The sequence below is a fragment of the Pelagibius litoralis genome (assembly GCF_011683915.1).
Taxonomy (GTDB): domain Bacteria; phylum Pseudomonadota; class Alphaproteobacteria; order Kiloniellales; family Kiloniellaceae; genus Pelagibius; species Pelagibius litoralis.
Map to the genome: position 1 here is coordinate 223,018 of NZ_JAAQPH010000004.1, position 110,525 is coordinate 333,542.

General features: G+C 64.2%; 117 protein-coding genes (2 of these 117 only partly in view). 62 read left to right on the forward strand and 55 right to left on the reverse strand.

The window, feature by feature from the left end; genetic code table 11:
- On the reverse strand, positions 1–152 hold the beginning of the coding sequence (locus tag HBA54_RS07045) for a sensor histidine kinase (RefSeq protein ID WP_167222820.1). The gene continues 1,420 nt to the left of window position 1, outside the view; the window shows 152 of its 1,572 coding nt (coding positions 1–152); it begins with the start codon at positions 150–152; the stop codon falls past the left edge of the window.
- A gap of 286 nt (positions 153–438) precedes the next feature.
- Here HBA54_RS07045 and HBA54_RS07050 point away from each other — a divergent pair, with 286 nt between their 5' ends.
- Both HBA54_RS07050 and HBA54_RS07055 read left to right on the forward strand, forming a co-directional pair.
- A complete protein-coding gene (locus HBA54_RS07050) occupies positions 439–696 on the forward strand; it encodes a hypothetical protein (protein WP_205944462.1) in 258 nt (85 codons plus the stop codon).
- 265 nt (positions 697–961) lie between these two features.
- Complete coding sequence (locus HBA54_RS07055; RefSeq protein WP_205944463.1) at positions 962–1,780, forward strand: cytochrome P460 family protein; 819 nt, start codon at positions 962–964, stop codon at positions 1,778–1,780.
- On the opposite strand, the gene HBA54_RS07060 is transcribed toward HBA54_RS07055, so the two are convergent.
- Positions 1,777–2,376: a TetR/AcrR family transcriptional regulator gene (locus HBA54_RS07060; protein WP_167222827.1), complete on the reverse strand. Its 600-nt coding sequence runs from the start codon at positions 2,374–2,376 to the stop codon at positions 1,777–1,779. The two genes, HBA54_RS07055 and HBA54_RS07060, sit on opposite strands and share 4 nt — an antisense overlap.
- 572 nt (positions 2,377–2,948) lie before the next feature.
- Here HBA54_RS07060 and HBA54_RS07065 point away from each other — a divergent pair.
- From HBA54_RS07065 to HBA54_RS07105, 9 genes are all read left to right on the forward strand, one after another.
- The gene (locus tag HBA54_RS07065; protein ID WP_167222829.1) at positions 2,949–3,749 is read left to right on the forward strand and encodes a nucleotidyltransferase domain-containing protein; all 801 of its coding nucleotides are present in this window, start codon (positions 2,949–2,951) and stop codon (positions 3,747–3,749) included.
- A 96-nt stretch (positions 3,750–3,845) separates the two neighbouring features.
- A complete protein-coding gene (locus HBA54_RS07070) occupies positions 3,846–4,745 on the forward strand; it encodes a phosphotransferase (RefSeq protein ID WP_205944464.1) in 900 nt (299 codons plus the stop codon).
- Between the two features lie 8 nt (positions 4,746–4,753).
- Positions 4,754–7,207 (forward strand): GcvT family protein, encoded by a 2,454-nt coding sequence (locus HBA54_RS07075; protein ID WP_167222831.1) that lies wholly within the window; start codon positions 4,754–4,756, stop codon positions 7,205–7,207.
- 113 nt (positions 7,208–7,320) lie between these two features.
- A complete protein-coding gene (locus HBA54_RS07080) occupies positions 7,321–7,998 on the forward strand; it encodes a methyltransferase family protein (protein ID WP_167222833.1) in 678 nt (225 codons plus the stop codon).
- 442 nt (positions 7,999–8,440) lie between these two features.
- Positions 8,441–9,052: a DUF2589 domain-containing protein gene (locus tag HBA54_RS07085; protein WP_167222835.1), complete on the forward strand. Its 612-nt coding sequence runs from the start codon at positions 8,441–8,443 to the stop codon at positions 9,050–9,052.
- Positions 9,053–9,263: 211 nt separating this feature from the next.
- The gene (locus HBA54_RS07090; RefSeq protein ID WP_167222837.1) at positions 9,264–10,082 is read left to right on the forward strand and encodes a hypothetical protein; all 819 of its coding nucleotides are present in this window, start codon (positions 9,264–9,266) and stop codon (positions 10,080–10,082) included.
- Between the two features lie 21 nt (positions 10,083–10,103).
- Entirely contained in the window at positions 10,104–10,799 is a 696-nt protein-coding gene (locus HBA54_RS07095) for a DUF2589 domain-containing protein (protein WP_167222840.1), read from the forward strand.
- Positions 10,800–10,802: 3 nt separating this feature from the next.
- Entirely contained in the window at positions 10,803–11,081 is a 279-nt protein-coding gene (locus HBA54_RS07100) for a hypothetical protein (protein WP_167222842.1), read from the forward strand.
- 8 nt (positions 11,082–11,089) lie between these two features.
- Entirely contained in the window at positions 11,090–12,136 is a 1,047-nt protein-coding gene (locus HBA54_RS07105; protein ID WP_167222844.1) for a hypothetical protein, read from the forward strand.
- Here the strand turns inward: HBA54_RS07105 and HBA54_RS07110 are convergent.
- Both HBA54_RS07110 and HBA54_RS07115 read right to left on the reverse strand, forming a co-directional pair.
- Positions 12,105–12,329 carry a hypothetical protein gene (locus HBA54_RS07110; RefSeq protein ID WP_167222846.1) on the reverse strand — a complete coding sequence of 75 codons (225 nt, stop codon included), beginning with the start codon at positions 12,327–12,329 and terminating at the stop codon, positions 12,105–12,107. The two genes, HBA54_RS07105 and HBA54_RS07110, sit on opposite strands and share 32 nt — an antisense overlap.
- A gap of 10 nt (positions 12,330–12,339) precedes the next feature.
- Positions 12,340–13,443, reverse strand: a complete 1,104-nt coding sequence (locus HBA54_RS07115; RefSeq protein WP_167222848.1) for a hypothetical protein — start codon at positions 13,441–13,443, stop codon at positions 12,340–12,342.
- A 198-nt stretch (positions 13,444–13,641) separates the two neighbouring features.
- On the opposite strand from HBA54_RS07115, the gene HBA54_RS07120 reads away from it, so the two are divergent.
- From HBA54_RS07120 to HBA54_RS07145, 6 genes are all read left to right on the forward strand, one after another.
- On the forward strand, positions 13,642–14,919 hold the full coding sequence (locus HBA54_RS07120; RefSeq protein WP_167222850.1) for an acetylornithine deacetylase/succinyl-diaminopimelate desuccinylase family protein: 1,278 nt from the start codon (positions 13,642–13,644) through the stop codon (positions 14,917–14,919).
- A gap of 92 nt (positions 14,920–15,011) precedes the next feature.
- Positions 15,012–16,520 carry an ABC transporter substrate-binding protein gene (locus tag HBA54_RS07125; protein ID WP_167222852.1) on the forward strand — a complete coding sequence of 503 codons (1,509 nt, stop codon included), beginning with the start codon at positions 15,012–15,014 and terminating at the stop codon, positions 16,518–16,520.
- A gap of 171 nt (positions 16,521–16,691) precedes the next feature.
- Positions 16,692–17,648, forward strand: a complete 957-nt coding sequence (locus tag HBA54_RS07130) for an ABC transporter permease (protein ID WP_167222854.1) — start codon at positions 16,692–16,694, stop codon at positions 17,646–17,648.
- Complete coding sequence (locus HBA54_RS07135) at positions 17,638–18,501, forward strand: ABC transporter permease (RefSeq protein WP_167222856.1); 864 nt, start codon at positions 17,638–17,640, stop codon at positions 18,499–18,501. Before HBA54_RS07130 ends, HBA54_RS07135 begins: the two co-directional genes overlap by 11 nt.
- Positions 18,502–18,511: 10 nt before the next feature.
- The gene (locus HBA54_RS07140) at positions 18,512–19,498 is read left to right on the forward strand and encodes an ABC transporter ATP-binding protein (RefSeq protein ID WP_167222858.1); all 987 of its coding nucleotides are present in this window, start codon (positions 18,512–18,514) and stop codon (positions 19,496–19,498) included.
- Positions 19,495–20,346, forward strand: coding sequence for an ATP-binding cassette domain-containing protein (locus tag HBA54_RS07145; protein WP_167222860.1), 852 nt, complete (start codon positions 19,495–19,497; stop codon positions 20,344–20,346). Before HBA54_RS07140 ends, HBA54_RS07145 begins: the two co-directional genes overlap by 4 nt.
- Here HBA54_RS07145 and HBA54_RS07150 read toward each other — a convergent pair.
- Positions 20,330–20,614: a hypothetical protein gene (locus HBA54_RS07150; RefSeq protein ID WP_167222862.1), complete on the reverse strand. Its 285-nt coding sequence runs from the start codon at positions 20,612–20,614 to the stop codon at positions 20,330–20,332. The genes HBA54_RS07145 and HBA54_RS07150 overlap by 17 nt on opposite strands.
- A 23-nt stretch (positions 20,615–20,637) precedes the next feature.
- Positions 20,638–20,922 carry an HlyU family transcriptional regulator gene (locus HBA54_RS07155; RefSeq protein WP_167222864.1) on the reverse strand — a complete coding sequence of 95 codons (285 nt, stop codon included), beginning with the start codon at positions 20,920–20,922 and terminating at the stop codon, positions 20,638–20,640.
- 135 nt (positions 20,923–21,057) lie between these two features.
- Here HBA54_RS07155 and HBA54_RS07160 point away from each other — a divergent pair, with 135 nt between their 5' ends.
- A complete protein-coding gene (locus HBA54_RS07160; RefSeq protein WP_167222866.1) occupies positions 21,058–22,401 on the forward strand; it encodes an NAD(P)/FAD-dependent oxidoreductase in 1,344 nt (447 codons plus the stop codon).
- A 49-nt stretch (positions 22,402–22,450) separates the two neighbouring features.
- On the opposite strand, the gene HBA54_RS07165 is transcribed toward HBA54_RS07160, so the two are convergent.
- The 5 genes from HBA54_RS07165 to HBA54_RS07185 form a co-directional block, all read right to left on the reverse strand.
- The gene (locus HBA54_RS07165; protein ID WP_167222868.1) at positions 22,451–22,903 is read right to left on the reverse strand and encodes a universal stress protein; all 453 of its coding nucleotides are present in this window, start codon (positions 22,901–22,903) and stop codon (positions 22,451–22,453) included.
- A gap of 17 nt (positions 22,904–22,920) precedes the next feature.
- The gene (locus tag HBA54_RS07170; RefSeq protein WP_167222870.1) at positions 22,921–24,861 is read right to left on the reverse strand and encodes a glycine betaine ABC transporter substrate-binding protein; all 1,941 of its coding nucleotides are present in this window, start codon (positions 24,859–24,861) and stop codon (positions 22,921–22,923) included.
- A 15-nt stretch (positions 24,862–24,876) separates the two neighbouring features.
- Positions 24,877–26,472: a BCCT family transporter gene (locus HBA54_RS07175; protein WP_167222872.1), complete on the reverse strand. Its 1,596-nt coding sequence runs from the start codon at positions 26,470–26,472 to the stop codon at positions 24,877–24,879.
- Between the two features lie 208 nt (positions 26,473–26,680).
- Positions 26,681–27,493 (reverse strand): GNAT family N-acetyltransferase, encoded by an 813-nt coding sequence (locus HBA54_RS07180; protein ID WP_167222874.1) that lies wholly within the window; start codon positions 27,491–27,493, stop codon positions 26,681–26,683.
- Positions 27,494–27,597: 104 nt separating this feature from the next.
- Positions 27,598–28,470 carry a phytanoyl-CoA dioxygenase family protein gene (locus tag HBA54_RS07185; protein WP_167222876.1) on the reverse strand — a complete coding sequence of 291 codons (873 nt, stop codon included), beginning with the start codon at positions 28,468–28,470 and terminating at the stop codon, positions 27,598–27,600.
- 225 nt (positions 28,471–28,695) lie between these two features.
- Here HBA54_RS07185 and HBA54_RS07190 point away from each other — a divergent pair, with 225 nt between their 5' ends.
- From HBA54_RS07190 to HBA54_RS07210, 5 genes are all read left to right on the forward strand, one after another.
- Positions 28,696–29,016, forward strand: a complete 321-nt coding sequence (locus tag HBA54_RS07190) for a ribbon-helix-helix domain-containing protein (protein ID WP_167222879.1) — start codon at positions 28,696–28,698, stop codon at positions 29,014–29,016.
- 257 nt (positions 29,017–29,273) lie between these two features.
- Positions 29,274–29,669 (forward strand): VOC family protein, encoded by a 396-nt coding sequence (locus HBA54_RS07195; protein ID WP_167222881.1) that lies wholly within the window; start codon positions 29,274–29,276, stop codon positions 29,667–29,669.
- A gap of 66 nt (positions 29,670–29,735) precedes the next feature.
- Positions 29,736–30,287, forward strand: coding sequence for a gluconate 2-dehydrogenase subunit 3 family protein (locus HBA54_RS07200; protein WP_167222883.1), 552 nt, complete (start codon positions 29,736–29,738; stop codon positions 30,285–30,287).
- A 17-nt stretch (positions 30,288–30,304) separates the two neighbouring features.
- Complete coding sequence (locus tag HBA54_RS07205; protein WP_167222885.1) at positions 30,305–31,876, forward strand: GMC family oxidoreductase; 1,572 nt, start codon at positions 30,305–30,307, stop codon at positions 31,874–31,876.
- A 146-nt stretch (positions 31,877–32,022) separates the two neighbouring features.
- Positions 32,023–32,679 carry a hypothetical protein gene (locus HBA54_RS07210; protein ID WP_167222887.1) on the forward strand — a complete coding sequence of 219 codons (657 nt, stop codon included), beginning with the start codon at positions 32,023–32,025 and terminating at the stop codon, positions 32,677–32,679.
- A 19-nt stretch (positions 32,680–32,698) separates the two neighbouring features.
- On the opposite strand, the gene HBA54_RS07215 is transcribed toward HBA54_RS07210, so the two are convergent.
- Complete coding sequence (locus tag HBA54_RS07215) at positions 32,699–33,583, reverse strand: LysR family transcriptional regulator (protein ID WP_167222888.1); 885 nt, start codon at positions 33,581–33,583, stop codon at positions 32,699–32,701.
- Positions 33,584–33,696: 113 nt separating this feature from the next.
- On the opposite strand from HBA54_RS07215, the gene HBA54_RS07220 reads away from it, so the two are divergent.
- Complete coding sequence (locus HBA54_RS07220) at positions 33,697–34,320, forward strand: class I SAM-dependent methyltransferase (RefSeq protein WP_167222889.1); 624 nt, start codon at positions 33,697–33,699, stop codon at positions 34,318–34,320.
- A 20-nt stretch (positions 34,321–34,340) separates the two neighbouring features.
- Here HBA54_RS07220 and HBA54_RS07225 read toward each other — a convergent pair whose 3' ends face one another.
- Positions 34,341–34,619, reverse strand: a complete 279-nt coding sequence (locus HBA54_RS07225; protein WP_205944465.1) for a hypothetical protein — start codon at positions 34,617–34,619, stop codon at positions 34,341–34,343.
- A 227-nt stretch (positions 34,620–34,846) separates the two neighbouring features.
- On the opposite strand from HBA54_RS07225, the gene HBA54_RS07230 reads away from it, so the two are divergent.
- The 3 genes from HBA54_RS07230 (at position 34,847) to HBA54_RS07240 (ending at position 37,392) form a co-directional block, all read left to right on the forward strand.
- Positions 34,847–35,728 carry a LysR family transcriptional regulator gene (locus HBA54_RS07230; protein WP_167222892.1) on the forward strand — a complete coding sequence of 294 codons (882 nt, stop codon included), beginning with the start codon at positions 34,847–34,849 and terminating at the stop codon, positions 35,726–35,728.
- Between the two features lie 100 nt (positions 35,729–35,828).
- Positions 35,829–36,395, forward strand: a complete 567-nt coding sequence (locus tag HBA54_RS07235) for a nuclear transport factor 2 family protein (RefSeq protein WP_167222894.1) — start codon at positions 35,829–35,831, stop codon at positions 36,393–36,395.
- Positions 36,396–36,492: 97 nt separating this feature from the next.
- On the forward strand, positions 36,493–37,392 hold the full coding sequence (locus HBA54_RS07240) for an SDR family NAD(P)-dependent oxidoreductase (protein WP_167222896.1): 900 nt from the start codon (positions 36,493–36,495) through the stop codon (positions 37,390–37,392).
- A gap of 19 nt (positions 37,393–37,411) precedes the next feature.
- Here the strand turns inward: HBA54_RS07240 and HBA54_RS29605 are convergent, their stop codons facing one another.
- The gene (locus HBA54_RS29605; protein ID WP_167222898.1) at positions 37,412–38,386 is read right to left on the reverse strand and encodes a lipid II:glycine glycyltransferase FemX; all 975 of its coding nucleotides are present in this window, start codon (positions 38,384–38,386) and stop codon (positions 37,412–37,414) included.
- Positions 38,387–38,414: 28 nt separating this feature from the next.
- Between HBA54_RS29605 and HBA54_RS07250 the strand changes: the two genes are divergently transcribed.
- A complete protein-coding gene (locus HBA54_RS07250) occupies positions 38,415–38,639 on the forward strand; it encodes a hypothetical protein (protein ID WP_167222900.1) in 225 nt (74 codons plus the stop codon).
- 39 nt (positions 38,640–38,678) lie between these two features.
- On the opposite strand, the gene HBA54_RS07255 is transcribed toward HBA54_RS07250, so the two are convergent.
- Together HBA54_RS07255 and HBA54_RS07260 are read right to left on the reverse strand one after the other, a co-directional pair.
- On the reverse strand, positions 38,679–38,900 hold the full coding sequence (locus HBA54_RS07255; protein ID WP_167222902.1) for a hypothetical protein: 222 nt from the start codon (positions 38,898–38,900) through the stop codon (positions 38,679–38,681).
- Positions 38,901–39,172: 272 nt separating this feature from the next.
- Entirely contained in the window at positions 39,173–39,544 is a 372-nt protein-coding gene (locus HBA54_RS07260; RefSeq protein WP_167222905.1) for a helix-turn-helix domain-containing protein, read from the reverse strand.
- A gap of 444 nt (positions 39,545–39,988) precedes the next feature.
- Between HBA54_RS07260 and HBA54_RS07265 the strand changes: the two genes are divergently transcribed.
- Positions 39,989–41,194: a GlxA family transcriptional regulator gene (locus HBA54_RS07265; RefSeq protein WP_240932544.1), complete on the forward strand. Its 1,206-nt coding sequence runs from the start codon at positions 39,989–39,991 to the stop codon at positions 41,192–41,194.
- A 12-nt stretch (positions 41,195–41,206) separates the two neighbouring features.
- Here HBA54_RS07265 and HBA54_RS07270 read toward each other — a convergent pair whose 3' ends face one another.
- Positions 41,207–41,674 (reverse strand): hypothetical protein, encoded by a 468-nt coding sequence (locus tag HBA54_RS07270; RefSeq protein ID WP_167222907.1) that lies wholly within the window; start codon positions 41,672–41,674, stop codon positions 41,207–41,209.
- 350 nt (positions 41,675–42,024) lie between these two features.
- On the opposite strand from HBA54_RS07270, the gene HBA54_RS07275 reads away from it, so the two are divergent.
- Positions 42,025–43,752 (forward strand): putative bifunctional diguanylate cyclase/phosphodiesterase, encoded by a 1,728-nt coding sequence (locus HBA54_RS07275; protein ID WP_167222909.1) that lies wholly within the window; start codon positions 42,025–42,027, stop codon positions 43,750–43,752.
- Positions 43,753–43,783: 31 nt separating this feature from the next.
- Here the strand turns inward: HBA54_RS07275 and phaR are convergent, their stop codons facing one another.
- On the reverse strand, positions 43,784–44,425 hold the full coding sequence (gene phaR / locus HBA54_RS07280) for a polyhydroxyalkanoate synthesis repressor PhaR (protein ID WP_167222911.1): 642 nt from the start codon (positions 44,423–44,425) through the stop codon (positions 43,784–43,786).
- 544 nt (positions 44,426–44,969) lie between these two features.
- Between phaR and HBA54_RS07285 the strand changes: the two genes are divergently transcribed.
- The 7 genes from HBA54_RS07285 (at position 44,970) to yddG (ending at position 50,996) form a co-directional block, all read left to right on the forward strand.
- Positions 44,970–46,262 carry an alpha/beta fold hydrolase gene (locus HBA54_RS07285; RefSeq protein WP_167222913.1) on the forward strand — a complete coding sequence of 431 codons (1,293 nt, stop codon included), beginning with the start codon at positions 44,970–44,972 and terminating at the stop codon, positions 46,260–46,262.
- Between the two features lie 160 nt (positions 46,263–46,422).
- A complete protein-coding gene (locus HBA54_RS07290) occupies positions 46,423–47,598 on the forward strand; it encodes an acetyl-CoA C-acetyltransferase (RefSeq protein ID WP_167222915.1) in 1,176 nt (391 codons plus the stop codon).
- Positions 47,599–47,874: 276 nt separating this feature from the next.
- Entirely contained in the window at positions 47,875–48,600 is a 726-nt protein-coding gene (gene phbB / locus HBA54_RS07295) for an acetoacetyl-CoA reductase (RefSeq protein ID WP_167223085.1), read from the forward strand.
- A 10-nt stretch (positions 48,601–48,610) separates the two neighbouring features.
- Positions 48,611–49,051, forward strand: a complete 441-nt coding sequence (locus HBA54_RS07300) for a thiol-disulfide oxidoreductase DCC family protein (protein ID WP_205944466.1) — start codon at positions 48,611–48,613, stop codon at positions 49,049–49,051.
- Positions 49,052–49,071: 20 nt separating this feature from the next.
- On the forward strand, positions 49,072–49,632 hold the full coding sequence (locus HBA54_RS07305) for a DUF4166 domain-containing protein (protein WP_167222917.1): 561 nt from the start codon (positions 49,072–49,074) through the stop codon (positions 49,630–49,632).
- On the forward strand, positions 49,629–50,060 hold the full coding sequence (locus HBA54_RS07310; protein ID WP_167222919.1) for an NUDIX hydrolase: 432 nt from the start codon (positions 49,629–49,631) through the stop codon (positions 50,058–50,060). Before HBA54_RS07305 ends, HBA54_RS07310 begins: the two co-directional genes overlap by 4 nt.
- 36 nt (positions 50,061–50,096) lie before the next feature.
- Positions 50,097–50,996, forward strand: a complete 900-nt coding sequence (yddG, locus tag HBA54_RS07315; protein WP_167222922.1) for an aromatic amino acid exporter YddG — start codon at positions 50,097–50,099, stop codon at positions 50,994–50,996.
- A gap of 7 nt (positions 50,997–51,003) precedes the next feature.
- Here the strand turns inward: yddG and HBA54_RS07320 are convergent, their stop codons facing one another.
- Positions 51,004–51,438: a cupin domain-containing protein gene (locus tag HBA54_RS07320; RefSeq protein ID WP_167222924.1), complete on the reverse strand. Its 435-nt coding sequence runs from the start codon at positions 51,436–51,438 to the stop codon at positions 51,004–51,006.
- A gap of 113 nt (positions 51,439–51,551) precedes the next feature.
- Here HBA54_RS07320 and HBA54_RS07325 point away from each other — a divergent pair, with 113 nt between their 5' ends.
- A complete protein-coding gene (locus tag HBA54_RS07325; protein WP_167222926.1) occupies positions 51,552–52,310 on the forward strand; it encodes a class I SAM-dependent methyltransferase in 759 nt (252 codons plus the stop codon).
- 102 nt (positions 52,311–52,412) lie between these two features.
- Here HBA54_RS07325 and HBA54_RS07330 read toward each other — a convergent pair whose 3' ends face one another.
- A complete protein-coding gene (locus HBA54_RS07330; RefSeq protein WP_167222928.1) occupies positions 52,413–53,768 on the reverse strand; it encodes a ferredoxin reductase family protein in 1,356 nt (451 codons plus the stop codon).
- 566 nt (positions 53,769–54,334) lie between these two features.
- Here HBA54_RS07330 and HBA54_RS07335 point away from each other — a divergent pair.
- From HBA54_RS07335 to HBA54_RS07345, 3 genes are read left to right on the forward strand one after another with little or no spacing between them, the layout of a single operon-like run.
- The gene (locus HBA54_RS07335; RefSeq protein WP_167222930.1) at positions 54,335–55,729 is read left to right on the forward strand and encodes a cytochrome ubiquinol oxidase subunit I; all 1,395 of its coding nucleotides are present in this window, start codon (positions 54,335–54,337) and stop codon (positions 55,727–55,729) included.
- A gap of 16 nt (positions 55,730–55,745) precedes the next feature.
- Complete coding sequence (cydB, locus tag HBA54_RS07340; RefSeq protein ID WP_167222932.1) at positions 55,746–56,747, forward strand: cytochrome d ubiquinol oxidase subunit II; 1,002 nt, start codon at positions 55,746–55,748, stop codon at positions 56,745–56,747.
- Entirely contained in the window at positions 56,744–56,881 is a 138-nt protein-coding gene (locus tag HBA54_RS07345) for a DUF2474 family protein (protein ID WP_205944467.1), read from the forward strand. Before cydB ends, HBA54_RS07345 begins: the two co-directional genes overlap by 4 nt.
- Positions 56,882–57,000: 119 nt before the next feature.
- Here the strand turns inward: HBA54_RS07345 and HBA54_RS07350 are convergent, their stop codons facing one another.
- The 3 genes from HBA54_RS07350 to metX are packed head-to-tail and all read right to left on the reverse strand — an operon-like array spanning position 57,001 to position 59,653.
- Positions 57,001–57,771, reverse strand: a complete 771-nt coding sequence (locus HBA54_RS07350) for a class I SAM-dependent methyltransferase (protein WP_167222934.1) — start codon at positions 57,769–57,771, stop codon at positions 57,001–57,003.
- Positions 57,772–57,810: 39 nt separating this feature from the next.
- Positions 57,811–58,449 carry a methionine biosynthesis protein MetW gene (gene metW, locus HBA54_RS07355; RefSeq protein ID WP_167222936.1) on the reverse strand — a complete coding sequence of 213 codons (639 nt, stop codon included), beginning with the start codon at positions 58,447–58,449 and terminating at the stop codon, positions 57,811–57,813.
- A gap of 25 nt (positions 58,450–58,474) precedes the next feature.
- Complete coding sequence (gene metX, locus HBA54_RS07360; protein WP_205944468.1) at positions 58,475–59,653, reverse strand: homoserine O-acetyltransferase MetX; 1,179 nt, start codon at positions 59,651–59,653, stop codon at positions 58,475–58,477.
- A 245-nt stretch (positions 59,654–59,898) separates the two neighbouring features.
- On the opposite strand from metX, the gene pheA reads away from it, so the two are divergent.
- The 3 genes from pheA to HBA54_RS07375 are packed head-to-tail and all read left to right on the forward strand — an operon-like array spanning position 59,899 to position 62,890.
- Positions 59,899–60,831, forward strand: coding sequence for a chorismate mutase (gene pheA, locus HBA54_RS07365; RefSeq protein WP_167222938.1), 933 nt, complete (start codon positions 59,899–59,901; stop codon positions 60,829–60,831).
- Positions 60,828–61,910, forward strand: a complete 1,083-nt coding sequence (hisC, locus tag HBA54_RS07370; RefSeq protein ID WP_167222940.1) for a histidinol-phosphate transaminase — start codon at positions 60,828–60,830, stop codon at positions 61,908–61,910. The genes pheA and hisC overlap by 4 nt, the downstream gene beginning before the upstream one ends.
- Entirely contained in the window at positions 61,907–62,890 is a 984-nt protein-coding gene (locus tag HBA54_RS07375; RefSeq protein ID WP_322095989.1) for a prephenate/arogenate dehydrogenase family protein, read from the forward strand. Before hisC ends, HBA54_RS07375 begins: the two co-directional genes overlap by 4 nt.
- Here HBA54_RS07375 and HBA54_RS07380 read toward each other — a convergent pair.
- Positions 62,823–63,848: a DUF2125 domain-containing protein gene (locus tag HBA54_RS07380; protein ID WP_205944469.1), complete on the reverse strand. Its 1,026-nt coding sequence runs from the start codon at positions 63,846–63,848 to the stop codon at positions 62,823–62,825. The genes HBA54_RS07375 and HBA54_RS07380 overlap by 68 nt on opposite strands.
- A 173-nt stretch (positions 63,849–64,021) precedes the next feature.
- Here HBA54_RS07380 and HBA54_RS07385 point away from each other — a divergent pair, with 173 nt between their 5' ends.
- The 6 genes from HBA54_RS07385 (at position 64,022) to HBA54_RS07410 (ending at position 68,177) form a co-directional block, all read left to right on the forward strand.
- Entirely contained in the window at positions 64,022–64,633 is a 612-nt protein-coding gene (locus HBA54_RS07385) for a gamma-glutamylcyclotransferase (RefSeq protein WP_322095990.1), read from the forward strand.
- Between the two features lie 208 nt (positions 64,634–64,841).
- A complete protein-coding gene (locus HBA54_RS07390; RefSeq protein ID WP_205944470.1) occupies positions 64,842–65,384 on the forward strand; it encodes a YHS domain-containing (seleno)protein in 543 nt (180 codons plus the stop codon).
- Positions 65,385–65,465: 81 nt separating this feature from the next.
- Complete coding sequence (locus tag HBA54_RS07395) at positions 65,466–65,798, forward strand: BufA1 family periplasmic bufferin-type metallophore (protein WP_167222944.1); 333 nt, start codon at positions 65,466–65,468, stop codon at positions 65,796–65,798.
- A gap of 124 nt (positions 65,799–65,922) precedes the next feature.
- The gene (gene bufB, locus HBA54_RS07400) at positions 65,923–66,810 is read left to right on the forward strand and encodes an MNIO family bufferin maturase (RefSeq protein ID WP_240932545.1); all 888 of its coding nucleotides are present in this window, start codon (positions 65,923–65,925) and stop codon (positions 66,808–66,810) included.
- On the forward strand, positions 66,794–67,582 hold the full coding sequence (locus HBA54_RS07405; protein ID WP_167222948.1) for an HvfC/BufC N-terminal domain-containing protein: 789 nt from the start codon (positions 66,794–66,796) through the stop codon (positions 67,580–67,582). Before bufB ends, HBA54_RS07405 begins: the two co-directional genes overlap by 17 nt.
- Before the next feature lie 10 nt (positions 67,583–67,592).
- Positions 67,593–68,177, forward strand: a complete 585-nt coding sequence (locus HBA54_RS07410; protein WP_167222950.1) for a DoxX family protein — start codon at positions 67,593–67,595, stop codon at positions 68,175–68,177.
- A gap of 21 nt (positions 68,178–68,198) precedes the next feature.
- Here the strand turns inward: HBA54_RS07410 and HBA54_RS07415 are convergent, their stop codons facing one another.
- The 6 genes from HBA54_RS07415 to ftsE form a co-directional block, all read right to left on the reverse strand.
- On the reverse strand, positions 68,199–68,963 hold the full coding sequence (locus HBA54_RS07415) for an SDR family oxidoreductase (RefSeq protein ID WP_167222953.1): 765 nt from the start codon (positions 68,961–68,963) through the stop codon (positions 68,199–68,201).
- A gap of 140 nt (positions 68,964–69,103) precedes the next feature.
- Complete coding sequence (locus tag HBA54_RS07420; RefSeq protein WP_167222955.1) at positions 69,104–71,440, reverse strand: adenosylcobalamin-dependent ribonucleoside-diphosphate reductase; 2,337 nt, start codon at positions 71,438–71,440, stop codon at positions 69,104–69,106.
- A gap of 210 nt (positions 71,441–71,650) precedes the next feature.
- The gene (locus HBA54_RS07425) at positions 71,651–72,412 is read right to left on the reverse strand and encodes a lysophospholipid acyltransferase family protein (RefSeq protein ID WP_167222957.1); all 762 of its coding nucleotides are present in this window, start codon (positions 72,410–72,412) and stop codon (positions 71,651–71,653) included.
- Positions 72,409–73,059 (reverse strand): YdcF family protein, encoded by a 651-nt coding sequence (locus tag HBA54_RS07430; RefSeq protein WP_167222959.1) that lies wholly within the window; start codon positions 73,057–73,059, stop codon positions 72,409–72,411. The genes HBA54_RS07425 and HBA54_RS07430 overlap by 4 nt, the downstream gene beginning before the upstream one ends.
- Positions 73,059–73,958 (reverse strand): cell division protein FtsX, encoded by a 900-nt coding sequence (locus tag HBA54_RS07435; protein ID WP_167222961.1) that lies wholly within the window; start codon positions 73,956–73,958, stop codon positions 73,059–73,061. The genes HBA54_RS07430 and HBA54_RS07435 overlap by 1 nt, the downstream gene beginning before the upstream one ends.
- Complete coding sequence (gene ftsE / locus HBA54_RS07440) at positions 73,955–74,647, reverse strand: cell division ATP-binding protein FtsE (protein WP_167222962.1); 693 nt, start codon at positions 74,645–74,647, stop codon at positions 73,955–73,957. Before ftsE ends, HBA54_RS07435 begins: the two co-directional genes overlap by 4 nt.
- A gap of 145 nt (positions 74,648–74,792) precedes the next feature.
- On the opposite strand from ftsE, the gene HBA54_RS07445 reads away from it, so the two are divergent.
- Both HBA54_RS07445 and HBA54_RS07450 read left to right on the forward strand, forming a co-directional pair.
- Positions 74,793–75,461: a DUF3426 domain-containing protein gene (locus HBA54_RS07445; RefSeq protein ID WP_167223099.1), complete on the forward strand. Its 669-nt coding sequence runs from the start codon at positions 74,793–74,795 to the stop codon at positions 75,459–75,461.
- Positions 75,462–75,641: 180 nt separating this feature from the next.
- The gene (locus HBA54_RS07450) at positions 75,642–76,019 is read left to right on the forward strand and encodes a response regulator (RefSeq protein WP_167222964.1); all 378 of its coding nucleotides are present in this window, start codon (positions 75,642–75,644) and stop codon (positions 76,017–76,019) included.
- Positions 76,020–76,056: 37 nt separating this feature from the next.
- Here HBA54_RS07450 and HBA54_RS07455 read toward each other — a convergent pair whose 3' ends face one another.
- From HBA54_RS07455 to argH, 4 genes are all read right to left on the reverse strand, one after another.
- Positions 76,057–78,570, reverse strand: a complete 2,514-nt coding sequence (locus HBA54_RS07455; protein ID WP_167222966.1) for a TIGR02302 family protein — start codon at positions 78,568–78,570, stop codon at positions 76,057–76,059.
- 77 nt (positions 78,571–78,647) lie between these two features.
- Entirely contained in the window at positions 78,648–80,003 is a 1,356-nt protein-coding gene (gene lysA / locus HBA54_RS07460) for a diaminopimelate decarboxylase (protein ID WP_167222968.1), read from the reverse strand.
- Positions 80,004–80,065: 62 nt separating this feature from the next.
- Positions 80,066–80,317 (reverse strand): hypothetical protein, encoded by a 252-nt coding sequence (locus tag HBA54_RS07465; RefSeq protein ID WP_167222424.1) that lies wholly within the window; start codon positions 80,315–80,317, stop codon positions 80,066–80,068.
- Entirely contained in the window at positions 80,314–81,756 is a 1,443-nt protein-coding gene (gene argH / locus HBA54_RS07470; RefSeq protein WP_167222970.1) for an argininosuccinate lyase, read from the reverse strand. Before argH ends, HBA54_RS07465 begins: the two co-directional genes overlap by 4 nt.
- A 25-nt stretch (positions 81,757–81,781) precedes the next feature.
- Here argH and HBA54_RS07475 point away from each other — a divergent pair, with 25 nt between their 5' ends.
- Positions 81,782–82,486, forward strand: coding sequence for a TlpA disulfide reductase family protein (locus HBA54_RS07475; protein WP_167222972.1), 705 nt, complete (start codon positions 81,782–81,784; stop codon positions 82,484–82,486).
- A 108-nt stretch (positions 82,487–82,594) separates the two neighbouring features.
- Positions 82,595–83,344, forward strand: coding sequence for a DUF6134 family protein (locus tag HBA54_RS07480; RefSeq protein WP_167222974.1), 750 nt, complete (start codon positions 82,595–82,597; stop codon positions 83,342–83,344).
- Positions 83,345–83,383: 39 nt separating this feature from the next.
- Here the strand turns inward: HBA54_RS07480 and HBA54_RS07485 are convergent, their stop codons facing one another.
- The 9 genes from HBA54_RS07485 to HBA54_RS07525 form a co-directional block, all read right to left on the reverse strand.
- Positions 83,384–84,292: a 3-hydroxybutyryl-CoA dehydrogenase gene (locus tag HBA54_RS07485; protein WP_167222976.1), complete on the reverse strand. Its 909-nt coding sequence runs from the start codon at positions 84,290–84,292 to the stop codon at positions 83,384–83,386.
- Between the two features lie 72 nt (positions 84,293–84,364).
- On the reverse strand, positions 84,365–85,300 hold the full coding sequence (locus HBA54_RS07490) for an FAD-binding protein (protein ID WP_167222978.1): 936 nt from the start codon (positions 85,298–85,300) through the stop codon (positions 84,365–84,367).
- Positions 85,300–86,049 (reverse strand): electron transfer flavoprotein subunit beta/FixA family protein, encoded by a 750-nt coding sequence (locus HBA54_RS07495; protein WP_167222980.1) that lies wholly within the window; start codon positions 86,047–86,049, stop codon positions 85,300–85,302. Before HBA54_RS07495 ends, HBA54_RS07490 begins: the two co-directional genes overlap by 1 nt.
- A gap of 184 nt (positions 86,050–86,233) precedes the next feature.
- Complete coding sequence (locus HBA54_RS07500; RefSeq protein ID WP_167222992.1) at positions 86,234–86,809, reverse strand: cob(I)yrinic acid a,c-diamide adenosyltransferase; 576 nt, start codon at positions 86,807–86,809, stop codon at positions 86,234–86,236.
- A gap of 137 nt (positions 86,810–86,946) precedes the next feature.
- Positions 86,947–87,249, reverse strand: a complete 303-nt coding sequence (locus tag HBA54_RS07505; protein WP_240932546.1) for a twin transmembrane helix small protein — start codon at positions 87,247–87,249, stop codon at positions 86,947–86,949.
- Positions 87,250–87,499: 250 nt separating this feature from the next.
- Entirely contained in the window at positions 87,500–88,129 is a 630-nt protein-coding gene (locus HBA54_RS07510) for a LysE family translocator (protein ID WP_167222994.1), read from the reverse strand.
- A gap of 230 nt (positions 88,130–88,359) precedes the next feature.
- Entirely contained in the window at positions 88,360–88,959 is a 600-nt protein-coding gene (locus HBA54_RS07515) for a carboxymuconolactone decarboxylase family protein (protein WP_167222995.1), read from the reverse strand.
- 81 nt (positions 88,960–89,040) lie between these two features.
- Positions 89,041–89,268, reverse strand: coding sequence for a hypothetical protein (locus tag HBA54_RS07520; RefSeq protein ID WP_167222997.1), 228 nt, complete (start codon positions 89,266–89,268; stop codon positions 89,041–89,043).
- 154 nt (positions 89,269–89,422) lie between these two features.
- Entirely contained in the window at positions 89,423–90,304 is an 882-nt protein-coding gene (locus HBA54_RS07525; protein ID WP_167222999.1) for a DMT family transporter, read from the reverse strand.
- 128 nt (positions 90,305–90,432) lie between these two features.
- Here HBA54_RS07525 and HBA54_RS07530 point away from each other — a divergent pair, with 128 nt between their 5' ends.
- Both HBA54_RS07530 and HBA54_RS07535 read left to right on the forward strand, forming a co-directional pair.
- Entirely contained in the window at positions 90,433–91,065 is a 633-nt protein-coding gene (locus HBA54_RS07530) for a hypothetical protein (RefSeq protein WP_167223002.1), read from the forward strand.
- Between the two features lie 373 nt (positions 91,066–91,438).
- A complete protein-coding gene (locus HBA54_RS07535; protein WP_167223004.1) occupies positions 91,439–92,032 on the forward strand; it encodes a hypothetical protein in 594 nt (197 codons plus the stop codon).
- A gap of 268 nt (positions 92,033–92,300) precedes the next feature.
- Here the strand turns inward: HBA54_RS07535 and HBA54_RS07540 are convergent, their stop codons facing one another.
- Positions 92,301–93,035, reverse strand: coding sequence for a hypothetical protein (locus HBA54_RS07540; RefSeq protein WP_167223006.1), 735 nt, complete (start codon positions 93,033–93,035; stop codon positions 92,301–92,303).
- A gap of 358 nt (positions 93,036–93,393) precedes the next feature.
- On the opposite strand from HBA54_RS07540, the gene HBA54_RS07545 reads away from it, so the two are divergent.
- A complete protein-coding gene (locus HBA54_RS07545) occupies positions 93,394–93,999 on the forward strand; it encodes a hypothetical protein (protein WP_167223008.1) in 606 nt (201 codons plus the stop codon).
- 18 nt (positions 94,000–94,017) lie between these two features.
- On the opposite strand, the gene HBA54_RS07550 is transcribed toward HBA54_RS07545, so the two are convergent.
- The 3 genes from HBA54_RS07550 to HBA54_RS07560 all read right to left on the reverse strand — a co-directional run bounded on the left by HBA54_RS07550 (position 94,018) and on the right by HBA54_RS07560 (position 96,278).
- Positions 94,018–94,794, reverse strand: a complete 777-nt coding sequence (locus tag HBA54_RS07550; RefSeq protein ID WP_167223010.1) for a hypothetical protein — start codon at positions 94,792–94,794, stop codon at positions 94,018–94,020.
- Positions 94,795–95,069: 275 nt separating this feature from the next.
- Complete coding sequence (locus tag HBA54_RS07555; RefSeq protein ID WP_167223012.1) at positions 95,070–95,906, reverse strand: hypothetical protein; 837 nt, start codon at positions 95,904–95,906, stop codon at positions 95,070–95,072.
- 135 nt (positions 95,907–96,041) lie between these two features.
- A complete protein-coding gene (locus tag HBA54_RS07560; protein WP_167223014.1) occupies positions 96,042–96,278 on the reverse strand; it encodes a helix-turn-helix domain-containing protein in 237 nt (78 codons plus the stop codon).
- Between the two features lie 163 nt (positions 96,279–96,441).
- On the opposite strand from HBA54_RS07560, the gene HBA54_RS07565 reads away from it, so the two are divergent.
- On the forward strand, positions 96,442–97,239 hold the full coding sequence (locus HBA54_RS07565; RefSeq protein ID WP_167223016.1) for a hypothetical protein: 798 nt from the start codon (positions 96,442–96,444) through the stop codon (positions 97,237–97,239).
- A gap of 168 nt (positions 97,240–97,407) precedes the next feature.
- On the opposite strand, the gene HBA54_RS07570 is transcribed toward HBA54_RS07565, so the two are convergent.
- Entirely contained in the window at positions 97,408–97,974 is a 567-nt protein-coding gene (locus HBA54_RS07570) for a hypothetical protein (RefSeq protein WP_167223018.1), read from the reverse strand.
- A gap of 162 nt (positions 97,975–98,136) precedes the next feature.
- Positions 98,137–98,688 carry a hypothetical protein gene (locus tag HBA54_RS07575; protein WP_167223020.1) on the reverse strand — a complete coding sequence of 184 codons (552 nt, stop codon included), beginning with the start codon at positions 98,686–98,688 and terminating at the stop codon, positions 98,137–98,139.
- 138 nt (positions 98,689–98,826) lie between these two features.
- On the opposite strand from HBA54_RS07575, the gene HBA54_RS07580 reads away from it, so the two are divergent.
- Entirely contained in the window at positions 98,827–99,696 is an 870-nt protein-coding gene (locus HBA54_RS07580) for a PhzF family phenazine biosynthesis protein (protein WP_167223022.1), read from the forward strand.
- Positions 99,697–99,880: 184 nt separating this feature from the next.
- Here HBA54_RS07580 and chrA read toward each other — a convergent pair whose 3' ends face one another.
- Entirely contained in the window at positions 99,881–101,122 is a 1,242-nt protein-coding gene (gene chrA / locus HBA54_RS07585) for a chromate efflux transporter (protein ID WP_167223024.1), read from the reverse strand.
- A 100-nt stretch (positions 101,123–101,222) separates the two neighbouring features.
- Positions 101,223–101,984: an SDR family oxidoreductase gene (locus HBA54_RS07590; protein WP_167223026.1), complete on the reverse strand. Its 762-nt coding sequence runs from the start codon at positions 101,982–101,984 to the stop codon at positions 101,223–101,225.
- A 188-nt stretch (positions 101,985–102,172) separates the two neighbouring features.
- Between HBA54_RS07590 and HBA54_RS07595 the strand changes: the two genes are divergently transcribed.
- Together HBA54_RS07595 and HBA54_RS07600 are read left to right on the forward strand one after the other, a co-directional pair.
- Positions 102,173–102,526 (forward strand): ArsR/SmtB family transcription factor, encoded by a 354-nt coding sequence (locus tag HBA54_RS07595; RefSeq protein WP_167223028.1) that lies wholly within the window; start codon positions 102,173–102,175, stop codon positions 102,524–102,526.
- Complete coding sequence (locus tag HBA54_RS07600; protein WP_167223030.1) at positions 102,519–103,022, forward strand: SRPBCC domain-containing protein; 504 nt, start codon at positions 102,519–102,521, stop codon at positions 103,020–103,022. Before HBA54_RS07595 ends, HBA54_RS07600 begins: the two co-directional genes overlap by 8 nt.
- 230 nt (positions 103,023–103,252) lie before the next feature.
- Here HBA54_RS07600 and HBA54_RS07605 read toward each other — a convergent pair whose 3' ends face one another.
- The 4 genes from HBA54_RS07605 to ccrA form a co-directional block, all read right to left on the reverse strand.
- The gene (locus HBA54_RS07605; RefSeq protein WP_167223032.1) at positions 103,253–104,995 is read right to left on the reverse strand and encodes an adenylate/guanylate cyclase domain-containing protein; all 1,743 of its coding nucleotides are present in this window, start codon (positions 104,993–104,995) and stop codon (positions 103,253–103,255) included.
- 85 nt (positions 104,996–105,080) lie between these two features.
- Positions 105,081–106,766 carry an acyl-CoA dehydrogenase family protein gene (locus HBA54_RS07610; RefSeq protein WP_167223034.1) on the reverse strand — a complete coding sequence of 562 codons (1,686 nt, stop codon included), beginning with the start codon at positions 106,764–106,766 and terminating at the stop codon, positions 105,081–105,083.
- Positions 106,767–106,790: 24 nt separating this feature from the next.
- Entirely contained in the window at positions 106,791–107,180 is a 390-nt protein-coding gene (locus HBA54_RS07615; RefSeq protein ID WP_167223037.1) for a RidA family protein, read from the reverse strand.
- 139 nt (positions 107,181–107,319) lie between these two features.
- Positions 107,320–108,615 carry a crotonyl-CoA carboxylase/reductase gene (ccrA, locus tag HBA54_RS07620; RefSeq protein ID WP_167223039.1) on the reverse strand — a complete coding sequence of 432 codons (1,296 nt, stop codon included), beginning with the start codon at positions 108,613–108,615 and terminating at the stop codon, positions 107,320–107,322.
- 386 nt (positions 108,616–109,001) lie between these two features.
- Here ccrA and HBA54_RS07625 point away from each other — a divergent pair, with 386 nt between their 5' ends.
- Positions 109,002–110,525: the 5' portion of a protein meaA gene (locus HBA54_RS07625; protein ID WP_167223041.1), read on the forward strand. Its footprint extends 504 nt past the window's final position; 1,524 of the gene's 2,028 nt are visible here — the first part of the coding sequence; its start codon is at positions 109,002–109,004; the stop codon falls past the right edge of the window.

Here is a 110,525-nt window from a genome sequence, read left to right on the forward strand (position 1 = left end):
AGGGATTCGGCCCGCCAGAACGCCACGGCGCGCCGGTTCGCCCACCAGATCCGGTGGCGGCTGACGTCAAAGACCCATATTGGTGTATGCAGAAGATCGTAGGGTGCCAGCGTGTCGCACGTCTTGATGGTCTGCTTTGCTTGGTGACCCATTGAGGTTGTTATCTATCCGTTGCTTTCGATCTTCCCGCGTCTGCTATCGAAGCCGATTGAGGGTGTTGAAACAACAACGTATCAGTCATTGGTTTAGAGAATCTGCATATAGAATAGGATTGTTCAATTTCGCCGCGAATAACTATTCGGTATTATTAATCAAGGCGCTGACTGCCGGCCTTTGATGGATGCCGGCGTCGCTTTGGCGGCGTCAGGCGTCAGGGAAATGCCACGAAAGCGCAGCTCATTCGTCACGAAAGCGGCGTAAATCTTGACCGGTATCAAGATGAACTTGCTGGCCCCCACATCCGACTTCACTTACGCCTCGCCGCAAGATACGCGCTGGCGGCGGGCCGTCATTCACGCGATCGAGCAGATCACCGGCAAGCCGCGGCTCCGGCGGCTCTATGCGGACTATTGCCGGGCGGAGCTGCATCCCTACCTCCTGCCCATCGACTACGCCGAACTGTCCGGCTTCGAAGATCGCCGTCAACTCAGCGATTACCTGCGTGCGCTCACTTACGCCCCGCAACGCCAGCCGTAGCCCGGCAACCGGATCTCCGACCTGTGGTTGTTTGGTCGAAACCTGACGTTTCCCGACAACGCCGGTCCTTCTAACGCCGGAACACATTCGCGCGATCCGCCGCTTTTCGGGCTGGGTGCGGCGATCAAAGCGCTAGAGTGGTTGTCGTCACCCATCGCCTTCATCTGGATCAGGTACAGGATAGGGCGCCCGAAGGGAGCCCGGCCGAAAGAATGCCGGGCCCAGGCCTAATTCGATGGGTGTTCAACAATCGAGGGAGAAGATCGTGAGACCGACCCGCTGTTTTGTCGCCGCTGTCTTAACCGCCGTTTTGGCGGGCTTTTCCGCTGCGCCGGCCCTGGCCGCGGACGCCGAGGCCGGGGCCGACCTCGCCACCCAGTGCTCGGCCTGCCATGGGGCGGCGGGGATCAGCACCGGCAAGAACTTTCCCAATCTCGCGGCCCAGAAGGCCGGTTACATCGAAACCCAGTTGAAGGCCTTTCGTGCCGGCGATCGCTCGAACGAGTTGATGAACGCGATCGCGGCCTCGCTGCCCGACAGCGATATCGAAAATCTTGCCGCTCACTTCGCCAGTCTGCCCGGTGCCGATCCGGGCGCGACGGCGGCCAACCTTTCCGGGCTCGACGGTATGGCACCCAGCTTCCCGGCCGATTTCGAAGAGGCCTTCAAGCGCTATCAGCGGATCGATTTTGAGGGCCGCAAGCAGGTCCGCTTCTACAGTGCCAACGCCACCGCCCTGGCGGCGGCCAAGGCCGGCGGTGCTTTTCCCGCCGGCGCGTATCTGCTGGTCGAGATCTTCGAGGCCCAGGTCGATGCCGACGGCAAGCTGCTTCTGGGCGCCGACGGCCAGTTGGTCGTCGGCGAGCGGGCGGCCTTCACCGCCATGGAAAAACAGGCCGGCTGGGGGCAGGCAGTGCCGGATATCCTGCGAAACGATGATTGGCGCTATGCCGTGTTCTCGGTCGAGGGCGAGCATCGCGCCGGTCTGAATGAAGGGCCCTGTCTCGCCTGCCACAAGCCGCTGACCGACAGCGACTACACCTTCACTTATGAAACCCTGCGCGAATTCGCTGAGGCGAACTAGGCTTCCAGCCCACGGATGAAGTTGCGGATCAGCAGTTCGGCCATATCGGCGGCGGTCATGCCGTCGGGCTGGCCCAGGCGGCCGGTGACGTTCAGCAGCGAGATGCCGTGCACGCCGGACCACAGCACCCGACCGGAGGCGGCGCGCAAGGCCTCCTGTTCGGCGGTAAAGAAGGGGGTGAGGCAGTCGTTGACCACGGTGAAAAGCAGAGTGACGGCCTCTTCGAAGCAGGCCGGGCTGTCCCCCTCCGCGGCCGGGCGGAAGTCGAAGACGGAGAGCCAGAGCCGCGGCTGCGCCTCGGCGAAATCGACATAGGCGCGGCCCAGGGCGATGGCGCGATCCAGCGGCCGGGTCTGGTTTTCCACTGCCGCCATGGCCGCCATCGCCAGATCCCGCAGGGTGGCGGCGTTCACCTGGTAGACGATGGCATCGATGTTTTCGAAGAGGTTGTAGAGCGTGCCCGGCGAATAGCCGATGCGCTTGGCGATGGCGCGGGCCGAGACCTGGGCGACACCCTGTTCGACCATGATCGCCCGCGCCGCTTCGGTGGCCAGGCTTGCCAGTTCTTCGCGTGAATGGTCGGACCGGCGTCCCACGTTCGCTCTCGCTCTTCCGTTGTTCCAGGTTCTCGTTACCACGTTCCATGAACGCTGTTCAAATTTGCTTTGGCGATTTCGATCTGCCGTACTGACCACAACGATGAGTGTGAGTTTAAAGGGGAGCCGGCGGGCATTTCTTGACTTCCGTAGCCCGAACGATCATAAACGGCGCAGGAATTCGCAGCGCGAAGTGCGTCGCTGCAGGAATACTTCGAGCAACAGCGAAACAGAAAATGATGAAACCGGTCCAAACTACCCATCAGATTTCTGCGCAGAGCGCCTCGGCCTGGATGGCCTATGGCGATCGCGTAGTCATTCTGCTGTGCCTGAGGGAGGGCCGCCCGGAGATGCTGTAAACCCAGCAACACCGGTCTAGAGAACAAGGACCCTCCCGCGGCACCAGCCACGGGAGGGTTTTTCTTTGCGCTGACGGCAGTGCGGAGAGGTTGGACCGCCGGGAAGATAACGAGGAGCAGAACAATGGCGGCATATGAAGTCTGCGCAACCGGGCGGGGCCCAGGCGGAAGTGTATTGGGGACAGGAAGGTATGGAAGAGGGGGAATGAGATCATGACGGCCCTTGCTTGTGTTGCCCGCGAACCGCGGGCGTTGATCGCCGAACGGCTGGACGAGATCGAACACGCTTACGACGTGCGTCTGCTGTTCGCCGTGGAGTCCGGCAGCCGTGCCTGGGGGTTTCCCTCGCCGGACAGCGACTACGACGTGCGCTTCGTCTATGCCCACCCGGCGGACTGGTACCTCTCGGTGGATGCGCAGCGCGATGTGATCGAGCTGCCCATCGAGGGCGAGATGGACATCAACGGCTGGGAGCTGCGCAAGGCCCTCAACCTGCTGATCAAGCCCAACCCGGTGCTGCTGGAATGGCTGCGCTCGCCCATCGTCTACCGGGCCGACGGCGAGGCGATGGTGAAGCTGCTGGACCTGGCGGAGAAGACGGCGCATCAGCGCCCCTGCGGCCACCACTACCTGCAGCTCTGCCGCAATCAGTACCGGCGCTTCATCGAGGGTCAGGAAAGGGTGAAGCTGAAGAAGTACTTCTACGCCCTGCGCCCGGCCGTGGCGCTGATGTGGCTGCGGACCAATCCGGGCCGGCCGCTGCCCATGAACCTGGGCGAGCTGCGGGCCGGGCTGGACCTGCCCGCCGGCCTCTCGACCTTTCTGGACGAGATGCTGGCGCGTAAGGCCTTGACCCGTGAGATGGGTGAGGGACCGCGCCTGGTGATGCTCGACGCCCTGATCGAAGAGGAGATCGCGCGGGCCGAGCGGGTGTTGCCGGATGCCGAGGCGCCTTCGGCGGACCTCCACCGGGAAGCCAACTGTCTGTTCCGCGACCTGGTCCTGGGGCGTTAAGCCCCGGGACCTTTGGTGGATGCTTCCAGGCGGTTGCGGTGGTTTGGCCGGCGGGGCAGACTTGTCCGGCTGATCAATCGCGGGGAGCAGGGGCGGGTGGTGTTGACCGGGCCGGAGCTGGAGACCTTGAAGGCGCGGGTGCGCGGGCTGCCGCTGTGGTCCGGGCCGGTCGCGCTTCAGCGGCTTGAGGGCGGCATCACCAACGTGAATTTTCATGTCGTCGATGACTCCGGCGACGGCTATGTGGTGCGCCTGGGCGATGACATTCCGGTGCATCACGTCATGCGCTTCAACGAAGCGGCGGCGAGCCGTGCGGCCGCGGTGGCCGGGGTATCGCCGGATGTGGTTTATACCGAGCCCGGTGTTCTGGTGGTGCGCTTTGTGGAGGGCCGCACCCTGGGCGAAGCCGATCTGCGCTCCGTCGCCATGCTCGACCGCTTCATCCCGCTGCTGATAAAGGTGCACCGCGATGTCGGCGCGGCGTTCCGCGGGGCGGCGCTGACTTTCTGGCCGTTCCATGTGCTGCGCGACTATGGGCGCAGTCTGCGCGAGGGCGATAGCCGTCACCTTGCCGACCTGCCCGCATTGCTCGGTATTGCCGAGAAGCTGGAGGCGGCGGTCGGCGACATCACGATGGTTTTCGGCCACAACGACCTGCTGCCCGGCAACATCCTGGATGACGGCCGGCGGCTCTGGCTGATCGACTGGGACTACGCCGGCTTCGGCTCGCCGCTTTTCGATCTGGCCAACCTGGCGACCAACTGCGGGCTGGATGAAAAGTTGGAGCGGCATCTTCTCGAAAGCTACTTCGAGGCCCCGGCAACGGACGCTCTCTATCGCCGCTTCGCGGCGATGAAGTGCGCTTCGCTTCTGCGCGAGACCCTGTGGTCCATGGTGTCGGAGATTCACTCCTCCCTGGACTTCGACTATGCCGGCTATACGGTTGAGAACCGGGCGCGTTTCGCGCGTGCCCATGATGCTTTCATGAACCTTTAGGGGCTCCGATGGGCAAACTTCCCGCCGCCGCCAAAGTCGTCATCGTCGGCGGCGGCATCATCGGCTGCTCCACCGCCTATCACCTGGGCCGGCTGGGGATCACCGACTGCCTGCTGCTGGAGCGCAAGAAGCTTACGTCGGGCACCACCTTTCATGCCGCCGGCCTGGTGGGGCAGCTGCGCAGCTCCGCCAACATCACCCAGTTGCTCGGCTACTCGGTCGACCTCTACGACCGCCTGGAAGAAGAGACCGGGCAGGCGACGGGCTGGAAGCGCAACGGCGGCCTGCGCCTTGCCTGCAATGCCGAGCGCTGGGTCGAAGTGAAGCGCCAGGCGACCACGGCCCACTCCTTCGGCCTGGAGATGAACCTCCTCACGCCGAAGGAGGCGCAGGACCTCTGGCCTCTGATGAATGTCGACGATGTGATCGGTGCCGCCTTCCTGCCCAGCGACGGCCAGGCCAATCCCTCCGACATCACCCTGGCCCTGGCCAAGGGCGCAAGGCAGGCGGGCGTCACCCTGCTGGAGGATACGCCGGTCACCCGCGTTGTGCTGGACGCAGCAGGGAAACTGACTGGCGTGGAAACGCCGGAGGGTATCGTCGCCTGCGAAAAAGTCGTCTGCTGCGCCGGCCAGTGGTCGCGCGACCTGGCGGCCGGCGTCGGGGTGACGGTGCCGCTGGTGTCGCTGCAGCATCAGTACATGGTCACCGAAGCCATCGACGGCGTGGCGCGCGCCCTGCCGACCCTGCGCGATCCCGACCGTCTGACCTATTACAAGGAGGAGGTCGGCGGTCTGGTGATGGGCGGCTACGAACCCAACCCGCTGTCCTGGGCGCTCGACGGCATCCCCGCCGATTTCCACTACAGCCTGCTCGATTCGAACTTCGATCACTTCGAACAGTTGATGGAGCTGGCGCTGGGCCGCGTGCCGGCGCTGGAAACCGCGGGCGTGAAGCAGTTGATCAACGGGCCGGAATCCTTCACGCCCGACGGCAACTTCATTCTTGGCGAGGCGCCGGAGCTGGCGAACTTCTTCCTCGGGGCCGGGTTCAATGCCTTCGGCATTGCCTCCGGCGGCGGCGCCGGCATGGCGCTGGCCGAGTGGATCGCCAAGGGAGAACAGCCCTTCGATCTCTGGCCCGTCGATATCAGGCGCTTCGGGCGGCCCCATGCCGACCCTGACTGGGTCCGCACCCGCACCCTTGAGGCCTATGGCAAGCACTACACCCTTGCCTGGCCGCATGAGGAGCACAGTTCGGCCAGGCCCTGCCGCCGCTCGCCGCTCTACCAGCGCCTGAAAGACCAGGGGGCCTGCTTCGGCGAGAAGCTGGGCTGGGAGCGGCCGAACTGGTTCGCGGATCTCTCTGCGGGCGCGGTGCCGGAAGACGTTTACAGCTTCGCCCGGCAGAACTGGTTCGACGCCGTGGCGCGCGAACACCGGGCGACGCGCGAGGCGGTGACGGTCTTCGACCAAAGCTCCTTCGCCAAGTTTCTGCTGCAGGGCCCGGACGCGGAGGCAGCGCTGAGCTGGATCTGCGCCAACGACGTGGCGCGGCCCGTCGGCACGGTGATCTATACCCAGATGCTGAACGAGCGCGGCGGCATCGAATGCGATCTGACGGTGACGCGCCTTTCAGCCGAGAGCTTCTACATCGTGACCGGCACCGGCTTTGCGACCCATGACTTCGATTGGATCAGGCGCAACATCCCGGCGGGCCTGCGCGCCGAGCTGGTCGATGTGACCTCGGCCTACGGCGTGCTGGCGCTCATGGGGCCGCTGGCGCGAGAGGTCTTGCAGTCTGTCACCGGCGCCGACGTTTCCAATGCGGCCTTTCCCTTTGCAACGGCAAGATCGCTTCCTATTGCCGGGGCGACGGTCCGGGCACTGCGGTTGACCTATGTGGGTGAGCTTGGCTGGGAGTTGCATGTGCCCACCGAATCCCTGGTCGGCGTCTATGAGGCGCTGATGGCCGCAGGTGCCGGGCAGGGCATTGGCAATGCCGGCTATCGCGCCATCGAGTCCCTCAGGCTGGAGAAAGGCTACCGCGCCTGGGGCAGCGATATCGGTCCGGACCACACGCCGCTGGAAGCCGGGCTCGGCTGGGCGGTAAAGCGCGGCAAGGGCGTTGACTTCAAGGGCCGGGCCGCGCTGGAAGCGCAGAGGCGGGGCGGCTTGAAAAAGCGTTTCGCCGGCTTCACACCGGAGGATCCGGACGTCGTGCTGCTGGGCCGTGAAACCCTCTACCGTGACGGGCAAAGGGTCGGCTGGCTGTCGAGCGGCGGTTTCGGCCATAGCCTCGGCACGGCCATCGGCTACGGCTATGTCCGTGCTGACAAGCCGATCGACAAGACCTTCCTGGAGAGCGGGACCTACGCTTTGGAAATCGCCGGCGAGCGGATGGCCTGTCGCCTGCACCTCGCGCCGCTGATCGATCCGCGGATGACGAAGGTCAGATGTTGATCTGCGCGATCTTGTTTCGTCATTAAAACCCTGGATTGCTAATTAATTTTTCTCTAATATATGTGCCATAGTTTGTTCGCTTATCAGCTGAAGACCAGTCGGATGTGACAACGATGGCGGAGCCGCAAGCTCTTGAAGCGGCGCGGTGGTTCCTGGCGCTGTTTTTCCCCGGGGTCGCGCTTTTCTATATCGTCAGGCTGACGGCGCGGCGGCGCCGGCTCGGACACTCTGCCGTCTGGCATGGCGTCAGGGGCAGCCGCCACTGGTGGCTTGCCAAAACCTTCGTCGTGTTCCGCAGTGTCATTACCCTGGCCATGCTTGCCCGCGCGTTCTGGCCCGGATTGGACAGCTATCTGCTGGCCTGCGGGTTTCTGATGACATCGACGATCGTCTTTGCCGGCCTGATCGTCATGATCACCGGTTTTTCGTCGGCGATCGCGCTGCACTTTTCCATGGGCCGGGCCTGGCGCTCCGGCCTGCCGGCCAAGGGCGGGGTGCCTGGGCTGATCACCGGCGGCCCCTTTGCCTGGAGCCGCAACCCCATGTTTCTGGCCATACAGCTGGCCCAGTTCGGGTTCTTCCTGTCCTTTCCAAGCGGCTTCACCCTGATCTGCCTGCTTGTCGGGATGCTGGTCCTGCACCTGCAGGTCCGCCTGGAGGAGGCCCATCTTCTGGCCGCCCATGGCCAGGTCTATCGGGACTACTGCAAAAGCACGGCCCGCTGGTTTGCGCTTGGCCGCCTGCCCTTCGCCGCCAGAGCAGACACGACCTCCAGCATCGTCACTCACTAGGGTCGGATCATGTTTCGACGGAACCACTTTGTGGTTGCGCCAAAACATGTGAATCCGATCGACATCGAACAGTTAGGGCAGATTCACCCGGTCCCCAGATATCTCAGGGGATCGCCTCCGGCGATTCCATCCGACCGGGATCTGCTCTAGGCTTTCGTTGGGCAGCTGTTCCTAATTGGATCGCCGGGCAGTCGTGGCCGGGTAGATCGTGATTAACGATCAAATGAAGACGCGTCCGCTGACCCTTTTTTGTCACGGAATCGCCCGCTAACAGCGTTATATTTGGGCGAATTATTGGTGGCGCTAATAAATTGCCTCAATAAAGCCTATTCGATAGATTTGGTGTGGATATAGCGATTGCGGCAATTCAGTTGACGGTTTTGTTCAGTTTCTAGGACAAAAGCGCAGCCTGGGAGGCCGTGAAGCTTAAAAGGGGGAGAGCATGGCAGTAGCAGGTGAACTACAAGCATTGCCGTTCGGATCGTTGATCGGCGGTCCCTTGGATGCAGCCATCGAGGCACAGGCCAAGGCTGCCGTGTCCTCGGTGAAATTCATCAAGGCAATCGGCTTCAACGATGACGGCTCGGTTCAGAACGTCACTTTCACGGCCAAGAAGGGTGAACAGGAAACGGAGATCACCGTACCCCTGCTGACCATTGTGCCGATTCCCTTCATCCGCATCGATGAGATGACCATCGACTTCAAGGCCAACATCTCGTCCAGCAACGAAAGCGAAGACAAGACGGCCCAGTCCACGGCGAAGAACGCCAAGGTCAGCGCCAGTGCCCGCTACCTCTTCTTCAAGGCCAACCTGGAAGCCTCGGTCTCCTCCAAAAAAGATTCCGAATCGACCAAGAAATCCAAGTACTCGGTCGAAACCACCATCGATGTGCACGTCCATGCGGTGCAGGACGAACTGCCGGCGGGCCTGGCAAAAATGCTGAACATACTGGCCGACACCATTCAGGCACCGCCCGCGGTTACCGGCCAGCCGGGCAGTGGCGGTGCGGGCGGTGGCGCTGGTGGTGGCGGCGGCGGCAAAGCGGGAAACTGATCGCGCTGGGGCCGCCGCAGACGGTTGTTCTGCCCGGCCGTTCCGGCGCTCTCGCCCGTTTTCGACATGTCCAGACCCGCGTCTGGCGCGGTCTTATGGACTGGCTGACCGGAAGGCGCCAGCCGGCGTGAGCGGGTTGATCAAAGGTGCAGTGAATCAAGGCCGCCCGGTGAAGGGCGTGATCGCCGAGGGGGAGGCAAAGTAAACAGGGATGGCCGATCTTCAACAGATCGTCGGGGCGATCCTTCGGGATCTGGCAAAGGCGCGCTTCAGCGCCGACCTCTACTCGCGCTCGATCGCGCGCTACTACGAAAACGACTATCTGCTGCGCAAGTTTCCGGTGCCGCGCGCGGACGTGGAAGAGGTCGAGATCGACCTGAAGTTCTCCATCGCCGGGGTGCCGGAAAGCGAGGTGAACAACGAAAGCCAGGAGGCCAACGCGGCGGTGCTCTTCGAGCGTTCCGTCGAACGGCTGGTCGCCACCTTCCTGGATCTTGCCCGGGCGCGCAACGAGGCCGATGAGACTTTTCGCGAGACCTGGTGGAAATACCTGACCAAGGGCTTCAACTCCTCGGCCCTGCGCATCGACATGCGTCAGAAGGTGCTGCGCTATTTCATCGAGTCCTACACCCACATGATCGATGATGACGGCAACTTCGATGCCGGGCTGGCGCTGGCCGAGCTTGAGCGGCCGTTCCGCTGGGCCATGGAGCAATACGCCAAGGACATCTACAGCCAGAGCGAAGAGGCAGAGGTGGAGATGAAGCAGGCGCTGCGTGCCCTGATTCAGCCGATCGTCGGCGACAAGGGCATAGCGGACGCGGTCCAGGCGATGGCCAAGCCGATCAAGACCATCTGGCACGGCAACAGCGATGCCCGTATCGAAATCATGGTGGAGGGTGGCCAGCTATCGCAGTTGAGCGAGGCGGCGATCTCCAGCGTGAAGATCAAGGCGGTGGTCCGCAACATGGTCTGGACCGAGGTGAAAGTGGGCGAGCGCACGACGCGCCATGTCCTCACCTCTGAGTAGGCCGGGAAAGGAAGGCTGGCGATGTCGGACGACTCATCTGAAAAAGCAGTTGCCACGGATATCGGCGGCGGTGGGCAGCCGCCCACGGATGGCGGGGACGGCGGCGGCACCACGGCGCCGACGCCGCGCGAGCTGCCCGAACCGCAGTCTTCGGTCCTCTCCCTCGCGCAGCTGATCGGGGCGCCGATCCACGCCCTTGTCGATGCCGAAGCGCAGTCGGCCATGGCCACCGCGCGCTTCATCCGTTCCGTCGGCTTCACCGGTAACGGCGACGGCATGGGCGACCTGGGTGAGCTGCAGATGGCGCGCTTCAAGCGGCGGCATCGCGGTGCCGATGGCAGTGACGAAGAGGTCGAGGTGCAGATCCCGCTGCTTTCCATGCTTCCCATCCCGGCCCTGCAGATCAAGGATGCGGAACTCGACTACACTGTGAAGATCGTTCAGACCGAGGCCCTGCCGCAGCGCCAGGCCGAGGTTGATCAACTGATGGCCGCCAAGCGCCAGGGCCCCACGGGCGAGCCGCCGGCGACACTGCGCGCCACCTTCGCGCGCGAGCAAGGCTCCAACGGCCGGCGCTCGGTCGACATGCTGGTCAAGATGAAGCTTCGGATCGAACAGGCGGATATGCCCGGCGGGTTGGCGCAGCTTCTGGCCCTGGCGTCGGAATCCAGCAGCCAGGATGTCTTGGCGAAGCGCGATGAAGAAGGCGACGGCTAAGTCATGACCGCAACCCAGCCCGGGAGAATTCCCTGCCCTGCCTGCAGCCAGCCGCTGGCCTTGCCGATTGAGGCGGTGCTGACCGGCCAGGCGATCGCCTGTGCCGGCTGCGGTCTTGAATTGACGGCACAGCGCGAAACCTCCCATGAGGCCCTGAATGCCCTGGGCCGCTGGTATGAGGAAACGGCTGAGGCGCGGACCACAGCGGCCTCCGGGCAGGCCTCTGCCGCCGCGGGACAAACTGCAAAGGCGAGCCGCCGGGTGACGCGGCCGCGCCGCTGACAACACAAATGCCGACGTACCAAAGCTGGTTCCGGCCCTGGCTCGACGATCCCGGGCCCTGGGCCGTCTGGCAACTGACGCCGGACGAAGAGACGGCAGCGGCGGTGATGCTCCGGGCGGCGGCGGGGTCGGCCTGTGCCCGATTACGGGCTGACTACGGCAGGCAGGCCAATGTCTTCGGGGGCAACGATCTGGTGACGCAGCTCGCCACCACCGCCTGCGCCGGGGACAGGCTCTTTCGGATCGCCCAGGCCGTCGCAGCGGTCGATTACTACCGCGCGCGCGTCACCGCGCGGCGACCGGAACCCGGCGGCGACACCAATCCGGTGAACCGGGTCTGCTGGTCCAGGCTGCATCCCTTCCTGATGGCGCGGTTGACGCAGTGCCTTCAGACCAATGCCGTGCAGTCGCTGGTCTGCTGTGCGATTTCCAGCCGGGTGGCGGACAAGTGGATGCCGGCGGCGGAAATGAGCCGGCAGTTGGAGCATGAACTGGTCGACAGCGGCTTGTTCTCCAGCGTCGAAGTTTCCCTCGACCTGCGGCTGCCGGTGCCGGGCGGCCGAATCTGGTTGGCTGCCGAGACGGAAAAGACCGTTGCGGCGATCAGGAAGAGCCTGGCGCGACGCCAACCCGTCCTGGTGGAGATCCTGCGCGACCCGGCGACCTCTCCGGCGGCGGCGCAGATCGTTGTCGTTTACCGCCTGGAAGAGCCGGCGGACAACAAGGCCATGCTGACCTACTACGATCCGGCCCTGGCCGCTGCACCCGGCAGCCTGCGGATCGCCAAGACGGATCACGGTTTCGTCTTTCATGATATGCCGGGCCAGGTTGCACCCGATAGCGAAGCCCCTGAAAGCGAAGACCAGGCCGCAGCGCAGGGGCTTCATCTGCTGGCGGTGCCGCCGGCCCCGCCGCCGCTGTTCGGTGCCAGGCGATGGCTGCGCTGGTGCCTGCCCTGGGGCCTCTGCTGGTATCTGAAGCGCCGCTGGCTGGTCTGGTGTCATCGCAAGCGGGAACAGGCGGTCAGCGGCTTGCCGTCGGGCGGGCCTCCCTGATCACCAGAACGCGGATCGGCCCGCTTTCCTTTTGGATCTCCGTCAGCACCGCCTGCAGCTCGGGGTTTTCCTCCATATCGGCATAGACGCAGATCGCGTTCTCGGCGCGGCGGATGCCCAGGCCGTGGACCCCCCCGCGCCCGAGGAAGCGGCCTTTCAGCCGCTCCTTCAACGCTTCCAGACTGTCGTTCATTCGGTGTTACCTAGATCGGTTCGATGTCGAGGGCTTCCATGACATCATTCATCTGGTTGGCGATCCCGTAAACCCCGCTTTCCGGGCCGGCGAAGAACAGGCCGACGGCGCGGGCCGCCGCGCGGTTCACGATCAGCGAACCGCTGTCGCCGCCCAGGCCGATGGCCTGGAAGGGCGGCGTCACCTCGATGCGCAGCTGGTCGTCGAACAGGGCCACGGCGTTGGGGTCGGCCGGGTCCATGCCGACCAGGGCGTCGTAAGCCTCGTCCGTAATCACGCCCTCGGTATAACCGGTGGTGCGCCCGTGTTTGCGCACCTCCATGCCCTCCACGCCGCGCTCCATGCCTTCCAGGGCGCCGATGGAGCAGATCGTCGGGCTGCTCTCGATCTCGGGCAGCATCAGGCCGACGGCCGCATCGACCCGGTTCGGCGTCTGCCCGTCGATGACGATCTCCTGATAGCGCAGCAGCGTTGCGATGCGATCGGCGGCCGTACCGCCGTCGGCGGGCCCGGGCTGGTAGAGGTCGTCGCCGATCTCCGCCCGGTTGGTGTCGGCGAAGACGTGGTTGTTGCTGAGAGCGAGGATCTGATCCGGATCGTCGCCGGCCAGGGTCGAGCGGCAGAAGCAGGCAAGAGTGCCCGCCGTCACGTCTTCATGGGCGACGCTGATGCCGGCGACGACGGGGCGTTGTGCCGCCTGGCGGTTGTCGCTGCAGGCTTCCTGTGCCACGTCGATGCTCCTGCGTGTTGTCGCCCGGGCCGCTTTGGGCGGCGCCTTCTTCACCGCGCTCTGTCCCAGGGCGAAAGCCGGGGCCGACTCGATCACGTCGGTCACGACGCCGTCGATGCGCTGCGGCAGGTGGTCGCGCGGGGACAGCATCGAGGCGGGCAGCTTCTGCACGACATAGATTCGCACGCAGGTCTCTTTTGTCACGACGCCACCGGTGATCTTCTTGCCCACGCCGACCGCATGCACGTTACCGCCGGCGGAGGCCATGGCGGAAGAGATGCGTATGCAGCGCCGGGCGACCACCGCGCCGCCGCGCCGGCCGGCGCGCAGCAATCTTGTGCTGACTGTCTGCTTGGCTTGAAGAAGGTCGGTCGAAATTGGCATGGCGCGGCTCCAGGGGTTGGTTGATCCATGGGTTCGGCGCTCTCTCCACTTCTTTACGTGGGGGTTCCGCCGTGCAGCCGAAGGGCCTGACTGTGATAATTCTGTTCCTTCGCGGAGACTTGACGCGAAGATAGGCCGTCAATCCTTGAAAGCTGTTGCTTGCTTTGCGGCGGGGCTCTGTGGCTAGCTGTCGGGATCATGCAAGACAGCCTTTTTCGACGTATCGAAGATAAGCAAAACGATCTGGTCGCCTTGACCTGCGACCTCATTCGCTTTCCCACGGTGAACCCGCCGGGCGAAGCCTATACGCCCTGCGCCGAGTTCCTGGGGGAGCGGCTGCGCAAGCGCGGTTTCGAAGTTTCCTATCATCGCGCCGAGGGTGTGGTGGGCGACTCCGACAAATACCCGCGCACCAACGTGGTGGCGCGCATCGAAGGCGGCCGGCCGGGCCCTTGCGTTCATTTCAACGGCCACATCGATGTGGTGGCTGCCGGCGGCGGCTGGAGCGTCGATCCCTTTAACCCGTTGGTGCGTGACGGCAAGGTCTACGGGCGTGGCGCCTGCGACATGAAGGGCGGCATCGCCGCTTCGGTCATTGCCGTGGAGGCTTTGCTGGAGGAGGCGGACGGCTTTGCCGGTGCCCTGGAGATCTCCGGCACGGTCGATGAAGAGTCCGGCGGCTACGGCGGGGTCGGCTATCTGGCGCAGCAGGGCTTCTTCTCGCGGCCCCGGGTCGACCACGTGATCATCCCCGAACCCCTGAACGTCGACCGGGTCTGCATCGGCCACCGCGGCGTCTGGTGGGCGGAGATCGAAACCCAGGGGCGGATCGCCCATGGCTCCATGCCCTTCCTCGGCGACTGCGCGGTGCGTCACATGGGCGCTTTCCTGCAGCGGCTTGAAAGCGAGCTCTATCCGGCGCTGGCCGCCAAGCGCACCGCCATGCCGGTGGTGCCGGAGGGGGCGAAACAGTCGACCCTCAACATCAATTCGCTTCATGGCGGCCTGAGCGAGGACTTCGAGGGCCTGCCGGCACCGATGGTGCCGGATTCCTGCCGCATGATCATCGACCGGCGTTATCTCATCGAGGAAGATCCGGCGCAGGTGAAAAACGAAGTGGTCGCGATCCTGGAGAGCCTGAAGCACGACCGCGAGGGGTTCGAATACGCCCTGCGGGAGGTGCTGGCCTTCCAGCCGACCATGACCGATCCCGATGCCCCGGTGGTGCGCGCCGTCTCCGCGGCCATTCAGGAAGTGCTCGGAAGGCCGGCGCAGCAGGTGGTTTCCCCCGGGACCTATGACCAGAAGCACATCGTGCGGGTCGGCCATCTGGAGGACTGCATTGCCTATGGTCCGGGCATCCTGGATCTGGCGCACCAGCCCGACGAATACGTCGGCATTGACGATATGATTGCTTCGGCGAAGGTCATGGCCTCGGCCACTTTGGCGCTTTTGGACCGGGCCCGGGCTGGCTAAACTCCCTCTTCCGGCTCTTCGCGGCCGATGAAAAGAACTTCAGCGGAACGAGTCCTTACGTAACCGCCGACCTTAGGAGGCAGAGCAGAACCATGAAGAAGCTTGTCGCGTCCCCCCTGGCCAGCGCCGCTTTGGCCGCCGGTCTGGCCCTGGGCCTTGTTGCGCCGGCCCTGGTGACCCCCGCCCTGGCCGCCAAAGACAGCCTCACGCTCGCCATGCCCCTGGAGCCGCCGCATCTCGACCCCACCGCCGGCGCCGCGGCGGCCATCGACGAGGTGGTCTACGCCAACATCTTTGAAGGCCTCACCCGCATCGACAGCTCCGGTGCTGTGAAACCGGCGCTGGCGGAAAGCTGGACGGTTTCCGGCGACGGCCTCACCTATACCTTCAAGCTGCAGTCCGGCGTGACCTTTCATGACGGCAGCGGTTTCGATTCCGCCGATGTGAAGTTCTCCTTCGACCGGGCCATGGCCGAGGACAGCGTCAACGCGCAGAAGGGGCTGTTCGATTCCATTGCGGCGGTAGAGGTGCCGGATGCCGGCACCGTGGTGGTTACCCTGAAACAGCCGGCGGGGAATCTTCTCTTCAATCTCGGTTGGGGGGATGCGGTGATCGTGGCGCCGGAAACGGCGGCGGAGAACAAGAACAACCCGGTCGGCACCGGGCCCTTCGTCTTCGGGCGCTGGGTGAAGGGCGACCGGGTCGAGATGGTTCGCAACGAAAACTACTGGGGCGAACCGGCCAAGCTCGCCAAGGCGACCATCAAGATCATCCCCGACCCGGCGGCGGCAACGGCGGCCATGCTGGCCGGGGACATCGATGCCTACGCCAATTTTCCGGCGCCCGAGGCCATGGCCCAGTTCGAAGCCGACCCGCGCTTCAAGGTGGTGATCGGCAGCACCGAGGGCGAGACGATCCTGGCCATCAACAACACCCGCGGCCCTTTAAGCGATATCCGCGTGCGCCGGGCGCTGGCCCATGCCGTCGACCGCCAGGCGGTGATCGACGGCGCCATGTTCGGCTACGGCACGCCGATCGGCACCCACTTCGCCCCGCACCATCCGGCCTATGTCGATCTGACCGGCAGCTATCCTTACGACCCTGAAAAGGCAAAGGCGCTGCTCGCCGAAGCCGGTCACGGGGACGGCCTGACGCTCAGCCTGAAGCTGCCGCCGCCCAGCTATGCCCGGCGGGGCGGAGAGATCATCGCCGCCCAGCTCGCTCAGGTCGGCGTCGAGGCCAAGATCAGCCAGGTCGAATGGCCCGGCTGGCTGGAACAGGTCTTCAAGGGCACAGACTACGATCTCACCATTGTCTCGCATACCGAACCGATGGACATCGGCATCTACGGGCGCGACACCTACTACTTCAATTATCAGGATGCCGACTTCAAGGCGCTGATGACCAAGCTGAATACCACGGTCGACGAGACCGCGCGCTATGGCCTGCTGGGCGATGCCCAGAAGAAGCTCTCGGCGGATTCGGTGAATGTCTTCCTTTTCCAACTCGCCAAGCATGGTGTCTGGAACAAGGATGTCGTCGGTCTCTGGGAAAACAGCCCGGTGCAGGCCAACGACCTGACCGCGGTCTATTGGAACTGATCGTCGCAGTCTGCTTGTTTAAAAGTCCTCCCCCCTTGCGGGGGAGGATGTAGGAGGGGGGTCGGCGTGAACCGGCAAGAGATTATCAAGCCGAACTGCCGAATACCCCCTACCCCGGCCCTCCCCCGCAAGGGGGGAGGGAGAACAATTTTAACGGCCCGCTAGCGCCTCATGGCCGTCTTCTTCCTTCAGCGTCTCACCACGCTTTTCATCACCCTCCTGGTGGCCAGCCTGCTGGTCTTTCTGGTGATGGAGGTGCTGCCCGGCGATCCCGCCGCCGTCATTCTCGGCGTGAACGCGCGCGAAGACACCCTGGCGGCGTTGCGGGCGGAGATGGGCCTCGACCGTTCGGCCTGGGAACGCTACTTCCTCTGGCTCGGCGGTCTGCTGACCGGTGACCTGGGCCGCAGCTACACCTACGGCGTGACGGTCTGGGAACTGGTGGCCGAGCGCATCGGCCTCAGCCTGCCGTTGGCGCTGATGGCCATTGTGCTCTCCACGGTAATGGCCATTCCCCTGGGCGTGCTGGCCGCGGCGCGGCGTAACAAGGCGTCGGATGTCGGCGTCATGGGTTTCACCCAGTTGGGCATCGCCATCCCCAACTTCTGGTTCGCCATTCTGCTGATCCTGCTGTTCGCCGTGCACTGGCAGATCCTGCCCGCCGGCGGTTTCGCCGGTTGGGATGCCGGCTTCTGGCCGGCCTTGAAAACGCTGCTGTTGCCGGCGGTGGCGCTGGCCCTGCCGCAGGCGGCGATCCTGGCCCGGGTCACCCGTTCCTCGGTGCTGGAAACCCTGGGCGAGGACTATGTGCGCACCGCCCGGGCCAAAGGCCTGACCCGGCGCGCGGCGCTGTGGCGCCATGCAGTGCGCAACGCCCTCATCCCCGTCGTCACCATCATGGGGTTGCAGTTCTCCTTCCTGCTGGCCGGCACCATCATCATCGAGAACGTCTTTTACCTGCCGGGGCTGGGGCGTCTGATCTTTCAGGCCATCGCCCAGCGAGACCTCATCGTGGTGAAGGATCTGGTGATCCTGCTGGCCGCCAGCGTCGTCGTGGTGAACTTCCTGGTCGACCTGCTCTACGCGGTGCTCGACCCGCGCCTGCGCGGAGGCGGCCATGCTCTCTGAGGCGCGCGCAGTTTCCCTCAGGGAGTTCTGGCTGCGCGGCCGCGGCCAGGCCAACCTGATGATCGGCCTGGCGGTGACCCTGCTGTTGATCGCCGTTGCCGTTCTCTCCCTGGTGTGGACGCCCTATCCGATCAATGCCATCGACATCCCGGCGAAGCTGCAGCCGCCCTCGGCGGCGCACTGGCTGGGTACCGATCAGTTCGGCCGCGACGTGCTGTCGCGCATCATGGCGGGCGCGCGCAACTCCATCGCCGTGTCTTTGGTCGCCGTCGGCATCGGCGCCGGCCTCGGCGTGCCGCTGGGAGCGCTGGCCGCCGCCCGGCGCGGCTGGGTGGAGGAGGTGGTGATGCGCTTCAACGACTTCACCTTCGCCTTTCCCGCCCTGCTCTCGGCGGTGATGATCACTTCCCTCTTCGGACCGGGCGCCATCAACGCCATCATCGCCATCGGCATCTTCAACATCCCGGTCTTTGCCCGTCTGACGCGGGGCGCGGCCCTCAGTCTCTGGCAGCGCGACTTCGTGCTGGCGGCGCGGGTGGCGGGCCGGGGGCGCACCCGCATCACCCTGGATCATATCCTGCCCAATATCGCCAGCCTGCTGATCGTGCAGATGACCATCCAGTTCGCCCTGGCGATCCTGGCCGAGGCGGGACTGAGCTACCTCGGGCTCGGCACCCAGCCGCCGGACCCGAGCTGGGGCAAGATGCTGAACGAGGCCCAGACTCTCATGTTCCTGGCGCCGCAGCTGGCGATCTTCCCCGGTCTTGCCATCATGGCGACGGTGCTCGGCCTCAATCTCCTGGGCGACGGCCTGCGCGATCTGCTCGACCCGCGCCTGCGGCGGCTGCGGTGAGGTTGCGCCTATGACATTGCTCAGCCTGCAGGACTTGTCCGTGGTTCTCGACACGCCGGAGGGCCCGGCGACGGTGCTGGACCGGGTGAGTTTCGATCTCGCGGCGGGCGAAAGCCTGGGAATCGTCGGCGAGTCCGGCTGCGGCAAATCGATGACCGCCCTGGCGGTGATGGGCCTGCTGCCGGATGCCGCCCGCTGTACGGGGCGTATCGACTTCGAGGGGCGCGATCTGCTGGCGCTGGACGAACAGGCGCTCTGTGCCTTGCGCGGGCGGTGCATCGCCATGGTCTTTCAGGAACCCATGACGGCGCTGAACCCGGTGAAGTCCATCGGTTATCAGGTGGCAGAGGGGCTGCGCTGGCATCTCGGCCTGGGGCGTGGCGAAGCCGCGGCGCGGGCGGTGAAACTGCTGGATCGGGTCGGCCTGCCGCAGCCGCGTTTCTCGCCCGATCTCTATCCGCATCAGCTTTCCGGCGGGCAGCGCCAGCGGGTGGTGATCGCCATGGCGCTTGCCTGCGACCCGGCCCTGTTGATCGCCGACGAACCGACCACGGCGCTTGACGTGACCAGCCAGGCCGAGATCCTGGCCCTGATCGCCGAGGTCACCGCGGCTTCGGGCATGGCCCTGATGCTGATCACCCACGACCTGGCGGTGGTCTGGCAGAACACGGCGGCGATGCTGGTGATGTATGCCGGCGCGGTGGCGGAGCGGGGGACCACGGCGGAGGTCTTCGCCCGCATGGCCCATCCCTATACCCGTGGCCTGCTGGCCGCTTCCCCCGGCGCTTTGGGGGATATCCTGCCGGCCGGTCGGCGTCTCGCGACCATTCCCGGGCAGGTGCCGGACCCGCAGGACCGCCCCACGGGTTGCGTCTTTGCCGCGCGCTGCGCGCGTGCCGCCGCCGATTGCCTGCCGCGACCGCCGGCAGAGCGGGTCCTGGCGCCGGGCCATGCGGTGGCCTGTCTCCATCCCCATGAAGAAGAGACCGTGTTATGAGCGCCCAGGCGCCGGGGGGCGAAATGGTCTTGCGGGTCGAGAATCTGGTCCTCGAATATCCCCTGCCGCGCCAAAGCCTCTTCGCCCCCGCGCCGCGCCACCGCGCGCTGGACGGTGTCAGCCTGCAGGTCGCCCGCGGTGAGAGCCTTGCCGTGGTCGGCGAATCCGGCAGTGGCAAGTCGAGCCTGGCCCGCGCGGTTCTTGCCCTGGAACAGCCCGGTGCCGGGCGGGTGGAGCTGATGGGTCAGGATGTTTTCGCGCTTTCGCCGGGGGCGCTGCGCGGCCTGCGCCGCCATGCCCAGATGGTGTTCCAGGATCCCTATGGCTCGCTCGATCCGCGCCGCAAGGTCGGCTGGATCGTGGCCGAGCCGCTGGACGCGCTGGAGAGCGGTGTCGGCGCCGCCGCGCGTCAGGCGCGCATCGCCGAGGTTCTGGTCTCCGTCGGTCTGAAGGCGCGCGATGCGGAGAAGTTTCCCCACGAGTTTTCCGGTGGCCAGCGCCAGCGCATCGCGATCGCCCGGGCGCTGATCACCCATCCCGCTCTGATCATCGCCGACGAGCCGGTCTCGGCGCTCGACGTTTCCGTGCAGGCCCAGGTTCTGAACCTCTTCATGGATCTGCGCGAGCGCCTGGGGCTCAGCTATCTTTTCATCTCCCACGACCTGGCGGTGGTGCGCCACGTCGCCGACCGGGTCGCTGTCATGCGTCACGGCCAGATCGTCGAGGAAGGGGCTGTCGAACAGGTTTTCCGGGAACCGCAGCACCCCTATACCCGCAAACTGCTGGCGGCGGTGCCGCGTGTCGGCCATCCGCGACAAGCGGTGGCCGGTGCTACAACAGCGCCGTGACGATTTCTTCCCATTCCTGGTCGAGGCTGGTTTTTGCGTGGGGCTTGCCGGCGCGGCGGTACCAGTAGCCGGCGTTGCTCTCGTCGCCCTCGACCCGGTGCAGATAGGCATGGACCCAGGCGCCTTCGGCGCTGCTGTCGGACTGGGCGAGGCCATGAGCGGCGTCCCAGTCGTCTTTTGCCGCTTGCCAGAGGGCGGCCAGCGCGGGGGCCAGTTCCACAGGCGGTTCGGAATCTTTCAGGCTGTCGCGAAACGCTGCCAGGTCCATCGTTTTCTCTCTCCGATTGTGCGTCAGTCGCGGAACAGCCGCTCGCCCTGTTCGTCGATGATCTGCCGGCCTTTCACCAGGGCGAAATCGGCGGCGGCATCCTGGGACGGATGGGTATCGGCGCGCAGAAAGCTGTGCTCCTTCATTTCGCCGTCGATCTCTTTGCGGATCACGCCGGCGGTCAGCCACTGGCTGCCCTTTTGCTGCGGCGCCGGTTGAATCTGGAAGCCGTTGTACTCGACGGATTCTGCCGACGGTGCGGTGCTGTCACCGCCGCCGCCGCCGAAAAGCTTGCTGAAGAAGCCCATGGTAACAATCCCTGTTCCTGTCTGCCCGCTGTGCTGGGGTCGTTGTGTCGGTCATATTACCCGCTCAAAGGTGCTCTTCCTAGCCGGCGAGATGAACTATGCTGCGGCGACATCGAAAACAGACCGGAGGGCGGCGTGACCCGCCTCTATCACGACTCGCTCTACGACCGAAACACCGCCATCGGCAGCTATTGGGAGGCCTCGGCCCCGCCCTTGGATCGTGCGACGCCGCCTTTGGCGGCGGATGCTTCCTGCGAGGTCGCGGTGATCGGCGCCGGCTACACCGGGCTGACCGCCGCCCTCTCCCTGGTTGAGGAGGAGGGTGCCGACGTCGCCGTCGTGGAGGCCGGCACGCCGGGCTGGGGCGCCTCCGGACGGAACGGCGGCTTCTGCTGCCTGGGCGGGGCCAAGCTGGATTACGGCGCCATGGTGAAGCGCTACGGGCTGGCCGAAACCCGCCGTTTCTTTCAGATCCAGATCGAATCCGTCGATCTGGTGACGGGCTTCTGCGCCGATAAGGGTATCGATGCCGACCTGACCGGCAGCGGCGAGATCATCCTGGCCCATAAGCCGGGCCGTCTGGCCGGGCTGCGGGCAGAGCAGGCGCAGTTCCGCGATCTCTTCGGCCTGGACTGTCCGCTGCTGGATCGCCAGGCGCTGGCGGCGCGCGGCCTGGCGGCGGCGGATTTCCACGGCGGCCTGCTGATCCCGCCGGGTGTCGGCCTGCATCCCCTGAAGTATCTGCGCGGGTTGGCGCGGGCGGCGATCGATGCCGGGGTAAAGGTCTATGGGCAATCGCCGGTGACCGCGGTCGAACGCAGGGCGGGCGGCTTCGTCCTGGTGACACCGCAAGGCCTGTTGAAGGCGCGCAAGGTCATCATCGCGACCAACGGCTACAGCGAGGAAGCGTCGCTGCCGGCTCTGTCAGGGCGCTTGCTTCCCGTCCTCTCCAACATTCTGGTGACCCGGCCTCTCAGCCCGGCCGAGCAGGCGGAACAGGGCTGGACCGATACGACCATGTGCGCCGACAGCCGCCGTCTCCTGCATTACTTCCGCCTGCTGCCCGACGGCCGTTTTCTTTTCGGCGGGCGCGGCGCGGTATCGGGATCGGCGGCGGCGGCGCAGCGTGGCCTGCGCCGTCTGCGGCGCGACTTCGAGCATCACTTTCCGGCCTGGACGGGGGTTGAGACAGAATACAGCTGGCGCGGTCTGGTCTGCCTGACCCAGCCCCTGGTGCCTTTTGTCGGTGCGCTTGAAGAAGAAGGGCTCTATGCCGCGCTGGCCTACCACGGCAACGGCGTTTCCTTCACGGCTTACGCGGGGCGTGCCCTTGCCGGCATGGTGGCCGGGCGTCAGGGCGCCGCGGACCTGCCCGCTGTCCTGCGGGCGCCGCTGCCGCGCTTTCCCCTGGCGTTCCTGCGCAAGGCTTACCTGGCCGGCGCCTATGGGGTCTATGGCCTGAAGGACGCGCTGGGCTGAGAGGCCGGCAGGGCCGGGCGCTCAGTCTCCCAGGCGCAATCTCCCAGGTTCAATCTCTCACAATGTGAACCGAACAGGGGGCATGGCGGGCGACCCGTGCCGTGTTGGGGCCAAGCAGATAGTCCTTCAATGAGGGCCGGTGGGCCGCCATGACGATAAGCTCGGCGCCGATCTCCTCGGCGGCTTCGACGATCTTCTCGTAGATCGTGCCGTGGGCGGCGATGATGCCGCCGAAAAGCTCCTTGGGGATGTGCTCTTTGGCCAGTTCCTTCATGCGCCCTTCGGCCTGCTTCACGAAGTCCTTCACGTCGTAATCGATGGAGCCGTGCTCCTCGCCGCGGATGGCATAGCGCCAGTCGATGCCGGAGGGGATGTGCGGCACCACGGTCATCAGCCAGACTTCGCCCTGCATGATGCGCGCCTGATCGACGCCGTTGGGCAGAGATTTCAGCCAGGAAGACTGATGCTCCAGGTCGATGGGAACCAGAACCTTTTTGGACATTGTCGCCTCCTCCCCGATTACTGTTCGGCGCTATCGGCCGATTTGGCCGGGATGATGTGAAGATCGCTCGGCTGATCGGGTCTGCGCGGTGGTTTGGCGACCAGCAGATAGACCATCCAGACAAGGAATACGATGGCCAGAATATTGACGAGCGATGTCAGGGGATCGGCGATCAGCGGTTGGGGTCCTTCGTCGAGTGCCGGCCGCAGTGCCGCCGCCACCGGCGCTGCCGGGTCGACGGCCTCGGCAGTGCCGAGCGCCTTCGACAACTCCAGGATGGTGGCGTCGGGGATCGGCTGGGTGGTGGCCGTGCCCGTCGTTCCCGGCCCTTGTGCGCCAAAGGCCTCGCGGCCGCCGGAGGGCCCGGCCAGGACCATCTGGACGCCCAGCGTTTCAACGGCGCTTTCCTGTCCGGCATAGCTCCCCAAAGGGACCTGCGCCTGACGCAGGAAGGAGAAGCGCAGGGGCGCGTTGCCGTCGTTCCAGCCTTCGATCGGCAGCAGCTTGAAGGAACCGCCTTCGATCAGCTCCAGAACCGTGGTATCGCCGAGCGGTGCCATCACGAAGACCGCATCGACCAGGCCCTTGGCCATCGCTTCGAACTGAATGCCCAGCTCGCCGGCCTCGCCGGAGACGACTGAAACTTCGGCAAGGCCGAGCCCGGCCAGGGCCATGCGGGCGACCCGGTCGGAAGACGATCCGGCCTGACCGACGCCGAGCTTTGTCACCGCCGGAAGATCGGCGGGTCCGCCGCTGCGGGTGACGACATGGGCGACCTGGAAGCCGACCACGCCGAGGGCTTCGGCCTGGCTGGTCAGAACGGCGTTGTCGCCTTCCACTTCGTAGAAGGAATCGATGCCGGCCACCGCCAGGCGCGCAGCGCCGGAGGTTACGAGGTCGAGCGGATTGGCCGCCCGCTCAACCGCGACGGAGCGCTTGGGGAAAACGCTGCGCGCCGCCCGGACCGCCTTGCCGGCGGGCCCGGCGAGGGAATCCAGATCCCCCAACGCGACGATCAGCGGCTCTGCGCCTGCCGTGCCGCCGGCCTCCGACGTGGCTTCGAGCAGGTTCACAGCCACCAGGTAGTCCAGCACCACCGCAGCGACGCTGCGGCCCTCCAGCTCGACCTCGGTGATCATGTCCCGCATCGCATCGGCGGTTATCTTGTTCTCCAGCTTGGCCAGGGCGGGCGCCAGGGCCGGAAAACGGGTGAGGGCGTCGCGGCGCACCAGGGGGGAGGGCTGGTAGACCGGAAAGAAGGAGAGGTCGTCTTCCAGCACCACCAGATCGAAACTGGCGATCTGCTGGTCGGTGCGGAACAACTCACCCACGACAGCCGTGCCGTCGAGCACCGCCTGGGCGATTTTGTCCTTGCCGCCGTCGTCGAGATCGAAGGCCAGAACCTTGCCGGGCTTCAGGCCGTAGCGGCGTACCATCGGGTTGAGGCCGTCCAGGGGCCGCTCGACGAAGGTGTCGTCGGCCGCGAAATCGATTTGGTCGAGACGGGCCAGATCGCTGATCTTGGTGATGTTCTGTCCCTGTGCCACCTCCGGGCGCACCACGAGAACATAGTCGCTGGAAAAGCCGAGCCGTTCGCGCCAATCCAGTTCCAGCGCGCCGTACAGCTCCCGCACTCTTGCCAGCGCCGCGTCCCCGTCGGTCATCGGCGGTTGACCCAGATAGACCAGGCCGGTGCCGTTGTACTCCGGATAGAGGTCGATCTTATCCTGCTTCAAGGCCTCGAAGGTTTCCGCCGAGGAGCCATAGGGGATGGCGCGCTGGACGGTCAGGCCGTCTTCTTCGGCCATGCGCGCCATCATCTCCGCCATCAGCATGTTTTCGGTGAAGTTCTTGGAGGCGACGCGTACGACCTTTGCCTCCTCTTCCCCACAGGCCGCGAGGATCAGAGAGCCGCAGAGCAGCAGGGCGAGGGTGGTGGCTTTTCTGGATATCATCATGTCTCTTCTCCCCCTCTATTCTGCCGGTGTCCGGCTGCTGCCGGCCTGGCTTGCTGACTGATCGGCAGCCTGTGCCCGCGCCATTCTGCGCGCCATGCGCAGATCGCGAATCTCCGCAGACTCGTCTTCTCTCAAGGCTCGAAAGAATCCGACAAGCTGGAAGAACACGATGAAGGTGAAGGGAACCGCCCCGGTGATGGCCATGGCCTTGGCCACTGTCACGCTACCGGAAACCAACACACCGAAAGTGATGGCAGCCATGATGATGCCCCACAGCAGCTTGGTCTTGGTATCCGGATTCAGGTTGCCGTTGGTTGTCATCATGGAGACGACGAAAGTACCGGAGTCGGCACTGGTCACCAGGAAGATGAAGATCAGAATGATCGCCAGGATGTTCAGCAGCCCAGTACCGGGAAGATAGCTGAAGAAAGTGAACAGCGCCTTGGTGACGTCTTCGAAGACGACCTCGGCCAGGCCGCCGCCGCCGTTCATTTCGATGTACATGGAGGCGCCGCCGAAGACAGCGAACCACAGCATGGAGAAGACCGTGGGGATCACCACGACGCCGATGCAGAACTCGCGAATGGTACGGCCGCGGCTGATGCGGGCGATGAAGATGCCGACGAAGGGCCCCCAGGCAATCCACCAGATGAGGTAGGTCAGGGTCCAGCCGTGGGTCCAGCCGCGCAGGGAATCGTCATAGGAGAAAATCCGGAAAGAGAGAAGAACGAACTGGCTCAGGTAGTCGCCGATGGAATTGACGAAGGCATCGAGGATAAAGGTCGTCGGTCCGGCGAACAGCACCACCAGCATGATGACGATGGCGATCACCATGTTGATGTTGGAGAGAATCTTGATGCCCTTGTCGACGCCGGTGCAGGCCGAGAGCAGGAAGCAGACGGTCATGACCACCAGAATGCCGATGGCGATCGGCAGTGAACTCGGATCGGTGCCGAAGACTTCCGCCAGGCCGGAGCGCACCAGCAGCACACCCATGCCGAGCGAACCGGCGAGCCCGAAGACCACGGCCATTACCGCCAGAACGTCGGACACCACCGCGACGCCGTGGGTCAGCTTGTCGCCAAGCAAGGGGCGCAGGGCATACTCGATGGGCGTCGACACCATCGAGGGGGCGTTTTTGCGGAATACGAAGTAGGCGATCACCAGGGCGCAGACGCCGTAGATGGCCCAGGCGTGAAAACCCCAGTGCAGGTTGGTGATGACGAAGGCCATGCGGGCCGCTTCGGCGGTCTGGCCTTCCATGCCCGGCGGTGAATAGAAGTGATACATCGGCTCGGCCACACCCCAGAACAGAAGGCCCGAACCCATGCCGCCGGCAAAAAGCATGGCAATCCAGGAGGCGGTGGAGAATTCCGGTTCCTCGTCGTCCCTGCCCAGTTTGATTTCGCCGTAGCGGCTGACCGCCAGAAAAACCACGATGAAAACGAACATCGTGCAGGTCAGCATGAACAGCCAGTCAAGGTATTCCAGCGCCCCTGAGGTCAGGGCCACCGCAGCGCCGGTCACGTCGTCCGGCGCGACCACGCTCCAGACGCCGATGATGGCACTGAGGCCGACTGAAATGATGAGTACAAGGTTCTTGATTGGCATCCCCACGCCTCCCGTTCTCGGCGCTTTTCATCGCCGTGAAATTTTATGTCATTTTTGTTTTTCCGCTTGTTCGAAAGTTACCATGCGACGCGTGAACTGTCATCCGGTTGAATCCTGGGGATAGATTCACTTTCGCACGAGACAGCGTCCCGTGACGGTGTCTCGGCAGCTCTTCAGGGGGATTTGCGCGACGCTCAGGGCGCGACGCTCAGGACTGGGGCGGCGGGGCGAAGTTGCGGCGCAGATAGGCCGGTTGGAAGCCCGCCTTCACGATGTTTTTGAAGGAGTGTTGCGGATCGCCTTCAACCTCCTCGCCGGTGGCGGTTACCATGGTTCGGCAGTTGGCTTTCAGCGCATCTTCGATGCGGCGGCTGAGCAGGGCGGCCTGGCTGCCGCGCTGGCGATAGGCCGGGGCCGTCGCGCCCCAGTCGAACCAGGCCATGCCCTGGTCGATGAAAAGCGCGCCGGTGCCGGCCGGCGTATCGCCGTCGAAGGTCATGTAGAGCCGCCACTTGGGTCGATGAACCAATCCCGCGAGCCAAGCGCAGCCTTCTTCGCTCAGGCCGAATCCGGTACCGGCGATCTGCCCGAAATCCTCGGCATGCTCGGGTCCGATCTGTTTCACCGTGAAGCCGGTGATGACCTTCGGTGCGGGATCGGTGCCACGGCGGAATTTGATCCAGCCGCGGGCCTGGACCAGTCCGCTCCGACCCATCACGTCGTCCAGGCCTTCCGGCCGGGCTTCGGGGTGCAGATGAAAGAAGAACCGCCGGACCCCGGCGCTCTCGTAGACATCGCGCACCTGCGCGATCGTGGCGGCGCCGTCGGTCGCCTCAATGCCCAGCCCGATCGCGCGGTTGACGACGATACTCGGGTCTTTGGCGGAGACTGAGGCCAGGGCCGTGCCGATGGTTTTCAGCTCCAGGCCGAGGCGATGACGCAGGTCTTCCGGCGCGGCGGCGTGAAGGTCGGACAAGGCGGCACGCTCCAGGCGCTCGGCCTGCAGGGAAAAGTCTTCCACGGTTTCTGCTCCAGATCGGAAAGCGGCTGGTGAATTTGCGGGTCTTTGTTCCCGCTATCCTGAACAGATACGTGGGTAGGGCGTTTCGGTTTCAACGGCGTAAATCACGAGGCTTGTGCGTTTTCCCACAATGTCGGGAAGAAATCGCTGATCAGGGCATCGCCCTCGCGGTGACCGGCCGCTTCCATGATGGCCCGTTCCTGCTTCGCCCAGTCGCCGCGGTAGCGGATATGACCGTCCTCCTTGGTCATGCGCAGGGTATAGCGGCGCACCGTGCTCTTTGGGGTGCTGGCGCCAAGGGCACCGTGCAGACAGCGCATGTCGAAAAAAACGCAGTCACCCGGCGCACAGTCGAAAGAGACGAGGTCATAGTCACCCGGGGCGGCATCGATGTCCGGCGGTGCCTCGTAGCGCTGGCCGTTGATGACGCCGGGCTCCGCGGCGGCGCTGTGGTCGGCAAAGAGGGTCCGCATGAACAGCCGGTTCCAAAGATGCGAACCGCGCACGAAGGCGATACTGTCCTCCTTTGACGTCGGGTCCAGCGGCAGCCAGAGAACGCACATGCTGCCCTCGAAATCGAAGTAGGAGATATCGTGGTGCCACGGCGGCCGGGCGGTCGATCCGGCTTCACGCAGGAACCAGTTGTCCATAACCAGATTGATGCGCCGGGCATCGAGCAACTGGGCCGCCAGGCCAGCCGCCGGTGATTGGCGTACAAAGCGCTCGAAGGGCGGAAAGTCGGACCAGACCCAGAAATCCTCGATATAGCGGGGCCCGCTGTTATCCGCTGCGGCGCGGCGTATCTCCTGTTTGGGGCTGGGGCGCTCCAGGTTCTCCGCAATACCGCAGCGCAGCAGGTCCAGCCATTGCGGGCCGAAAACCTGACGCAGGCAAACCACGCCATCGCGCCTGAAAGTGTCAATGGCCTCGTCCGAGACCTTTGGGCCGAGGCTTGGATCGGGTCTGCTGTTCGGCATTTTCTCGTATTTCCAGCTGCGCGCGTGCCCTTGCCGGCCTCTCAGCGCAAGCATGCCATCAGGTTCCCCCTGGCTGTCAACGCCGCGCTGGACAGGCGGGGCTGTCCTTCCCCATACTTCTCGCAACAAAGAAATACAAAAGTTCGCCCAGTGGAGTGCGCAGCCGAAAAAGGGGCAAAGCCCCGGGGCCCGCGGACTTCACGCTGTCCTGGGGAGGTCAGACCCATGTGCCATGTTTTTGCCGGGCAGGATCCCGACACCTATCGTTTCGTGACACGCTCCATTCGCATCAACGGCCACAGCACGTCGGTGCGTCTTGAGGCCCGGTTTTGGGATATTCTCGAAACCATGGCCGCGTCGCAGAAACTGACCGTGCCGCAGTTCGTCTCGGAACTCTACGAAGAGGTTCTGGAACTGCAGGGCGAGATCAGCAACTTTGCCTCTTTGCTGCGTTGCGCCTGCCTGCTTTTCCTGACCGACGAGCGCTTTCCGGCCACGGCCCGCCTGCCGGTGACGCTGGCGGTCGAGGAGAGCGTTGCGGTTTAGGGGGCACCAGGGCCGCCGTAATAGGGGCCGCTGTAGTAGTGGCATAACACCACTCGCCCGGCGCTCGGCGTTACACTTCTCTCCGTAGCGACCGAAGCAACGAAAGAACAAAAAACATCGGTCTGGATGGATCGCTGCCGGGCGCGCCTGCCTGCCTGCGTTTTGCGTGGCAGTGGCGTTGGACCGCAGTGCCGTCAGGCCGCAGCGCCGGCAACATCGATCCCGGCAATATCGACCATTGAACGGAGAGGACCGCCGTGGCCAAAGCCATTCACACCATGATCCGCGTGATGGAGGAGGAGCGCTCCGTCGCGTTTTATCGTGCGGCCTTCGCTCTGGACGTGGCCGACCGTTTTGACTTCGACGACTTCACGCTGATCTACCTGCGCAACCCGGAGAACGACTTCGAGGTCGAGCTGACGGTGAACAAAAGCCAGAGCGAGCCCTATACCCACGGCAGCGGTTACGGTCATCTGGCGGTCGCGGTGGCGGACCTGCCGGCGGAACATGAGCGCTTCGAGCAGCTGGGGCTGAACCCCAACCCGATGAAGGAGTTTCACCACGACGGCGAGCTGATGGCCGCGTTTTTCTTCGTGCAGGACCCGGACGGCTACAAGATCGAAGTCCTGCAGCAGCACGGGCGCTATCGCTGACGAGAAACCGCATAAGCGGCAACGACAAAGACAAAAAATCAAAACCAAGGATCGAGGAGGAAAGCCATGAGGAGCTTGGACAAGCGGGCGAAGGTCACGCGGCGGCGGTTCCTGAAAACCGCCGGGGCCGGAACGGCCGGCATCATTGCCGTGGTGAACGGCGGCGTCGTCATGGGTGCGGGCGGTGCCTGGGCGATGGAGGTGAAGACCCTGCGGCCGGGCAGTATGGCGACCTTGGTCCAGATGGCCCGTGACATCTATCCGCACGATCACCTGGCCGACAAGTACTACGCCCAGGCGATGATCGGCTACGACGCCTCGGCGGGCGACGATGCGGAGCTGAAAACCATGCTGGAGGCCGGCGTCGACTTTGTCGATGCCACGGCACAGGCGCGCCACGGCGGCGGCTATCTGTCGATCGGTTGGGAAGAGGACCGCGTGGCGATCCTCACGTCGATGGAAGACAGCCCGTTCTTCCAGAAGATTCGCGGCGGCCTGGTGACCGGCCTCTACAACCAGCCGGAGGTCTGGGCGAAGTTCGGTTACGAGGGTGCCTCGGCCGAGCAGGGCGGCTACATCAGCCGCGGCTTCGATGACATCGACTGGCTGGAAGCCTGAGGGAGGGAGACGAGATCATGGCACAGACATTCGACATGAACGACGACAGCGTCGTTGTCGTCATCGGCTCCGGTGCCGGCGGCGGAACCCTCGGCACCCAGTTGGCGCTGAAGGGAATCAGAACGGTTATCCTGGAAGCGGGCGGCCGTCACGAGATCGACGATTTCGAAAACGACGAGTGGGGGATGTTCGGCAAGATCTCCTGGCTCGACGCGCGCACCACCTCGGGCGACTGGCGGGTCGCCAAGGACTTCCCCGGCCTGCCGGCCTGGATCGTCAAGGCCGTCGGCGGCTCGACGGTGCACTGGGCCGGCGCCTCGCTACGGATTCAGGAACATGAGTTCAAGGCGCAGAGCACCTACGGCAACGTTGCCGGTGCCAACCTGCTGGACTGGCCGATCACCCTGCAGGAGATGGAACCCTACTACGCCCAGGCCGAGGATCGCATGGGCGTTACCCGGACCAACGGCATCGACGGCCTGCCGGGCAGCAACAACTTCAAGGTCATGAAGGCCGGCGCCGACAAGCTGGGCTACAAAAACTGTCATACCGGGCGCATGGCGATCAATTCCGCAGATCGCGACGGCCGCGGTGCCTGCCAGCAGATCGGTTTCTGTTTCCAGGGCTGCAAGACCGGCGCCAAGTGGTCGACCCTCTACGCCGAGATTCCCAAGGGCGAGGCGACCGGCAAGCTGGAAGTGCGGCCAAATGCCCAGGTGCTGCAGATCGAACACGACGCCTCCGGCAAAGTGACCGGCGTGCTCTACGCAGATGCCGAGGGCAAGCAGCACCGCCAGAAGGCGCGTGCCGTGGCCGTCGCCGGCAACTCCATCGAATCGCCCCGGTTGTTGTTGAATTCCGCGTCGTCGATGTTCCCGGACGGGCTCGCAAATTCTTCGGGCCAGGTCGGGCGCAACTACATGCGCCACATGACCGGCAGCGTCTACGGCATCTTCGACCGTCCGGTGCACATGTACCGCGGCACCACCATGGCGGGGATCATCACCGACGAGTCGCGGAACGACCCCGCGCGCGGCTTTGTCGGCGGTTATGAGATGGAGACCCTGTCGCTGGGCCTGCCCTTCATGGCGGCTTTCCTGAATCCGGGCGCCTGGGGGCGGAGCTTCGCCTCGGCCATGGACATGTACGACCACATGGCCGGCATGTGGCTGGTCGGTGAGGACATGCCGCAGGAATCCAACCGCATCACGCTGCATGCCTCGATGAAGGACCAGCACGGCCTGCCGATTCCGGACGTGCATTTCGACGACCACCCCAACGACATCGCCATGCGCAATCATGCCTTCGGGCAGGGCGCCGCTGTTTACGATGCGGTGGGGGCGGTCCGGACTTTCCCGACACCGCCCTATCCCTCGACCCATAACCTGGGTACCAACCGGATGAGCGAGAGGGCCCGCGACGGCGTGGTGAACAAATGGGGGCAGACCCACGACATCGCCAACCTCTTCGTTTCCGACGGCAGCCAGTTCACCACCGGCGCGTCGGAAAATCCGACCCTGACCATCGTCGCCCTGGCTCTGCGCCAGGCCGACTATATCGCCGAACAGATGGGCAAGAATGCGATCTGACCGCGCGTTTCCCGTCTGATCACCGGGGCCGCCCCTCTATCGTCTTCTGCCGGGCGGCGCCCGACTTGCCGACTGCGGCGGCTCCCTAGCGGGGCCGCCGCCTTTTCTTGGCTGCAAGGGCTGCTGCCGACCCCATATCAGACGGGATGACGAACCCGATCATACGGCGGCAGACCCTGGCGGGGCGCTTGGCGGCGCTTCTGCTTGCGCTCGCGGTTCTGACACCGGGCGGGGCCACGGCTGCACCGGCAGACCTGGCCGGCTGGGGTGCCGCGCGCTGGGGCATGACCGGGCCGGAGCTTGAAGAGGCGCTCGGCGATGCGGTAGCCGCCTTGCCCGGGCGCTGGCTCTACGGCGGCGCCTATGCCGAACTGGGCTTACCGGATGTCGAGATCGGCGGTCTCGCCTTTACCGGCTATCTGCAGATGGACGCGAAGACCGACCGCCTGCGTCAGGTGCTGCTGGAGCGCCGACGGGTCGGTGCCACGCCCGCGGCCTTCGAGCGCCTGGTGGAAGCCCTGGAGGTGACCTACGGCAAGCCGAGCCTGGTCTGCAGCCAGGCCAAGCGCGGCGGCGCGCCCTTGGACTATGAAATGATCTGGCGCTTTGCGACCACCACGCTCCACGCCAAGTTTCTCGACTTCTCCACCACCGCGGCTTTCGGCCGCGACCCCCAGGCCGGCATCGACCCGCTGACGCCGGAACGCGAAGTCAGGCGCAACCTCCGGCGCTTCATGCCCCGGCGCATCCTGCTGCGCTTCCACGACAGCCGCGAAAGCGATCTGGATCGTGGGTGTCCTTAAAATCCAGCGTGCGTTTGTTTCATGCCAGGGCTTCAGCCAGGAAATCGAAAACCAGGCGGATGCGGCGGCTGGTGTGAAGTTCGCGATGGGTGACGAGCCAGACCGGTACGGGAATGGGATCGAGTTCCGGCACAACGCATTCGATGCCGGGTGTCAGCGCCGCGACCTCCCTGGTCATCACGCCGATGCCGAGCCCTTGCTTCACCATCTCCCAGACTACGATGCCGCTGGCCGAGTTGATTTTGAAATTGCGCCTGGTCAACGAGAGGCCGAGCGCATTCAGGACGGGAAGCATTCGCTCCGGATCTTCGAAGCCGATGAACGGCGCCTCCGACAGTTCACGCGCCGAGGTAGGGCGACCGTACTTTTCAATGTAGGCGGCCGACGCATAGAAGTGTGCCGAGGTTTCCTGGACGAGCTTCGCGATCAGGTCCGGTTGTTCCGGGCGCACATGGCGGATGGCGATGTCCGCTTCGCGCCTGCGCAGATCGCGCACGGCGTTTGAGGCAACCACCTCGACTTCGATTCCGGGCGCGACAGCGCGCAGGCCTTCGAGGATGGGCGGCAGCCGCAAAGCCGAGGCCAAATCGCTGGCCGTGATGCAGACCTGCCCCTCGATCGTCTGGGATTGGCCGGAGGCCGCGAGCGAAAGGCGCCCGGCCGCATCGCCCATGGCCCGGACGTGGTCGAGCAGTTCCAGGCCGGCTTCGGTCAGAGACAGGGACCGGCCGACCCGCTCGAAGAGCGTGACGCCCAGATCTTCTTCCAGGGCGGCGACCTGGCGGCCCAGGGTCGGTTGGGTCAAGCTGAGCGCCCGGGCGGCGGCGGAGAGCGAGCCTTCCTCGGCGGTGGCGAGGAAGGCGCGCGCCTGGTTCCAGTCGAAGGAGACGGATTGCCAATTCATGCAAATTTGTATATCAGAACGACAAATTTCCGCAATTTATCTTTGTTATATGCATGGTTAGACAACTCGGAAGGGGGCCGAACCATGACCGTCTCCAGTAATTAGGGAAAGATATGAAAAGCAGCGAAAAGTTCTGGGACAAGACCGCTGAAGACTACGCGAAGTCGCCGATCAAGAACGTCCCGGCTTACCAAGAGAGCCTGGCGCGGACCAAGGCCTACCTGTCTGAGGACGACAACGTCTTGGAGGTCGGCTGCGGCACCGGCTCGACCGCCTTGTTGCTTGCCGGCTCTGTGAAACACATCACGGCGACGGACATTTCATCGAACATGATTGCCATCGGCTGGCGCAAGGCGCAGGAGCAGAAGGTGGCGAACATCACCTTCGCGAGGGCAACCCCCTTTGATGACATCGAAGCGGAAAAGCCCTTCGATGCGGTCTTGGCGTTCAACGTTCTGCATCTCCTGGAAGACACGCCGAAGGCGCTTCGCCGCCTGCATGACCTCTTGAAGCCTGGCGGACTGCTGATCTCCAAGACCGTCTGTCTGGCCGAGGAAAACCGCCTCTGGCGGGTGCTGATCTTCCTTATGCAAAGGGTCGGCTTTGCCCCTTTTGTGAAATACCTGAAGGTCAGTGAGCTTGAAGACTGCATCGCGGACCAGGGCTTCGAGATCATCGAAACCGGAAGCTATCCTTCATACTCGCGGGGCAGGTTCATTGTCGCGCGGAAGTTGTAAGACTGCTCTCCGGCTTCGTCTCACGCGACATCCACCCCGACATCTACGATGGACGCTTCGCCGTTTCCTTTATCGCGGATATAGCGCATCTGATGGCCGCGTCGCTCTATGATCTCACAATCCAGACCGAGATCTTCGCCATCGAGTTCTGCCGTTCTGCAGAAGTATTGATCCTGCCAATACCACGCGCCGGTCAAAAGGCTCTCGCCGATGCGGCCTGAAATCCGCCCGTCGGCATGAAGGGTGAATGTCATATCTTCGGATGTCAGCACTTTGTCGGCGAAAGCTTGCCGAAACATCTCTTCGGTTTCCACGCGCTGCCAGGCGAGTCCCGGTGGCCGCATTTTTTGGGTCCTCGTGTTAGGTTGGATCTCTGTGTTTTGATCGGCGTGATCTGACCATGGGTGACTGCTTCGGCCCCGTCCATCAAGATACGTCACCATCGGCGTGAAGGCTTTGCCGCTGAGGCCTATATCCTACAGTTCTGAAACGTTTTTCCAGTGATGCTTTTCGGATATCGTTGGGAATGGAACTCAGACACCTTCGCTATTTCATTGCCATTGCCGACCACGGCGGCGTGCGCCACGCAGCGGACCGCCTGAACATCGCCCAACCCGCCGTTTCGCGCCAGATCAAGGATCTTGAGGCCGAACTCGGATTTGATCTGCTGCGCCGGGCGGGGCGCGGGGTTGTTTTGACAGATGCCGGCAAGGTTTTTGCCGAAGAGGCGCGTGCTATCCTGGCCCAGACTGCCGCCGCCATCGAAAAGGCCCAGCGTGTTGCGGACGGTCGTGGTGGCAGGCTTAAGGTCGGCTTGTTGGAAAATGCATCCTGGTCGGGACCTTTGCCGCTTGCGCTGAACCGCTTCGCACGGGTTCATCCGGAGATCCAGCTTGATGTGGTGCCTCTTGCATCGATTGCGCAGATTGAGGCCGTGCGCGATGGCGCGCTCGATGCCGGCTTCGTTTACCGCCAGGACAATCTTGTCGAAAGCAAGTTGACGGTTCATCCGCTGGCCACCGACGACGTGGTCCTGGCCGCCCCTGCCGACATGGCTTTCGGTCATGACGGCCCACTTGACCCGGCGCAGGTCGACGGCCTGGCGATGGTGCGCTTCCGACGCGAGGCCGCCCCTGCTTATTTCGACCGGCAGGTAGTGGCGATGACTGCCCTTGGCATCGAGCCGCAGACTGTGCAGCAGGCTGACAACGAGACCACGATCCTCAGTCTTGTCTCGGCGGGTGTCGGCTGCGCGCTTGTCAACTCCGCCAATATGCAGCGCCCGCCGCGCGGTGTTCAGTTCCGTAAGGTGAAGGGGCTGTCGGTACCGCTGGAGTTCGTCTTTATCCACCGGGCCAATCCGGGCAGCCTGACAAAGCTCTTCACTGATACGGTTCTGAATAAATGATGCCCATAAAGTATCGCTTCTAGACGATAACGGTATTTGTTGTTATGGGTTGTGACGCCCATCTCCAGCCTATCGAAACACCGTGCGATGGAGATGGCCGATGAAAACCCTTGCCCTAGCAGCAGCCCTTGCCGTGATGCTGCCCCTCAGTGGCCATGCCCAGACGGCGGCCCCGATTTTCCAGGGTAGCCCCGTCACCGCCGAGACGCTGGTCGACCGGGCCGAGATGGTTCGCCTTGCCGACACGCTGGACGCCGCCGTCGACGCCAAGGACTGGGCGCTTGCCCGCAGTCTTTTCACCGATCAGATCGATGTCGATTTCACGTCCCTTGTTGGTGGCGAACCGGCGACCATTCCCGCTGACGGCTTGATTGCCGGCTGGTCCGGCAACCTGACGGCGGAGAAGGAAAGCTTTCACCTGCGCGGTAATCACCGCATCACCTTCACCGGCGCCGATAGCGCCGTGATGCTCAGCCACGGCTATGCCTGGAACCGCATGGAACGCGGCGCCCGGCCGGAGAACGGCGGCAATCCGCTGTGGGAGGTCTGGGGCACCTATGAACATGGTTTTGAACGGGTTGATGGTGACTGGAAAATCAACGCCATGACCTTCACGGCCACCGCCGAACGGGGCAGTGAATTCGTTCGCAACACACCGGGCAGTTAAGTCCAAATCCGCAACCCATAATCAGACTCACGAAACCGAAGACTTGGTTGGTGGCGCGGCGTCTCCACGCCCCTGCCTATTCAAAAGGACTCTTGTAATGCCATCCGAAACTGCAGCCACCCGACGTTCCTTCCTAACCCGCGGGGCGCTTGGCCTGGCCGTCACCGCCGCCACGGCGGCGGCTGCCTCCACGGCAAACGCAAACGCGCTGAACCCGCTTGCGGCGCCTGAACGGGCCGATCCGAGTGGCGATTTTGCCGGCAAGGTGGTGGCGATCACCGGTGGCAATTCCGGTATCGGCGCCGCGACGGCCCAGGCTTTTGCCATGGCGGGCGCGAAGGTCGTTATCACCGCCCGCCGCGATGCCCTGGGCAAGGAAGTCGAAGCCGAGATCCGCGCCAAGGGGGGCGAGGTCACCTGGATGGTGACCGATGTGCGCGACCCCGCGCAGGTCGAGGCCTTCGTCGCCGCGACCGTCTCAACCTACGGACGGCTCGACGTGCTGTTCAACAACGCCGGTATCTTCATGACGCCGGCCCTGATCGAAGATATCCCGGTCGAGAACTTCGAGGATATGATGCGCACCAATACCAACGGTGTTTTCTATGGGATGAAGTACGCCATTCCGGTGATGAAGGCCCAGGGCAACGGCGTGATCGTCAACATGGCCTCCGTCGCGGCCCACCGCAGCTATCCCAACACCGCGCACTACAATGCGTCAAAGCACGCCGTGGCCGGCCTGACCAAAGCCGGTGCACAGCTGGCCAAGGACAACATCCGCGTGGTGTCGATCTCTCCTTTTGCGGTGGATACGCCGATGCTGCGCGAAAGCTTCGACCACCAGGGCTTTACCTATGAAGCGGCCGCGCCGGGTTTCGTGACACCCCGGATCATGGACCCACATGAAATGGCTGAGGGGGTCATGTTCCTCGCCTCCGATGCCGCCACCGCCTTCAACGGCATGGACCTTGACGCAACCGGCGGACAACTCGCCTGACCCCCGACACTGTTGCGACTTACAGGTACGTCCCAGCCAATGTAAAGACTTCGCCGCCGAGGCCGAGTTTGAAGCGGGCGATGCCGGGCTGGCTTTCGGTGTTCACCCCGCCGAGGTCGAGCCAGTCGATTCCACTTGCTTTCAGGGTATCGATGCCGCGCCAGAGCAGCAGGTTGTGGGCCTGGCCGACGCGCCCGGCATCGCTGGTCCAGGAGGCGAGGTAGGTGGCGGCTCTGCCGTGGCGGATCAGGATCACCCCGGCGACCAGGTCGTCGTTCAGCCGCGCGGTGAGCGCGACCACGGCGTCGCGGTCGTGGCGCGCCAGGGCGGCGATGAAGTCGCCGTTGGGGCCGACGAAACGCTTCCTGCGGCGGAAGCGGTCATACAGCAGCAGGGATTGGTTGAGGCGGCGCGGGTGGGTCGTCTCTTCAATGTCGAAGCCCGCTTTCTCCGCCTGCTGCAGGGCATTGCGCCACTTGCCGTGCAGGCCGGCGCGCAAGGCCTCGGTTGGCGGGCGCAGGTCGAGCCAGATCGAAGAGTAGCCGGTCACCACCGGGTGCAGGCCCTGGGCCTGCAGCATGGCGGCGCTCTTCGGGTCCGCCGGCAGTTCCGGCAGCCAGAACAGGAAGTCGCCGAAGCGGCGGCGGAACTGCCGGGCGAGGGTCCGGCAGACCAGTGGCGCCCGCGAATCGCTCAACGGATCGATCAGCCAGATGGGGCCGCGCAGCACCCGGGCAATGCGGGTGAAGAGGCGGTCCCGGCAGAAGGCCTGGACCATGGCCAGCGGTTCGCCGCCCTGGCTGATCAGGCCGCGCTCGGCCCGCAGGCCATGCTCGCTTTCGATTGCCGCGCCATAGGCCCAGGCCTGCTCCAGGCTGCTCTGTCCGGCCTGGCGGGTGAGGGCTTCCCAGGTCTCGCGGGGGCAGGGCTGCCAGGCGATCTCGCTGTCGGGTTCCGGGGCTGCGACCATGGCCGCCATAGTCCCGGTTTTCACCGGGCCCGGCAATCTTTAGTCTGGGGTTATGACCCAGCAAAGCGACAGCCCCTCGCCGCAGGTAGATACCGTGGCGGAGATCCGGGGGCACCGGATTCCCAAGCGCCGTTTCACGCGCTGGGCGCTCTACTACTTCATTCTCTATATCGTGCTGCCGGTGCTGGCTGTCAGCCTGCTGGCCGATGCCATCCTGTATTTTCTTTTCACCCGCTTCACCGATCACTGCTATGCGCTGTTCTGCCTGCTTAACTGAAGCGTCATTTGACCGGGCTGCGGGCGAACTGGACTGCCGTCAGTCGGTGGAGGCTGACTCCACCGTGCGCCGCCCGTGGTTCGTCAGCAGCACCGCATGGACGCCGGGGCTCACCCGCGTCACGGTCAACCAGCCCTTGGCCCGGCATTCCTCAATCGTGCGCCAGAGGATGGTCGGCGCGGACTGCTCGGTCACGGCGATTTCGCCGGACATGCGAAGCAGTTCCAGAACCAGTTGCTGTTGCGGAAGCAGGGAAGCCAAGTCTGTCGGACTCTCTATGTCTTCGGGATGAGAGAGCATCGAACGCTGAGGATGCTGCGTCCGATGGTGAAGCGATACCGGATTGTCTGCGGCAGGAAGCTAGCAGAAGACTGCGGCCCGAAGCAGCACAAAGCGATCTGCCGCGAGACTGCTCGGCTCCGTCTGGCGCTGCCAGGAGGAAGTTGACAGGGGACTCCGGGCTGCCGGACCCCTGAGGTCCGGCAGCCCGGAGCGGTTTGCCGTCTCGAAGCCTCTGACTTGCGGCCCGGGCTCTAGTGCGTCCGGCCGTCGGCCAGAACGCGGCACAGCTGGCTCACAGCTTCCTGGTGGCGATCGTTTGAAATCCGCGTGAAGTTCCTGGCCAGATCAAGGCACATTCTCTGGCGCTCGTTCAAGCGGCCGTCGTCGCTGTTCAGGCCTTCATAGAAGAACCCGATATCGACACCGAGAACCTTGGAGATTTCAAACAGTCGACCTGCAGAGACACGGTTGATGCCGCGCTCGTACTTGTGGGCCTGCTGATAAGTTACGCCGATCATCTCTGCGAGCTGTTGCTGGGTAAGTCCCAACATGGTGCGCCGCTCGCGGATACGCTGACCAACGAACTTTTCAACGGTTTGTATGTTAGCAGTTACTGTTTCCACTCGATTTCACCATCTCTGTTACGATTCTTCCTCAACCACAAGTAAGAATCTAATCAATATGACCAGGAAACATAATCACTTCATCGAGTAAATATAACAAGAAGTTTTTCGCGAAAGGGGAACAAAGATTGAGGTTTTATTTTTCCCGATAGCTACCCCTTCTGGTCGTAGGGCAGGTTTACCCGGGCAGGCGAACTGTTTTCATATCAACAGCTTACCATTTTTCCCACGGCACCTTCGGCGTGGTGTCCGTTTGATCGCCTCGGCTCTGGAAAATCAATCCAAAGTCTGATCGATCCCTGCCTAATCAACTTATGGCAGCGATCTGGCGCCACAACCCCCTTTCACCGAATTTTGTTCGGGCCTTGGGGCCCGGCCGCTGAGCCGGGACGTGGCGGCTGCTTTCCTTTGAGGCGCGTCAACCTCTCGTTCAGGATGAATCTATTGCCGTCTTATCCTCTTTCGCGCCAGGGACAAATTAGGGGCGGTACCAATCCCGCCCTGCTGGCGGCGCGGCGTTCCGGCTTTCCCGACATCATGTTTGCGCGGTCTTTTGGTGCGCCGCCGCCGGGATTAGACTGTCGGCAGCAACCCTTGAAAGACGGAATACAGGTGTCGGGTACTCAGGATCACGAAGCGCAGCAGACCTTTGCTTTTCTTCTGCTGCCGGACTTTGCCATGCTGTGTTTCAGCGCGGCGATAGAGCCCCTGCGCGTCGCCAATCGCTTTGCCGGCCGGCGCCTCTACGACTGGCAAATCGTCACGCTCGACGGCCAGCCCGCGTCTTCTTCCGGTGGCACGGGTGTCCTGGCCGACTGTGCCCTGCCTGACTGTGAACGCCCGGACTATTTCCTGGTTGTCGCCGGAATGAACGCGCAGCGCTTTACGGACCCTCAGACCATCGGTGCCCTGCGGCGGCTGGATCGCAGCGGCTGCCGGGTCGGCGCGCTCTCCACCGGCAGCTATCTGCTGGCCCGGGCGGGCCTGCTGAACGGCCATCGCTGTACCGTGCACTGGGAGAACCTGGACGGGTTTCGCGAGGACTTTCCGGACCTTGAGGTGACGGGCGAGTTGTTTGAGGCGGATGGACCGCGTCTGACCTCCTCGGGCGGAACCGCGTCACTGGATATGATGCTCAGCCTTATCGCCAAGGATCACGGCCGCGACCTGGCGACGCAGGTCGCAGAGCAATTCATTCACGAAAGAATACGCGAGACCCATGATCATCAGCGCATGAGCCTCCAGGGCCGGCTCGGCGTCAGCCATCCGAAACTGCTGCAGGTCATCGCGATGATGGAGGCCAACCTGGAGGAACCGCTGCCCAGGGCGGAACTGGCCCGCCAGGCGGGGCTTTCCAACCGCCAGCTGGAGCGTCTCTTTCGGAAGTATCTGGGCCGCTCGCCGACCCGCTATTACCTGGAACTGCGCCTTCACAGGGCGCGTGCCCTGTTGTTGCAGACCGCCATGTCGATTCTGAACGTCGCCCTGGCTTGCGGCTTCGTCTCCGCCTCGCATTTTTCCAAGTGCTATCGGGAGTTTTTCAACAAGATGCCCCGTCAGGAACGCCAGGGTGAGGAACACCAGACGCCGCGTGCCGACACGGCCGCGGCACAGGACTCTCAGGGAAGCTCTATCGGTCAGCGCCGCTAGAGCAGATCCGATCTAGACGGCGATGCGGATGAAGGTCGCGCTTTCCGGCATAATCTCCGGCTCGCCGCCGGCTTTGCGGTAGATGTCGCTGCCCATCAGGGCACCGTCGCGATGCTGTGACAGGGCGCTCTGCGGGGTGGCGCGGGACCCTTGGGAGGTCTGGGCCTGCTCCTGGCCGAGAACCTGAACCATGAAGGGCATCGAGGTCAGCCCGGAGAAGCTGATCAGACGGCCCTTTGCCGGTTCCTGAACCTGGACGGCGCGGCTACGCCCTTGTGATCCCTGCTGTTCCTGCCAGCGGCGCTCTTCCACCGAACCGCGCTGCTGGGCGGTCTGCCCGTCCCGGCGATCGGCTGCAGGGCTTCTGACCACCGCTTCGATGGCCTGCTGGGTGCCGGTGTTCTGGGCCGCAACCGCAGACGGCGCCGACGGCTTGGCGTCGGGCGCTGGCAGCAGCAGAAGTTTGGAAACACCGGTCATCGGTCTGAGTTCAATTCCTCTATCCTATCCCCACCTATAATATGTGCATCTTATGAAAAATTTATCAAGCATTGAATCTAATATGCTTTACATATTAACCAATAAAATTACCTAAAATACAAATCATTCTTACTATAGTTGTGTATATGAAGCGGAAATACATCATAGTTAATGAAAAGTATAAAGTCATCGCTGGCGATGTTTCATTTTTCTTTAAGGGGTGACTGTCACATTCATTGTTAGTCGGGTGCCGAAGGGCACCTAAAAATCGGCCGAAGACCTTTTTACATCAGTTCTGTGTATAGCCGTTCTGGATGTGGGGGTTCAGCTTCAGGTAGGAGTGCGCCGGCGTGATCGATGCCATAGCAAAAGACGATAGCCATTTGGAACTGGAGCGCCTGAAGGGCGCGCTCTGGGCTTCCGGCGATGTTGTCTACGATTGGGACCTGGCCACCGATCACATTGCCTTTTCAGGCGACGTGGCGGCTCTGTTCGAATCCGATAATCTGACGGTGCCGGCAAGCGGGGAAGACCTGCAGCTGCGGATCAGCCCGGAGGACATTCCGCGCCGCCGCCGGATCCTGTCGGATCACTTTGCCGGCTCGGCGGCCTATGACTGCGAATATCGAATTCGCAGCGGGCAGGGCGAGTTCCAGTGGCTGCATGACCGGGGCTCGGTCCAGTACTCGGCGGCCGGAACGCCGGCGCGCATGACCGGCGTTATCCGTCTGGTCACCCTGCGCAAGAAACACGAAGAGCGGCTGCAGTACCTCGCCAACTTCGACGACCTGACCGGACACTATAATAAGCTTCGCATGCGTGAAGCCCTGGAACACGCGCTGACACAGTCGCAACGCTTCGGGCAGCCCGGGGTTTATATGGTGATCGGTGTCGACCATCTGGACCGCATCAACACCGGCTACGGCTATGAGGTTGGAGACGCGGTACTGGTGGAAATCGGCCGGCGCCTCGACAATTGGCTGCGCGCCGCCGACGTGATCGGCCGGCCGAGCGGCGATTGCTTTGGCGCGCTCCTGTCTGTCTGCAGCGAGGAGAAAGCGCAGATCGCCGCGGAACGTATTCTGCAGTCGATGCGCGATCAGCCGATCGTTGTCGGGCAGGAGAAAATCCATGTGACCGTGTCGATCGGCTCCGTGGCCTTTTCCGCTCAGAGCAAGACGGCGGTCGATGCGATGACCAAGGCCGAAAGTGCCCTGCAGCAGGCCAAGACTGCCGGACGCGACTGCTTGCGTTTCTTCGAGTTGACCGAGGCTCAGCGCCAGGACTACCGCGCCTCCATGGACATCGGTGAGGAAGTTCAGCAGGCCTTGAAGGACAACCGGATCGTCCTCGCCTATCAGCCGGTCGTCGACGCCCAATCCCACGTCGTGCGATACTTTGAGTGCCTGGTGCGCATGTATGACCGTGAGGGCGCGCTTGTGCCTGCGGCGCAGTTTGTGCCCGCCATCGAACAGCTCGGGCTGATGCGCTCGATCGACAATCGGGTGCGCGATCTGGCGATCGCTGCGCTTGAGCGTTTTCCCAACGTGAATCTCGCGATCAATATCTCCGGACTGACGGCGACCGAGCACTCCTGGCAGCGTGGCCTGGTGGCCCGCCTGAAGGATCGCCGCGACCTGGCGTCGCGCCTGATCGTCGAAATCACCGAAACGACCGCCTTGATGGACATCGACGAAACCTCGCGCTTTGTCTTTTCCCTGCGCGGCCTTGGGTGCGAGGTGGCGCTGGATGATTTCGGTGCCGGCTTTACGACCTTTCACCATCTGCGGGCCCTGACCGTCGATGTGGTGAAGATCGACGGCTCCTTCATCCATCACATCACGTCGGACAAGCAAAATCAGATCTTCATCCGCAACCTGCTTGCGCTGGCTGGCACGCTGGGTGTTTCGACCGTCGCCGAATGCGTCGAAACAAAGGAGGAGGCGGACTACCTCTCCGCTGAAGGGGTGGATCTGCTGCAGGGTTACTATTTTGGCCGGCCGGACATCGACGACCGGCTGTTGACCTTCCAGCAGGGCAATCAGGCCCGGATCAAATCTTCAGCCGTCGGCGACTGAACGCAGCCGCCGAGGCAGCTTCAGGCAGTCCCTATTCCTTGTCCTTGGTCATGGTGTTGATCTGCCGCTGCAGCTGATCAAGCTGCGCTTTCAACACCTCAAGCGACTCGGTCGAAGCTTCCTTCTTGCCGTCGCCTTCCTTACCGACGCCTTCGCCCTCGGCCGGCTTGTTCGCCTTGCCGTCCTGATCCTGCGGGAAGGGGGAGAACATCCGCATGGCGGTTTCGAACAGGGCCATGTTCTGCTTGCCGACTTCCTCAAGGTTGCCGAAGGGGAACATGTTGCCGAAGGTCTCTTGCATGGATTGGCGCATCTGGTCCTGATTTTGGGAAAAGCCCTCCATCATGTGCTCCAGGTAGCGCGGGACCATCCACTGCATTGAATCGCCGTAGAAGCCGATCAACTGCCTGAGGAAATTGATCGGCAGCAGATTCTGGCCCTTGGACTCTTCCTCGACGATGATCTGGGTGAGGACCGCCCGGGTGATGTCTTCGCCGCTTTTGGCGTCGTAGACAACGAAGTCGACGTCTTCCTGCACCATGGTGCAGAGGTGATCCAGGGTTACATAACTGCTCGTGGCCGTGTTGTAGAGACGGCGGTTCGCATACTTCTTGATTGTAATGGGGCCGTCGGACCCACCCTGTTTCTTGCCGTCTTTGCTGGTGCCAGCCAAGTTCCCGTGCCTTTCCCGCCGTCATGCCCCGCGTTCGTAAGGCTCTGGGGCAAGCGTTCCTTTTGGTTGCCGGATTGCCGAATCGCAGCCTGTCGGCCCCTGGGGCCCGGGTCTCTGCCTGCAGATCCGCAACGCCTAATGGATATTGCTGCGCCGCATCACGGCCTGTCAACGCTCCTCTCTTGCAGGCCGCTGCCTGTTGCCGGGCCGGAAATCAGGACAGGGCTCATCTGGCCAGGGCCCCTCGACGGGGGCTATACTGGCCCGGAGATGAGCCAGTCGGACGAACTTGACGAGTTGGCGCGGCGCTATGTGGACCTGTGGCAGGACCAATTGACCGCGTTGGCTGCGGACCCGGACTTTGCCGAAGCCATGCAGCGGGTCATGGCCTCGCTCGGGGTTACGGCCGCCGGTTTGCCGGCGGCCTGGGCCGCCTGGCCGGCTGCGATGGCCAGCATGATGGCTGCGGCGCAACCGGGATCTTCGCCTGGGATCTCGCCGGGGAACTCCAAGAACCACAGCGCGGCCGGGGGGCGGGATAAGCATGACGGGCCAGAAGCCCCAGAAATCAAGGATACCGGAACCGGCTCGTCTCGGGCCGCGTCCGCTGCCGCTGCACCTGATGGCGGCGAGCCTGACCTGGGCCTCCTCACGCAGCGCCTTGCCGCTTTGGAACAGCGGATCGCTACCCTGGAAGGGGGAACTGGCCGAACGCGCCGAAAACCTAAGGCAAAGGCTGAAGGCTAGCGGCGACCCCGAAGCCTCCGCCGGCAGGCTCGAAGCATTTTCCGGGGCCGTCGAAAAAGAGGTCGCGCGACGCATGGCGACCCTCTTTGAGGGCATTGAGGCCTATCGTCACCACCCTTATAGGCGCAGACTGACCGACCCCCCGGTGCTGTGGTCGGAGGGCTCTACCCGTCTGCTCGACTACGGGGCCCTTGCCGGCGCCGCCAAAGATGCGCGGCCGCTGCTTGTCATCCCCTCACTGATCAACCGGGCCTATGTGCTGGACCTGACGGCCGAGCGCTCATTTCTGCGCTGGTTGGCCGGCCAGGGCCTGCGCCCGCTGCTGGTCGATTGGGGCCATCCGGCGGCGATGGAGCGGGTTTTCACCCTGACCGACTACATCGCCGGGCGTCTGGAGCGGGCCCTCGACTTCGTGCTGCAGGAAAGCGGCCGGCGGCCCCTGGCCCTGGGTTACTGCATGGGCGGTCTGCTGGCTCTCGGGCTTGCGGCGCGTCGGCAGGCCGATCTTCCGGGCCTCGTGCTGATGGCCACGCCTTGGGACTTTCATGCCGAGAACGCGCCGCACAGCCGCCTCGCCGCCGCGACCCTGCCGCTGGCCGCGCCTTTGCTGGAGATCATGGGCGAGATGCCGGTGGATCTGCTGCAGGCGCTTTTTTCCAGCCTGGACCCTCATCTGGTGGTGCGGAAGTTCCTGGCCTTCGCAAAACTGGATCAGACCAGCGCCAAGGCGGACAATTTCGTGGCGCTGGAGGACTGGCTGAACGACGGGATACCCCTGGCGGCTGCGGTGGCGCGGGAATGTCTTGGGCGTTGGTATGGCGACAACGCGACGGCGCAGGGCCGCTGGTTGCTCGCCGGAACGCCGGTCGATCCGGCCAAAGTCACCCTGCCGTCGCTCTGCGTTATCCCGGCGCAGGACCGGATCGTTCCGCCCGCCTCCGCCCTCGCCCTGGCCGCGGCCTTGCCCGCCGCGGAAACCGCCAGTCCGGCGGTCGGCCATATCGGCATGGTGGTCAGCGGTCAGGCCAGGACCACGGTCTGGGAGCCGATGCTGCAGTGGATCACGGAACAGCCCGCAGACAGTCGCTAAGGAATCCAGCGCGCCGCTTGCACCGAGCGCCCGTCTGTCCTTATATCAAGGGAGAGGTTAACCAAGGCAGGGCACCCCGAAGGCAGCGGGGGTCCCGGTTCGCGGATCGCAGCTTTGCTCACCGAAAGCGCGCGCCGCTCAAAAAGGGAGAACTCCGAACATGACCGAAGTCGTAATCGCTGGCGCCGCCCGCACCCCCGTCGGTGCTTTCAGTGGCGGCCTGTCTTCTGTGCCGGCCTCCACCCTGGGGGCGGTCGCCGTCAAGGAAGCCATGAAACGGGCCAAGGTTGAGGCCGAAGAGGTGGACGAGGCAGTTCTGGGCCAGATCCTGACAGCCGGCGCCGGTCAGAACCCCGCCCGCCAGGCCGCGATCGAAGCCGGCATTCCGGTCGAGAAGACGGCCTACCAGATCAATCAGCTCTGCGGCTCGGGCCTGCGGGCCGTGGCCATCGGCTCCCAGGCGGTACAGGTCGGCGATTCCCGCATCGTCGTTGCCGGCGGTCAGGAAAGCATGAGCCTGGCGCCCCATGTGGCGCATCTGCGCAATGGCCAGAAGATGGGCGATCTGAAGTTCATCGACTCGATGATCAAGGACGGCCTCTGGGATGCCTTCAACGGCTATCACATGGGCAATACGGCGGAGAACGTGGCCAAGCAGTGGCAGATCACCCGCGAAGAACAGGACGCCTTCGCCGCCGCCTCGCAGAACAAGGCCGAAGCGGCGCAGAAGGCCGGCCGTTTCAATGACGAAATCGTTCCGGTCACCATCAAGACCCGTAAGGGCGAGACCATCGTCGATGCCGACGAGTACCCGCGTCACGGCGTGACCGCCGAATCGCTTTCCGGTCTGCGTCCGGCCTTCGATAAAGAGGGCTCGGTCACGGCCGGCAACGCCAGTGGTATCAACGACGGTGCCGCTGCGGTGGTGCTGATGTCGGCCGAGGACGCCGCCGCGCGCGGCGTTGCGCCCCTGGCGCGGATCGTTTCCTGGGCGACCTGCGGCGTCGATCCTTCGATCATGGGCACCGGGCCCATTCCCTCCAGCCGCAAGGCGCTTGAAAAGGCCGGCTGGTCGGTCGGCGATCTCGATCTTGTCGAGGCCAACGAGGCTTTTGCGGCCCAGGCCCTGGCGGTCAACAAGGACATGGGCTGGGATACCGACAAGGTGAACGTGAACGGCGGCGCCATCGCCCTCGGCCACCCGATCGGGGCTTCCGGTGCCCGCGTTCTGGTCACGCTGCTGCACGAAATGGCCAAGCGCGATGCCAAGAAGGGCCTCGCCACGCTCTGCATCGGCGGCGGCATGGGCATCGCCATGTGCCTCGAACGGGACTGATAGCACAGGCGGGCACAGACTCCCGATCCCTTACTGAAGCGTCAGCCGGCCCGCATCTTTGCGGGCCGGTTTTCGCTTACCGGGCTGTGCCCCCGGGAGACAGCGGCGCAGCCACGCAAATTCCACGCAAGCTGCGCGCGCAGCGGTTGGCGGCTCTCGCGATCCGTGTTTTGATGTTTAAGACCGCTGACTATGGGGTTCATGACGAAACGCCAGGCGGCGGTGGGTATGGCGGCCCGACTGGCGGCCTGGAACTTTAAACGGGGAGGTTCGGCGATGGCGCGTGTGGCTTTGGTAACGGGGGGGACCCGTGGAATTGGTGCGGCGATTTCGATTGCCTTGAAGGACGCTGGCTACACCGTGGCGGCCAGCTACGGCGGCAATGACGAGGCCGCCAGCAAGTTCAAGGACGAAAACGGTATTGCCGTCTACAAGTGGGATGTCGGCGACTTCGAGGCCTGCAAGGCCGGTATCGCCCAGGTCGAGGGCGAACTCGGCCCGGTGGATGTGTTGGTGAACAATGCCGGTATCACCCGCGACGGCACCCTGCACCGTATGTCCGTCGAGAACTGGCGGGCCGTCATGTCCACCAATCTGGACTCGCTTTTCAACATGACCCGCAATGTCATCGAAGGCATGCGCGGCCGTAACTATGGGCGCATCATCTCGATCTCCTCCATCAACGGCCAGAAGGGCCAACTCGGCCAGGCCAACTACTCCGCGGCCAAGGCCGGCGTCTTCGGCTTCACCAAGGCGGTGGCCCAGGAAAATGCCTTCAAGGGCATCACCGTCAACGCCGTCGCCCCGGGCTATATCGGCACCGAGATGGTGCGCGCGGTGCCGGAAGAGATACTGAATACCAAAATTCTGCCGCTGATCCCGGTGGGCCGCCTGGGCGAGCCGGAAGAGATCGCGCGCTGCGTCGTCTTCCTGGCGGCGGAGGACTCCGGTTTCATCACCGGTGCGACGCTCAGCGCCAACGGCGGCCAGTACATGGCCTGATGGGCCGGTCTTGGAATCCGAATTTTCTGAGAACCCTCCGCGTCAGGCGCCCCTGCCGTCGAGGCTGATTCTCTTCGACGGGGTCTGTGTGCTCTGCAACGGGTCGATGCAGTTCGTCCTGAGGCATGAGCGCATGCCCACGTTTCACTTTGCCCCCATCCAGTCGCCGCCCGGTCGGCAGGCTCTCATCGCCTACGGGCAGGCTGTTGAGGACTGGGACTCGGTCGTGGTGATCGATGACGGAACGGTCTATCTGAAGTCCGATGCGGCGCTTCGGATCGCCCGCGGCCTGAAGGCGCCCTGGTCCTGGCTCACTATTCTGCGTGTTCTCCCGCGCGGGCTGCGTGACTGGTTCTACGACCGGGTGGCGCGCAACCGCTACCGCCTCTTCGGGCGCTATGACCACTGCATGGTTCCCGGCCCGGATCTGCGCCGCCGGTTTCTCTCGTGACTGCTGCGGTGGAAACCTCCTTGCCGCTTTACCGCCGCGTGCTCGGCGGCGATTTCGACCGTCTGCCGCCGGAGGTTCGGCGTCTGCACGATCATCCCGGACGGCTCTGTGCCGCCGGGCGGTGCCGGATCGAACGCGGCGGTCATCCGCTGGCGCGCGTCATTGCCGGCCTCTTCGGATTCCCGCCCGGGGGTGAGGACGTCGCGGTGCGCGTCTGTTTCAGCACCGCGCGGGGCGTTGAGACCTGGGACCGGGATTTCGGCGGCCATCGGTTGCGCAGCCGGCAGGGCGGTCTGCCGGGACAGCCCGACCTGCTGTACGAAAGCTTTGGTCCCAGCCGCTTCACGATCCGGCCGCGCGCAACGGCGGAGGGACTGGACCTCCAGCTTTGCGGCGTCGTGCTGCTGGGATTGCCGCTGCCGCGACCGTTCTGGCCGGAAATTCGCGGTCGGGAAAGGGTGGAGACCGGGCGCTTCACTTTCGATGTGGCCATTGCCCTGCCGCTCATCGGCCTGCTGATCGCCTACAGCGGTTTCCTCCTGCCCGAAGCGGGCACGGGCGATAAAGGTCGCGCCGCATGAACGACTATCCCAACCGGCCGTTGATCGGTGTCGGCGTCATCGTCTTCAAGGGGGAGCGCGTGCTGCTGATCCGCCGCGGCAAGCCGCCGCGCGAAGGCCAGTGGTCGCTGCCCGGCGGGCGCCAGCGCCTCGGTGAGCGCATCGAAGAGGCGGCCGCGCGGGAGGTGCGCGAAGAAACCGGATTGGAGATCGCGGTCGGCCCGCTTGTCGACGTGGTAGACTCCATCACCCGCGATGCCGGCGACGCGGTTCAGTATCACTACACGCTGATCGACCTGCTGGCCGAATGGCGGGCGGGCGAAGCCCGCGCCGGCCACGATGCGTCAGAGGTAGTCTGGGCCGATCCGTCGGACCTTGCGGGTTACGGTCTCTGGGCGGAGACCGAGCGCATCATCGCTTTGGCATTGCAGAAACGAAACAGCAGCTGACTTGCCAGGCGCGGCGCGGGGGGCTATCAGCCATTGATGCCTGCGCCTTTGCCCGATCCCACCGCCGCCCGCCGCCTGCGTGCCACCCTGATCGGCGGCATCGCCGTGCTGCTCTGGTCGCTCCTGGCGCTCTTCACCACCGGGGCGGCGGGCATTCCACCCTTCCAGCTGCTGGCCATGACCTTCGCCGTGGCCTTCGTGGTCAGCGTCGTCATAATTGCGCTGCGCGGCGGCGGTGGCTTCGCTGCCTGGCGGCAGCGCCCGGCGGTCTGGCTGCTCGGGGTCTGCGGCCTCTTCGGCTATCACTTCTTCTATTTCGTCGCCCTGGGCAACGCCCCGGCGGTGGAGGCCAGCCTGATCGCCTACCTCTGGCCGCTGCTGATCGTCGTCTTCTCGGCCCTGCTGCCGGGGGAGCGGCTGCGCTGGTTTCATCTGGCTGGCGCCCTGCTGGGGCTCGCCGGGGCGGCTTTGCTGGTGACCGGCGGCGGGCAGATCGCCTTTCGCGCGGAATTCACCCTGGGTTATCTCGCTGCCGTCGCCTGTGCGCTCACCTGGTCGAGTTACTCAGTCCTGAACCGGCGTTTCGGCGCTGTGCCGACAGAGGTTGTCGGCGGCTTCTGCGGAGTCGTCGCGCTGCTCGGCCTTGCCTGTCACCTGACCCTGGAAAGCACGGCGGTGCCCCAGGGCATCCAGTGGCTGGCGGTACTGGGCCTTGGCCTCGGGCCGGTCGGCGCTGCTTTTTTCGTCTGGGACTACGGCACCAAGCACGGCAACATCCAGGTGCTGGGCGCGCTGTCCTACGGCGCGCCGCTGCTCTCCACCCTGGTGCTGGTCGCCTTCGGCAAAGCGGCGGCGACCTGGGTGATCGCCCTGGCCTGCCTGCTGATCGTCGCCGGGGCGTTGCTTGCCTCGAAAGACCTGCTCCGCAAAACGTGACGGGCTTCTATTGGCTTTGGCGGGGCAGGGGTCGCCAGTCCGGCGGCGCCATTTCGAAACCCTCAAACTGAAAACCGGGCGCCACGGTACAGCCGACCAGGGTCCAGGCGCCCAGCGATTCGGCGGTCTGCCAGACCCCGGCGGGCACGACGATCTGCGGGCGCTGCCGGACCGCCAGCTCCGGCCCCAGGGTCTGGGCCTCGGCGTCATGTCCATCAGCTGAGAGGGTCAGGACCAGCGGCGCGCCGGCGTACCAGTGCCAGACCTCCGCCGCATCGACCCGGTGCCAGTGGGAGTGTTCGCCGGCCGCCAGCAGATAGTAGATCGCCGTCGAAGCAGGGCGTCCGTCCGCCGGGGCGGGGTCGCGGAAAGTCTCGCGGAAGTGGCCGCCCTCCGGGTGCGGCTGCAGGTCAAGCTGGGCGATGATGCCGGCGGCGTCCATGATGCGCGCTCCTTTTCTGCCGGTAGCGGGGCGGGGCTGGCTGTTAAGGATGGATTAACCATAACGGCCCGAAGGTCGCAAGCGGCGCCCCGTTGTGCTAAAGAAGGTCCGTTATGTGGCATGATGTCGTTGATCTGCGGGAGTTTTATGAAACCCGCCGCGGCCAGGTGGCGCGCCATATGGTGCGCCGCGCGGTGCGCTCCATCTGGCCGGACTTGACTGGCCAGACCCTGCTGGGCCTGGGTTTCGCCACCCCCTATCTGCGTCAGTTCAAGAACCAGACCGAACGGACCCTGGCTTTCATGCCGGCCTCCCAGGGGGTGCTGCATTGGCCGCCGGAAGGGCCGGGCGTGGTGTCGCTGGTCGAGGAGACCGAACTACCGCTGCCCGATTACTCCGTCGACCGCGTTCTGCTGGTGCATGGTCTGGAGAACAGCGAAGCCCTGCGTGCCCTGCTGCGGGAGATCTGGCGCGTGTTGACCGGTGACGGCCGGCTGCTGGTGGTGGTGCCGAACCGCCGTGGCATCTGGGCGCGCTCGGACCGTACGCCGTTGGGCTGGGGGCATCCCTACAGCGGCGCCCAGCTTTCACGATTGCTGCGCGACAACATGTTCATTCCGGCCCGCACCGAGCGGGCGCTCTACGTGCCGCCGACCCGGTCGCATACGCTGCTGCGCTCGGCGCCGGCTTTTGAGCGTATCGGTGCGCGCTTCTTTCCCACCTTTGCCGGTGTGGTGATGATCGAGTCCGGCAAGCAGCTCTATGCCGGCACCATGAAGCGGGCGCCGCGCCGCCTTGGCCGGCCGGTGGTGGTTCAGTTGCCCCAGGCCGCCGGGCGCGTTCACCGCGAGAAGACGCCCAAGCTGACCTGATCCGGTCTAGCGCAAAGCGAAGGCAAGCGATGCCGCCAAGACCGCGAAGCTGACACCCCAAAAAGTCCATAAGAGAAGTCGGTGGCGCATTGGTGACCCTGTTCAATCGTAGCTGAATTTTTCGGAGACGATTTGGCGCATCGGCACGCCAAGCTTCTCCAGTGTTTCTTCGACGCTGTCGATCATCGCTGCCGGGCCGCAAACGACATAGAGCCAGTCGGCGGCATTTTCGATGTCGAGCAGTTGCGCCAAGACCGGCCCGTCGAGTTGTCCCCTCGGCCCATCCCACAAGTTGGGCGGTTCCGAGAGGACCAAGTGGACATCGAGCCGCAGGCGCTTTGCCAAGTCGTCAAGTTCGGCGCGGTACAAGATCTGTTCGGCCAAGCGATTGCCGTAGACGAGCTTCATTGGCCGCGGGTCCCGCTCGGCGTGCAGTTGGCGCAGAATGCTCATGATGGGCGCGATGCCGACACCGCCAGCGATAAGGATCAGCCCGGCGGCCGTCCTGCCGGACAGGGTCAAATTGCCGTGCGGCCCGTCGACGTAGGCGCTGGTGCCGAGTGGCAGAGCACCGATGGTATCGGTGAAATCGCCGACCTCCTTGATCGTGAAGCCAAGTCTTGGCCGGTCCGCCGGGCAGGAGCTGATCGAAAAGGGGTGCTCGGTGATTGCGAAGGGCTGGCGGCCCAAAGTCAGCCAGACGAACTGTCCGGCCTGGAAGTCGATGGCCTGACCGCGAAGCGGCTCAATTACGACAGTCCAGGTTTTGAGGGCGGCCTGCTCCACCGAGACGACCCGATAGCGATGGCGCAGTTGTCGAAATGGCGTCACCAGGTAGACCACAAGCAGTGTCAGCAAGGCGATGGCGACCATGACAAGCCAGAACGTTTCCAGCGTCGGATGCCCGCTGTAGCGCCCGGCCTCGATGGCATGGTGTGCGCCGGCAATGGCGATGGCGGCGGCCCCCAGACCGTGGGAGAGGCGCCAGGTTTCGTATCGGTAGGGCAGCTTGTCGCGGCCTATCGCCAACAGGATCAGTATCGCCAACAGAATCCAGGCGACAACCCCGGTGGCGACCGAAGCCGCGTCGAGACCCAGTGCGTACTGGCCGCTTGGATCCCAAGGTAAGGTGTGTTTGAGCGGCGTCGCGTAGAGAAAGGGGTGGATGAGTATGAAGACGACGAGTGAACGCGCGATCAGCTGATGAAATCGCATGGTCAGATCGATTCCGACACGGCCCGACACGGCCCGGAACCGGCCAGAGAGCACGAATTCCATCAGCAGCATGGCGAAGGCGACCATGGCGAGCGCTGAGGAAAGCTCGTCTCGGAACCCCCGCGGCTCGATGCCTTGGGCGTAAGCCAAAGCCAGGGGCGCAAGGGCGACACTGATATACCCGGTCAGCAGCCATAGGGGATGGATCCGGTATAGGATCGGCTCTTTTCGGTCACCGCGCACCCGTCAATCCCCTCTAAACTTCGGCGTGTTTCGAATCCGCCTTTCCGTCCTCTGCGGGACCATGATGGGCGATTTTCCCAGAATCGGAGACGCGGTGCAGCAACGCTATGCGGTTTTGCGATTAAGATCCGAAAGTTTTTGCGGCATACCCGTGGTTCGCAGCGTCAGCGGGGCGGGAAGCAGCCTGTTCCTTTACTGTACCAGCCATCCAGGTTGGGAAACAGGGATTGCGGTCCTCTCGAGAACTGTCCGACAGCATGGTCGATGTCGGGCGCCTGGGATGTTAGCTTAGAGCCATAAAGCCCGCCGTATCGTTTCGGCGGGGTGAGGGCTTAACTGAGAGCCTTGAGAAAAGACCGCTTCTGCCCCCTATCCGTGCCGCCGCCATCCAGCATGGCCACGACGGGGTTGCGCCAACGACACTGCGGCAAATGGTTGCAGCGGCGCTGCGTCTCATTCCGAAAGGGGCAGGACGGCCTCTATATCAGGTCCATGACATTCCGACCCCCTCACGTTCAGACCCGTGACATTCGGACCGACATCACAGAAGTCGAAGCGAGAACGTCATGAGTGATTTCTTCGATGCGACAGTTCTGGCCCGGGCGCAGTTCGCCTTTACCGTCGCGTTCCACATCGTCTTTCCGTCCTTTACCATCGGCCTGGCCAGTTATCTGGTGGTGCTGGAAGGGCTCTGGCTTGCCAAGAAGCAGGATGTCTACCTGCGGCTCTACAAGTACTGGTCCAAGATTTTCGCCCTGTCTTTCGGTATGGGCGTCGTCTCCGGCATCGTGATGAGCTACCAGTTCGGCACCAACTGGGGGCCTTTCTCGGACATGACCGGTCCGGTCCTCGGCCCGCTGCTGGGCTATGAGGTCTTGACCGCCTTCTTCCTGGAGGCCGGTTTCCTGGGCGTCATGTTGTTCGGCATGAACCGTGTGGGCCCGAAACTGCATTTCTTCTCCACGCTCATGGTCGGCGTCGGCACGCTTTTCTCCGCCTTCTGGATTCTCTCGGCGAATTCCTGGATGCAGACGCCTCAGGGCTTTGCCATCGAGAACGGCCAGTTCGTTCCGGTCGACTGGTGGCTGATCGTTTTCAACCCCTCCTTTCCCTATCGCCTGGTTCATATGGTGCTGGCCGCCTACCTGACGACGGCCTTCGTCGTTGCTGCGGTGGGCGCCTATCATCTGTTGAAGGACAAGCAGAACAAGGCCGCGCAGATCATGTTTTCCATGGCCATGTGGATGGCCCTGCTGGTGGCGCCGCTGCAGCTTGTTGCCGGGGACCTGCACGGCCTCAACACCCTGGAGCATCAACCGGCCAAGGTCGCGGCGATGGAGGGGCACTGGGAAACCCGGCGCGGCGCCCCGCTGGTTCTCTTCGGCTTGCCGGATATGGCGGCCGAGGTGACGCATTTCGAAGTCGCCATTCCCAAGCTCGGCAGCCTGATCCTGACCCACGAGTGGGACGGCGAGGTGCAGGGACTGAAAGACTGGCCGCCGGAGGATCGCCCGAACGCGGCGATCGTGTTCTGGAGCTTTCGCATCATGGTGGGCCTCGGCCTGCTGATGATCTTGGTCGGCGGGCTCAGCCTTTTCATGCGCTGGCGCGGCCGGCTGTATGATCAGCCCTGGTTTCTGCGCTTGGCCCTGGTGATGGGTCCCAGCGGATTCGTGGCCGTCCTCGCCGGCTGGTTCACGACGGAGGTCGGGCGTCAGCCTTATCTGGTGTATGGCCTGCTGCGCACGTCGGACGGGGTATCGCCCATCGATGCCCTGGCGGTCGGCACCTCGCTGGCGGCTTTCGCGGTGGTCTACTTCGTGGTCTTCGGGGCGGGCATCTACTATCTGCTTCGGCTCATGCGCCAGCCGCCGCGCGCCGATGAGCCGGGACCGCAAGGTGACGCACCGCTGCGCGCCGCCGGTATCGCTTCGGTCCCGCCGCCCCGGCCGGCGGAATAAAGGAGGAGGCAGCAGCATGTTCGATCTGGCACTTATCTGGGGTCTTCTGATCGCGCTGGCGGTTCTGATCTACGTGATTCTCGACGGTTTTGATCTCGGCATCGGCATCCTCTTCCCGCTCATCAAGGGTGAACAGAACCGCGACGTCATGATGAACAGCGTGGCGCCGGTGTGGGACGGCAACGAGACCTGGCTGGTTCTCGGCGGCGGTGGTCTCTTTGCGGTTTTCCCTCTGGCCTATTCGGTGATTCTGACATCTCTCTACGCGCCGCTGATCGCCATGCTGCTGGCGTTGATCTTCCGCGGTGTGGCTTTCGAGTTCCGTTTCAAGGATGCCAGGCACAAGCCGCTTTGGGATCTGGCTTTCGCCGGCGGTTCGATCCTGGCGACTTTCTGTCAGGGTGTTGTGCTCGGCGCCTTCATCCAGGGGATCGAGGTTCAGGACCGCGCCTATGCCGGTGGCTGGTTCGACTGGCTGACACCGTTCAGCCTCTTCACCGGCTTTGCCCTGGTGGTCGGCTATGCGCTGCTCGGTGCCGGTTGGCTGGTGATGAAGACCGAAGGTCCGCTGCAGGCGCGCGTCTATGACCTTATGACGGGCCTGGCGGCGGGTTTGGTCTTCTGCATCGGGATCGTCAGTCTTTGGACGCCGCTGCTGAATGCGGAAATTGCCGGGCGCTGGTTTTCCTGGCCCGGCCTGCTCTATCTGTCGCCGGTGCCGATCCTGGTCCTGGTCAGTGCCCTCGGTCTTTACCGCGCGATCAGGCAACGCCGCGAGGTGCTGCCCTTCGTGCTCTCGCTGGGGCTCTTCGTTCTTTCCTATGCCGGGCTTGGGCTCAGCCTCTATCCCAACATCGTTCCGCCCGACGTGACCCTCTGGCAGGCGGCGGCGCCGGATAAGACGCTTGGTTTCATGCTTGTCGGTGCGGCGATCCTGCTGCCGCTGATCCTTGGCTATACCAGTTATGCCTACTGGGTGTTTCGCGGCAAGGTGAGGCCCGGGGACGGCTATCATTGACCGGTGATCGCGACGGAAACGGCGGCCTGAAGCCGGCGCTGCGGCGGTTCCTCTGGTTTGTCTTTCTTTGGATGGCCGGGGTCGGCACCCTGGCCGCTGCGGCCTACCTGCTGCGTCTGACCCTGGGGCTTTAGACTTTTTTGGTTTAGACGGCGCCGGCCCGCACCCCCTCCCGGCCACCCATATCATAATGGCATTGGGTGGCCGGGAGGGGGTGCGGGCTGGAACCGTATCGACGCAAGTCGAAGACGCTTTAGGCGAGGCGGCCCAGGGGAATGATCTCCCGAGAATTTGCCGCATAGGCGCCGCCTTCCCAGTCGCCGAGCCATTCGTCGACCGCCAGGCCCGCGTCCGCCAGTATCGCCGCGAGTCTATCGTGAGGCGTAAAACGAATCTTCGATGTCGCCGACAAGACTCGTTCGCTGCTGGCGATCCGGTAGTGCGTTTCATAGGTGACAATGCCGGTTTTCGCATCATGGTTCGCGTCGTTCCAGGCTTCGACCCTGCCAAGCTGCGGATGCATCAAACTGCGTTGCGAGCTTTCCGCGACCCAACCCCGCCAGGCCCCGGCGGCAGGGTTGCGGGTATCGAAGATGAAGCGGCCCTGCGGCGCCAGGTGGGCGGCGACGGTGGCCAGCGCCGCCTGCTGATCGCTGTCGGTGAGGAAGGCCTGAAAGGCGTGGCCGGTCAGCAGGACGAGATCGAACTGCCGGCCGAGCCTGACTGTTCGGGCATCCGCCTCGCGCCAAGTGACCTTGTCACCGCCGGGTCGCTGCCGTGCGATGTCGAGCATCGCCGCCGCCGGATCGACGCCGGTCACTTCTCTGCCGCCCGCGCTTCTATTCGTGGCGAGGCGCGTCGCCAGCTGGCCGGTGCCGCAGCCGAGATCGAGAACCGACCCGGCAGGTTTCGCCAGTTGCAGGCAGTATTCGAAATCGGGCGCCCAGCCGTTTTCCAGATCGTAGAACTGTGCCAGTTCCCGGTCCCGGTACAGCCTGTCGTTTTGCGGATCGTCTTGCGGCATGGTTTTCGCTGGCGCGGTTTAAACGGTCGCCACAGTCCGCTAGTCCTTCTTCAGGCGGAAGATTGCTTTCTCGCCCAGCAGGTTGGCCAGGCGTCCGCCGCCAAGGCCGCTTTGCAGGCGGTCGCCGCCCAGCACCAGGGTTTCCTCAATCTCCATGCCGCAGGCATGGCAGAGATCGGTGAAGTCCCTGATGGTGCAGAAATGGATGTTCGGCGTCTCGTACCAAGCCTCCGGAATAGAGTCGGTTACCGGCATCCGGCCCCGGAACGCCAGGTGCAAGCGCACCCGCCAGTGACCGAAATTGGGGAAGGAGACGATGGCATGGCGGCCGATGCGCGCCATCTGCTCCAGCACCTGTCGCGGATCCCGTGTGGCCTGCAGGGTCAGGCTCAGGATCGCATAATCGAAGGCGTCGCTGGGGTAGTCACCCAGGTCGGTATCGGCGTCGCCCTGAATAACCGAAAGGCCGCGCGCGACGCAGGCGTTCACATTGCGCTGAGAGAGTTCCATGCCGCGGCCCACGACCTGACGGTGGCGCGCCAGGTGGTCCAGCAGGGCGCCGTCACTGCAGCCGATATCGAGCACCCGCGCGCCCGGTTCCACCATCCCGGCGATAAGGGCGAGGTCGCTGCGCAGCGCGGCGGCCTGGGTCGCGGAAGGATTGTCGAGCGGACTCATCGAGACGCCTTTGTCGAACAGGGTTTCACGGAAAACTCAGTCCGCGGTGCTCGGCACAGCCGTTCAGGAAGCCGCACAGCGTATCCCTGAACTCCGGTTCGTCCAGCAGGAAGGCATCGTGGCCCGCATCGCTTTCGATCTCCACGAAGCTGACATCCGCGGCGGCGGCGTTCAGGGCGTGGACGACATCGCGGTTCTCCGCCGTGGGAAACAGCCAGTCGCTGGAAAAGGAGATGACGCAGAAGCGCACCGGCGTAGAGCGGAATGCGTTGGCCAGCTTGCCGCCGAACTCCTCTGCCAGGTCGAAGTAGTCCATCGCCCGGGTGATGTAGAGGTAGGAGTTGGCGTCGAAGCGCTGCACGAAACTGGCGCCCTGATGGCGCAGATAGCTTTCGACCTGAAAGTCGGCATCGAAGCCGAAGGTCAGGCCTTTGCGGTCCTGCAGCCGGCGGCCGAACTTGCGATGCAGCGCCGGTTCCGAGAGATAGGTGATGTGGGCTGTCATGCGGGCGACGGCCAGGCCGCGGTCCGGGTTCCGGCCCTCCGCCAGGTAGCGCCCGCCGCACCAGTCCAGATCCGCCATGATCGCCTGGCGGCCCACCTCGTGGAAAGCGATGTTCTGCGCCGTGTGGCGCGCTGCCGTGGCAATCGGGATCGCCGCGAAAACCTTTTCCGGATAGCTGGCCGCCCACTGCAGCACCTGCATGCCGCCCATCGATCCGCCGGTCACGCAGAACAGCTTGTCGATTCCCAGATGGTCGATCAGCAGTTTCTGCGCGCGCACCATGTCGCCCAGGGTGATGACGGGCAGGTCCAGTGCCCAGGGCTCGCCGCTTGCCGGGTTGATCGACTTCGGGCCGGTGGTGCCCATGCAGCCGCCCAGCACGTTGATGCAGATGACGAAGTAGCGGTCGGTGTCGAGCGCCAGGCCCGGGCCGACCATCAGGCTCCACCAGCCGGGTTTGCCGGTCACCGGGTGGGTTTCGGCCACGAACTGGTCGCCGGTCAGGGCGTGGCAGACCAGGATGGCGTTGGATTTGTCGGCATTCAGCCTGCCGTAGGTCTGGTAGGCCAGGGTGAAAGGCCCCAGCTCCACCCCGCAGTCGAGCATAAAGGGCGCCTCACGGCCGAAGTCCGCCGTCGACCCGGCCTGCGGTGCGTCCGCCGTTCCAACCGGCTCCGTGATTTGCCGCTGATCGCTCAAAGTCCGTCCAATCTTGCATCCCAAGGCCCGTTGCCCCGGCCCGGTTATCCAGGCTGGGGGCTGCCGGCCGCCCGGGTTTCCGTCCCGGGCAGGATAGGGGGCCCCATAGCTAGGGAGCCCGGGCTGCCCCTGTCAACCTTTCTTGGCGCGGGTCCAGGCTGCGCTTTTAGTGTAAGGTTTTCTTTGATTTTACCCTATCCAGCGACTATCAGTAGCACCGCCTTGGCGGCAGGTATCGGGGCAATATGTCAGAAAAACCGACTTCTCTGGACGATTTGCGTCGCAAAATCGACGAGATCGACAATTCACTCCACGACTTGCTCATGCGTCGCACCGAGCTTGCGCGCCAGATTGCCCTGGCCAAAGGCAGCAATGCGGTGATCATGCGGCCGGGCCGCGAGGCGCGGGTGCTGCGCCGGCTTGTGGGCCGGCACCAGGGGCCTTTCCCCAAACCGGTGATCAGCCGTATCTGGCGCGAAATCATCTCGGTCTTCACCCGCTTGCAAGGGCCCTTTGCCGCCGCGGCCTTCGCACCGGAGGGGGGCAGCGATCTGTCGCTGCTGGCCCGCGATCATTTCGGTTCACTCACCCCGATCACCAGCTACGGCTCGGAAATGGGGGTTTTGCGCGCCGTCAGCGACGGCAAGGCCAATATCGGCATTCTGCCGCTGCCGGAATCGGACCGCGGCACCCCCTGGTGGCCGAAGCTGGCGCGCAGCGGCAAGGCCTCGCCCAAGATCATCGCCCGCCTGCCTTTTGCCGCGCTGGACGGCGGCCGCCGGCACGGGCCGGAAGCGGTCGTGGTTTCCCTGGCGGAGCCGGAGGAAAGCGGTGACGATCAGGGGTACCTGATTGTCGAACTGGACGAAGCGGTTTCGCGCGGGGCCCTGAAGACCCTGCTGTCGGATGCAGGCTTTGAGGTGCGTAACACCCAGGCCTGGGTCGATGCGCCCGACCGCCCGCTTCACCTGGTCGAGGTTGAGGGCTTCCTCGCCAGCGACGACGCCAGGGTTGCCGCCCTGGTGGCGGAGACCGATCAGGTCAGCCATGCCTGGGCAGTGGGCAGCTTTGCGGTGCCCCTGACGGCGGAAGACCTGGCCAACAGTCCCGCCCCTTCTACCCAGGCGGAAAACGGTGATGCCAGCGACGCCGATGCAGCCTCTGCAGGGGTGTCATGAGCCTTTCGCCGCGTCCCGGCATTCTCGATATCGCGCCTTATGTCGGCGGCGAATCAAAGGCTGAAGGTGCGAACCGGGTCGTCCGTCTCGCGTCCAACGAGAACCCGCTCGGTCCGAGCCCGCGCGCCATCGCCGCTTATGTGGCCGAGCAGGAAAACCTGCACCGCTATCCGGACGGCGGGGCCTTGGCGCTGCGTCGGGCGTTGGCCGAGGCCGAGGGCCTGGATGCCGACCGTATTGTCTGCGGTGCCGGTTCCGATGAACTGATCGCCCTCCTGGTGCGCGCCTATGCGGGACCGGGAGACGAGGTGCTCTACAGCGAGCACGGCTTTCTGATGTACGGCATATCGGCAAGGACCGCCGGCGCGACGCCGGTAACCGCACCGGAGGTCGCTCTGACCGCCGATGTCGACGGCCTGCTGGCGCGGGTGACCGACAAGACCCGGATGCTGTTCCTGGCGAACCCGAACAATCCGACCGGCAGCTACATCTCGGAAGCGGCGCTGAGACGTCTCCATGCCGGCCTGCCGCCTTCGGTGCTGCTGGTGATCGATGCGGCCTATGCCGAGTATGTAACGGCGGCGGACTATCCGCGGTCGGCGGCTCTGGTGGAAGAAGCCGACAACGTCGTCATGCTGCGCACCTTTTCGAAGATCTATGGTCTCGCGGCGTTGCGGCTGGGCTGGGCCTATGCTCCGGCCGCGGTCGTCGATGTACTGAACCGGGTGCGCGGCCCCTTCAACGTCAGCCAGGCGGCGCAGGCGGCGGGCCTCGCCGCGATCGCCGATACCGACCATATCGCCAAGTCTGTCGCCCACAATACCAAGTGGCGCAGTTGGTTCTCCGAGGTCGCTGCCAAGGCTGGTGCCGAGCCGATGCCCTCTGCCGGCAATTTCATGTTGCTGCGCTTTCGTGGCGGGCAGGCCGAGGCCGAGAGCGTGTTGGCCGACCTGAAACGCCGGGGCATCCTGGTCAGGGGCGTGGCCGCCTACGGCCTCGCCAACTGCCTTCGGGTGACCATCGGTACGGAAGACGAGATGCGGGCGACCGCCGAGGCGCTGCAGGCGGTGCTCCGGTGACCTTGCCGGCGACCCCGGATGCTGAGCCGCTGTTTGGGCGGGTTGCGCTTTTGGGGGCCGGCCTGATCGGCTCCTCCCTGGCCTGGGCAATCCGCGCCCGGGGGCTGGCGGCGCATGTCTCAGCCTATTCCCGCCGTGAAGAGACCCGCCGGACGATTGCCGAGCTGGGTTTCGCCGATTCCCTGCATGACAATCCCGGCGATGCGGTTGCCGGCGCGGACCTGGTGATCTTCTGTGCCCCTGTCGGGGCCAATGCCGCGCTGGCTGAGGCCATCACTGGGCAGCTTTCGCCCGGGGCCATCGTCACCGATGTCGGCTCGGTCAAACAGGCGGTGATCCGTGACATCGGGCCTTTTCTGCCGGACGGCGTGCATTTCGTGCCCGGCCATCCCATTGCGGGGACCGAGAATTCCGGACCCGAAGCGGGCTTTGCCGATCTCTTCGAACAACGCTGGTGCATCCTGACCCCGCCGCCGGGCACGCCGGAGGCGGCGACCGAGAAGCTTACGGCTTTTTGGCAGGGCCTGGGCTCGACCATCGAAGTCATGGATGCGGCGCATCACGACAAGGTGCTGGCCATCACCTCTCATCTGCCTCACCTGATCGCCTATACCATCGTCGGCACCGCGACCGATCTGGAAGAGAGCGAGCGGGCGGAGGTCGTGAAGTTCTCCGCCGGCGGGTTTCGTGACTTCACGCGTATCGCCGGGTCGGATCCGGTGATGTGGCGCGATGTTTTCCTGCACAATCGCGAGTCGGTGTTGGAGATGCTGCAACGCTTCTCAGAAGACCTGACCGCCCTGCAGAGGGCGATCCGCTGGGGCGAGGGCGAAACCCTGGAGGGTCTTTTCCGCCGCACCCGTGAAATCCGCGCCGGCGTCGTCGACGCCCATCAGGCCGGTTCCTTCGATCCTAGAGAACCGGAGCGATCGGGAACAGCGGGACCGGTCCAAGATAAAGCAGACCATCCCGCAGAGTAATCGGCGCTTCGAGCACCGTCGCGTCCGAGGTCGTGTCGCGCCGGCCCAGAGCGGCAACCGCCAGCCGCGCGGCAAAGGCGGCCTCCGGTTTGATATCACCGCTCTCGATCAATCTGTCGATGATCTCCTCCGCCCCCTTCAATTTGGTGTCGAAGCGTCCCGCCGGGCGCAGGGCCTGGTCCAGAGCGATATTGCCACTGGCCTGCAGGTCCAAGGGCCCCCAGCGCGCCGCCAGCCGTCGGAACCGCCAAAGCCCGCCGGCATCGCGCCAGAGCGGCAGGGCGACGACCGGCTTGCCGCGGGGAATGCCGCCCACCACAGTCGAATCGAAGGACAGCCGGGCCAGGGCGTTGCCCAGAGGGCCGCCATGACCTTGCGGCAGTTGCAGGGCCAGGGCTTCGCCGACCAGCTCCAGCGTCTCCGGATCGTCGCCGCTGGCGGCTTGCAGCGGTCCCAGGCGTGCTGTCAGCCGCTCCGCCGAGACAGGATCCAGCCCGGGACCCTCCAGCCGCAGGACACCGAGATCGACCATGGCGCGGTCGACCTGGCCGTCGAAGGCGAGCACCACCCGGCCCTGGGCTTCTTCGGCCATGATATCCGCCTGTTTCCGGTCTCCACCCTCGGCCAGGCGCAGGTGGTGGTTGCCGGGAAATTGCAGGTCGATGGTGAAGGGGTCCCAGAGCCTGGCCTCCCCCGAAATCGTCGGGCCTTCCCAGGTCAGGTCCTGTGGGCTGGTCACTTTTGGCGCGTCGAAGGTCACCGTCAGCGCGAAAGGGAAGCCGGACATCTGCGGTCCATCGTAGGCGATCTCATAGCCCCGTTCGACCTGCTGGCCGCGCCAGCGCTCGATCCCCTCGGCCAGAGCCGCAGAGGCCCAGAACCAGTAGCCCGCCAGGGCGAGCGAAAAGAGGCAAAGGGTCGCGACAAAGGCGATCGACAGGTGCTTACGGCGGCGCATGGGCGCAGGGTACTCCCGAATTGCTATGGTGGTCGCCATGATAGAAGGCGGCCTGTGCCCACGCAGCCACAAATCCAGCCGACCCTCATGCGGCCGTTTGGATGGATGCTTGAGGCCGGGGCTCCGATTTGTTGGTATAGGGGCGGCGCTGCACATCATGATCGGGATAAAACGTGACGGAGACCGAGTGGCCGGACCTCGATGGTCTGGAATCCCTTTCTGCCGAGGAGATGGCCGCCCGGCGCCTGAGCCTGCCGCCGCGACAGGATTTCTGGGTTTTCGGCTATGGATCTTTGATGTGGCATCCGGGCTTTCCCCATGTCGAAGTCCGCATTGCCCGCCTGAACGGTCTTCATCGGCGCTTTTGCGTCTTTTCTCACAGATATCGCGGCACCCCGCGTCTGCCGGGGTTGGTTCTGGGGCTCGATCGCGGCGGTTCCTGCCGCGGTCTGGCCTTTCGGGTACCGGCGGCCGAAGGCGAGGCGGTGCTCGATTATCTCTATGAGCGCGAGATGATCACCGGCGTCTACCTGCCGTCCTGGCGCGCGGCGAAAACCGATCAGGGCGTTGTCCCGGCGATTACCTTCGTGGTCGACCGCGCACACCCGCAGTACGCCGGTGGTCTGCCCCACGACCGGATTGTCGAGATGATCCTGCAGGGGCGCGGCGACCGTGGCCCCTGTGTCGAATACCTGGAAAACACCGTGCATCACCTGCAGGCCCTGGGTCTGCGCGACCGCGCGCTGGAGCGTCTTCTGAGCGAGGCCAGAGTGCGCCGAGGCTGAGAAGCCGTATCTGCTCTACCGGCCGCTTCGCCCGGTACTGCAGACTTGCTGGGTATAACGAGGTCCCCGGGCCCCCTGATCTGCGTCGTCCGGTCTGCGTCACATTTTAGTGACGTCTCGTGATTTGATCGCGACCCGATTACGCAAATATCTCTATCTAGTCAGGCGCCTGCCTGTTCTTTCAAACTGAAGATGCGAGGTCCTCCCCATGATGCGCAAACTTATTCTGGCATCGGCTTTGTCGGTGTTGGTTACCGGTGCGGCCCAGGCCGGCGAGCAGTATGTCGATGAGTCCGGTTTCGCGATCAGCGGCTATGACGCTGTGGCTTATTTCGACATTCAGCAAAATGCCGTGGGCACCAGGCAGCCGGAAGCAGTGCCCGGCAAGGCTTTGATCACGGCGGAATACAACGGCGCCACCTGGGCGTTCTCCACCGAGGCCAACCGTGACAAGTTCGTTGCCGATCCGGCGAAGTATGCGCCGGCGTTCGATGGGCATTGCGCCTACGGCCTGGCCCAGGGCGGCAAGGTCCCGGCGAACCCCAATCTCTGGCGCATCGTCGACGGCAAGCTCTATCTGAACATCACGCCGAACGTGGTCGGGTTCTGGGAAAGCGACATCCCCGGCAATCTCACCAAGGCCGACCAGAACTGGACAGGCAAGGAAGCCGCCCCCGCGTCGTCGCGCAGCTGGAAAGCGATCGACGACAACAAGGGTACCTACAGCGTTACTGCGCCCATCGAGGGATAACCCGACGTTTGACGTCTTCCTGTGCCCCGGTTCTTGCTAGGTTACCGGGCGACACGGGTGAAGCAGAGGAGATTTGAGAGAATGGCTGAAAAGACCAAGGTTGTCTCGGCGGCGATGATTGCCGGGGCCGTGGCCCTCGCGGTATCGGCGACGGCGAACGTGGCCCCCGCCGGTGCCGCAGCAAAAGAAAAATGCTACGGCATTTCTCTGGCCGGGCAGAACGACTGTGCCGCCGGTCCCGGCACCACCTGTGCCGGGACTTCGACAATCGACTACCAGGGCAATGCCTGGACGCTGGTTCCGGCCGGCGATTGCCTGAAGTACGGCGTCGAAGAGGCCAACGCGGACTTCGAGCTGCCGGGCGACCGCACCGGGGCGCTGGAAGCCCTGGAACGCGACCTGCCGCAGGCCTAGGCTGAAGACCGCCTGAGGATGGATCTGATGGGAACACCGGCCCGATTGTGCGATTCCGCTATCGGGCCGGTGTTCCCGCTCATCCCTGCCCGACCGCCCCGGCCAGACTAAAATGACCAAACCCATGACCATACCGAGCCGCGCCGGGCTGGGCCTGAAGGCTCAGCACTATGACGTCATCCTGGATACCAGGCCCGATGTCGGCTGGTTTGAGGTGCACGCCGAGAACTACATGGGCGCGGGCGGTCCGCCGCACCACTATCTGACCCGGATCCGCCGGGACTATCCCCTTTCGCTGCACGGCGTCGGCCTTTCCATCGGCGGCGCGCAGCCGCTGGACGAGGCGCATCTGGCGCGCCTCAGGGATCTGGCCGAGCGTTATGAACCGGGCCTGGTAAGCGAACACCTCGCCTGGTCGACCCATGACGATATCTATCTGAACGATCTGCTGCCGCTGCCCTATACCGATGAGGCGGTGATGCGCGTCAGCGACCACCTGGACCGGATGCAACAGGTGCTGCGCCGCCAGGTCCTGCTGGAGAATCCCTCGACCTATGTGGCCTTTGAAAACAGCGCCCTGAGCGAGATCGATTTTCTCCAGGCCGTGGCGAAGCAGAGCGGCTGCGGGCTGCTGCTGGATGTGAACAACGTGCTGGTTTCAGCGACCAATCAGGGCTATTCGGCCGAAGCTTACATCGACGCTTTTCCCCTGGACCTGGTGGGTGAAATTCATCTCGGCGGCCATGCAACCGAACGCGAGGCGACCGGCGGGACCCTGCTTATCGATGCCCATGACCGGGCGGTGGACGACCAGGTCTGGGCGCTCTACGCCAGGACGCTTGCGCGCGGTGGGGCAAAACCCAGCCTCATCGAATGGGACAACGACCTGCCGGCCTGGGAGACGCTCTACGCCGAAACCCTTACGGCCGAGCGCTTCATCGCGGCCCAGGTATTCTGCGGCCCCAAAGACCCGGCCCCACTTCCCCGGACTCAGCATGCCGTCGCTCGCTGATCTGCAGGGCGGTTTCGCCGCGGCGCTGCGTGACGCCGGCCTGCCGCCCCCCGCGACCATCGCGGGGCAGGCGCGGCAGCCGCAGAGCCGCCGCTTCGACGTCTACCGCAACAACCGGATGGCCAGCCTGATCGAGGCGCTGGAATCCGCTTTCCCGGCGCTGCGCCAACTTGTCGGCGATGCCTTCTTCAAGGCGGCGGCCAAGGCCTATATCGATCTGGATCCGCCGCAATCGCCCGTCTTGCTGCTCTACGGCCAGGGTTTCGGCAAATTCCTGGACGGCTTTCCTCCGGCATCTCAGGTGCCCTATCTGGGCGATGTCGCGCGGCTGGAATGGGCCCGGCTTAATGCCTTTCACGCCGCCGATGCGGCGTCCCTGGCCATCGACCGGCTGGCGGCATTGCCGCCGGCAGACCTGGCGGGCTTGCGCTTTGAGCTGCACCCCTCTCTGCAGTTGCTGCACTCACGCTGGCCGGTGGTTTCGCTCTGGGCCAGCAGCAGCGGCACCGATCCCGATGCCGCGGTCGAGATGAGCCAGGGCCAGGATGCCATGGTGATCCGCCCGGCACTGAACGCGGACACGCGCATCCTGCCGGCCGGCGGCTATGACTTCATCGGGCGGCTTCTGGCCGGGGCGCCCCTGGCCGAGGCCGCCGAGCTGGCGGCACTCCGCGACCCGGCTTTCGATCTTGCAGTGCATCTGCAGGGGCTTTTCGAAGTCGGTGCGGTGACTGCTGTTTTGCCGGCAGGCCCTGAACCCAAGCAAGAATAGGCTGAAGACGATGACCCAATTGACTGCTCTCTATGACCGGATCTTTGGCCTGATCGAGGCGAAACTGGACGGCTGGTTTCTCGGGTTCCTCGCCCGTCTGGTCTTTGCTGCGGTGCTGGCGGTCTACTACCTGCATTCCGCCAGCCTGAAGGTGGGCGACGGCGTGACCGGATTTTTCAGCGTCGGCGACAATGCCTATTTTCAGATTCTGCCCTCGGTCGTCGAAGCCTATGGCTACGACGCCTCGCAGGTGCCGTTCTTCCCCTATGACCTCATCGTCTTCGCTGGCACCTATGCCGAGTTCGTTCTGCCGCTGCTCATCGTGTTCGGGCTTTTCACGCGTCTCGCCTCATTGGGTATGATCGGTTTCATCGTGGTGCAGAGCTACGTCGACATCGCTTTTCACGGCGTCGACGCGGCGACCGTCGGATCCTGGTTCGACCGCTTGCCGAGCGCCGCCATTCTCGACCAGCGCGCGCTCTGGGTTTTCCTGTTGATTGCCCTGGTGGTGAAGGGGGCCGGCGCGCTTTCGCTGGACCATGTCCTGGGCAGGGTGGTGCGGGTGAAACAGCCGCCCCGGCCCGTCACGGCGTAGGCGGCCGCGACCCCTTTACAGTCAGCTCACCAGGCCGACCCGGCGTCGGCCTTCTTCGGTTTTCAGCGAGAAGTCGGTGCCGGCGAATTCCGCGGCCTCAGCCGTGCACAGCCAGGCAATCGCGCGGGCAGGCCAGTCCGCCGGGATATGGACAGAGGGGTCCAGCTGGCTGACCGGGTTGATGCCGGAAGCCTTGATCGAAACCTGCATGTCGGTGGCGACGGTACCGGGGCTCAGACCCACCACCCGGATGCCTTTTTCGCGGTATTCCTTGTCGGCGCAGCGGGTCAGCGACAGCACGGCGGCCTTCGTCGAGCAGTAGTGGCTCCAGCCCTCGAGGGCCCCGGTAGCGGCGCCTGAGCTGATGTTGACGATCACGCCGCTGCCCTGCGCTTCCATGACCGGGAGCGCGGCGCGCAGACCGTGGTAGACGCCCTTGAGATTGATGTCGACGGCAAGGTCCCAGGCTGCCGGGTCGGACTCGCCCAGGCGCGCAATCGGGTCGATCACCCCTGCGTTGTTCACCAGGATGTCCAGGCTGCCATAGGTGCTTCGGCAATGCTCGACAGCGGCGGTGACATCGTCATAGCGGCTGACGTCGCAGGCAACGGCGCTCGCCTTGTCGCCTGCCTCGGTGATCTTCGTGGCCAGCGCCTCGATCTCATCCAGGCTGCGCGCGGCAAGGACAACTGAGACGCCCAACCGCGCCAGTTCCTCGGCCGCGGCGGCGCCGATCCCCCGGCTGGCGCCTGTGATAACAGCGGTCTTGCCCTGCAGTTCCTGCATTCTGTGTTCTCCCTGATATTGGAATTGTGGATGTCCCTGACCGGAAGGCTTCGCGGCAGCCTTGCCTGTTGGCAGCGGGACCGGCCCCGCGCGTAGGGTTTGGTTTGGGCGGTGCTACCCGCCCGATCGGACTTTGTTGTTTAGCCACACTTGGAGTAACCGCAGGCGGTGCAGAGGTCGCAGCCCTCCTGGCGGATCAGGCTGGCGCCGCCGCACTTAGGGCATTGGGCAAAGCGCCGGTCGCCGGCGGGATTGCCCAGGTTCACCACCGCCTTTTGTTCGCCGTCCTGCGGCGCATCTTTGGCCTGCAGGAAACCGATCTCCATCATGTGCTGCTCGATCACCCCGCCGATGGCGGCCAGCAGGGAGGGAACGTAACGCCCCTCCATCCAGGCGCCGCCGCGCGGATCGAAAACCGCCTTCAGCTCCTCTACGACAAAGGAGACATCGCCGCCGCGGCGGAACACGGCGGAGATCATGCGGGTCAGTGCCAGGGTCCAGGCATAGTGTTCCATGTTCTTCGAGTTGATGAAGATCTCGAAGGGGCGCCGGCGTTGCTCCTGGCCGCCGCCCTGCTTGCCGGCGCTTTCCTGAACGATGTCGTTCAGGGTGATGTAGATCGCATGGTCGCTGTCGGGCCAGCGCAGCTTGTAGGTACTGCCGGGCAGGGCCTCCGGCCGCGCCAGCGGGTCGGTCATGTAGACCACCTCGCCCTCTGAGGTGAGGCCGCTGGAGGCCTGCCCGTGTGCCGGCGCTGTTTGTCCGCCGTCTTTCGGCTCGACCGAGAGCACGGCCCCGGTGATCTCGTTGGGCCGATAGGTTGTGCAGCCCTTGCAGCCCAGGTCATAGGCCTGGGCGTAGACATCCTTGAAGGCCTCGAAAGAGATCTCGGCCGGCAGGTTGATGGTCTTGGAGACCGAACTGTCGATATAGCGCTGCACGGCGGCCTGCATCACCACATGGGCGGCGGGTTCCAGCGTCTGGGCATCGACAAAGGCGGGGGTCAGCGGCGCTTCCGGCCCTTTCAGGCGGCGGTAGAGGCGATAGGCGTAGTCGCTGACGTCCTCTTCGCGGCGGCTGCCGTCGGGCTGCAGAATCCGCCTGGTGTAGGCGAAGCTGAAAACCGGCTCCAGGCCGGAGGAGATGTTGTCCGCCAGCAGCGAAATGGTGCCGGTGGGTGCGATGGAGGTGACCAGGGCATTGCGGATGCCGTGGCGGGCGATGCCGTCGCGCAGTTCCTCGTCCAATTCGCGGATCGACTCGCCGGCCAGATAGGCTTCGCGGTCGAACAGCGGAAAGGGCCCTTTTTCCTTGGCGAGATCGATCGAGGCCTGGTAGGCGGCGTGCCGGAAGGCGGCCATCCAGCGTTCCGTCATCGCCACCGCCTCGGCGGAGCCATAGCGCAGCCCGCAGCAGATCAGCGCATCGGCCAGACCGGTAACGCCCAGGCCGATGCGGCGTTTCGCCTGGGCCTCCTGGCGTTGCGCCTCCAGCGGGAAGCGCGAAACGTCGATGGCGTTGTCGAGCATGCGCACGGCGGTCGGCACCAGGGCTCCCAGGGCTATGACATCTAGCGCCGCCTCCGCCTCGAAGGGCCTGGTCACCAGGGCGGTCAGATTGATCGAGCCCAGCAGGCAGGCGCCATAAGGCGGCAGCGGCTGCTCGCCGCAGGGATTGGTCGCCCGGATGGTTTCGCAGTAGTGCAGATTGTTGCGCCGGTTGATGCGGTCGATGAAAATCACCCCCGGCTCGGCGGCGGCATAGGTCGCCCGCATGATGCGGTCCCAGAGGACGCGGGCCTGGATGACACGGTAGACGGTCCCCTCAAAGGCCAGTTGCCAGGGCTGGTCCTCGCGCACCGCCTGCATGAAGGCGTCGCTGATCAGGACCGAGAGATTGAACATGGAAAGCCGGCCCGGCGTCTGCTTGGCTTCGATGAAGGCTTCGATGTCCGGATGGTCGCAGGCCAGGGTGGCCATCATCGCGCCGCGGCGTGACCCGGCACTCATGATGGTCCGGCACATGGCGTCCCAGACGTCCATGAAGGAGAGCGGGCCCGAGGCGTCCGCGCCGATCCCGTGAACCGGTGCGCCGCGTGGCCTGAGGGTGGAGAAGTCGTAGCCGATGCCGCCGCCCTGCTGCATGGTCAGCGCGGCTTCCTTCAGATGCTCGAAGATGCCGGCCATATCGTCGGGGATGGCCCCCATGACGAAGCAGTTGAACAGGGTGACGTTGCGGTCGCTGCCGGCCCCGGCCTGGATGCGCCCGGCCGGCAAAAAGCGAAAATCGCGCAGCGCGTCATAAAATTCGGATTTGACGGTGCCCTGGGTTGAATATTGTCCTTCAGCGGCCGCCAAAGCTCCGGCAATCCGCCGCCAGGTGTCGGCGACGGTTTTGTCCACAGGCTCGCCCGAGGCCGCCTTGAGGCGGTACTTCATGTCCCAGATTTCTTGTGACAGGGCCGAGAATTCAGACATGGCCAAGCCTTTCAACGATCCTAAGATCCCGGATTTGAGCCATCTTGCGGCAGAAATGCTGTGTCGACGATAGGTCTGGCTCCTTGCCCGGTCAAGCCGTGTTCGGTTTTTGTTTCTTTCGCCGATTCGCGGCCCGGCGATATCTTGGCAAGCGGAGATTTTCCCCCGTTTGTTGCCGGGACGAGAGCTGTCCACAGCTTTGCGCACAAGCTAATCGATCTGCTGAGTCGATTCCCCCGCTTGAGGCATAAGCATTTTCTGATGATTGGGCGATGCCAGGGCGCGGCTGCGCTCTTCGATTGCGGTTTCCAGGCGCCGCAGGAACTCTTTTCGATGCAGCCCCGGCTCGATCTGGGGAAGGAACTCCAGGACGATGGTTCCGGCCTTTTTTGCAAAGCGGTGGCGGCCCCAGAAAAGGCCGGAATTCAGGGCCACCGGCACGACGCCGATGCCGAGTTGGCTGTAAAGCGCGGCAACGCCCGGATGGTAGGGGCGCTTTTGGCCGGGGGCGACCCGCGTGCCCTCAGGGAAAATCACGATGGGCCGGCCTTGGGAGACGGCGTGTTTGGCCTTGGCGACCATCTTGCGCAGGGCCCGGCTGCCGCCCTTGCGGTCCACCGGCACCAGGCCGGCGCGCAGCAGGTAGAGCCCGAAAACCGGTATCCAGGTCAATTCCTGCTTCAGGACGAAGCTGTGGTCCCACAGCAGCAGGGAGAAGATGAGCGTATCCCAGGCGGACTGATGCTTGGCCGCGATCAGGACCGGTCCATCCGGCAGGTTCTCAAGGCCGCGCACCTCGTAGCGCAGGCCGCAGAGGATGCGCAGGGCCGCCATGATGCCGCCGACCCAAAAGCGGCCGAGATGATACAGCCAGCTGCGCGGCCCCAGCATCAATGGCAGGCCGACGACCAGGATCAGGCTGGTCCAGACGTAGAAGAAGAGATTGAACAGCAGGGACCGGAGCAGGGTCATGGCACCGCTGCCACCAGGCTTTCAAACCAGTTCCGGACCACGGCGACCAGATACTTGCTGTATTCCGACACCAGCAGCGAGCTGCTGCCGGGCCAGAGCCACCAGTCGTCGCGCTTGAAGGGTTCGGGAAACACCGGGTGCGGGACGACCTCGATACCGGGCATGCGGCGGCGAAATTCCAGCAAAGAGCGCGGCATGTGATAGGTCGCCGTCACCAGCCTGAGAGAGGCCGCACCCTCGGCAGCAATCCAATCCGCCGTCTCGATCGCGTTGCCCCGGGTGTTGTCGGCCTCGTAGCCCAGAAAGACGCAGCAGGACAGGTCTTCGGGCGACTGTTCGAAAACTTCCAGCAACTGGCGCACGTCGATGCCGCGATAGACGCCGGATACGAAGAGCTTGTCCGCCTTTTGGGCGGTCAGCAGGGCCAGGGCCGTGTTCAGGCGGTCGCTGCCGCCGGTCAGGACCACGATGGCGTCGGTCTGGCTTTCAAGATCCTGCACCTCCGTGGGCAGTTGGCTGGCAAACCAGAACAGGCCGCCGCCCCAGGCCAGGCCGAGGATCGCCGCCACCGCCAGCAACCTGCGCAACCAGCGAAGCTTGCCGGCGACCGACCTCAGGCGATCCTTTCCAGAGGGGCGCTGGCGCATCACGGCATCCTGGCCAGGGTGCGCAGCACGGTGAAACGCGCTGTCAGCATGGTCACCAGGGCTGAGGCAACCGGCAGGAGGATCAGCAGCGACCACTCGTGGGGCAGCAGGCTCATTTCAGGCAGCAGTCCGGAGTTGATGCGCTGCAGAAGATGGCGCCCCAGATAAAGGGTCGGGAGGGCGCAGAGCAGCCCGATCAGGCCGCCGCGCAGGCCGAGGCTGAGGGCATGGTTCTGAAACTGGCGGGCGACATAGGAATCCTGCGCGCCGATCAGATGCAGCAGTTCGATGGCCTGCTCGTGGGCCGCCAGACCCATGCGGGTCACGAAAGCCACCATGATCGCGGCGGCGCAGACCACCATGGCGACGATCACGATGGCCATGATCTCCACCGCCCAGGCGAGGTCCAAAAGGTGCGACAGCCAGCGTTGGTGATCGTCCACCAGGCTGCCGGGCGCAATGGCCAGGACCGAGCGGCGCAGGGCCGCCAGATCCGGTGGCTGGCCTGCATCCACCGTCACGGCGATCAGCCGCGGCAGCGGCAGGTCGCCGGCCAGCACCGCATCGCCCAGCCAGGGCTCCAGCAGTGCCGATATCTCGCTGGTCTGCATGGCGTCGACCGCGATAACCCCCTGGGTCTGCTCGAGCAGGGCGACGACTGCCGGCAATACGGGGTCGTTCCCGGTCGCGTTTTCCGCTGCTGGTGCCGCAGCCGGCAGCTGAACCGTCAAGGCGCCGGCCAGCCCGCTGTCCCAGCGCGAAGCCAGCTTGTTGGCCACCATGGCGCCGGCCAGGGCCAGGGCCGCCAGATAGACCATGATGGCAACCAGCAGCGGCAGATAGCGGCCTGAGGCATCGCGGTCGAGCGGAACCGCCTGATGTTTGCGCCGCCGGCTCATGGCGCTTCCCGTTTGGGTGCGGCAGCGGAATCGCCGGACGAATCGATCTCGCCGCCGCTCAGCCGGGTAATTGGATGGCGGAAGCGCTGAACAAGCGATTCGTTATGCGTGGCGATGACAACGGTGGTGCCGATTTTGTTCAGCTCTTCGAAGAGATAAAGCAGCCGTACCGCCATGCGGTCGTCCAGGTTGCCGGTCGGTTCGTCGGCCAGCAGCAGGCTGGGCCGGCCGATGACGGCACGGGCGATCGCCACCCGCTGCTGCTGCCCGCCGGAGAGCGTTGGCGGCAGGGCATCCATGTGGTCGGCCAGGCCGACCCAGCTCAGCAGTTCTTCGACGTCCTTGGCACTGCGGGCGCCGGCTTCTCCGCTGATTTGCAGAGGCAGGGCCACGTTTTCGCGCGCGGTGAGGTGTTCCAGCAGTCGAAAGTCCTGGAAAACGACTCCGATTTGCCGCCGCAGCAGGGCCGTCTCGCGCCGCGAGAGCCCGGCGATATCGCGCCCGAAGAGCGCCACGCGGCCGTCGCTGGGGTGCTGCGCAAGGTACATCATGCGCAATAGCGAAGATTTGCCCGCGCCGCTGGCCCCGACGAGGAAGTGATAGGATCCGGGGTCGAACTGCAGGGAGATGTGCTTCAGGATCTCCGGACCCTTGCCATAGCGCAGCACGACGTCCTCGAAGCGAACCAAACTTAAATTTCCCTTTTGCGGAAGCGTGAATCGAAAATGGCATAGGCACGTCAGCCCCGTAAAGGTTTCTGCTCATGCCTTGCTTTGATTATACCCCGACCATATAAGATTACCGGATCATCTGCTGGGGGGGCAGTGCGCCTCTATGATTGTTTCTTGTCCTGCCTGCGAAAGCCGCTTTGCCGTCGAGCGAGAACAGCTCGGCTTTGACGGGCGTATCGTGCGCTGTGGCAAGTGCGGCAATTGCTGGCATCAGATGCCGGAGGACGAACCGCCCGAGGCTGTTGAAGCCGCGCCGGCGGAATCCGAATCCATTCCCCCACCGCCGCTGCGGCCGCCACAGCGGCGGCCCGCCCCGAAAAAAGCCAAGGCCAGACGCGGCGGTGCTATCGGCTGGCTGTTGTTGCTGTTGTTCCTGCTCGGCCTGGTCGCCGGTGCCTGGTTCGGACGCGATCAGGTCGTCGCCCAGTTCCCGCAGACCGAACCCGTCTATCAGGCGCTTGGAATTCCCGTGATGCCGCCAGGGCCGACGCTGGAACTGCGGGTTGCCGATCCGAAGTCGACGGTGCGTGAAGGCGACAGGGTTATCCTCTTGAGAGGCACTGTCACCAACATCTCAACGCGCAAGCAGTCGGTGCCGAAGCTGATGGCACGCCTGACCGGCAAGGACGGGGAGGTCCTGCTTGAGTGGGTCTTCGAGGCGCCGAAGGCCGAGTTGGATGCCGGCGGTGAGGTCGAGTTCGCCACCGAAGCGGTGAACCCGCCAAGCGAAGGCCAGAACCTCACGATCAACTTCGTCAAAGAAGAGGAATAACCGTTCCGGCGCGTGCCGATCGGCCCTTCCCATTAAGCCTTGCTTAACCACGCGGTGGCAGTTTGGCCAAGAGGGTCGGGCCCGGTAGCCCGTTGGAGTCGGACACGCCGCAGAGGCGCTTCAACTCCTTTCGAGACCGGGCTCCGGACCGATCGATGATCCGCAGGAGAGGTTAGCAACATGGCGCATATCCTGGTCGCCGAAGACGATACTGCAGTTCAGAGCTTTGTCAGCCGGGCCTTGGCCCATCGGGGCCACAAGGTGACCTCCGTAGAGGACGGCGTGCAGGCCTTGGAGGCACTTGGCGGCAGAGAGTTCGATCTGTTGATTACCGACATCGTGATGCCGAGCCTCGACGGTATCGGTCTTGCGCTGAAAGTGGCGAAGGATCACCCCAGCCTGCCGGTCCTGCTGATGACCGGCTACTCCGCGGAGCGCCAGCGCGCGCATAACCTCGAAGAACTGATCTGCGAAGTCATTACCAAGCCCTTCACGCTGCTCGAGATCTGCGAGGCTGCCGAGGCCGCCCTCGAAACCGAGCCGATGACCTGCCACTAAGGCCGTCGTTACCAGGGCCGTTGCAGCAGAGTCTGATCTAGAACTGCTTCAGCAAGCGGTCGATATAATCCAGTTCCTCCAAAGAGCGGTTCCGCTGGCCGCGCCGGCGGCGTAGTTCGTCGACGATCTCGCGGCTGCGCTGCAGCTCCATCTGATCGGGAATCTGGACACCCTCGCCGATATTGGTGTTGCCGCTGGAGCCCTCTCTCTCGCGTCCCAGGGGATCGCGGTTGGCCGGGCCGGGGCGTCCGGAGACGCTGCCTTCGCCGGTTTCGCCGGGCTGATTGGCGAACATCTCCATGAAGCGGTCCAGGGTGGCCTGCATGCCCTGCTGCAACTGATCCAGGGATCGGGTCTGGGGCGGCACGGCTTGGCCCGGCTGCTCGCCTGAAAGGGCATCGCGGGCATCGCGCATTTCCCGCTCCGCACGGCCCAGCGGCCGGGGGATGTCGCCCATTGCATCGCCGAGCTGGCGCATCAGCTCGCCCAGGCTGCGGCGCAGTTCCTCCTGGCGCTGGGCATCCGACATGTTGTCGCTCTGGCCCTGCCGCTGGTTCTGTCCTTCGCCTTCCCCCTGGCCCTGCGGGCTGTTTTGCTGTTGGCCCTGCTGCGAACGGTTGAAGCTGCGGTCCAGAAGGTCCTGCTGCTCGCGCATCATGTTTTCCAGGTTCTCCATCATGCGCGAGGCATCCTGCATGTCCTGGTTCATCTGCCCGGCATAGGGATTGGCCGTCAGGTTTTCCAGCATCTCGCGGAGCTGGGACAGCAGCTCCTGCGCGGCCTCACGCGCGCCGGACTGCGCCAGTTCGCGGGCCCGCTCGATCAGGCTCTGCAGGTCCTGGCGGTTCAGCATCTGCGCGTTGGGCGGCATTTGTTCGCTCGGCTGTTCGCCCTGCGCCATCTGCTCGCGCATCTGTTCGGCAAGCTCGTCGAGAAAATTGTCGAGGGCGGCCTGGAGTTCATCCATCAGGCGCTGGATCTCCGCGTCGTCGGCGCCGCGCTCCAGGGCCTCCGCCAGCGCCTGCTGGGCGTCGCGCAGCGCGCGCTCGGCAATGGCCAGTTCGCCTTCCTCGATGCGCAGGGCCGTATCCCACAGCAGTTGCTGCACTTCGGTTATGGCCTTGGCGGAGGGGTCGTAGATCAGGCGGCGCTCGGCGGAGCGGATCGCCAGGGCGACCACCAGATCGTGGAAGAAGTGATCGGGACGCTCATAGAGCGCGCTCAGGCTCTGGACCACCGGCAGGCGCGCCTGCGGATTGAGGGTCAGCTGTTTGCGCAGCTCGACCAGGGCTCTCGCCACCGGATGATTGAAGATTCGTTCCGGCAGCACCGTCCGCAGGGTTTCGCTGCGTCCTTCCTGGCCCGGGTGATCCCTGGCGACCAGTTGAATCTCGACAGCCAGTCCGGCCCAGGGGTGCGGGGTCAGGTCGCGGTAGGTTGCCGCCTTGCTGATCTTCGGCGCCGCGCCCGGCACCACCAGATCGATCTCCAGCGGCGTTTCCTCTGGTTTGTCGATCCGCGTGATAATCGCCTTGGCGGTGACCAGGCCATAGTCGTCTTCGGCCTGATAGGTGATCCGCAGTGCCGAACGCTCGCTGCGCCCCGGCGCCGATTCGAAGACGATCTGCGGCGGCGTGTCTGCGATCAGTTCAAGCGGCCATTCCGCCAGGTCGCGGCTGCCCTGCTGGATGCTGAGGCTGGTCCCCTCGCTCAGTTGCCGCTCCAGGCGATAGGCGTTCTGTGCGAAAGGCTCGAATGGCTCCAGGGTTTCGTCGATCTTGAGGCTCGGCGCCGTGTCGCCGCCCTGGACCTGAGCCAGCAGTACAGAACCGCTGGGGACCCGCAGGACCGGCTTGTTTTCCGCTGTGGCATCCAGATAGAGCGGTGCCAGGCCGGTGTAGGTCGGCGGGTTGATCCAGGCATCCAGGCTGGGCGGCAGGGCGGCTTGGCCGCTGAACTGGGGCGACACCGCGCTGGCCAGGCGGCTGGTCACGTTGCCGTCCGAGCTGGCGAAGGCGACAACGATCAACAGCAGCACGAAACCGCGCAGCGCCCAGGGGTCCAGGCCGGCCAGGCCCGGGCGCGGGGCGCGGACCCGAAGGCCGCTGAGGCCGCGGATCGCCCGATGCTGGTGGACCCGCCAGAGGGCCTTGGACGCCGGGTCGCCGTGGCCCGTCATCATCCGGTCGTCGAGAGCGGTGAGGGGCCGGTGGGAGAGGTCGCTGTCGCGTTCCAGGCGCCGCTTCGCGGCCTGCTGGTCCGGCAGCGTAATGGCCTTTTTGGCCCGCCAGAGGCCGTGGCCCAGGGCGCCGAGGAAACCGATGAGAACCAGCAGGTGGAGCCAAGCCGGCAGAGTCGGAAGGATGCCGAAGAGCGCGAGTGAGAGAAACAGTCCGAAGATCCCGAGAACGGGCCAGATCGCGGGCCAGATGGTCTCCCAGGCGACGGCGCCGCGGGCAAGCCCCAGCAGCCAGCCGAAGTGCCTCAGCTTACGGTCGGATCGGGTGCTTCCCGCATCAGAAGAGGGGGTCTGCGGCCGTCTCGAGGTCATATGTCCTCCTGTCCTTCCGTCTCCCCCATTTCCAAACTATAGCCAGATCCGAACGATGGTAGTCCGACTATAAAACGTTACGCCCCCAGGGCAGTCTTCAAACCACCGTGAGGGGTCTGCTGCTGCTCCCGCCCGGTTGCGGTCTCGTCCAACCAGTCGGGAAGGCGATCCTGTCCGATCATTGTGTCATAATTCATACGGGCGCGCACCACTGCCGAGCGGTCGCCGCGCACCAGGACCTCCGGGGCCAGGGGCCGGGAATTGTAGGTCGACGCCATGACGAAGCTGTAGGCGCCGGCGGAGCTGAAGACCAGAAGGTCGCCCTCGCGCAGGGGCGGCAGCGGGCGTTGCTTGGCGAAGGTATCCGTCGATTCGCAGACCGGCCCCACCACATCGACCGGGTGCAGGGCGGTCCCCTCCGGCGTTTGCGCGACCGGCAGGATTTCGTGCCAAGCGTCATAGAGCGAGGGGCGGATCAGGTCGTTCATCGCCGCATCGACGATGACGAAACGCCGCTCGCCGTTGTCCTTTACAAAGAGAACCCGGGTCACCAGCAGCCCCGCGTTACCGACCAGCAGGCGGCCGGGTTCGAAGACCAGCTCGGCGTCCAGGCCGCTCACCAGCCCACGGACCATCTGGGTGTAGTCGCGGACGCGCTGTTCGGACTCTTCGAACTGGCCCTGCAGATCGTGCTTGTAGCTGATCCCGATGCCGCCCCCCAGATCGAGACGGCGCAGCGGCACGCCGGCTGCGCGCAGTTCGTGGTAGAGGCCGATGAGGCGCTGAAAGGCGGCTCGGTAAGGTGCGACATCGGTCAACTGCGAGCCGATGTGAACCGCCAGTCCCTCGAAACGTATGCCCGGCAGGCTCTTGGTCTGCATCAGGAAGGCGCGGGCTTCGTCCGCATCGATGCCGAACTTGCTGTCGGCGCGCCCGGTGGTGATCTGATCCAGGGTGCCGGCGTCGACATTGGGGTTTACCCTGACGGCAACCGGCGCGGTCGTGCCGCGCTGCTGGGCGACCTGGGACAGCAGTTCCAGCTCGGCGAAGGACTCCACATTGAACTGCATGATGCCTGCATCCAGGCCGGCGGCCATCTCCGGCGCGGTCTTGCCGACGCCGGCAAAGACGATCCGCTCGGCGGGAACCCCGGCGGCAAGGGCGCGGCGCAGTTCGCCTTCGGAAACCACATCGGCGCCGGCACCCAGCTCGGCGAAGGTCTTAATGACCGCTTGGTTGGAGTTGGCCTTCAAGGCATAGCAAATGGTCGCGGGCAGGCCGGACAGCGCGGCGGCAAAGCTGCGGTAGCCGCTCTCCAGGGCATCGCCGGAGTAGCAGTAGAAGGGCGTGCCGACCTCCTCCGCCAGACGGTCGAGCGGTACCTGCGAAACATGCAGGCGACCGTCGCGATAGGGGAAGAAGTTACGGCTCATGGATGTCGGTTCCTTTTCGGCAGCCTGTTTTTCCGGCGCTGGGCGGGAAAGGACGGCGCCTGTCAGTAGGTCGTGGTCTTGGTGCGCGAGTCTCTGAAGATCGATGTCGGCCCCCGGTCCTCATAGGGGTCTGCCCCCTCCGGCGGCGGCCCGACGGTGCCCGGCGCGGGATAGGCCTGCGGATAGGTGTAGGCGCTCTTTTCTGCTTCCGGCGGTTTGGGGCTGCCTTTTTTGCCGCAGGCGCCAAGTCCGATCAGCAGGGCCGTCATGACAACCACCAGGGCCAGGGATCGATTGTTTCGGCTTGCCATCATTGGAAGCGCTCCTTTGCTGCGGCGATTGCCTGGCGCACCTGCGCCGGGGCCGTGCCGCCATGACTGTCGCGGCTGGCGACGGCTTTTTCAACGCTCAAAACCTCGAAGATCTCTTCGTTGATGCCGGCTTCGACGGCCTGCATCTCCGACAGCGGCAAGGCGGCCAGGGCGCAGCCGCGCTCCTCGGCCAGGCGGACGATGCTGCCGGTCACGTGATGGGCCTGGCGGAACGGCAGGCCGAGCCGGCGCACCAGCCAGTCCGCCAGGTCGGTGGCGGTGATGAAACCGTGGTCGGTCGCCTGGCGCAGGGCGGTGCGGTCGGCGGTCATGTCCTGGACCATTCCGGTCATGGCGGTGACGCAGAGCTGCAGGGTATCGGCCGCATCGAACAGCGGTTCCTTATCCTCCTGCATGTCCTTGCCATAGGACAGGGGCAGTCCCTTCATGACGATCAGCAGGCTGTTGAGGGCGCCGATCACCCGCCCGGCCTTGCCGCGGATCAGCTCCGCCGCGTCGGGATTGCGCTTCTGCGGCATGATCGACGAGCCGGTGGTAAAGGCGTCGGAGAGTTGGACGAAGCGGAAGCCGGCGGAACACCAGAGCACCAGCTCTTCGGCAAAGCGCGACAGGTGTATCGTCAGGATCGCCCCGGTGGAGAGGAACTCCAGCACATAGTCGCGGTCGGAAACCGCATCGATGGAATTGGCCATCGGCCGGTCGAAGCCCAGCGCCTTTGCCGTGGCCTGCCGGTCGATGGGAAACGACGTGCCGGCCAGCGCGGCGGCGCCCAGCGGCGATTCGTTCATCCGCGCCCGACAGTCGCGCAGGCGGCCGCGGTCGCGGCCCAGCATCTCGACGTAGGCCATCATATGGTGGCCGAAAGTCACCGGCTGGGCTGCCTGCAGGTGGGTATAGCCGGGCATGATGCTGTCGGCCTCGGCCTCGGCCTGGGCGATCAGGGCGGCTTGCAGCCCGCCGACGGCGGCTTCCAGGCGCTCGACCGCGGCGCGGGTCCAGAGGCGCACGTCCAGCGCCACCTGATCGTTACGCGATCGCGCGGTGTGCAGGCGCCCCGCCGCTTCGCCGACCAGCTCGCGCAGCCTGGCCTCGATATTCATATGGATGTCTTCGAGGCTGGCTTTGAAGGTGAAGCTGCCGTTTTCGATTTCTGACAAGATCGTGTCTAGACCCGAAAGGATCGCGGCCCCATCTTCTGGTGAGATGATCGCCTGCTCGACCAGCATGGCGCAGTGCGCCTTGGAGCCGGCGATATCCTGGGCATAGAGGCGCTGATCGAAGGAAATGGACGCATTGATCTGTTCCATCACTTCCGCAGGGCCCGCTGTGAAGCGGCCGCCCCACATTGCGTTGGCATCGCCGTCGTTCCTTGCCTCCGGGCCGTTCCCGGTGGATTTTAACTTTTGTGTATCAGCGGTCATCTGCCTTTAGGAGGCCTTTGCGAAAATGGTCACGACAAACAGGGATACGCCCGGCGGTATCAGGCGCCTGGGGGCCAGGATCCGGCGGACCCAGACCGGGCGCATCATGCGAAGAGCCCTCGCAGCCGTCGTGCTCGCCGTCCTTGCCGTGGCCTTTGCGATCTACCCGGACCTGGTCCGGGCATCAGGCGAGGAAAGGGCACCCAGCGAGGCGCCGTCGGCCCTCAAGGGCCCCTTTACCGAGAACTTTACCTTTTCGGACCCGCCGGTGCCAGCACCGAGCGTTGCCTTCGAATCCCTTTATGGCGTCCCCCTGGACCTTGGCGAATTCAAGGGCGAAGTGGTGCTGGTGAACTTCTGGGCCACCTGGTGCGCCCCTTGCGTGCGGGAGATGCCGGGGCTGGAACGCCTGCACCAGGCCCTGAAGGACGAGGGTTTTCTGGTCGCGGCGGTGTCCGAGGATCGCGGCGGCGCTGACAAGGTCGTGCCTTTCCTGGATCGTCTCGGCCTCAAGGAATTGCCGGTTTTCCTGGATCAGAAGGGGGCTCTGGCCCGGGCTTTTTCGGTGCGCGGCCTGCCGGCGACCTTCCTGATCGACCGCAACGGCGGTATCGTCGCCGGCCTGACCGGGCCGGCGGAGTGGGACTCGCCCGAAGCGATTGCCCTGATTCGTCACTACCTGAGGTCCGATCCCAGCCCGGACGCGGGGGTTTCCAACACCTCAGGTTGAGAGATGTGATAATTTTCTCAAAATGCACGGAAAACTTGTGATTTGCCGGGTCCCTGGCCGATACTAGGGACTGCCGCCCGGTGAGGCTGCAGTGGTCAGGAGGGATCCGTGTCCATCAATGCCCAGCGCTTCACAAGACCCCGACATCCCAGTTCCGGCGCCCGAACCAACCATGATTCCGGCGCGGGCACGGGGCCGTCACTCAGGAATCGCTATCCGGGAAATCGCTTTGCCGCTGCCGTAGCGGGCTTTGTCGTCCTGGCGGCCGCCGTGCTGACGTCAGCCCCCGCCGCGGCTCAGGACAACATGATCTTCGACGTGCTGCGCGACGGTGAGAAGATCGGCGAGCATCGGGTGACCTTCGAGCACGAAGAGGATTGCCTGAAAGTCTCGGTGGAGACCGGTATGGCCGTCCGGATCGCTTTCCTCACGGTATTCCGCTACGACCACAAGCGGGTCGAGCGCTGGCGCGACGGGGCGCTCGATTCCCTGGCCGGCATGACCAACGACGACGGCGAGGAGTACGAAGTCTCCATCGTTCACCGCGAAGGCACCTACAGCCGCACCGTGAACGGCATCGACGAGGAGATTGCCGGCCCGGTTTCCATCGACAGCCTTTGGAGCAAGGACCGGCTGACCGCCGGCAAGCTGTTTTCCAGCGCCGACGACAAGGTCTACCGGGTGCGCAGCGACCTCATGGGACAGAAGATCATCGAACTGGATGGCAAGCCTGTGGAGGCCGCCCACTACCGGATGAGCGGCCAACTCACGCGCGATCTCTGGTTTGCGCCCGACGGCATGCTGGCGCAGCTGCGCTACGAAGACGACGGCTACGTCTTCGAATACGTCAGGCGCTGATCGGGAGGGTGCCGAACGGGAGCCTTGAGCAGGACGCGCTCAGCGCGTCGGGACGGGCTCGTCGCCGGAGTAGTCGTAGAAGCCGCGCCCGGCCTTTTTGCCCAGCCATCCCGCCTCGACGTATTTCACCAGTAACGGGCAGGGCCGATATTTGCTGTCGGCCAGACCGTCGTAGAGCACGTGCATGATGGAAAGGCAGGTGTCGAGGCCGATGAAGTCGGCCAGCTCCAGCGGGCCCATGGGATGGTTGGCGCCCAGCTTCATGGCGGTATCGATGGACTTCACCGAGCCGACGCCCTCGTAGAGCGTATAGACCGCTTCGTTGATCATCGGCAGCAGGATACGGTTGACGATGAAGGCCGGAAAATCCTCGGCGGTGGCAGTGGTCTTGCCCAGTTTCTCGGCGAAACCGCGGATCGTCTCAAAGGTCGCCTCGTCGGTCGCGATGCCGCGGATCAGCTCGACCAGCTGCATCAGCGGCACCGGGTTCATGAAGTGCATGCCCATGAAGCGCTCGGGCCGGTTGGTCACCGAGGCGAGGCGGGTGATCGAGATCGAGGAGGTGTTGGAGCAGATGATCGCCTGCTCCTTCATCACCGGGCAGAGCGCCTTGAAGATCGCCCGCTTGATCTCCTCGTTCTCGCTGGCGGCCTCGATCACCACATCGCTGTCGTCGAAAACCTCCAGCCCGCCGCCGGCGACGATGCGTGCCAGGGCGGCATCCTTGTCGGCCTCGGTGATCTTGCCGCGCTTGACCTGGCGCTCCATGTTGCCGGCGATGATACCGACCGCAGCCTTGGCCTGTTCTTCGGAGACGTCGGAGAGCTTGACGTCGTAGCCCGCGAGAGAACAGACATGAGCGATGCCCGCGCCCATCTGGCCGGCGCCGATCACGCCGACCGACTTCACGTCCAGGGGGCCTTCGGCCGCTGCGTCTTGATCTGCCATCAGTTCCACTTACCCCGTCCTCATGCCTGGGTGATCAGGCCGGCTTCCTGCCGGCCGCTCGGTATCGCGGCCTCAGCCGCCCAGCTCTTTCTCCAGCTCCGGCACCGCCTGGAACAGGTCCGCCACCAGTCCGTAGTCCGCGACCTGAAAGATCGGCGCTTCCTCGTCCTTGTTGATGGCCACGATGACCTTGGAGTCCTTCATGCCGGCAAGATGCTGGATGGCGCCGGAAATGCCGATGGCCACGTAAAGGTCCGGTGCCACGACCTTGCCGGTCTGGCCGACCTGATAGTCGTTGGGCACGAAGCCCGCGTCGACCGCCGCGCGCGAGGCGCCGACGGCGGCGCCCAGCTTGTCGGCGACCCGTTCCAGCATGGCGAAGTTTTCGCCGGACTGCATGCCGCGGCCGCCGGAAATGACGATCCCGGCGGTGGTCAGCTCCGGGCGCTCGGACTTGGTCAGTTCCTGGCCCTTGAAGGCGGCGAGGCCGGCATCGCCGGTGCCCTCGACCGCCTCGACGGCGGCGGAACCGCCCTCGGCGGCGGCGGCGTCGAAAGCCGTCGCGCGGATCGTCAGCACCTTGATGGCGTCGCCCGATTTCACCGTGGCCAGCGCGTTGCCGGCATAGATCGGTCTGATGAAGGTGTCCTCGCCCTCGATGGCCGAGACGTCGGAGACCGGCTGCACGTCCAGCAGGGCGGCGGCCCGCGGTATGACGTTCTTGCCGAAGGTCGTGGCGGCGCTGATGACGTGGCTGTAGTCCGCCGCCAGCTTGGCCACCAGCGGCGCCAGGTTCTCGGCCAGGCCGTGGGCATAGGCGGGGTCGTCGGCCTTCAGCACCTTGGCGACGCCGGCGATCTTGGCGGCGGCCTCGGCGGCGGCGGCGCAATCGCTGCCGGCGACCAGGATATGGATGTCGCCGGGCAGCTGGCCGGCGGCGGTCACCGCGCTCAGGACAGCCGGCTTGATCTCGTTGTTTTCGTGTTCGGCGATAATCAGCGTCGACATCAGATCACCTTCGCTTCGTTACGCAGTTTCTCGAGCAGCTCGGCGACCGAGGCGACCTTCACACCGGCCTGGCGGGCCGGCGGCTCGGTGACCGAGACCACGGTCAGGCGCGGGCTGACGTCGACGCCCAGGTCCGCCGGGGTCATGGTATCGATCGGCTTTTTCTTCGCCTTCATGATGTTCGGCAGCGAGGCATAGCGCGGCTCGTTGAGGCGCAGATCGGTGGTCACCACCGCCGGCAGCTTCAGATCGAGCATTTCCAGGCCGCCGTCGACCTCGCGGGTGATGGCGAAGTTGCCGTCGCCCTTTTCGATCTTGGAGATGAAGGTGCCCTGGGGCCAGCCCAGCAGCGCCGCCAGCATCTGGCCGCACTGGTTGTTGTCGTTGTCGACCGCCTGCTTGCCCAGGATGACCAGCTCCGGGCCTTCCTTATCGACCACCGCCTTCAGCAGCTTGGCGATGGCCAGCGGCTCCGGGTCGGCGTCGCAGAGGATCAGGATGCCGCGGTCGGCGCCCATGGCCAGGCCCGTGCGCAGGGTTTCCTGGGCCGTTGGCAGCCCGGCGGAAACCACGATGACCTCGCTGGCGGTGCCGGCCTCCTTCAGGCGGACGGCCTCTTCCACGGCAATTTCGCAAAACGGATTCATCGCCATCTTGACGTTGGCCGTTTCCACCCCGCTTTGGTCCGGCTTCACGCGGACCTTCACGTTCGCGTCGATGACGCGTTTGATCGGAACGAGAATTTTCATCGCAGTCCTGCGACCTACCCCTCAGTTAGAATCTGTCAACGAGTCCGGCGACGGGTTGCGCTGAGGTGCAGGCAAGGCCCGGGCGTCAGACGAACGAACGCATACAGTACTATCTCGCACGCGCACAATAGGAGGCCGTTTCGGGAGTGTCAACGCGCGCGAAGGCCCCGTAGCCCAGGGTTTCCTAGCGATTCGCGCCGGGTACCCAGAGCACGTCGCCGGCGCCCTTGTCGTTCACGTAGCGGCTCATGACGAAGAACAGGTCGGACAGCCGGTTGATGTAGCGGATCGCTTCCGGGTTGATCGCCTCGGCCTCGGCCAGCACGGTGATCTCCCGCTCCGCCCGGCGCGACACGGTGCGGGCCAGGTGCAGATAGGCGGCGGCCGGGCTGCCGCCAGGCAGGACGAAGGAATTCAGCGGCGCCAGCTCGGCGTTCAGCCGGTCGATCTCCTGCTCCAGGCGCTCGACCTGGGGGGCGGTGACGCGCAGCGGCGGGTATTCCGGGTTTTCCACCTCCGGCGTCGCCAGATCGGCACCCAGGTCGAAGAGGTCGTTCTGCACCCGCCCCAGGATCTCGTCGATGGTCTTGTCGGGCAGCCCGGCGCTGTGCAGCCGCACCAGGCCGACGGTCGCGTTGGCCTCGTCCACCGTGCCGTAGGCCGCCACCCGGGGATGGTGCTTGACGACCCGCTGGCCGGAGCCGAGCGCGGTTTTGCCCTTGTCGCCGCCCTTGGTGTAGATGCGGGTCAGTTTCACCATGATCTGGACTCTTATTTGTTTTCGGCGCCGGCCCGCTCCCCCTCCCGGCCACCCAATGCGATTATCCTAGTGGGTGGCCGGGAGGGGGAGCGGGCTGGAACCGCTGCGACGTAAGTCGAAAACGCACAAAACCGGGCTCAGTCCTGCAGGCCGACCAGCACGGCAAGGGCGAAGATGACCAGCGTGACACCCTGGGAGATGACCCGGGCGCGCATCAGCTTGTTGCCGTATTTTTCGTTGAAGTCGCCGCCCCGGGCCATGCCGATCATGCCCACGGCGAGGACGCCCAGGGTCACCAGCATGGCGATCAGCAGGGCCACGAAGAAGAAGGTTTTCATCGTCAGAACATAGACCCCGCGATGAGACCTGCACCAGCGAAAACCCGCCTGCGGCAGTTTGTCGCGAACGGCGGCGGCTTCATCCTTCGAGACGGCGCCCATTCGGCTATGGGGCGCCTCCTCAGGATGAGGGGGAGAATAAAAACCTCATCCTGGCCGGCCATAGATGTTTCCCCAAGCTGTCACCCCGGTCCCCAACCCGTCACCCCGGACTTGATCCGGGGTCCATGTCGCGGGCGGTCTCGCTTCCTCCGGGAAGAAGTCCCGCAAGCTGAACCATGGATCCCGGATCAAGTCCGGGATGACGACAAAAAAAGGGGAAACGACCGTTGCGCGCCCTGTCGCCGCCCGCCTAACGCCGCGCCAGGGCCAGCCCCAGGCCGGTGCCGATCAGCAGGGTGCCGGTGATGCCGTGACGCACCCGGTTGGCCCGGGCCGAGGCGAAGAGCCCGCGCGCCCGGCTGGCCAGCAGGGCATAGAGCCCGTCCAGGGTGGTGGCGATGATCACGAAGGCGATGGACATGGCCAGCAGCTGCGGGCCGACGGCCAGGGCCGGGTCGATGAACTGCGGGAAAAACGCCGCATAAAAGAAGATCGTCTTGGGGTTGGTGATCGCCACCAGCACGCCCTGGCCGAAGACGCCCTTGTGAGATTTCATCGGCGCCGTCTCTCCCTCAGCCCCGGCGGAGAAGACCGCGCGCCACTGTTTGATTCCCAAGTACAGCAGATAGGCGACGCCGGCCCAGCGCAGCACCTCGAACAGATCGGCGGCCAGCGCCAGCACGGTGGTCAGCCCCAGCGCCCCGGCGGCCACCAGCAAGGCATTGCCGCTGCTCGCCCCCGCCACCGTGGCCAGGCCGATGCGCTGGCCGTAGGCCAGGGAATTGGCGATCACCAGGGTGACGATGGGCCCCGGCATCAAAATCAGCACGGCGGTGGCGAAGAGGTAGGCGGCGAAGAGTTCCGGATTGACGGCAAGCATGGCTTTACGGTCCCATTTCTTGAGCAGTTAGCAGCGGCTGGGAAAAGCAAAGACAGGAAGGTTTGCGGATGTACAGCCTTAAAAGCGGGGGCGGGGGCACGCCGGCCGCCATCCCACCAATCGCCATCCCCTGCCGTCTATCCCTCCGCCGTCATTCCGCCCCCGCCGCCCCCGACCGCCATCCCCTCCGCCGCCATCCCCCCGCCGTCACCTCCCCGCCGCCCCAGCCGTCACCCTCCCGCCGCATCGCGGCCCACCTCCCGGTCCCCCTCCGGGCCGGGCACCAGATTAGGGACATGGCAGAAGCCCTGGGGCGCCACGTCCAGCGCGGCGTTGAACTTGCTCGACATGTTCTGAAAGGCGATCAGCCCGGTCAACTCGGCGCGGGCGTCCTCGTCGAACTGGGTCTGCAGGGCGGCGCGGATTTCGCCGGTGACCTCGCCGTCGGTGTGGGTCACGGCCTCCGCGTAGGCCAGGGCCGCGCGCTCGACCGGGGTGAACAGATCGCTCGTCCGCCAGTGCCCCAGGGCCAGGATCTTCGCTTCGCCGACCCCGCGTTTTTCCAGGGTCGCCGCGTTCACGTCGACGCAGAAGGCGCAGTGGTTGATCTGCGAAATCCGCACCGTGACGAGGGAGCGCAGAGCCGGGTCCAGCGGCGAGCCCCGGCGGTTCAGCGCGCCGTACAACAGCGCCAGCGCCGCAAACACCCAGGGCGAGCGCCCCCACAGCAGCCCGGGCTCCAGCACCTTGCCGTAGGTGCGTTTCTGCTTGCGGAAAAACAGCCGGATGAACCAGGGATAGGCGGCAAGCGGTTTGGGACTCACAAGCATCGGCGGCACCTCATGCACGCGCAGCGCCACGCCGATCCGGCGGTCCGGGTTCTGGAGATCCCGATTCTGGAGATCCCGATTTTAGAGATCCAGGTCTTCATCGGCCAGGGTGGCGCGGCGCTGGCGCTCGTCCAGCACCAGGATCATGCGGGCCAGCACGGCGGCATCGGCGTTGGACCAGCCCGCCGTGACGCGCCCGTCCTTCCACAGCACGGAGATGGCCAGGGCCTCGATCTCACCGGCGCGTTCCAGCCCGCTTTGGAAAATCTCCGCCGGCTCCACGCCATGCAGGGTGACGACATCGGCCATGGTGCATCTGCCTTTCGGATCATGAGAGGGCGGGCTCCGGCAGATCGGCCCTTCCGGCCTGCCTGCTGAACCCCGTTCAGAGATAGGCCGATGGCGCCGCGCGGTATTTGAGCTGTATCAAACGCCCCGCCAAAAACAGCCCGGCGACACCCAATCAGGAAGCGGCGCGCGCGACCCGGCGTTCGCGCGTCGCCAGATGGGCGCCCCCCACGACCAGAACCGCGCCCCCGGCGGTGATGGCCAGGATCGGCTCGTTCCAGGCGACAAAGCCGATCACCGCCGCGAACACGATGGTCATGTAGCTCCAGGTATTCACCTTGTCGGCCGGTGCGGTCGAGAAGGCCTTGGCATAGAAATACTGCCCGATAATCGTAAAGGCGGCGACGAAGGCGATCTGCATCAGCTGCGTCGTGCTCGGCCAGTGCCATGTCCAGGGCAGGGGAACGGCGGACAGAAGAAGGGCGAAGAACGAGAAATAGAACATCTGCCGGACCGGCGGCTCGGTCGTCGACAGCGACCAGATGACCAGCGCCGCCGCCGCGCCGCCCAGGGCGGCCAGCACGGCGGCGGCATCGCCGGCCGACATGCCCAGCTGGCCGGGCTGAATGATCATGGCGACACCGGCGAAGCTGATCAGCACGCCCAGCCAGACATAGCGGTCCGACAGGCGGCGGTAAATGACGAGGGCCAGGATCGGCACGAATAACGGGCCCATGGATTGCAGGATCACGGCATTGGCAAAGGGAATGCGCGCCAGGGCGTAGAAGTAGGTCACCAGGGCGGCGTAGGTGAAGACGGACCGCAGGAAATGCTGGGCCAGCCGCCTGGTGGCGATGCCGCCGGCCGGCGGATTGAACCATACCCAGGCGCACATCAGGGCGAACATCCACAGGTTCGACCAGAACACCAGCGTGAAGACGTTCAGGTCGCTGGCCGCGAAGCGTGCGGAGGTGGCCCCCAGCGCCAGCAGCAGCGCCGCGAGAATCATGTAGAATGTTCCCAGCGCAATGTCGTTGCCTGTTTTCGGTATTGCCATGTCAGCCGCTGACCCTTGGTTGCGAATCCCTGCGGCGGAACCTAGCCGAGGCCACCTGACAGCGTGCTGTCAGGAACATCGCGCCGGGCTTGTTCAGATCGCCGACGGGCCGGTCAGGGAGAATCAGAATGCCGCTGCAGAACCGCGTGACGCCCTTCTCCACCATCCAGGCCGTGGACAGCCGCGGCCTCGTCATGGGCAATCGTGGCTGCCTTCACGGCGACGAACGCGACCTGCGCAGCCAGCGCTGGCGCACCAAGTCCTGGATCGTCTGCCGCCTGGCCTGGAAGGGCGTTCGGCGGCGGCTGATGAAGCCAGGGTCCTGGACCGAGCTGTTTTTCCTGGATGAGGCCGTGGCGCTGGCGGCGGGCCATCGCCCCTGCGGCTATTGCCGGCGCGGCGACTACCGCAGGTTCCTCGACTGCTGGGCCGCCGGCACCGGGTGGCGCCCGGCGCGGCCGCCGCGCCAGCCCGACGTTGATGCCCGGCTCCATGCCGACCGCGTCGATGGGCAGCGGCGCCAACGCCATCACGACGCCGCGCTCGACAGCCTGCCGGACGGTTGCTTTGTGCTGCTGCCGGACGACCCGGCACCCTGGCTGGTCCAGGGCGCGGGCCTGCACCCCTGGTCCCACGCCGGCTACGGCCCTCCCGTCCGGCGGCCAAGGGGAATCACGGTCCGCGTCGTGACGCCCGCGTCCACCGTCGCCGCCATCGCCGCCGGCTACACCCCTCTCGTTCATCCCAGCGCCTTCCCCTAGGGGCGTTTCCACGTCCGGGAAAACAGCCGGATGAATCAGGGGCAGGCGGCGCGGGGTTTGGGATCAACGGCGGGTGTGGGTTTGCCGATCCTGTTTTCGTGTGGACGATGGCGGTGGAAAAAGCAAAGAAAGGAAGAGCAGGAAATGTACAGCCCTAAAAGTGGAGTGGTGAGGACCCCCAGCGCCGATGGTGCACTGCCATCGCATCGGCTGTCGGGTATTTGAGATTCCTCCAAGTGTGGTCACGTTGACAATGCCTCTATGTCGTAGGAAGCATCTTGGGGCAAAATGCGGAAGCTTCGTGTTTCGCTAAGTCCTTGTGAGAAGGCACAATCTATTGATCGACATCCAAATTTAGTTTGAGGGGTGCACAATGCAGCCGGCTGAGAAAGATGGTCAGTTATTCGTAATCATTCAGGACATTACATATGATAGCGGTGAGGGAGACGAAGAGGAAGAAAGCGAAAAGTATCGTGTCAGTCTAGAAAAAGAGTTCAATGTTACATTTGAAAACGTGAACATTGGGCCCAGCGTAGATATTCCTGCATTTTTGACGACAATCGCTACAACGATGGTGCCATTGTGGTCCGTGATTCTAGGTGCTTTTTTTCTTGGAAAGCCGATAAAGGAAAACTTAGACGCTTGGTGTGAAATTGGCCACCGAGTCCGTGAATTCTTTGCGCATCCTGTTGTTCTTTCAAAACGCGGAGCGTCGGTAATTGCGGTAGAGGCAATACTTGAGGAAATGGACAGAGCGCCGAAGTCGATCCAGCTCTTGAGCTATCGATCTATTCTTTATGGTGATAAAGCCAAACTCAGGTCGCTGGAGACTTCAAGCGAGATATCTGAGACACCGGAAACCCTCCTTCTTGGTTTTGTTCTCCATGTATTCGAAATTGAGGCCGATGGTCAAAAGTATCGGGTTGGTGTTAACGGCCAGGACACCGACATTATTGAGATAGAATGATTGAATTAGGCGACAAAGAGTTCCGGAATGACGGCAAACATGGCTTTCCTGTCCTTGTTTTCTGAGCGGCCAGCAGCGGCTGGGAAACGCAAAGATAGGATGATTGGCGGATGTATAGCCTAAATCGTCGGGCGGGAAGGCAATCGTTGGTGTCTGCAGAAGCGGGCGAAGAGCGCATAGAGAATGCCAACCCGTAAAGCGTTTCAAAATGTCAAACAATGCCAAACTGGTGATGCGAGTAAGCTAGCTGGTCGCAAAAAGGCCGGTGTTAGAATGGGATCTCGTCGTCCAGGTCCTCTTGTGGTTTAGGGAGATTTTTTTGGGGACCTTCTATTTTTTTTCGCTCTTCCCAAGGAGGCAAAACATCCCCTACTTTTTTCGCTTTCTCGATCCAATCGAAAACTCGATCAATCGTTTTTTGTAGAGGCTTTAATTCTTCGTTCACTTCTCTAGCAGCACGAGCTGTTTCAATCGCGAATGCATAAAACGCTTCCGTTCGGGTACGATTGCGGTCAACTTCCGCAGCGAACATATTGAGTTTGGCGAACAAAGACTCGCGCTTGTTTTCAGGCATAGAAAGCTCATTCAACTTACCTCTTATAGCATTGATCAACGTGTGAATCGTCTCACGCGCAGCTGCATCGAGCACGATAGTATTTTGTGAGCCTATTTTAAGGCGTCGCGCCGCTTCCATCATGATCTTCTGAGAGGCTATCTCAGCGTTTCGGCGGAAATCTTGAAAGAAATCCGCAAACTCAGAATCTTTCTTCGGCGGATTCCGGTAAGCGATTAGGATGCCGAGGTTGTGAACTTCGTCGAACGCGGTCAAGGTATCGACGTACCGTCGTTCATAGTACCAACTCTGCACTCGGTCATTGTCCCATTGCTTCTCCATGGCCTCGTGCCTTCTTTGATGCAGAACAGCGAAAGCAACTTCCGGATCATCTGGGAGGTCGAGGTACTCATCAAGGAATTCGCTATGTTCCTTCTCATCGTTGCTCATGAAGAGCACCCTTCTTTGTTTGGTTGATTCGCGACTCTATGTTACGGCAACAGAGCAAGAGTAAGCAGTATGCTTCCCAGTGTTGCGTCAAATCTCCCCCAATATAAAAAGCTAAAGCTCGAGAAGTCCTGGCACTACCACAAGGGACTTAACACACCCTGACGCTGAGGCATGTGTCGATGTCCGATAGTCAATTGTGTATCGAATATGATGCGCAGTTATAGCTTATCGACAGTGACTTGTGCCTAGTATGGATTAGATGGGGATTGTTTTGAATTCCCATGCATAAGGTGTTCACTGTCTGATTCTCCCGTAGGTTCAGTAATAGCGTAAACGTAAATGTTCTCAGGTATGCACAATGACCAAAGAGATCTCAGATGGATTCAAATGGCCTTCAAAAGGCGACCGCTTGCTGCGGGCTGAAAACGATTGGGACAAAAGCGTTACCTTCGCGGAGCACGATATAGCGAGAGACGTCCATATATGGGACGGATATATGCGCGCTGGTGCTGTGCTAGTCGAACAATGCCAACTTAGCAAAGACAGAGTTGACCGGCACGAGCTTATCTATCCAATACTGTTTTGCTATCGCCATGGACTGGAACTCGCCATGAAATGGATTATCGGACAATATGGGGGATGGGCAGGCATTCAAATAGACGATTATCTTCACCATGACTTATGGAAACTATGGACGGCATGCAAGAAGGTTATGGTTGAAGTTGGTTCAGCTGAAGAAATCGACGGGCTTCATGCAACCGAGCAGGTGGTGCGAGATTTTCATGAACTAGACAAAGGATCGTTTTCATTCAGGTACTCGCGGGATCTGAATGGCATGACAATTCGGCTACCGGATGTGCCGTTCGATCTCGCAAACATCAAAGAAGTGATGGAGGCAGTGAACAATCTCTTTACCGGGGCGGATGGCCAACTCGACTACAACACGGGCTCTTTTGAATGGTAGAGGAGCTGTTAAAGAGCGTCAGTGAGCTGAGTTCGGGCTGATGATTCGAAGCCCTTCAAACCAGTTGTTGTCGAGTTGCTTCGTGTTAAAAGGCACCGACCCTGAGTCGATTGCATTCAGACACTGGGACGCCGCCGAGTCGGCCCCGGACAGCACCTTGTTCACAATGTCACTTTTGTTTGTATCCCCGCTTGCGTAAATCAGCTGCACATTCCCAGGGAGGTAATCGGGGCCATCAACCGGCTTGGTCCTTTTATTGTAAGCGTCGATGTTCCCAAGATCAGAATCGACAATCATCCCAATTCTGATGTCAGGTTCAACAAGGTTTTTGATTTTTAGATGCTCCAGTGCAGCTAACCAGCCGAAGTTTTCCGGGCTTGATTTAATTTCCAGATACTCCAGGCAAAACGGCACATGGTACTGCCAATATCGCGTAAACCCCTCCTTCTCTGGAATTAATACGTGCTGAACAATAACGATTCCGACCACGGAAACTTTTTTGCCCTGGATACGACGGGTATTGGTATCGACGGCGCATATGAAGTCGAAATTCTTTGCAAGAGCCGGGGATGAGTCGAAAGAAACGTCGGGACTAGACTGAGGAATTCGGGAAAGGATTTTAGGTCCCTTGGGTCGGTCGTAGTTGACTTCTGAGTAGACATTTAACATGTCGTTCTCAAAGCGGATTTCGCCCGTTTGAGGGTCAACCGTCAGAGCAATTTCACTGACTTCCCCCTTAGTTGTCGCCAGGATTTGCTCATTACGCGTTTTTTTGGTGTCTCGCTTCTTTGCCATAACGGGCTCCTTGTAGGGGCATTGCTTTGCGAGCGGTAATCTCCCAACGTCCTCACCTTCAACCGGTGGCCTTTGGTTTCGCGGAGAAATTCCATGCCGGCGGCCTCCGGGGCTTCGTGGGGCTGGGGTGCGTCATTGCCGTGCGAGGGAAAGGTTCACACCCAGGGCGATGAGGATACCGCCGCCGATCCGCTGAACGACACGGGCGATGCGGTCCGATGACTTCAGCCGCCGCATGACTGAATGGGATGTCCAACGTCTTGCTCACCGCATTGCTACAGAAGATCAACCGATTGCAGCGGCCACTTGGCGACGGCAGCCCGCGCCGCTTCGTCGTCGGCAAAAAGGTTTGGGTTAGCAACAAGCCGTATAACTTTGCCAAACTCTTCGAATTGGTAGCTTTGCTCGTTTACGAATCCTATGAAATGGACGCGCTCTTGGGCGTATCTGGCGCCGTGCAAACTAGTCCTTTTGTTGAAGACACCCGAGATAACGTTCCCTTGCCAAAAGTGGCGAACATTTTCTGGGACATACTCACCACCCAAAGCAATATGGATGCAATCGTAATGGTCGGGGCCGAAGAACAACTCTCTAGAATCAACTAGAATGGTATGGAGGGCCCCGGAAGGCCTAGGGAACTTAATGGGACGATCATCTCGCTCACATTTCTGACAGATGCGCTCAATGGCTTTAAGTGTCTCTGCTTCAGGCGATTGTCGAGGGTCGCTTGCCCCGGTATGCAAAAGGAGGCTGCTTATTGCAACGTCGCTTCCTTGTTGGAACTTGCGTGTAGATTCTTTGATCGCCGCAGTTTCCTCCAGTCGCATCAACTCGACCGCCCACTCTTGGTCGCCGGACGTAAAGCCAAAGTCCAGTGTTGATTTACCTTCGCCCGGAATCTCATAAGAAGGTTGGATGCCGACGCGATGTAGCGAGTAGGCGAAGCGTAGCTCAAACAATCGGCCTTTGTTCTTGCGTGTTATGCCTCCATTTCTTTTGATATCTGCGACAAGTCCTGCCGCCCAGCTCTGACTTGATAGTTCTTCCATGAATGCTTGAGAGCATTCAGCCTCATCCGCGGAAAGATAGTCCCAAGAGTTATCGTTGGTCATAGGTGCCACTGCGAACCTCGGCGTTTTGTCTAATAACACCAGAGTCTTTGTTAGGGACAAAGCTCCGTTGTGACAGTTGAGCGGCTAGGCGATTGAGGTTTGCTGGTGTTACCAGCAGAACTATGGTCGCCTCTTTTATTGTTTCCTCACCCTTAACCCCGGGCCTTTGGTTTTGGTTTCGGGGAGGAATTCTATGCCGGCCTGCTCCAGGGTTTCCTGAAGCGCGATGAGGTTGTTGGGGTGGGGCTCGTGGGCGCCGCGTTCGAAATTGGCGACGGTCGCGCGGGTAAGGCCGGAGGCCTCGGCGAGGTCGGTCTGCGTCCAGTCCAGCAGGACGCGGGCAGCGCGGCATAGGATAGGGGAGAAACTCATCCGGCCCTTGTTCTCATAAACCAATTGACGGCCCGACACCGGCCTGATACTCATTTTAAAGTTTAGCACCGTGCTAAATTTTAAAATCTGCTAAGCGGCGCGGAAAGGTGCTACCAACACCGACCCGCGCCTGACCGTAACCCGACTTGTTAGGAGTCAGGCCATGGCTACTTCGGCTTGTAACATAGATTCCTGCCCGCCCGAAAACGATACCCCGGAAAACCAACCCGAAAACCAACCCGAAAACCGACCCGAAAACGATCCCGCAGACGCAGTAAGCGCCCCGGATGACGGCGGCGGCGGCGGCAAGCGCCGGACGGCTGCGGGATGGGCCCCCGGGTCAAGCCCGAGGGTGACGGCTGAGGGGGGCCGCCCGCTGGATACGCGGATCGAGTCCGCGCATGAGGTTGGGGCGGCGGAAGGCCCCGCCCCGGCGGAAGCCGTCTCCCGCCGCTCCCTGCTGGCCGCCGCCGCCGCCCTGCCCGCCCTGGGGCTGGCCCTGCCGGCCCTCGCCGCCCTGGCCGCGCGCCCTGCCGATGCGGGGCTGCCCAACCCCGACGCCGAGCTGTTCCGCCGCATCGCGGTGGCCCTGGAGCGGCGCAAGGTCTACGCCCGCGCCCGGCGCCTGCGCCAGCGCCTGCACGATATCCGCGATGCCCGCAGGGGCTATGACACCTCCCACATGCTGCCGGCGCCCTGGCGCGAACCGCTCGGCCCCGGCGACCGGGACGCATGGCTTCACGACCGCGACCTCTTCTACCGCTATGGCGAGGCGGTGCGCGATGCCGTCGCCGTCCCGGCGCGCACGGTCGCCGGGCTGTACGCCAAGCTCGACCTCGCCGTCGTCGCCGCGCGGCGCGGCACCGGGCGCATCTACATGTACGAGGACCGCGAGTGGCTGGAGGCCGCCCTGGAAGACCTGAGGGGTCTGGCGGCGGGGCAAGGCGGGCCGACAGGGTAGGAAACAAAAAGCCCCCTCACCCCGGCCCTCTCCCACGCAGGGGAGAGGGGGAACCGAAAGAGGGCGGCTGTCATTCCCTCTCCCCTTGTGGGAGAGGGAGGGGCCCACGTAGTGGGAGGGTGAGGGGGAACCGCTCCCCGTACAGCGCAAGCGCGGGACAGGCCCGCGTTACGGGATGAGATGCCCGATCAGCAGCTTCACGAACAGCACCGGCACGAACCACTCGAGTCCCGGCGTCGCCCCCAGCACGCCGAGCGCCAGCCCGGTTGCGGCCAGAAAGGATATCACCGCCACCGGCAGCTTCAGGCGGCGCGGCGTTGCCAGCACCGCAACCATCGCGGTGACGAGAAGGGCGGAAACCGCCGCCGCGTAGGTCACGTCGAAGCCGTCGCCCCGGAACGCCCAGGCGACAATGCCGATGTGCAGCAGGTGAAGGCTGACGAAGGACGCAAGCTGGGCGGTGGTCACGCCGGGGCGGTGATACCAGCGCTTGGTCGTTTCCGTCGCCATGCAGACCGCGCCGCCGATCACGTCGAGCGCCAGGACCGCGCCCAGAACGATGAGCAAGAGGCTCGCGCCCTGCGCGGCGAGGGCCCAGGCCGTGAGGACCGCGCCCAGGCTGCCCGACCCGATCACCAGGGCGTTTTCCTGCCATCCCATGCCCGGGCCGACGAAACGGTCCCACGATCCGGGCAGGCCGGAACGGGGCGCGGGAATAACGGCGGAGGGCTCCATGATGATCCTTTCAGATGACGGGGGTGTTTCGATGGGGGCTTCGACGGGGGTGATGCGAAATCGCCTGCTTTGCAGGTGTGCGGCAAAGCGGCGGCTTCAAGGCGGGTGCGTCGAAAAAGCGCTGCCGGGCCTTCGGTTTTGATTCCGATTTTGGGGCGCCCCTTAGCCGCCCCGCGCCCAGGGTGCCTGCTTCACGATGTTGCGCAGGCGCGCCCTGACGGCGGCCGCTTCGTCGCCTTGTCCCGCTTCCAGAAGCCGCGCGACCTCGCCCCGCAGTTCGGTGAACCGCGCCGCCAGCGCGGCCAGCGCATTATAGGACCAGGCCCGCACGAACCTGTTGGGGTCGCCCAGATAGCCCTGGCTTTTGAACAGGCGCAGCAGGGCTGCCTTGCGGCTTTCGGGAAGGGTGAGGCCCGGCAGCATCTGGAGCAGGTGCAGCCGTGTTTCCCAATGGGCCTCCCCGTGGGCCGCGTGGTCGAGAAGGTCGAGCAGCGCCTCGCTCTGCTTTTCCGAGAACGTCAGCCCGTCCTCCTGAAACCGCTTCAGCAGCCAGGTCGCCGCCGCCGACAGCTTGCCGTCTTCCTGTCCCGAAAGATCGCAGAGCTGACGGACCAGCCGCGCATCGGGCGTCAGCCGCGCGGCCAGGGATTCAAGGACGTCTTTATGCTTGCCGTCGAAGGCGGCGAGTGCCGCGGCGATGTCCGCCCTGTTCATGTCTGAAACGCCCCTGCTGCCCGTCGAGCCGATCAGTTTAGACTCTTTCGCAGTTTGACGGCACCGGCGCGGCTTGCCCTGGCCCCGCCGGGGGTGTTAAGGCGGCTTGCCGCCGCGATGGATAAGGAAAACCCCGCCATGTCCGATCCCACAGTTCCGCTGTCCGGTCTTGCCTGGGTCCACGCCGATGTTTTCTGCGCGGCGCCGCTCAGCGGCAACGGCCTCTGCGTGTTTCGTCCGCAAACCGCCCTCTCCGACGAGATCATGCTGCGCCTGACCCAGGAAATGCGGCAGTTCGAATCGATCTTCCTCATTGAAGAAAACGGCGCCACCCGCGCGCGCATCTTCACGGTGGAGGAGGAGCTGGACTTCGCCGGTCACCCGCTGCTGGGCGCGGCGGCGGTGCTGCATCACGCCGCCGGTGGCGATGAGCTGCGGCGCTGGCGTTTGCAGTTGAACCGCCGTGCGGTCGACCTGACCACCCGGCGCAGGACGGCGCGCTTCTTCGAGGCCGAAATGGATCAGGGCGCGGCGGCCTGGGGCAAGGTGGCCGAGGGTGCGGCCCGCGCGGCGGTGCTGGAAGGGCTCGGCCTGCGGGAAAGTCATCTCGCGCCGGGCTTGCCGCTGGCCATGGTGTCGACCGGCCTCGACTATCTCATCGTCCCGGTGACGGCGGCGGGTTTGGCCGCTGCCGCGATCCGGGTCGACGACTTCGAGGCCAGATTGGCGCCGCTGGGTGCGAAGTTCGCCTACCTCCTGGATACCGAAAACCGCGAGGGCCGCACCTGGGACAACTTCGGTGCCGTGGAGGACGTGGCGACCGGCAGCGCCGCCGGGCCCGCCGGCGCCTATCTGCATCGTCATTGCGGCGCGCCGCCGGCGCTGACCCTGCAGCAGGGCCGTTTCACCGGACGGCCGAGCCAGCTCTTTGTTTCCATCGACGCGCAGAGCGGCTCCGTGACCGTGGGTGGCGGCGTCGCCGTGCTGGCCGAGGGGCGGTTTTACTAGATCCCGCGTGCCCTGCCGGTCGTACCGCTTCGTTAAATTTGTCACCCCGGACTTGATCCGGGATCCATGGTTCCGCTGACCCGGTCTCTAGCGGTTGGCTTCAAGACCGCCTCTGCGATGGACCCCGGATCAAGTCCGGGGTGACAATGGGGAAGGGTGGCTGCAGTCGTCTGATTGCGGGGGCCTAGAACACCGTCAGCGCGACGCCGCCGGCGGCCATCAGGATCACCACCAGCCAGGGCGGCGTCTTCCACAGGGTCAGCAGCAGGAAACCGGTCAGGGCCAGGGCAAAGTCCGGCGCGGAGCGCACGGCGGAGGTCCAGATCGGGTCGTAGAGCGCGGCGCCGAGGATGCCGACCACGGCGGCGTTGGTGCCCTGCAGGGCGGCCTGGGCAGAGGGCCGGGCGCGCAGCAGGTTCCAGAACGGCAGCGCGCCGATCAGCAGCAGGAAGCCGGGCAGGAAGACCGCGACCAGGGCGATGCCCGCCGCCAGCAGCCCGCCTGGATAGGGTGTCATGACGGCGCCGAGATAGGCGGCGAAGGTGAACAGCGGTCCGGGCACCGCCTGCGCCGCGCCATAGCCCGCCAGAAAGGCATCCTCGCCGACCCAGCCGGGCGGCACCACCTCGGCCTGCAGCAGCGGCAGCACGACATGGCCGCCGCCGAAGACCAGCGCGCCGGCACGGTAGAAGGAATCGAAGACCGCCAGTTCCGGCGCCGCAACCGTGATGGCCAGGACCGGCAGTCCGAACAGCAGGACGAAGAAGCCCAGCAGAGCGGCGATGCCGACGCGCCTGCCGACCGGAAAGGGGGCCGGCTGTGCCGCCGTGACCGCTGCGTTGCGGCAGACCCAGAGCCCGGCGAGGCCGCCCAGCCCGATGGCGCTCACCTGCCCGAAGGCGCCGCCCAGGAAGACCACCACCAGCACCGCCGCCAGGGCGATGCTGGCGCGTTCGCGGTCCGGGCAGAGGCTGCGCGCCATGCCCCAGAGCGCCTGGGCGACCACCGCCACGGCGACCAGCTTCAGGCCCTGCAGGATACCGTCGGCGATGGGGCCGTCGAAAGAGGCGGCGCCGAAGGCGAAGAGGATCAGCGCCAGCGCCGAGGGCAGGGTGAAGGCGACCCAGGCGGCCAGCGCCCCCAGCGGGCCGCCGCGCAGCAGGCCCAGGCCGAAACCGACCTGGCTGCTGGCGGGGCCCGGCAGGAACTGGCAGAGCGCCACCAGGTCGGCATAGCCGCGCTCGTCGATCCAGCGCCGGCGCACCACGAACTCCTCGCGGAAGTAGCCGAGATGGGCGATCGGTCCGCCGAAGGAGGTGAAGCCGAGTTTCGCGAAGGCGGCGAAGACCTCACCGGCACCACCCCGGCGCGGCCCGGATGCTGCGGTTTTATCCTCGGGCGTCGAAGAATCCGGCGGCGCGGTCATGAGAGGGGAAATCCCGGCAGTCGAAAGGGCGCCGCACTATGTCCCAGGGCCCGGCGCGCTGTCGAGTACGCCGGGCCCTGGGAATATGAAACTTTTGTGTTCAGCCCAGGTTGATGGAAACGCCCCCGTCGACCAGCAGCGCGCTGCCGGTGATGAAGCTTGCCGCGTCGGAGGCCAGGTGCAGCACCGGTCGGGCGATCTCCTCCGGTTCGGCCATGCGCTTCAGGGCGTGCAGGCCCTCGATGAAGGCCCGTGCCTCCGGGTCGTCGGCGGGGGCCATGGCCGTATCGGTGCCGCCGGGCAGGATCGCATTGGCCCGGATGCCCCGGGGGCCGTATTCGCCGGCCAGGCTTTTCACCAGGCCGATCAGCCCCGCCTTGCTGGCGGCGTAGGCGGCCATGCCGGGCAGACCGGCGTTGCTATAGCCGACAAAGCTGGAGGTGAAGAGGAGGGAGCCACCACCGCGTTTCAGCATCGCCGGGATCTGGTATTTGGCACCGAGAAATGCAGAGGTGAGGTTGGTCTCCAGCGTGTCGCGCCAGTCGCTGAGTGTCATCTCCGACACCGGTCCCATCGCGCCCAGGATACCGGCATTGTTGAAAGCGATGTCGAGCCCGCCGAAACGGTTCACCGCCGTATCGACCAGCGCCTTGGCCAGGGCTTCGTCCTTCACGTCGCCGGCCACGGCGACGGCCTCGCCGCCTGCGTTTTCGATCTCCGCGACGAGTTTGTCGAGTTCGCCCTGGCGCCGCGCCGCGGCGACCACTTTGGCGCCCTCCGCCGCGAAGAGTTTCGCCGTGGCCCGTCCGATGCCGGCGCTGGCTCCAGTGACGATGGCGACCTTGCCGGTGACTGTGTCCATTGGGGGGAATCCTTTCCTCTGTTGCCCGCCCGGCTGACGCTTCAGCCGGGGCGGGGACAGATGACAGCTTCGCCGGTTGCGTTCTCTCCGGTTCTTGCGCGGGGCCGTCGGCTTGCGCTCCGGGTTCGAACCCGGTTGACTGGGCTGTGTTTATATATAACTATTATGTTATGGAACATATAGTTTATATGAATGCGTCAGCCAATCTCGACGCTGTTTTTGCGGCGCTGGCCGATCCGACACGGCGGGCCATCCTGTCACGGCTGGCCGAGGGTCAGGCGTCGGTGAATGAGATCGCCGCACCCTTTGAAATAAGCCAACCGGCGGTCTCGCGGCATCTGAAGGTGCTGGAGCGGGCGGGGCTGATCGAGCGCGGCGTCGACGAACAACGCCGCCCGGCGCGGCTGAAAGCGGAAAACATGGCCGCAGCGGTCGACTGGCTTGCCGAGTTCAGAGCCTTTTGGGGGGCGAGCTTTGACCAGCTGGATGACGTCCTCGCGCAGATGAAACAAGCCGAAGCGAAGGACGCAGGCCATGACTGAATTGCCGGAGTACATACACGACCGGGTCTTCGATGCACCGCGCGACATGGTCTGGCGGGCCTGGACCGACCCTCAACTGCTTTCGCGGTGGTATGGCCCCGGCGTCGACACGGTCATCCACAAGTTCGATCTGAAACCCGGCGGGCTCTGGCTCAACGAGATGAAATGGGGCGACAAGTCCGATCTCAGCAAGATGGAGTTCCAGGAAGTCGTGCCGCCGGAAAAGCTGGTTTGGCATCATTCCTCGGCCGACGCCGATTGGAACGTGGTCGCCAGTGCCATGATGCCGGACTGGCCGCGGGTGCTCCTCACCACCGTGACCTTTGAGGAGGTGGGCGCCAAGACCAAGGTGCGGATGACGATGGTGCCCCTCGATGCAAGCGAGGCTGAAATCGCCTGTTTCGCCGGCGCCATGGCCGGCATGGAAAAGGGTTGGGGCAGCGGCTACGCGATACTGGACGAAATGCTCGCAGAGCTGCAGGCGGAAGAAGCCTAAGCGAAAGGAGATATCTTCGCGAGCTGCGCCGACTTCCGTTTTTTGGTCATCCCGGACTTGATCCGGGATACATTGTCCGGCGTGCAGGGTTTACGCGGGCACAGTCCCGGTCTGGCCCTGCCATGGACCCCGGATCAAGTCCGGGGTGACGGGTGATGTGATCCGCTTTAATTCCGCCCCGACAGAAGTCCTCGTGCAATCACCTGGGCCTGCACTCCGTCGGCGCTACGTTATGGCAGGCCGGCGTTGGCCAAGGATTGTCGGTCGTCGATGAGGCGTTGGGGGTCGGCACAGTTTTGTGTCCGCGCCCAGTTCGCGACGGTGAATTCGGGACGGGCCGCCAGCAGGGCCTTGGCGTGGCCGCGTGCGTTGTCCATGTCGCCGAGGTCGGCATAGGTCAGGACCATGTCGACGAGGCCGAAGCCGGGACTTTGCCGGTTGTATTCCGAGAGAATGGAAAGGGCGTCGTCAAAGCGTCCGGCATAGCGATAGGCATGACCGAGTACCCCGCAATACCAGCCCGGGTCCAGCGGGTTCAACCGCATCGCAGTCTGCGCCTCAAGCACTGCTTCCTCTGGTCTTTCCGCGAAGGTCAATGCCAAGGCATAGAGCGCGCGGAGGTCGGCATGATCCGGGGCGAGCTCGACCGCGCGCCTGTAGGCCGCAACGGACTCGTCAAGCCGCAGGCCGCAGAGATGCCAATACCCAAGAGCAGCCCAGGCATCGGCGGTATCTTCGGCGATGGCCAAGGCCCGATCAGCGTGCTCTTTCGCCAGTTCGAGCGAGTGGTCGTGATCCGCGGTCCAGAAAAACCGCCCTTCAATCGCATGAACGCAGGCGAGCATGGCATGGATCTGGGCTGAGTTCGGGTCCGCGACCAGAGCCTCCTCGAAGCATCGGCGCGCCTGCCGGTAGGTTTCGGCGCTGACCGTGCGGAACAGGCTAAGGCCGCGAATGAATGAAGTCCAAGCTGTAACATTGTCAGTCGTTGTATAGCGCAACCTGGCTTGCTCGCCTTCGGTCAATTCGACCTGCAGGGCGGTCGCGATGGTCAGCGTGATTTCGTCCTGGACCGCGAAGATGTCTTCAAGGTCGCGGTCGTAACGGACCGCCCAGAGGTGGGCTTCGGTTTCGGTATCGGTGAGCTGGACGGCGATGCGAATGCGGTTGCCGGACTTGCGCAGGCTGCCGGTCAGCACGAAACGCGCCTGCAGTTCACGGCCAACTTCCTGTGCCGACACGGCCCGGTTCTTGAAGGTGAAGGCGGAGTTCCGCGAGACGACGGAGAGGTGCCCGATCTGCGATAGGGTGGTAATCAGGTCCTCGGTAATGCCATCGGCGAGGTGGTCCTGTTCCGGGTCGCTGCTCATGTTGTCGAAGGGAAGAATGGCGAGCACCGGCCGTCGAGAGCCTGCACGGGCGGCCTTACCAGGCGTAAGGCTGTCGAAGCTGGGCAGGTCTTTCGCCGTCACGCGATAGACGTCGACGGCATCGACGATGTTCTTCAGCTTCTGCCGCCCAACCGGCTCGAACGCCGCGTTGACCTTGTTCAGCAACTGGGACCGCAGGGCGTCGGTGACCAGGATGCCGCCTGGCGCAGCGATGGGTTCCAGCCGCGCCGCGATGTTGACGCCGTCGCCATAGACATCGTCGTCATCGATGATGATGTCGCCAATGTTGATTCCCATTCGAAACAGGCTCTGGTCACAAGCCTCAAGAGACAGGTTGTGCTTGCTGATCGCCTGTTGGATCGCGACCGCACAGTTCAGCGCGTCGATGGCGCTGGCGAACTCAGCGAGGAAGCCGTCCCCGGTTGTCTTGAAGATACGGCCCCTGTGGGCAGACATCTGCGGCGCGATCAGTTCGGACTGTACCTGTTTGAGCCGCCGCAGCGTTCCAACCTCGTCAGCCTGCATCTGGCTGCTGAACCCGACCATGTCGGCGGCAAGGATAGCGGCAAGTCTACGTTCCATGCTGCCGACTGTAGGGGGATCGGGTGGAACTTTAAAGGGGCGCCGTCCTTTTCGCGTCTAAATAGAATCGATTCCCATGGCGTCCTTAGTTCCGCCCCGACAGCAGGCCCCTGGCGATCACCTGGGCCTGGATCTCCGCCGCGCCCTCGAAGATGTTGAGGATGCGGGCGTCGCAGAGCACGCGGGAGATTTTGTATTCCTCGGCATAGCCGTTGCCGCCGTGGACCTGCAGGGCGTTGTCGGCATTGGCCCAGGCGACCCGGGCGCCGAGCAGCTTGGCCATGCCGGCCTCGATGTCGCAGCGCCGGTCGGAATCCTTCTCCCGGGCGGCGGCGTAGGTGAGCTGACGCGCCACCATGGTCTCCACCGCCATCCAGGCGAGCTTGCCGGCGACGCGCGGGAACTTCAGGATCGCCTTGCCGAACTGCTGGCGTTCGCCCGCATATTCCAGGCCCAGTTCCAGCGCCGACTGGGCGACGCCGACGGCGCGGGCGGCGGTCTGGATGCGCGCGGACTCGAAGGTCGCCATGAGCTGCTTGAAGCCCTGGCCCTCGACCCCGCCCAGCAGGTTTTCCGCCTTCACCTCGAAACCGTCGAAGCCGAGTTCGTATTCCTTCATGCCGCGGTAGCCCAGCACCTTGATCTCGCCGCCGGTCATGCCCGGGGCGGGGAAAGGATCGGCATCGCTGCCGCGCGGCTTTTCGGCGAGGAACATGGAGAGCCCGCGATAGCCGGCTTCGTCCGGGTCGGTCCGGGCCAGCAGCGTCATCAGGTCGCTGCGGGCGGCATGGGTGATCCAGGTCTTGTTACCGGTGATCCGGTAGCTGTCGCCGTCGCGGATGGCGCGGGTGCGCAAGGACCCGAGGTCGGAGCCGGTGTTGGGCTCGGTGAAAACCGCCGTCGGCAGGATCTCGCCGGAGGCAAGCAGCGGCAGCCATTTTTCCTGCTGCGCCGGGGTGCCGCCCAGGCGGATCAGCTCGGCGGCGATTTCCGAGCGGGTGCCCAAAGATCCCAGGCCGATGTAGCCGCGCGAGAGTTCCTCGGTCACCACGCACATGGCGAGCTTGCCGAGGCCCGACCCGCCAAAGTTCTCCGGCACCGTCAGGCCGAAGACGCCGAGCCCGGCGAGCTGTTCCACCACTTCCAGCGGGATCAGCTCGTCCTTCAGGTGCCAGTCGTGGGCGTCTTCCTTGTGATCCTCGGCCACTTTACGGAACTGGTCGCGGATCATCTCCAGGGTTTCGTCGGCCAGGCCGGTCTCGCCGAAGCGGCCCTCGGCCAGGTGCGCGGCGATGGCCATGCGCACCGCGTTGGTGTTGCCGCGCTCGCTCAGCGCCTGCACGGCGGGCACGTAGATCGCGTGAATGTCGTCGTCGCTCATGCCCAGGTCGGCGGGGCGCAGCACCTCCACCTGGCTGAGGGCGAGACCGCCCCAGAGCTGGTTCAGGTACTCGCCGTAGGTGGCCTGCAGCATGAGCTGTTCCAACTCGCCAAGCTGCCCGGCGGCCTCCAGGCGCCCGGCCCAGGCCAGGGTCTCGCGCAGGGCGGCGACGTAGGTCGCCAGCCAGGCATAGCCATGAGCGGCGAACTGCTCACGCTCCAGCAGCGCGGCGTCAACTTTGCCGCCGGGGGCAACCAGCCCCGCCACCGTCCGCCGCGCCGCCTCGGCAAAGCCCTCGGCAGCGGCCAGCGCCTCGGTGCAGAGGGGGAGAAGGTCGGGGAGAAGGATCGTCTCGCCTGTTGCTTCCCGTCGCACGGCAACGTCACTCATGCTGATTTCATCCTTCGTATCTCATCAGTCGCTGCCGGCCAGGGCGATGCACTCAATTTCGACGCGGGCGCCCAGGGCCAGGCCCTTCACCTCGATGCCGGAGCGGGCCGGCAGGTGGCCGTTGAAGAACTCCCGGTAGATGTCGTTGAAGGGCTGGAAGTCCTGCATGTCGGCGAAGAACACCGTGCATTTCAGCACCCGGTCCAGCGAGGAGCCGGCGGCTTCCAGGGCGCTGCGCAGATGCTCCAGGGCCTGCTGCGCCTCTGCCTTCAGGCCGCCTTCGACCAGCCGCATCTCGCCCGGCACATTGCCGATCTGACCGGAGGTGAAGACCAGGCCGGCGCCGCGCAGGGCGGCTGAGAACGGCAACTCCGCCGGCAAGGCGTCGGTGCGAAAGGCTTCGATCTTGGACATGGCGTCGATCCTCTGGGTTCATACCTCGGGACGGGCCCCAATAAACAAAGGGGCCCTCCTCAGTATGAGGTCAGAGTTTCTCCTCACCCTGAGGAGCTTGCGGAAGCAAGCGTCTCGAAGGGGTTGCGTCCCACAGATCCTAGCCCTCCTCGGCCGCGTCTTCCAGGGTGCGCAGGCCCGGGTGCTTGGCCTGGACCAGCACGGCCATGTTGCCGGGCTTGTGCTGGTTGTTCATCATCTTGGTGTGGGCGCGGGGGATGTCGCGCCAGGCGAAGACCTCCGACATGCAGGGGTCGATGCGGCGTTCGACGACCAGGTTGTTGGCCTGGCTGGCCTGCATCAGGTTGGCGAAGTGGCTGCCCTGAATGCGCTTCTGGCGCATCCAGACAAAGCGCGCGTCGAAGGTGATGTTGTAGCCGGTGGTCCCGGCGCAGAAGACGACCATGCCGCCGCGCTTGACGACCATGCAGCTGACCGGGAAGGTCGCCTCGCCCGGATGTTCGAAGACGAAGTCGACGTCGTTGCCTTTGCCGGTTATCTGCCAGATCGCCTTGCCGAATTCACGCGTCTTGCGCATGTAGTCGCCGAAGCCCTCGCCGTTCACCGGCGGCAGCTGGCCCCAGCAGTCGAAGTCCTTGCGGTTGATGACGCCCTTGGCGCCCAGCGACATGACGAAGTCGCGCTTGTCCTCGTCGGAGATCACGCCGATGGCGTTGGCGCCCGCCGTCGCGATCAACTGGACCGCCATGGAGCCGAGGCCGCCGGAGGCGCCCCAGACCAGCACGTTGTGGCCGGGCCGCAGGATATGCGGGCGGTGGCCGAACAACATGCGATAGGCGGTGGCCAGCGTCAGGGTGTAGCAGGCGCTTTCCTCCCAGGTCAGGTGGCGCGGGCGGGTCATGAGCTGGCGGTCCTGCACGCGGCAGAACTGGGCGAAGGAGCCGTCGGGGGTTTCATAGCCCCAGATGCGTTGCGAGGTGGAGAACATCGGGTCGCCGCCGTTGCACTCCTCATCGTCGCCGTCGTCCTGATTGCAGTGGACGACGACCTCGTCGCCGACTTTCCAGCGCTTCACCTTGGAGCCGACGGCGTAGACGATGCCGGAGGCATCGGAGCCGGCGATATGATAGGGCGCCTTGTGGACGTCGAAGGGGGAGATCGGCACGCCGAGGCCGGCCCAGACGCCGTTGTAGTTCACACCGGCGGCCATCACCATGACCAGGACGTCGTGGCTGTCGAGTTGAGGCGTATCGACCACCTCGACCTGCATGGCCTCTTCCGGCTCGCCGTGGCGCTCACGCCGGATCAGCCAGGCGTACATCTGCTTGGGGACGTGACCGAGCGGCGGGATCTCGCCGACCTCGTAAAGATCCTTTACCGGGCGCTGCGGTTCTTCCTTGCTGGTCTTTTCCGTCGCTGCGAGCCCTTGAGCCATGCTCTCACCCTCCTAAGGTGCGTTACCCAGTTTTTGCGTCTCTGCCGACAACGCCGGGCGGCATTGAGTTATTCTTCCCGGCGTTGTTTTTGCGTCTGCCCAGTGATTCCGTTGAAATTCTTCGGAGAATCCGGCGCAGCGCTATGCTTTCAGCCGATTATTAGTCTTTCATCTGATATTTTGCAATGCACAAAAAGGCTATTTTTTGCTTTATGAGCCAGAAAAATGAAACTATATGTCATATGAAGATGATAAACGAAAGATCGTAACACGATATTCGCCCTTGCGATCCGCTTATATGCAGCGCAACCATAGCATATGTGGGTGTTCCGGCAGTGACAGCGCTGGGCGAAATGATAGGCTTAGGGATGGAGAGGACCGGCGAGATGGCGGAAAACGGACCGCAGGAAGAAAGGCCCCAGGGGGGCAAATCGGCGCGCGACAAGCCCTGGCTGATCCGCACCTATGCCGGCCATTCCACCGCCGCGGCCTCCAACGCGCTCTACCGCAAGAACCTGGCGCGCGGCCAGACCGGTCTTTCGGTGGCCTTCGACCTGCCGACCCAGACCGGCTACGATTCCGACCATCCGCTGGCCAAGGGCGAAGTCGGCAAGGTCGGCGTGCCGGTCAGTCATCTGGGCGACATGGAAAAGCTCTTCGCGGAGATCCCGCTGGAGCGCATGAACACCTCCATGACCATCAACGCGACGGCGCCCTGGCTGCTGGCGCTCTATATCGCCTGCGCCGAGAAGCAGGGGCTCAGCCGCGACCAGCTCAGCGGCACGGTGCAGAACGACATCATCAAGGAATACCTCTCGCGCGGCACCTACATCTTTCCGCCGGAACCTTCGCTGCGCCTGATCACCGACGTCATCGCCTTCACCTACCGGGAAATTCCCAAGTGGAACCCGACCAACGTCTGCTCCTATCACCTGCAGGAAGCCGGGGCGACGCCGGTGCAGGAACTGGCCTATGCCCTGGCCATCGCCATCGCGGTGCTGGATTCGGTCCGCGATTCCGGCCAGGTGCCGGAAGAAGACTTCCCGCGCGTGGTGGGGCGCATTTCGTTCTTCGTGAACGCCGGGCTGCGGTTCGTGACAGAGATCTGCAAGATGCGCGCCTTCACCCAGCTCTGGGACGAGATCTGCCGGCAGCGTTATGGCATCACCGAGGCAAAGAACCGGCGCTTCCGCTACGGCGTGCAGGTGAACTCCCTGGGCCTGACGGAACAGCAGCCGGAGAACAATGTCTACCGCATCCTGCTGGAGATGCTGGCGGTCACCCTGTCCAAGGATGCCCGCGCGCGGGCGGTGCAACTGCCGGCCTGGAACGAGGCGCTCGGCCTGCCGCGCCCCTGGGACCAGCAGTGGTCGCTGCGCCTGCAGCAGATCCTGGCCTTTGAGACCGATCTTCTGGAGTACGAGGATATCTTCGAGGGCTCGACCGTCATCGCCGCCAAGGTCGAGGCCCTGAAGGCCGAGGCCCGGGCCGAACTGGCGACCATCGAGGACATGGGCGGCGCCATTGCGGCGGTCGAGAATGCCTATATGAAAGAACGCCTGGTCGAGAGCGCGGCCCGCCGCCTGGAGGCCATCGAGGCGGGCGAGCAGATCGTCGTCGGCGTGAATGCCTATCAGGAGAGCGAGCCCTCGCCCCTGATGGCCGGCAGCGACGGCGGCTTCATGGCCCCGGATGCGGCGGCGGAGGCCGGGCAGATCGAAAACATCACCGCCTGGCGCGCGGCCCGCGACCAGGAGGCCACGGACAGGGCGCTGGCGGCGCTGGAGGCGGCGGCGCGCGACGGCGGCAACATCATGGAGCCCTCCATCGCCTGCGCCCATGCCGGGGTGACGACCGGGGAGTGGTCGGCGGTGCTGCGCCGCGTCTTCGGCGAGTTCCGCGCGCCCACC

Bases quoted from the DNA above. Each gene is read 5' to 3' on its own strand.
- HBA54_RS07050 (WP_205944462.1), top strand. From the start codon at position 439: ATGAACTTGCTGGCCCCCACATCCGACTTCACTTACGCCTCGCCGCAA.
- HBA54_RS07065 (WP_167222829.1), top strand. From the start codon at position 2,949: ATGACGGCCCTTGCTTGTGTTGCCCGCGAACCGCGGGCGTTGATCGCC.
- HBA54_RS07075 (WP_167222831.1), top strand. From the start codon at position 4,754: ATGGGCAAACTTCCCGCCGCCGCCAAAGTCGTCATCGTCGGCGGCGGC.
- HBA54_RS07080 (WP_167222833.1), top strand. From the start codon at position 7,321: ATGGCGGAGCCGCAAGCTCTTGAAGCGGCGCGGTGGTTCCTGGCGCTG.
- HBA54_RS07085 (WP_167222835.1), top strand. From the start codon at position 8,441: ATGGCAGTAGCAGGTGAACTACAAGCATTGCCGTTCGGATCGTTGATC.
- HBA54_RS07090 (WP_167222837.1), top strand. From the start codon at position 9,264: ATGGCCGATCTTCAACAGATCGTCGGGGCGATCCTTCGGGATCTGGCA.
- HBA54_RS07095 (WP_167222840.1), top strand. From the start codon at position 10,104: ATGTCGGACGACTCATCTGAAAAAGCAGTTGCCACGGATATCGGCGGC.
- HBA54_RS07100 (WP_167222842.1), top strand. From the start codon at position 10,803: ATGACCGCAACCCAGCCCGGGAGAATTCCCTGCCCTGCCTGCAGCCAG.
- HBA54_RS07105 (WP_167222844.1), top strand. From the start codon at position 11,090: ATGCCGACGTACCAAAGCTGGTTCCGGCCCTGGCTCGACGATCCCGGG.
- HBA54_RS07110 (WP_167222846.1), bottom strand. From the start codon at position 12,329: ATGAACGACAGTCTGGAAGCGTTGAAGGAGCGGCTGAAAGGCCGCTTC.
- HBA54_RS07115 (WP_167222848.1), bottom strand. From the start codon at position 13,443: ATGCCAATTTCGACCGACCTTCTTCAAGCCAAGCAGACAGTCAGCACA.
- HBA54_RS07120 (WP_167222850.1), top strand. From the start codon at position 13,642: ATGCAAGACAGCCTTTTTCGACGTATCGAAGATAAGCAAAACGATCTG.
- HBA54_RS07125 (WP_167222852.1), top strand. From the start codon at position 15,012: ATGAAGAAGCTTGTCGCGTCCCCCCTGGCCAGCGCCGCTTTGGCCGCC.
- HBA54_RS07130 (WP_167222854.1), top strand. From the start codon at position 16,692: ATGGCCGTCTTCTTCCTTCAGCGTCTCACCACGCTTTTCATCACCCTC.
- HBA54_RS07135 (WP_167222856.1), top strand. From the start codon at position 17,638: ATGCTCTCTGAGGCGCGCGCAGTTTCCCTCAGGGAGTTCTGGCTGCGC.
- HBA54_RS07140 (WP_167222858.1), top strand. From the start codon at position 18,512: ATGACATTGCTCAGCCTGCAGGACTTGTCCGTGGTTCTCGACACGCCG.
- HBA54_RS07145 (WP_167222860.1), top strand. From the start codon at position 19,495: ATGAGCGCCCAGGCGCCGGGGGGCGAAATGGTCTTGCGGGTCGAGAAT.
- HBA54_RS07150 (WP_167222862.1), bottom strand. From the start codon at position 20,614: ATGGACCTGGCAGCGTTTCGCGACAGCCTGAAAGATTCCGAACCGCCT.
- HBA54_RS07155 (WP_167222864.1), bottom strand. From the start codon at position 20,922: ATGGGCTTCTTCAGCAAGCTTTTCGGCGGCGGCGGCGGTGACAGCACC.
- HBA54_RS07165 (WP_167222868.1), bottom strand. From the start codon at position 22,903: ATGTCCAAAAAGGTTCTGGTTCCCATCGACCTGGAGCATCAGTCTTCC.
- HBA54_RS07170 (WP_167222870.1), bottom strand. From the start codon at position 24,861: ATGATGATATCCAGAAAAGCCACCACCCTCGCCCTGCTGCTCTGCGGC.
- HBA54_RS07175 (WP_167222872.1), bottom strand. From the start codon at position 26,472: ATGCCAATCAAGAACCTTGTACTCATCATTTCAGTCGGCCTCAGTGCC.
- HBA54_RS07185 (WP_167222876.1), bottom strand. From the start codon at position 28,470: ATGCCGAACAGCAGACCCGATCCAAGCCTCGGCCCAAAGGTCTCGGAC.
- HBA54_RS07190 (WP_167222879.1), top strand. From the start codon at position 28,696: ATGTGCCATGTTTTTGCCGGGCAGGATCCCGACACCTATCGTTTCGTG.
- HBA54_RS07200 (WP_167222883.1), top strand. From the start codon at position 29,736: ATGAGGAGCTTGGACAAGCGGGCGAAGGTCACGCGGCGGCGGTTCCTG.
- HBA54_RS07205 (WP_167222885.1), top strand. From the start codon at position 30,305: ATGGCACAGACATTCGACATGAACGACGACAGCGTCGTTGTCGTCATC.
- HBA54_RS07210 (WP_167222887.1), top strand. From the start codon at position 32,023: ATGACGAACCCGATCATACGGCGGCAGACCCTGGCGGGGCGCTTGGCG.
- HBA54_RS07215 (WP_167222888.1), bottom strand. From the start codon at position 33,583: ATGAATTGGCAATCCGTCTCCTTCGACTGGAACCAGGCGCGCGCCTTC.
- HBA54_RS07220 (WP_167222889.1), top strand. From the start codon at position 33,697: ATGAAAAGCAGCGAAAAGTTCTGGGACAAGACCGCTGAAGACTACGCG.
- HBA54_RS07225 (WP_205944465.1), bottom strand. From the start codon at position 34,619: ATGTTTCGGCAAGCTTTCGCCGACAAAGTGCTGACATCCGAAGATATG.
- HBA54_RS07230 (WP_167222892.1), top strand. From the start codon at position 34,847: ATGGAACTCAGACACCTTCGCTATTTCATTGCCATTGCCGACCACGGC.
- HBA54_RS07235 (WP_167222894.1), top strand. From the start codon at position 35,829: ATGAAAACCCTTGCCCTAGCAGCAGCCCTTGCCGTGATGCTGCCCCTC.
- HBA54_RS07240 (WP_167222896.1), top strand. From the start codon at position 36,493: ATGCCATCCGAAACTGCAGCCACCCGACGTTCCTTCCTAACCCGCGGG.
- HBA54_RS07250 (WP_167222900.1), top strand. From the start codon at position 38,415: ATGACCCAGCAAAGCGACAGCCCCTCGCCGCAGGTAGATACCGTGGCG.
- HBA54_RS07270 (WP_167222907.1), bottom strand. From the start codon at position 41,674: ATGACCGGTGTTTCCAAACTTCTGCTGCTGCCAGCGCCCGACGCCAAG.
- HBA54_RS07285 (WP_167222913.1), top strand. From the start codon at position 44,970: ATGACGGGCCAGAAGCCCCAGAAATCAAGGATACCGGAACCGGCTCGT.
- HBA54_RS07290 (WP_167222915.1), top strand. From the start codon at position 46,423: ATGACCGAAGTCGTAATCGCTGGCGCCGCCCGCACCCCCGTCGGTGCT.
- phbB (WP_167223085.1), top strand. From the start codon at position 47,875: ATGGCGCGTGTGGCTTTGGTAACGGGGGGGACCCGTGGAATTGGTGCG.
- HBA54_RS07310 (WP_167222919.1), top strand. From the start codon at position 49,629: ATGAACGACTATCCCAACCGGCCGTTGATCGGTGTCGGCGTCATCGTC.
- yddG (WP_167222922.1), top strand. From the start codon at position 50,097: ATGCCTGCGCCTTTGCCCGATCCCACCGCCGCCCGCCGCCTGCGTGCC.
- HBA54_RS07320 (WP_167222924.1), bottom strand. From the start codon at position 51,438: ATGGACGCCGCCGGCATCATCGCCCAGCTTGACCTGCAGCCGCACCCG.
- HBA54_RS07325 (WP_167222926.1), top strand. From the start codon at position 51,552: ATGTGGCATGATGTCGTTGATCTGCGGGAGTTTTATGAAACCCGCCGC.
- HBA54_RS07335 (WP_167222930.1), top strand. From the start codon at position 54,335: ATGAGTGATTTCTTCGATGCGACAGTTCTGGCCCGGGCGCAGTTCGCC.
- cydB (WP_167222932.1), top strand. From the start codon at position 55,746: ATGTTCGATCTGGCACTTATCTGGGGTCTTCTGATCGCGCTGGCGGTT.
- HBA54_RS07350 (WP_167222934.1), bottom strand. From the start codon at position 57,771: ATGCCGCAAGACGATCCGCAAAACGACAGGCTGTACCGGGACCGGGAA.
- metW (WP_167222936.1), bottom strand. From the start codon at position 58,449: ATGAGTCCGCTCGACAATCCTTCCGCGACCCAGGCCGCCGCGCTGCGC.
- pheA (WP_167222938.1), top strand. From the start codon at position 59,899: ATGTCAGAAAAACCGACTTCTCTGGACGATTTGCGTCGCAAAATCGAC.
- hisC (WP_167222940.1), top strand. From the start codon at position 60,828: ATGAGCCTTTCGCCGCGTCCCGGCATTCTCGATATCGCGCCTTATGTC.
- HBA54_RS07380 (WP_205944469.1), bottom strand. From the start codon at position 63,848: ATGCGCCGCCGTAAGCACCTGTCGATCGCCTTTGTCGCGACCCTTTGC.
- HBA54_RS07390 (WP_205944470.1), top strand. From the start codon at position 64,842: ATGATGCGCAAACTTATTCTGGCATCGGCTTTGTCGGTGTTGGTTACC.
- HBA54_RS07395 (WP_167222944.1), top strand. From the start codon at position 65,466: ATGGCTGAAAAGACCAAGGTTGTCTCGGCGGCGATGATTGCCGGGGCC.
- bufB (WP_240932545.1), top strand. From the start codon at position 65,923: ATGACCATACCGAGCCGCGCCGGGCTGGGCCTGAAGGCTCAGCACTAT.
- HBA54_RS07405 (WP_167222948.1), top strand. From the start codon at position 66,794: ATGCCGTCGCTCGCTGATCTGCAGGGCGGTTTCGCCGCGGCGCTGCGT.
- HBA54_RS07410 (WP_167222950.1), top strand. From the start codon at position 67,593: ATGACCCAATTGACTGCTCTCTATGACCGGATCTTTGGCCTGATCGAG.
- HBA54_RS07415 (WP_167222953.1), bottom strand. From the start codon at position 68,963: ATGCAGGAACTGCAGGGCAAGACCGCTGTTATCACAGGCGCCAGCCGG.
- HBA54_RS07420 (WP_167222955.1), bottom strand. From the start codon at position 71,440: ATGTCTGAATTCTCGGCCCTGTCACAAGAAATCTGGGACATGAAGTAC.
- HBA54_RS07425 (WP_167222957.1), bottom strand. From the start codon at position 72,412: ATGACCCTGCTCCGGTCCCTGCTGTTCAATCTCTTCTTCTACGTCTGG.
- HBA54_RS07430 (WP_167222959.1), bottom strand. From the start codon at position 73,059: ATGCGCCAGCGCCCCTCTGGAAAGGATCGCCTGAGGTCGGTCGCCGGC.
- HBA54_RS07435 (WP_167222961.1), bottom strand. From the start codon at position 73,958: ATGAGCCGGCGGCGCAAACATCAGGCGGTTCCGCTCGACCGCGATGCC.
- HBA54_RS07445 (WP_167223099.1), top strand. From the start codon at position 74,793: ATGATTGTTTCTTGTCCTGCCTGCGAAAGCCGCTTTGCCGTCGAGCGA.
- HBA54_RS07450 (WP_167222964.1), top strand. From the start codon at position 75,642: ATGGCGCATATCCTGGTCGCCGAAGACGATACTGCAGTTCAGAGCTTT.
- HBA54_RS07455 (WP_167222966.1), bottom strand. From the start codon at position 78,570: ATGACCTCGAGACGGCCGCAGACCCCCTCTTCTGATGCGGGAAGCACC.
- lysA (WP_167222968.1), bottom strand. From the start codon at position 80,003: ATGAGCCGTAACTTCTTCCCCTATCGCGACGGTCGCCTGCATGTTTCG.
- HBA54_RS07465 (WP_167222424.1), bottom strand. From the start codon at position 80,317: ATGATGGCAAGCCGAAACAATCGATCCCTGGCCCTGGTGGTTGTCATG.
- argH (WP_167222970.1), bottom strand. From the start codon at position 81,756: ATGACCGCTGATACACAAAAGTTAAAATCCACCGGGAACGGCCCGGAG.
- HBA54_RS07475 (WP_167222972.1), top strand. From the start codon at position 81,782: ATGGTCACGACAAACAGGGATACGCCCGGCGGTATCAGGCGCCTGGGG.
- HBA54_RS07485 (WP_167222976.1), bottom strand. From the start codon at position 84,292: ATGGCAGATCAAGACGCAGCGGCCGAAGGCCCCCTGGACGTGAAGTCG.
- HBA54_RS07490 (WP_167222978.1), bottom strand. From the start codon at position 85,300: ATGTCGACGCTGATTATCGCCGAACACGAAAACAACGAGATCAAGCCG.
- HBA54_RS07495 (WP_167222980.1), bottom strand. From the start codon at position 86,049: ATGAAAATTCTCGTTCCGATCAAACGCGTCATCGACGCGAACGTGAAG.
- HBA54_RS07500 (WP_167222992.1), bottom strand. From the start codon at position 86,809: ATGGTGAAACTGACCCGCATCTACACCAAGGGCGGCGACAAGGGCAAA.
- HBA54_RS07505 (WP_240932546.1), bottom strand. From the start codon at position 87,249: ATGGGCGCCGTCTCGAAGGATGAAGCCGCCGCCGTTCGCGACAAACTG.
- HBA54_RS07510 (WP_167222994.1), bottom strand. From the start codon at position 88,129: ATGCTTGCCGTCAATCCGGAACTCTTCGCCGCCTACCTCTTCGCCACC.
- HBA54_RS07515 (WP_167222995.1), bottom strand. From the start codon at position 88,959: ATGCTTGTGAGTCCCAAACCGCTTGCCGCCTATCCCTGGTTCATCCGG.
- HBA54_RS07520 (WP_167222997.1), bottom strand. From the start codon at position 89,268: ATGGCCGATGTCGTCACCCTGCATGGCGTGGAGCCGGCGGAGATTTTC.
- HBA54_RS07525 (WP_167222999.1), bottom strand. From the start codon at position 90,304: ATGGCAATACCGAAAACAGGCAACGACATTGCGCTGGGAACATTCTAC.
- HBA54_RS07530 (WP_167223002.1), top strand. From the start codon at position 90,433: ATGCCGCTGCAGAACCGCGTGACGCCCTTCTCCACCATCCAGGCCGTG.
- HBA54_RS07535 (WP_167223004.1), top strand. From the start codon at position 91,439: ATGCAGCCGGCTGAGAAAGATGGTCAGTTATTCGTAATCATTCAGGAC.
- HBA54_RS07540 (WP_167223006.1), bottom strand. From the start codon at position 93,035: ATGAGCAACGATGAGAAGGAACATAGCGAATTCCTTGATGAGTACCTC.
- HBA54_RS07545 (WP_167223008.1), top strand. From the start codon at position 93,394: ATGACCAAAGAGATCTCAGATGGATTCAAATGGCCTTCAAAAGGCGAC.
- HBA54_RS07550 (WP_167223010.1), bottom strand. From the start codon at position 94,794: ATGGCAAAGAAGCGAGACACCAAAAAAACGCGTAATGAGCAAATCCTG.
- HBA54_RS07555 (WP_167223012.1), bottom strand. From the start codon at position 95,906: ATGACCAACGATAACTCTTGGGACTATCTTTCCGCGGATGAGGCTGAA.
- HBA54_RS07560 (WP_167223014.1), bottom strand. From the start codon at position 96,278: ATGAGTTTCTCCCCTATCCTATGCCGCGCTGCCCGCGTCCTGCTGGAC.
- HBA54_RS07565 (WP_167223016.1), top strand. From the start codon at position 96,442: ATGGCTACTTCGGCTTGTAACATAGATTCCTGCCCGCCCGAAAACGAT.
- HBA54_RS07570 (WP_167223018.1), bottom strand. From the start codon at position 97,974: ATGGAGCCCTCCGCCGTTATTCCCGCGCCCCGTTCCGGCCTGCCCGGA.
- HBA54_RS07575 (WP_167223020.1), bottom strand. From the start codon at position 98,688: ATGAACAGGGCGGACATCGCCGCGGCACTCGCCGCCTTCGACGGCAAG.
- HBA54_RS07580 (WP_167223022.1), top strand. From the start codon at position 98,827: ATGTCCGATCCCACAGTTCCGCTGTCCGGTCTTGCCTGGGTCCACGCC.
- chrA (WP_167223024.1), bottom strand. From the start codon at position 101,122: ATGACCGCGCCGCCGGATTCTTCGACGCCCGAGGATAAAACCGCAGCA.
- HBA54_RS07590 (WP_167223026.1), bottom strand. From the start codon at position 101,984: ATGGACACAGTCACCGGCAAGGTCGCCATCGTCACTGGAGCCAGCGCC.
- HBA54_RS07595 (WP_167223028.1), top strand. From the start codon at position 102,173: ATGAATGCGTCAGCCAATCTCGACGCTGTTTTTGCGGCGCTGGCCGAT.
- HBA54_RS07600 (WP_167223030.1), top strand. From the start codon at position 102,519: ATGACTGAATTGCCGGAGTACATACACGACCGGGTCTTCGATGCACCG.
- HBA54_RS07605 (WP_167223032.1), bottom strand. From the start codon at position 104,995: ATGGAACGTAGACTTGCCGCTATCCTTGCCGCCGACATGGTCGGGTTC.
- HBA54_RS07610 (WP_167223034.1), bottom strand. From the start codon at position 106,766: ATGAGTGACGTTGCCGTGCGACGGGAAGCAACAGGCGAGACGATCCTT.
- HBA54_RS07615 (WP_167223037.1), bottom strand. From the start codon at position 107,180: ATGTCCAAGATCGAAGCCTTTCGCACCGACGCCTTGCCGGCGGAGTTG.
- ccrA (WP_167223039.1), bottom strand. From the start codon at position 108,615: ATGGCTCAAGGGCTCGCAGCGACGGAAAAGACCAGCAAGGAAGAACCG.